The following is a 112,902-nucleotide window of genomic DNA, read 5'->3' as shown; positions in this document are numbered from 1 at the left end:
GCTCGAAGCCGCTGGACTTGAAGACGCTGCCGCGCACGGCACGGCCGGCGGCGCTGTAATACACGGCAATGACCACCACGCCGGCCTCGCCGTTGCGCTTGCTCAGCGACGGGTAGATCACACGCGGCGACCGGATGTATTCGGTCTCGCCCTGGGTCACTTCGACCAGGCGCGGCGGCGCGGGTGGTGTCGGCGGCGCGGGCGCTGGCGGTGCAGGTACAGGAGTCGGCGGGGCCGGCGGCTGCGGCTCGACCACGCCGGAGGGTGCATTTGGCGCCGGAGTCGGCATTGGCTCACGCACAGCCACCGGCATGGGCGGCGGCCTTGGTGCCTTCGGTGCCGGCTTGGGCTTTGGGGGTGGGGGAGGTGGTGGTGCGACCTTGGGTGGCGCGATCTCGATAATGCGGGTCAGGATCGCCGCTGGCACCACGATTTCAGCCGCTCTGCGCAGCAGGCCGTTTTGCATCGCCCACAGCACCGCCACATGGAAGACGACCACGCTGATGGCAATCACGAGGTTGCGGTTCAGGGGTTTGCGCACAGTGGCAAGGGAAAGATTCGAAAGGGCTGGGGCGTTCATCAGGAGTTTAGGGCCTGTACTGACTCAAGTGGATGCAGTCGCAATAGCGCAGCGGATGCCGGCTAGACCGGTCAAGGGCGAAAAATCCACCAGAGCGGGCTGACCGCGAGGATCAGGCTGCCGGCGAGAGTTGCAAATAAGGTGAGGGAGGATTCCATGGGCTGCCTTCTGGAGAGTGAATGGCGCGCTGATGGATGTTTGCGGTCGGGCAGATACCGTTGCATTGCGCGACAACGTCACGCGCGCAACCCTCGCACTGGCCACACTGGATGGCGATGCCCAGTTCGAACTGGATCTCGTCGAAACCCAGACCGGCATGGGCGTGGCGGGCAATTTCGCGGTCGGAGATTCGGCGGCAGACACAAACGATCATGGATTGGCTTGCTGGTTGGTGATTCGTTGATGTGATTATAAATGCGAATCTGTCGCATTTGCAATAAGTATCGATAGCCTTGTGGAAAAAGAGGATATCAACCGGCGGTCGCCCGGCGCAACGGTTCCAGGGCCGCGCCGCCGGGTCATCGCATTCGAAGCAGTGGAATCTGTTCGCCCGGAGGCCGGCTCATAAAACGCTGTCGCCGGGGTCGGGTGCGGGTTTGCGTCCGCTTAACATGGCTGCGATGAGACTTTCCCGGTGGCGCAGGCTGGTAAACGCCACACCGGCCAGGTGGAGCGCCACAAGGACCAGGAGTGCCCATGCGAGGGCGTGGTGCAGCATATCGAGCCAGGCCCTGCCCCAAAAGTAGTCTGTCGTGTACAGCCACCCGGTCAGGCCGAGACTGGCGATGAGGCTGAGCAAGAGCAGGACCATCCAGCCCCCAAGGGGGTTGTGGCCGACATAGCGGCGTTCCTTGCCTTCGCAGAGTTGCCCTGCATAGTGCAAGACTTCATGCCGGCTTCGGACGAACTGCGAGAAGCGTGCGTAGGGGCTGCCGCAAAATCCCCAGATCACACGGATGGCCACGACGCCGAGAGAGATGTACCCAGCGGCTTCATGCGCCCGGGAAAATCCCAGTCCGAGCGTGCTGGTCCAGGCCACCACCACTGCGACCACAAGCAGCCAGTGCAGCAGGCGAACCGCCCTGTCCCAGACCTTGATGGGTGCGGCCAATCCGGGCATTCTGGCGTGAGAGCGGCTCAAGAAGGCTGCTTCATCTCGCCCACTTTTTCAAACGTCTTGGGATTGAAGTAAGTCTCCGTGCGCTGGCCTTTCGCATCAAAGCCGTAGACCTCATAACAACCATTGTCGGTTTTAACCTGGCGAACTTTCCAGCCCTCCGCAGTGAGTTTGCGCTGCAGATCCATTTGCGATTTCCATTCGACTTTGGGCACCTCACAACGGAAGTCACCATGGGCGCGGGCGGTGCCGGAAGCACCCACGCAGAGCAGGACCACGGAAAAGAAGAAGGCTTGTTTCATTAGAGTGTCCTTTTCATAGGGAGGATGAGCAGTTTCAGGCGTAAGTCGGGCGGGCGTCAAACGTCCAGCCAGGTGCGCAGCAAGTTGTGATACGTGCCCGTCAATCCGATCACGGAAGCATCGGTTTCACCAATCGTGCTGCGCAGGCGGATCAGATGCGCATCCATGTCAAACAGCAGTTGCCTATGCTCGCTGCTGCGCACCATGCTCTGGATCCAGAAAAAACTCGCCAGGCGATGGCCGCGCGTGACCGGGTCAACCCGGTGCACGCTTGTGCCGGGATAAATCACCATATGGCCAGCCGGCAACTTGACACGTTGTTGCTGGCCGCCGGTATTTTCAATCACCAGCTCACCGCCGTCATAGTCTTCCAGGGCCGATAAAAAAAGCGTGCAGGAAATGTCGGTGCGCACGCGTCCCGCACCATTACGCAGATAGCGCACGGCGCTGTCCACATGGTTGCCGAAGTGGTTGGTCGTGCCTCCGTAGCGATTGAAGAGGGGCGGCGAGATCTGTTTCGGAAGTGTGGCGGAGAAAAAAACCGCGTGACGCTCCAGCCCTGCCAGGACCAGGGTCTGCAGCTCGCGCGTTTCCGGGCTGGTTTCGGGCAACTGTTCGTTGTGCTTGGCTTGCGCCGACTGCTCTCCGGCCGTGATGCGCCCACTGCCCCAGGGGGCGCGGGCAAGTATCTCGCGCGCCTGCTGGATCTCGGCGGGTTTGAGGATATCTGGAAGGTGGAGAAGCATGCGGGAAGAGCAGAATCAGAAACGCGTGCCGACGGTCATTTTGACGGTGCGGGGTGCGCCGGTTATCACAAAGCCCGGGTACAACTGGTCGCCGTAAATCTTGCTGCCGATGTTTGTCACATTGAACTGCATGTAGGTGTCCTGAGTGAACTTGTATTCCGCCATGGCATCGGCCACCAGGTAACTGGCGGCGCGGGCGGTCAGCTGCGCCGCGCCGCTGGTGCCGGCCAGGGCGAAATTTTCGCTGCTGCCGTTGACACCGCCGGCCACGCGGAACTTCGGCGTGGCCTGATAACTGACCCATGCGCTGCCGCTGTGCTTGGGTGTGAGGCCCACGCGCTGTCCAACCGTGGCCTGGGCTGCTGCGTTGCTGCCGGCCGCGTCAATTTTGGCTATCGGTGTGTAGGCATATGAAAAGTAGACTTCCCATTGCGGTGTCAGGCGGCCCACCACATCAAGCTCAATGCCGGCCGTGTGCCGTTTGCCGGACAACAGAAAAGCCGTCCCGGCAAAGTCGGCATCGGTGGTGCGTTCGTTGGATTTCTCGGTACGGAACAAGGCTGCGCGCGTGGACAGCTTGCCGTCCAGCCAATCGAGTTTGGCGCCGAGTTCGATGTTGCGGCTTTTTTCTGGCGGCGTGTTCGCAGTTTGCTGGGTCGTGTACTGGTAAGTGTCCGCGTTGGTGTTGAACGAGGTGCCATAGGAAAAGTGGAATGAGGCGGAAGGGGTGGGTTGGTACAACACACCGCTGCGGTAACTGAAGGCCCCGATGGACATCTGGGCGTTGTCAGTGCGGGTCAGCGTGTTGCCGGTCGCTGCGGCATAAACGAGGTTGTTGAAGTCGCCCTTGAACTTGTCATAACGCACGCCACCCAGTAGTTTCCAGTGCGGGGCAACCTGGACCAGGTCCTGGACATACGCACCCATCGACGAGGCGGTGTAATTGCTGGAATCGCGATAAACCGGTGCGACGGCCAGCGTACGCCCATCGTTGGGGGTGCCGATGGTTGTGTTGCCCTTGTTGAAGTTGGCACCGATGCCGTTGTTGGCCAGATAGCGGTTAGCCCGCTCGCTGGCGGCGTCGACACCTGTCAGTATCTGGTGCTTCATTCCCAGCCAGGTCACCTCGTTGGAGTAATCGCTCTGGAAATAGGTGCCATTGAACCGGTCCTTGCGCGGCGTCAGGCCTTGCCGCTGCAACACCGTTGAGGGCCCGAGATTGGCCCCGGTGACGGTAGCGGGGTTCAGCGGAGCGGCCGCAAACGCCGCATTGGTACCCCATTGCGCCCGGTCGAATACGCCGCTGCGAACCTGGCTGCGGAGTTCGCCGCCCTCGGCAAAACGATGGGTGTGTTTCGCGGTGCCGTGGGTGGCCTGGCCCAGAAGGTAGTCGCTTTGGGTGCCATAAAAGTTGCCTGCCCGGACGTTGGGAACATTGCCATCGACGTAACGCATGCTGGACTGCGGGACGTTGTCCACATTCAGGTGAAACAGACCGACGCTGAACTCATCGCGGCTGCCGATGCCCCAGCGATAGGTGGGGGCTATGCCATATTTGTCGATATTTGCGCCGCCGTTGTCAGCCTTGTTCGCCATGACGTTCAGGCGCAATGCCGCGTCTTCGCCGGTTCTGAGGTTGAAATCGGCCGTGGTGCGCACGTATCCGCGTGAGCCAATGGTGGTCTCAAAATCGTTTTGGTCCAGCAGCTGGGGCTGCTTGGTCACCTGGTTGATGACGCCGCCGGTGGATCCCCGGCCGAACAACATCGATGCCGAGCCGCGCAGGATCTCGATGCGGTCGTAGTTGAAGGTGTCCCGGTCGTATTGCGACGGGTCCCGCATGCCGTCGATCAGCAGGTCCCCCACGGTGGCGACTGGAAAACCGCGCAACCGGATGTCCTGGTCGGTTCCGTTTTCGGTGGCGGCGAAGGTGATGCCTGCCGTGTGGTGAAGCGCATCCTTCAGGGTGTCGAGCTTGCGGTCATCGATGAGCTTCTCGGTCATGACGCTGATCGATTGCGGGATGTCGCGAATGTCCTGCGTTCCCTTGCCGATGCTGGTTTTTTTGGTCTGCAGGGTGTCCTTGTTTTCCACTGTTTCGGTCACGGTGACCGTTTTCAGCGTTTGCTCGGCACCAGGCGCTGCACTGCTTTGTGCCCAGCCGCTGACAGAAGCCGCGAGCATCAGTGCGCCCAGTGGCAGCATCGCCATTTCCGAGCTTGCTGTTGTGTGGCGGCTGTTGGTGACGAAGCCGGACCTGCGGGATTTCTTGTTTCGGACTGAGCCTGATGCTGGAACGGAAGGGTGTGCCAAGGTGGCCTCCAAGCAGCGGGCCTGCCTTGTGACGGCAACGACCCGGAGGTGATTAGGATGGCTATACCGAGTGGCCGCAGGGGTCCAAGGTGTGGCTGGTGTTGAATTATATTAAATGATAATGATTCGCACTAACTATTTTTGCTGCCTATGTTGCAAAAAGGCGAAGCCGCCCAGTGCCAGGTACTGCGCGTCGCAGTTAGACGAGGGGTAAGCCGGGTATTCCGCCACCAGCGACTCACCCTGGCAGCAAGCGCAGACGGGGGCGACGGTGCAACAGGTCAGGTGTAGTCGGACGGTCATAGCGTGCGCCTCCGGTTGGGGGAAAACAAAGGTGCGGGAGGATTGCTATTGAAAAGATAGCTGCTTGTTCAAGCTGTACAAGGGCTGGCTCCGAACTTCTTGACGCCTCACAGCGCTAGCGCCGGCGGAACAGCTGGATCTTATGTTCCCGTCGCGGCTTTGCGCTGCCGCAGTTGGTGCAGCCGGAGCGGCAGCCGCCGGGATCCTGCGCCAGTTTCTGCAGGCGGCTTGACAGGGCCAGTCGCGGCGAAACGCGCATGAGGCCCTGCACGGCGCGACGTTTCAGGAACGCCGGCAGAAACATCCACAGGCAATACAGCGCGCACAGCAGGACCACGGCGTAAACCAGCAGGGCTTCGAGCGGCGTGGGCATCATGCGGTAAGTGCCAGCACGGCACGGTAGGTGACAAAGGAGGCGGCATAGGCCAGCGCAAACAGATAGGCGGCCATCAGCAGCGGGTAGCGCCAGGAGTTGGTCTCGCGCTTGACCACCGCCAGCGTCGAAATGCACTGCGGCGCAAACACATACCAGGCCAGCAAGGAATAGGCGGTGGCCAGCGACCAACTCTGCGCGATCAGCGGGGTCAGGGCAACAGCCGCGTCGTCACCGGCGGCCGACAGCGAATACACCGTGCCGAGCGCGCCGACCGCGACTTCGCGCGCCGCCATGCCGGGCACCAGCGCGATCGAGATCTGCCAGTTGAAGCCAATCGGTGCGAACACGACTTCGAGGGCCTTGCCTATCATGCCGGCAAAGCTGTACTGGATCGCCGCGCCGGTTGCGCCCTCGGGCGGGCCGGGGAAGGTCGAGAGAAACCACAACAACACCATCAGCGCAAAAATGATGCCGCCGACGCGGTGCAGGAAAATCTCCACGCGTTGCCACAGGCCTAGCAGCAGGTTCCGGACGTTGGGCAGGCGATAGGGCGGCAGTTCCAGCATCAGCGGCTGGTAGCTGCTTTTGGCCCAGGTACGTTTGAAGACCCAGGCCACGGCCATGGCCGACACGATGCCCAGCAGGTACAGCGCAAACAGCGTCAGGCCCTGCAGGTTGAAGAACCCGACACTGCGATCCGGAATGAACGCGCCTATCAGCAGCGCATACAGCGGCAGCCGGGCCGAACAGGTCATCAGTGGGGCGATCATGATGGTCGCCAGCCGGTCGCGCCAGTGCGGAATGGTGCGGGTGGCCATGATGCCGGGAATCGCGCAGGCAAAACTCGACAGCAGCGGGATGAAGGCGCGGCCCGACAAGCCGACCTTGCCCATGACGTTGTCGAGCAGGAAGGCGGCACGCGGCAGGTAGCCCGAGTCTTCCAGTAGCAGGATGAAGAAGAACAGGATCACAATCTGCGGCAGGAAGACCAGCACGCCGCCGACGCCGGCGACGATGCCGTCGACCAGCAGGCTTTGCAGCAGGCCGGGCGCCATGTTGTCCTGGATCATGGTGCCGCTCCAGGCGACACCATCCTTGATAACGTCCATCGGCAGATTGGCCCAGGCAAACACCGCCTGGAAGATCAGGAACAGCACCGTGCCCAGCAGCAGCAGGCCGGCAAAGGGGTGCATCACCAGCGCGTCGATGCGGTGGTTGAAACGCTTGACCTGGCCCGCATTGGGCACGGCTGCGGCCAGGATGGCCCGTACTTGCGCTTGCAGTGCAGCCGTGGCCGACGCTTCACCTGCTACTTCTTTGATAGCTGCTTGCGAAGGTGGGACAGGGGCTGGAGGCACAAAATCCTCAAAACTTTCGATGTAGAGGGCTTTTTGCGCGGCCTGCAGCAGCGCTTCGCGCCCGCTAGCACCGCCTTTGCCACGCCAGGCCGCAAACCAGGGGTTGTGAACCGCCACGGTTTCAATCACCGGCATGCCCAGTTCTGTCGACAGCCGGGGTATGTCAATCTGCAGGCCGCGCGCGCGCGCCACGTCCATCATGTTCAGTGCCAGCACCATGGGCCCGCCCAGCGCGCGCAATTGCAGCACCAGGCGCAGGTTCATGCGCAGGTTGGTGGCGTCGACCACCGCGATGATGCCGTCGGGACGGCTTTCGCCCTCGCGCAGGCCCATCACCACGTCATGCGTGACGGCTTCGTCGGCCGTGGCCGGATTCAGGCTGTAGGCGCCCGGCAGGTCCATCACGGCCAGTTCGCGGCCGTCGGGCAGGCGGGTGCGGCCTTCCTTGCGTTCGACGGTCACGCCGGCGTAGTTGGCGACTTTCTGGCGCGCGCCGGTCAGCAGGTTGAACAGCGCGGTTTTGCCGCAGTTCGGGTTGCCGACCAGGGCGATGCGCGGCAGGGCAGGGCTCATGCCGTCGCCTTCCATGAACTACTGATCAAGCGCCGAAAAGGGGTCGACGCCCTGCTGACATTCGCCTTCGGCTGATCCCCGGCTTGGCCGGGGTCCCTTGGGTGGGGGCTCATGTCAGCGCCTTCACCTGGATGCAGCTCGCCTCATGGCGGCGCAGCGCAAACACGGTGTCGCCGACCTGAACCGCAATCGGTTCGCGTCCGCCCGGACCGCGCCGCAAAACGCTGATGGTTTCGCCGGCCATGAAGCCGAGCTCGGCCAGCCGCTGCAGCAAACCCGAGCTGTTATTTTCGCCCTGTGCTGCTGTCAGGCCGACGATGGTGGTCACCCGGTTCGGCGCCAAAGCGGTAAGCAGCAGGGTATCGGGTGATAGGGCAAGACGGGTTGTTATCGCGGCAGAGGTCATAGTTTGGGCAGATAGCTTGGGGTCTAATTCTTTATGAGAATCATTGCTATTTGCATTGTAGATGAAGGTCGCAGCTACCGGGTCAACATCCGGTAAAGATCGGGCACGCGGTGCTGTAAGGCTGCCAGGGGAGACAGCAGGGCGATCACGGCAGTGAGCACTATGATGACGCTGGCTGCGATTGCCAGCGGCACGTCACGCCGATGAGCACCATCGCACCCGCCGTAAGTACACCAGACCCCAGTGAGCGCTGGCCTGCGCGACCAGAGGTGCAATCGGCGCCAGCGGCGGTGGCCGGCCCGCAGCCTGCCGGTCCCGTGCGTTGGCCGTAAACACCTCGGCAAAAAGATTTGCCGGTCTCCCTCGTAGGCCACCTGTGGCGCCCAGGGCACGTACATGAACATCAGGGTGACGATCCCGGGGTGAGGTGATCATCAGGTGGTAAGGCAGGGCCAGCACGGCGACCGCGTTGTGCGCATCCAGCCAGCTGCTCTGGTTGTTCTTGGGCCGGAAGGTGTAAAAGTCGGCGAGGATGCGTTTGTGCGTGGCGATGCCGCTGACGCTGGCCACCAGCGTGCAACGGTCAGCGGCTGCCCGGTGGCCGGGTTAGTACTCTCATTAAATCTTCGATCTGCCTGCCTGAAACGAAAAACCGACACGCTTGGCGGTTTCACCTGCCGGCCGTGGACATGAAAAAAGCCGGTTTGCGAAAGCGCAGCCGGCTTTTAATGTGGCGTGATTTGTGGTCAGTCAGTCACTCAGTCACTCACTCAGTCACTCAGTCAGCTCAGCTCAGCTCGCCCATCTGGCTTTGCAGGTAGTTTTGCAGGCCGACTTTGCCGACCAGCTCAATCTGTGTTTCCAGGAAGTCGATGTGTTCCTCGGTATCGTCCAGGATGCCCTGCAGCAAGTCACGTGAGACATAGTCACGCACGGATTCGCAATGCGCCATGCCGGCCTTGATGGTCGCCTGAGCGCCGGTTTCGGCCTTCAGGTCGCAGGCTAGCGCTTCCGGCACGTCCTCACCAATCATCAGCTTGCCCAGGTCCTGGAGATTGGGCAGGCCGTCGAGCATGAAGATGCGGTCCATCAACTTGTCGGCGTGTTTCATCTCGCCGATGGACTCCTCGTATTCCTTCTTGGCCAGCTTGTCCAGGCCCCAGTGCTTGTACATGCGGTAGTGCAGGAAGTACTGGTTGATGGCGGTCAGCTCGTTCTTGAGCTGGGCCTGCAGGTGTGTGATGACTTGTGCGTCGCCTTTCATGGCATTTCCCTTGATTGTTGTGTGTCAATGGCGCATTGTCTCCCGGCTGCAGCTTCAACTCAAGCATGCCCACACGCACGCGGTTTGCTCGAGTGTGAGTGTCATAGCTGTTCGCATTACAGCCCCCGCTGCGCCGGGTCTGGCGCAGCGCAGGCGCTGGCGATCAGGCGGGGGCGGTGCTGCGGATCAGGTGGTCGAACGCGCCGAGCGCGGCCTTGGCGCCGTCGCCGGCCGCGATGATGATCTGCTTGAACGGAACGGTGGTGGCGTCGCCCGCTGCGAACACACCGGGCACCGAAGTCTGACCACGCGCATCGACGATGATCTCGCCGTGTTTGGACAGCTCAACCACCCCCTGAAGCCAGTCGGTGTTGGGCACCAGGCCGATCTGGATGAACACGCCTTCGAGCGGCACGGTCTTGAGCTCGCCGCTGGTGCGGTCCTTGTAGACCAGGCCGTTGACCTTCTGGTCGCCGGTGATCTCGGTGGTCTGCGCGTTGGTGAACACCTCGACGTTTTTCAGACTCATCAGTTTGCGCTGCAGCACCGCATCGGCGCGCAACGCGGTGTCGAACTCGATCAGCGTCACATGGCCAACGATGCCAGCCAGGTCAATCGCCGCCTCGACGCCAGAGTTGCCGCCGCCGATCACCGCCACGCGTTTACCCTTGAACAACGGGCCGTCGCAGTGCGGGCAGTAGGCCACGCCCTTGTTCTTGAAGGCCTGTTCGCCGGGCACATTGATGTTGCGCCAGCGCGCGCCGGTCGAAATAATCACCGATTTGCTTTTGAGCGTGGCACCGCTTTCAAGCTGGATCTCGATCATGTCTTTGCCCGCCCCGGTGTTGGGGATTAGCGCCTTCGCGCGTTGCAGGTTCATGATGTCCACGTCGTAATTGCGCACGTGTTCTTCCAGCGCATGGGCGAACTTCGGACCTTCGGTTTCCTTGATCGAGATGAAGTTCTCGATGCCCAGGGTGTCCAGCACCTGGCCGCCGAAACGCTCGGAAGCGACGCCGGTGCGTATGCCCTTGCGCGCGGCATACACCGCCGCGGCAGCGCCAGCTGGGCCACCGCCGACGATAAGCACATCGAAGGGGTCCTTGGCATCAATCTTTTTGGCTTCGCGTGCTACGCCGCTGGTGTCGATCTTGGCGAGGATTTCCTCCAGGCTCATGCGGCCCTGGCCGAATTCGGTGCCATTGAGAAAAACCGTGGGCACCGCCATGATCTGGCGCTCCTTGACCTCATCCTGGAAGGTCCCGCCTTCGATCATGGTGGCGCGTATGCGCGGGTTCTGCACCGCCATCAGGTTCAGCGCCTGGACCACGTCAGGGCAGTTGTGGCAGGTCAGCGAGACATAAATTTCGAACTCAAGGTCGCGGTCCAGCGCGCGGATCTGATCCAGCACGGCTTGTTCGACCTTAGGCGGGTAGCCGCCGATCTGCAGCAGCGCCAGAATCAGCGAAGTGAATTCATGGCCCATGGGCAGGCCGGCAAAACGCGGGCCGTGGTTTTCGCCCGGACGGTTGATGGAAAACGAGGGTTTGCGGTTCGGGTCGTCGCGGCTTTCAGTCAGCGTGACCAGCGGCGACGATTCAGCCACGTCCTTGAGCAGCGACAGCAGCTCGGCAGACGCCTTGCCGTCGTCGAGCGAGGCGACGATCTCTATCGGCTGCGTGGCGCGGTCGAGGTAGGTCTTCAGTTGGGCTTTGGTGTCGGCGTCGAGCATGGTGGACTCACTTCTCAAATTCAATATCGTGTCAACAGGGAACAAAAAAACCCGGGGCACACACAGAGGTGTGCATCGCCCGGGCTTGGACGGCGAAGTTGGGGAAGCGTTGAACAAGTCCCCTGCGGCGCGCGATCATCCTGGCTCGGGCGGTCTGCGGCGTTGGATTTCTTGCCAATAGTCAACTATTGACTGCGAAATCCGCCTTGCATCCCATCCCGATCCGGCTGCCGCACATCCGCAAGGAGCTATTCAGCGCTTCCTTAGATCTTGCCGACGAGGTCGAACGAAGGCTTCAAGGTTGCCTTGCCTTCTTCCCACTTGGCGGGGCAGACTTCACCGGGGTGGGCAGCAACGTACTGCGCGGCCTTGACCTTGCGCAGCAGCCCAAAGGCGTTGCGGCCAATGCCTTCGGCGGTTACTTCGACGGCCTGGATGATGCCCTGCGGATCAACGATGAAGGTGCCACGGTCGGCCAGGCCTTCGGCTTCGCGCATGTTATCGAAGTTGCGGGTGAGGGTGCCGGTCGGATCGCCAATCATCGTGTACTGGATCTTGCCGATGGTTTCCGAGCTGTCGTGCCAAGCCTTGTGCGTGAAATGCGTGTCGGTAGACACGGAATAGATTTCCACGCCCATTTTCTGGAACTCGTCGTAGTGGTCAGCCACGTCGCCCAGTTCGGTCGGGCAGACAAAGGTGAAGTCGGCAGGGTAGAAGAAAAACACCGACCATTTGCCTTTGACGTCGGCGTCGGACACTTCGATGAACTTGCCATTTTTGTAGGCGCTGGCTTTGAAAGGCTTGATTTCGGTATTGATGACGGACATTTGCGGGTTTCCTCTATTGATAAATAAAAAATTGACACTCCGGAGTAGTCTAAGCCCTCGCATTGATTAATTCAATCAATTCAATTTATACGAGTCATGGTCAATGGCTATCGCTTTGCAAAGTAGTTCGCTGAAAGCAGGGGATTTGTTTGCAAATGAGAATAATTCTCATATACTTATTGCACAAAGCCAGCCGACAAAGTGAGCCGTCGGACATTTTCATGTCCTTGCGGTCTCTGCAGCGAGCCGTCAATCCTCACTTTCGGGCTGCTTGTGACTTCCAACTATCACCACACGTCTTCTTGTTTCGCGTTGCGCGAAATTTCTTGGGCCATTTGTCTTGCCTGCGGCGCTGCTTTTGCGGCCAATGCGCAAACCAGCGCACACATCGTTGCGCAAGCCTCTGTACTGAAGGAGGTCGTCGTCAGCGGCTCGCGCAATGAGCAGTCTCCCGACGACCTGCCGATGACCATCGACGTCATCAATGCCGCCGACATCGAGGAGGGCCAGATCCACGACATCCGCGACGCGGCCAAGAACATTCCCAACGTCTCGGTACGGCGCGCGCCGGCGCGTTTAGGCGTCGTCCAGGGCGACACCGGCCGCGAAGGCAATGCCGGCTTCAATATCCGCCGGTTGGACGGTAACCGGGTCTTGATGATGGTCGATGGCATCCGCATTCCACGCAGCTATGCCTTCGGTGTTAATTCCTTTGGCCGCGACAGCCTGTCCATTGACCTCGTCAAGCGCATCGAAATCGTCAAAGGTCCTGCCTCGGCCTTATACGGTTCTGACGGCATTGCCGGTCTGGTCAATTTCATTACCTATGAGCCTGCCGACTTCCTGAAAGAAGGCAAGACGATAGGCGGTCGCACCTCCATCAGCTACAGCGGCGATGACAAGGGCCTGACCGTGTCGGGTACGGTGGCGGCGCGTGCCAACGAGGTGCTGGACCTGCAATTGACCATGGCTCACCACAAGGCCAGCGAGCTTGGGAACAAGGGCAGTAATGAGGGGGTGGGCGCCACCCGCACGGCGCCCAATCCGCAGAAAGACCGCGGCAATGCGCTGATGGCAAAAGCCGTCGTGAACCCGGGTGGAAGACAAAAACACGTCATCACCTTCGAGCATGTCGACAAGCGTTCAGCCTACGAGCTGTTGACGGCGCGCTCGGTGCCCTTGGTGGCCATCACCTCAGTGCGCAGCGCTGAGGCGCTTACCACCATGGACCGCAACCGCATGACCTGGGATGCCCGCTACAAGGTAGACACGGCCGTCGCAGACAAGCTGCAAACGGTGCTGAGTTACCAGGATGCGGAGTCGCGTGAATATGCGTTCGAACGCCGCAATGGCGCCGCCGACCGCGCGCGCGACACCTATTACCGCGAAAAGACGTTGCAAGCCAGCGTGCAGGCCGACAAGACGGTACGCACCGCGTCGTCCGACTGGGTGCAGAAATTCACCTATGGCCTGGACCACACCAACGCCACGATCACCAACATCCAGTACGGCATCACTCCGGCCGCAGGTGAAGCCTTCCCGCTCAAGCGCTTTCCTGATACCAGGGAATCCAGCACCGCGCTCTCGGTACAGGACGAGCTGACCAGCGGCAAATGGAGCATCACGCCTGGTGTGCGCGTCGACCACTTCAGCATCAAGGCCAGCCAGGACGGTTTTCTCGCGCCCGCTATGTCGCTATCGGACTCGGCCGTTTCGCCCAAGGCGGGTGTGCTCTACCGCGCAACACCTGAGTGGAGCGTTTTCGGCAACTATGCAAGCGGCTTCCGTGCGCCCAATGCCGGGCAGATCAACGCCTTCTTCCAGAACAATTCGGGCGGCTTTTACCGCACCATTCCCAACCCCAACCTGAAGCCCGAGAAGAGCAAAAACATCGAGTTCGGCGCGCGCGGTCGCTTCGAAAACCTGAGCCTGGACGCCGCCTTGTTCTACGGCCGGTTCAGCGACCTGATTCAGGACGGCGTGCTGGTCAGCGGGGTCTTCGGCAGCGCCTCCAACCCGGCCGTGATTCAGTCCGTCAACATCGACAACGTGACGATCAGCGGTTTCGAAATCAAGGGTTTCATGAACTGGGGCAAGTTTGCAGGCGGGCTGGTGAGCACGCCATTCTCTTATGGCGAAACGCGCGGCAGGGTCAAAAATACGGGGCGCCCGCTAGACACCATTGACCCGGCCAAGCTCAGCCTGGGCGTGAAGTACGAGACCGCCGGCTGGGATGTGCGGCTGGACGCGAGTCACCATTCGGCCAAAAAATTCAGCGACATTGGCGCCCAGCAGATCGGCACCGCGCCGGCCACGACACCGCAGTTCGCAGTGCCCTCCGCCACCACACTGGATCTGAATGGCCAGTGGCGCCTCAGCAAGGCCGTGCGCATCAATGCGGGCATTGTCAATCTGACCGACAAGAAGTACTGGAACTGGTTCGACGTGCGTGGTGTCGCTGCCAATTTGGCTGCACTCGATTCCTATACCCAGCCTGGACGCCACTTCAATGTGTCACTGGTGGCGGATTTCTGATTCGGTTCTGTGTCTGTTTTCATCAAAAAAGGAAAGCGTATGACCCAGTTTCCCGACCACGGCATCAACGACCCCGATAGGGATGCGGGCGACGCGCAGGGCCTGCGCCCGGCGGAGGGCCTGCTGGCCGGAACACTGGCCCTGATGACCGGGCAGGCCCAGGCCTGTTGCGAGGGGCAGCGTGCGCTGATGGTGAAAAAAATCGTCGCCAATCTGCTCATGCTGTCCCGCCATCCCGGCGCGCCACCGAATTTTCGGGCGATTGCCGCCAATCTGCATCCCATGTGGGTGCGGCTGTTGCAGCAAGGTCCTGATCAGCCGCAACCGGGTCCGGCCCCTACCCATCGTTCCGATTTCGATATTCACCGCGTGCTTTGGCACACAACCTCGGAGACCCTTCAATGAGCGCAGTCCTTCAAACCCAGACGCGGCCTGATGCCGCACACCAGGCAATCGCCAACACTTCCCTGAGTCGCGCCGAGCTGCGTGAACGCTTCGCCGCGGCGCGCAGCAGCGGCAAGCGTGCCAAAGACGCCGCCGAAAGCCTCGGTGTCAGCGAAGGTCAGGCCATTGAGGTCCACGCGGGCACGCACCACCGCCCCCTCAAGGCCACGCCACTCCAAGGCTCCTGGGTCGAGATCCTGCAGGCGCTGGAGCTGTGCGGCCCGGTGATGGCGCTCACACGCAATGAATCCACCGTGCATGAGAAAACCGGCGTTTACCAGAACATCAACGCGACTGGCCACATGGGGCTGGCCCTGGGTGAAGAGATTGATCTGCGCCTGTTCTTCAGCCGCTGGCACGCCGGCTGCGCGGTACTCGAGCACGCCAACGACCCGAAAAACCCACCGTCGCAAAGCCTGCAATTTTTTGATGCGCATGGCGTGGCGGTGCACAAGGTGTTTGTGCGCGCCGAGACCGACCGCGACGTTTTCAACGACATCGTCGCCCAGTTCAGCGACGAAAAAAGGGACTACGTCTTCACGCCAGCCCCGCCCAAGTCCGTACCGAGGCCTGACACCGAGGTTGACGCGGCAGGGCTGTTGCAGGGCTGGAGCGAGATGACGGACACGCACCAGTTTTTTGGCCTCATCAGCAAGTTCGGCGTCGAGCGCCAGCAGGCTTTCCGCCTGGTGGGAGGCCGCTTTACCGAGCGCGCCGACCTGGGCATCGTACGCCGCCTGCTCGACGAATCGGCCATGGACGGCACGTCCATCATGGTGTTTGTCAGCAGCAGCGGCTGCATCCAGATCCACAGCGGTCCCGTCAAGCGCGTCGAGCCCATGGTGACGCCGACAGCGCAGTGGATCAATGTGCTGGACGCCGGTTTCAGTTTGCACCTGCGCGAAGACATGATCAAGACCGCCTGGATCGTGAAAAAGCCGACCGTGGACGGCACCGTCACTTCGGTGGAAGTGTTTGACGGTGCAGGCGAGTTGATGGCCATGTTTTTTGGCAGCCGCAAGCCAGGCATCCCCAAGCAGCAGGCCGGGCGCGATATTGCTGCACGCTTGCCGCGGCTCAAGGAAGCTGCATGAGCAGTGCCGAAAACGGTTTCGGTGCAGTGGAAATCAAGGCCTTTGTACCGGCCAGGGATTTCGCGCTGTCCAAACGTTTTTATGAAGAGCTTGGGTTTGAGATCCCCTGGTCGGACGACACCCTGGCCTATATGCGTCTGGGTGATACCGCCTTTTTTCTGCAAAAGTTCTACGTGGCCGAGCATGCCGACAATTTCATGATGCACCTGATCGTGCAGGACGTGGAAAGCTGGTGGGCCAGGGTGCAGCAGGCGGGAATTCCCGGCCGTTATGGCGTACGCACCGTTGCGCCGCAAGACCAGCCCTGGCGCCAGCGCGATTTTGTGCTGCTAGATCCTTCCGCCGTGCTCTGCCGCATTGCCCAGAACATCACATGAAACCACCTCGCCTCAACGACTCCCATGAAGCCTTCCATCTCACCCACTCCTCTGCTGCTGCTCCGGCGGCGCCAGGCTTTGCGTTTTTCGACACTCCTGGCGGCGTCCGCCGTCTCTAGCGTTGGCGCCCTGTCTGCGCTTGCTGCGCGGGCGCAGACGCCGGGCCGACTGCCCCGGATCGTCTCCGTCAACGGCGCCATGACCGAGATCGTCTACGCGCTGGGCGCTGAAAAGCAACTGGTCGGCACCGATACCACCAGCCTGTTTCCCGCTGCGGCACAGCAGACGCCCAAGGTCGGCTACATGCGCCGGTTGTCCGCCGAAGGCCTGCTGTCGCTCAAGCCCGATGCCGTGATCGGGACCAGCGAAGCTGGCCCCGGCGTGGTGATGGACCAGATCCGCAGTGCCGGCGTCAAGGTCGAGTTGGTCGAGGCCGAGCATAGCTGGGCTGAGGTGCAGCGCAAGGTGGCTGCGGTGGGGCGTGCCACAGCACGCACCGCACAGGCCGCGGCGTTGCAGGCCAGGCTTGATGCCGAGTGGGCCGCGGTGCTGGCCGCCGTGGCCCGGCAACCGGGCCGCAAGCCGAGCGCGATTTTTGTCCTGGCGCACACAGCCACGCCACAAGTGGCAGGCGACAAAACCGCCGCCAATGCCATGCTGCGTTTTGCTGGCATTGACAACGCCTTGACGGGACCGGGTGGCTTCAGCGGCTACCGACCCATGACGCCCGAGGCCCTGGTGTGGTCCGCCCCCGATGTCATCGTGACTACCACCCAGGGTATCGAAGCCGCGGGCGGCATGGACAAGTTCTGGTCACGCCCGGGGCTGGAGCTCACGCCGGCCTACAGGAAGCGTTCACTGGTTGCGCTCGATGCGCTGTACCTGATCGGTTTCGGCCCGCGGCTGCCTCAAGCCGTGGCCGAGCTGCACCAGGCGGCATTGAAGGCCCGGGCATGAACAAGCCTGTTTGCGGGCGCCTGTCCGACATGGCCGGCGCATGAACGCGCTCGCCGGCAAAATCTCGGCGCCTGTCGCCAGGCCGTCATGGAAGGCTAGCCTGTTTCGCTCGGGCCGGCTGTCGCCCGGCGTCGTGCTGCCGCTGGGCCTGCTGCTGCTGGCGCTGAGCTTTGTGATTGGCAGTGCGACCGGCGCCTATGCGATTAGCCCGCTGGAACTGTGGCACATGCTGCTGGGCCTGTTTGATGGCTCCGCGCAGAATTCGCCGGCGCATCTCGTGTTTTTCAACATCCGGCTGCCGCGGCTGTTGCTGGGGGTGGCCGCCGGGGCCGCGCTGGGGCTGTCGGGTGCGCTGATGCAGGGGCTTTTCCGCAATTCGCTGGCCGATCCGGGTCTGATTGGTGTGAGCAGCGGGGCGGCACTGGCTGCCGGCGTCACCATCATCCTGGGCAGCGTCTGGTTTCCTGAGATGCCGCGCACCCTGGGCAGCTGGACCTTGGTGATCACCGCTTTTATCGGCAGCCTGGGCGTGACCATGCTGGTGTATGCGCTGTCGCAGCAGGATGGCGGCACACGAGTCGGACTGATGCTGCTGGCCGGCATCGCCATCAATGCATTGGCCGGCGCGGGTCTGGGCTACCTGACATTTCTGGCCAGCGATGAACAATTGCGCAGCCTGCAGTTTTGGCTGCTGGGCAGCCTGGGCGGGGCGCGCTGGAGCGCCGTGGTCCTGGTTTCCGCCGTGGTCGGCATCGCGGTGGGCGCGGGCCTGACGCTGGCCCGGCCGCTGAATGCCATTGCGCTGGGCGAGGCGCAGGCTGCTTTGCTTGGCGTGCCGGTCGAGCGCGTCAAGCGTTTTGCTGTGGTGGTCACGGCGCTGGCGGTGGGCGCTGTGACCGCGACCACCGGCATCATCGGTTTTGTAGGGCTGGTCGCACCGCATTGTGTGCGCCTGTTGGCCGGGCCGGATCACCGCATCGTGCTGCCGGGCTCGGCCCTGCTGGGCGCGGCGCTGGTGCTGGTCGCCGATGCGTTTGCGCGCACCGCTGTCAAGCCGGCGGAACTGCCCCTGGGTGTGCTGACGGCTTTTGTTGGCGTGCCGTTTTTCCTGTTGTTGCTGCGGCATTTCAGGGGGCGCCTGTGAACGCCCGCAACTTCAGCGATCTTACAGAGGGGGTGCTGGAGGCGGTCGGCGTCGGGGTGGAGATGCCAGGCAAAACCTTGCTGCGCAACACCTCGGCCTGCTTCAATGCCGGGCAGGTAACGGCCATCCTCGGCCCGAACGGCGCTGGAAAGTCAACCCTGCTGTCGCTGTTGACCGGCCAGCGCGAACCAGTCAATGGGCTGGTCCGCCTTGGTGGCCAGCCCCTCGCGGCGCACCCGCGTGAGCGCCTGGCCCGCGTGCGCGCCTGTGTGGCGCAGGAAACGCAGGTCGCCTTCGACTTCACCGTGCAGGAGGTGGTGGAGTTGGGCCGCTATCCGCATCGCAGGCATCCCAGCCGGCAGGAAGCCCACATCGTTGCGCAGGCCATGCAGGCCACGGCGGTGGATCACCTGGCGAAGCGGGCGCTCAACACCCTGTCCGGTGGAGAGAAGGCGCGCGCGCATCTGGCGCGGGCGCTGGCTCAAGTGTGGGAGCCGATGGTGGGGATAGCGGGCCAATCGCAGACCAGATGGCTGCTGCTGGACGAGCCAACCGCCGCACTCGACCTCCAGCACCAGCATCGCATGCTGCAACTAGTGCGTGACTGGGCTGTGGGGCAGGGCGTGGGGGTGGTGGCGGTGCTGCATGATCTGAATCTGGCATTGCGCTACAGCGACCGTTGTGTGGTGCTGCAAGAAGGTGAGGTGGTTGCCGGCGGCGCAAGCGCGCAGGTGCTCACGCCGGAATGTATCGCCCAGGTCTGGGGGGTTCGGGCGCAGGCGGTACCCATCCAGGATGGCGCGGCGCCTTGCCATCAGTATGTGTTTGGCCCATCGACATTATTTGAGGGACAAATCAGTCTCTGACCCTTATTGGTAAAGCGCGAGCAGCTATCAAAAATGTAGCGAAAAGCACCCTTCAGGCGGTCAGGGCGATGACCACAGCCGACTCGTCGATCAGCGCGCTCACTCGTGTTTTGGTCCTGATGCCGTTGCCGGGAGCGGCAAATCCTACCAGTTGCAACCCGGCGTCCAGCAGCAGCGACACCTCGTCGCCGGTGGCGCCGCGGCTGACGCGCTGGGCCTGTCCGCTCAGCTGTTGGCCAACTGCGCGGCTGGCGGTCTGCGACGTGACGACCACGGCGGTGGCCTTGCACAGCGCCAGCACTGCCAGGTCTTTCTTGAGGCCCAGCAGTTCGGCACTGGCTTTGGTGATGCGCGACACCAGCAAGCTGTGGTCCGGCAGGCGCAGGATCACGCGCACGGTCTGGCCTTTCGACTCCAACCGTTCCACCCAGCAGGGAAACTGGTTGCGCATGCTGGTGCGCAGGCCGATGTGAGACAGCGTGGAGGTGTAGGGTCCTGCTGCGGCGCCGGCCAGCACTTGGCGGCGTGATTCGGCCAGTTGACCGGCAACCGCCAGCAAGCGGTGTCCCGCATCGGTGAGCAGGGCTCCGCCGCCGCCGGCACCGCCGACTGCCCGCTTCACCAGCACTCCGCCGGACAGATTGCTCAGGATGTCGATGGCCTGCCAGGCCGCCTTGTAGCTGACCCCGGCATTGCGCGCGGCCTGCGAGATCGAGCCACTTTCGCCGATCAGGCGCAGGATCTCGATGCGTTTGTCCGCAGGCTCATGGCTTAGGGCGCTGCCGAAAAACAGCGCGGCGGGGGCGGACTTTTTCATGGGGAGTTGGTGATGCGGACGGCAACAGGTTTCGCTATTCTAAAATAGAATAGCGAAAACCACTTCCGCTTCGGAGCATTGATGACTGTCAAACCCCTGTCCTTTCTGCCAGCCTGGCTGGCGTTGTGCCTGGGGGTGCCGGCCTTTGCTGCGGATGTGCAGGTCGCAGTGGCGGCCAACTTCACCGCGCCCATGAAAATCATTGCTGCAGATTTTGAGAAAGACAGCGGTCACAAGGCCGTGTTGTCCTTCGGCGCCACAGGCAAGTTCTACGCGCAGATCCGCAATGGCGCACCCTTCGAAGTCTTCCTGGCCGCAGACGACGACACCCCGAAAAAACTGGAGCAGGACGGCGCTGCCGTCAAAGGCAGCCGCTTCACCTATGCCACCGGCCGGCTGGCGCTGTGGTCGGCCCAGCCGGGCCTGGTGGACGCGCAGGGCGATGTCCTGAGAAAAGGTGGCTTCAACAAGCTGGCGATTGCCGCGCCCAAACTCGCGCCTTATGGCGCGGCGGCGGTGGAAACCATGACGCGGCTGGGCGTGATGGCGGCGATCGAACCCAAACTCGTGACCGGCGAAAGCATAGGCCAGGCTTTCAGCTTTGTGTCCACCGGCAATTCCGAACTCGGCTTCGTCGCGCTGTCGCAGGTATATGAAGGCGGCAAGATCAAGTCGGGTTCAGCCTGGACCGTGCCCGACACCCTGCACAGCGCTATCCGGCAGGATGCCGTGTTGCTGAACAAGGGCAAGGACAGTCGGGCAGCCATCGCCTTGGTGGCGTTCCTGAAAACCGACAAGGCCAAGGTGGTGATCCGTTCTTTTGGCTACGCCCCGTGAGTAGCGTTCTCCATGCTCAATGACGCTGATCTTCAGGCCATTCTGTTGACTTTCAAGTTGGCAAGTATGACCACGCTGATATTGCTGCTGATCTGTACCCCTTTGGCCTGGTGGCTGGCCCGCACTCGCTCTTCCTGGAAAGGCCCGGTAGACGCCCTCATCGGCCTCCCATTGGTGTTGCCGCCTGTGGTGCTTGGGTTTTATCTCCTGGTCCTGATGGGGCCGAGCGGACCTGTCGGAAGGTTCATGCAGTCTTTTGGTTGGGAACCGCTACCGTTTACCTTCGCCGGCCTCGTTGTGGGGTCGGTGTTTTATTCACTACCTTTTGTGGTCAAGCCAATTGAAGGCGCGTTTGAAGCGATGGGTGACCGGCCGCTGGAGGTGGCCGCTACTTTGCGGGCATCCCCACTAGATACGTTTTTCAGTGTTGTCTTGCCACAGGCGCGATCCGCCTATCTGACGGCTGCGGTCATGGGTTTTGCGCACACCGTCGGCGAGTTCGGCATTGTGTTGATGATGGGCGGCAACATTCCCGGCAAGACGCGAGTCATATCGGTCCAGATCTACGATCATGTCGAAGCACTCGAATACACACAGGCCCATTGGCTGGCGGGCGGCCTGCTGCTGTTTTCTTTCCTTGTGTTGCTGGCGCTGTACACCCTTCAGCCCACTGGACGGCGGCGTCGCAGGCGGGGCGCATGAGCGGCATCACAGCCGTATTTCGGCAGGCCTACAAAGATTTTTCGCTGGACGTGGCGTTGGATTTGCCAGGGCGCGGTGTGACGGCGTTTTTTGGCGTCTCCGGCTCGGGCAAAAGCACCTTGCTGCGCTGCATCGCCGGGCTGGAGCGCGCGCGCAGCGGCCAATTGGTGGTCAGCGGAGAGGTCTGGCAGGATGATGCCTCCGGCGTCTTCATGCCGGTGCACCGGCGCCCGCTCGGTCTGGTGTTCCAGGACGCCAGCCTGTTCGCGCACCTGGACGTGCGGCGCAACCTCGACTACGGCCGCAGCCGCGTGCCCGCGGCGCAGCGTCGGGTCTCGCTGGAGCAGGCGGTCGAGCTGCTGGGCATAGAGCCGCTGATGGAGCGCCGGCCGGATACCTTGTCGGGCGGTGAGCGCCAGCGCGTGGCGATCGCGCGGGCGCTGGCCACCAGCCCCAGCCTGCTGCTAATGGACGAGCCGCTGGCCTCGCTGGATCTGCAGCGCAAAGCCGACGTGTTGCCTTACCTTGAAAAGCTGCACGCCGAACTGGACATCCCCATTCTGTATGTGAGCCACGCACCCGACGAAGTGGCGCGGTTGGCCGATCACCTGGTGCTGCTCGAAGCCGGCCGCGTCACGGCAGCCGGGCCCACGCGCGAGTTGATGACGCGGCTGGATTTGCCGCTGGCGCATGGCGACGCCGCTGCGGCCGTGATAGAGGCCACGGTGACGCACCTGGAGCCGGCCTGGCAATTGAGCCATCTTGAATTTCCCGGTGGGCAGATCAGCCTGCCCAGCCAGGCGCTGCAGCCTGGCCAAAAGGTGCGGGTGCGCATTCAGGCGCGCGACATCAGCCTGAGCCTGCAGCGGCAGGAGGGCAGCAGCGTGCTCAATGTGTTTGCCGCCATCGTCACCGGCCTGGCTGATGACAGCCCCGGCCAGCTCATGGTCAGCCTGGACGCGGGCGGCAGCACGTTGTTGGCACGCATCACGCGCAAGTCGGCGGCGGCGCTGCAGCTGCAGCCGGGCAGCGCTGTTTTTGCGCAGGTCAAGGGTGTGGCGGTGCTGGGTTGAGGTAATTTGCTATCAAATATATAGCTGCTCACGCCCGTCAGATTTGGGCCAACGGCTATTTTGATGTGCCATCTGGTTAGATTCAGGGCGTGACGCCGAAGTTGCGCCGGCTCTTCTCAAGAAATCATGCTGCGGCTGTTGTCTGGTAGGCGTGAGCAGCTATCAAAAATAGAGCGAACTGGCGCCTCTCAGTATTCCAGCCGCTCCGGCCGGATTTCCTGCAGGATGGTGGTCGCAATCTCTTCGATCGACTTGGTGGTGGTCGACAGCCAGCGTATGCCTTCGCGCCGCATCATGGCTTCGGCCTCGTGGATCTCGTCGCGGCAGTTCTCCAGGCTCGCGTACTTGGAGTTGGGCCGGCGCTCATTGCGGATCTGCGCCAGGCGCTCGGCGGCAATCGTCAGGCCAAAAATTTTCTTTCGGTGCGGCACCAGCGCCGGCGGCAACTGGCGGCGCTCGAAGTCTTCCGGGATCAGCGGGTAATTGGACGCCTTGAGCCCGTACTGCATCGCCAGGTAGAGCGAGGTCGGCGTCTTGCCGCTGCGGCTGACGCCGACCAGGATCACGTCGGATCCGGCCAGATCGCGGTTGCTCTGGCCGTCGTCGTGCGCCAGCGAGAAGTTGATGGCCTCGATGCGGTCGTCGTACTCCTTGCTTTTGGAGGCGTCCGAAAAGCGTCCGACCCGGTGGTTGGACTTGAGGCCCAGTTCGGTCTCCAGCGGGGCCACAAACATGCCGAACATGTCCAGCAGCATGCCGTGGCAGTCGGCCTTGAGCACCTCCAGGATTTCCATGTTGACCAGCGTGGTGAAGACAATCGGCTTGCTGCCTTCGAGCTCGGCCGTGTGATTGATCTGGCGGATCGCCTGGTGCGCCTTGTCCACGCTGTCGATGAAAGGCAGGCGCACATGGCGTGGCTTGAACTCGAACTGGGCCAGGATGGCGTTACCAAAGGTTTCGGCCGTGATGCCGGTGCCGTCGGAGATGAAAAACACGGTGCGGTTGGACATGGGAATGGGCCGGTTAAGGGAAAAGCGCTTACACGCGGGCTGCGGGGCGGCGTTCTACAATCGAGCAATTATCCAGATTTGTCAGCCCATGCCCCGCACCCACCCCCTCGAAAAACAACAAGGTTGCCCGCCGCGCATGTGCCTGTCCCCGGTTTTTAAACCTCCCGGAGTATTTTCATGTCCAACCTTTTTGAGCCGACCGCCTTGGTCGTACCGTTTGAAAACCTGAGGATGACGGATGTCGAGGCCGTCGGCGGTAAAAACGCCAGCCTCGGCGAAATGATCTCGCAATTGCCCACTGGCCCCCAGGGCGTGCGGGTGCCGACCGGCTTTGCCACCACCGCCCACGCTTTCCGGGTGTTCCTGGCCCACGATGGACTGGACCAGAAAATCAATGCGCTGCTTGACGCGCTCAACACCGACGACGTGCGCGCGCTGGCTGTCACCGGCAGCAAGATTCGCGCGCTGGTTGAAGCCCAGCCCTTTCCGGCTGAATTTGCCAAAGCCGTGCGCGAAAGCTTTGCCACCCTGAGCGCCGGCAATCCACAAGCCAGCTTTGCAGTGCGCTCGTCCGCCACCGCTGAGGACTTGCCCGACGCGTCTTTCGCCGGTCAGCAAGAAACTTTTTTGAACGTGGTCGGCATCGAGGACGTGCTGCACAAGATGAAAGAGGTGTTTGCCTCGCTGTACAACGACCGCGCCATCAGCTACCGTGTGCACCAGGGTTTCGCCCATGCCGACGTGGCCCTGTCGGCCGGCGTACAACGCATGGTGCGCAGCGACCTCGGCGCGGCCGGCGTGATGTTCACCATCGACACCGAAAGCGGCTTCGAGGATGTGGTTTTCATCACCTCCAGCTACGGCCTGGGCGAGACGGTGGTGCAGGGCGCCGTCAACCCGGATGAGTTTTACGTGCACAAGCCCATGCTCAAGGCTGGCAAGCGCTGTGTCATCCGCCGCAACCTGGGTTCCAAGCTGCTGCAGATGGAGTTCACCACGCCGGATGAGAAAAAAGCCGGCGGCAAGCTGGTTAAGACCACCGACGTGCCGGCCGAGCTGCGCAACCGTTATTCGCTGAGCGATGCCGACGTCGAACAGCTCGCGCGTTACGCCGTGATCATCGAGGACCACTATGGCCGGCCCATGGACATCGAGTGGGGCAAGGACGGCACCGACGGCCAGCTCTACATCCTGCAGGCGCGTCCCGAGACGGTGAAAAGCCAGTCCAAGGGCAAAGCCGAGCTGCGCTACAAGCTCAAGGGCACCGGCACCGTGCTCGCTGAAGGGCGGGCCATCGGCCAGAAGATTGGCACCGGTGCGGTGCGCATCGTGCACGACATCAAGGACATGGACCAGGTCCAGCCTGGCGATATTCTGGTGACCGACATGACCGACCCGAACTGGGAGCCGGTCATGAAACGCGCCAGCGCCATCGTGACAAATCGCGGCGGGCGCACTTGCCATGCGGCCATCATCGCGCGTGAATTGGGCATTCCGGCGGTGGTCGGCTGCGGCGACGCGACCGAAACCCTCAAGACTGGCATGCTGGTCACCGTGAGTTGCGCCGAGGGCGACACCGGCAACATCTACGACGGCCTGCTGGAAACCGAGGTGACCGAGGTGCAGCGCGGCGAGATGCCGCCTATCGACCTGAAGATCACCATGAACGTCGGCAACCCGCAACTGGCTTTCGACTTTTGCCAGATCCCCAACCACGGCGTCGGCCTGGCACGGCTGGAGTTTGTCATCAACAACAACATCGGCGTGCACCCCAAGGCCATCCTTGACTACCCGAATGTCGATACCGACCTGAAAAAAGCGGTGGAAAGCGTGGCACGCGGCCATGCCTCGCCGCGCGCTTTTTACGTTGACAAGGTGGCCGAAGGCGTGGCGACCATTGCCGCAGCTTTCTGGCCGAAACCGGTGATCGTGCGCCTGTCGGACTTCAAGTCCAACGAATACCGCAAGCTGATTGGGGGTTCGCGCTACGAGCCTGAGGAAGAAAACCCGATGCTGGGCTTTCGCGGTGCATCGCGTTACCTGAGCCCCGACTTCGGTGAAGCGTTTGCGATGGAGTGCGAAGCGCTGCGGCGTGTGCGAGACGACATGGGCCTGGTCAATGTCGAGGTCATGGTGCCGTTCGTGCGCACTTTGGGCCAGGCCAAAAAGGTCACGGACCTGCTGGCCCTGCATGGCTTGAAACGTGGCGAGAAGGACTTGCGCGTGATCATGATGTGCGAAGTGCCGAGCAATGCCATTCTGGCTGACGAATTCCTCGAATTCTTCGACGGCTTCTCGATTGGCTCCAACGATTTGACCCAGCTTACCTTGGGTCTGGACCGCGACTCGGGCCTGGCCATCCTGGCCGAGGACTTCGACGAACGCGACCCGGCCGTCAAGGCCATGCTGAGTCGCGCCATCCAGGCCTGCAAGCGCCAGGGCAAATACGTCGGTATCTGTGGCCAGGGCCCCAGCGACCACCCGGATTTTGCGCAATGGCTTAAAGACGAAGGCATCAGTTCGCTGTCGCTCAATCCGGACACGGTGATTGCCACCTGGAAACAGCTGTCGAACTGAGGACTCACGGCCGGGCACCGAGGGAAAACCCCGGTGTGCCGGCGCCTGCCGGGTAAGCAAGACGCAAGGCCCCCGGCGACAATCGGGGTCCATGCCTGATGCCGCTTATCTCACCCTGGTCACCACCATCAAGCTGCTTGCTGAAATAGCCCTGCTGGCGCTGGCGGGGCAGGGCGTGATCGGCCTGCTGTCGGGCGCAGCGCGGGAGCGCAATCCTTTTTACCGGGTGCTTGAGCTCGTGGGCCGGCCCTGGGTGCGGGTGGCGCGCAAGTTATCACCTCGGGTGGTGATGGACCGCCATCTGCCGCTGGTGGTTTTTCTATTGCTGCTGATGCTGTGGGCGGCCGCCGCCATTGCCAAAATCCGCATCTGCCTGCACATCGGTGTGGCCCTGTGCCAGGCTACAGCGTGATGCTTGCACTGAAATACCGCTGCCTGAAAATCCGCGCGCTTATGCTGCTGGTCTTGTGCCGGCCGCAAGCTGCCTTACCGATGTTCGCCCGCATGTTGCTTGTGCGTCCCGGAGACGCCTACGCGCTGGCCAGTCAGGCGCACGTGCTGGCGCAGCTTGGCCATGTGCCTGAGGCGATCGCCAGCCTGCAGGCCCTGGTGGAGGCTTGTCCTCAGCAGGCGGCCGCATGGTTCAATTTGGCTTATGTGTTGCAGGACGTCGGCCGCCTACTGGAAGCCGAAGCGGCGTTCCGCCAGGCGCTGGCGCTTGACCCGCGCCTGGACCGCGCCTGGTATGGCCTGGCGCTGGCACTGATCGGCCGGAGCCAGCTCGACGAAGCGGTGCAGGCGCTGGAAAAAAACACCGGACTGCAGCCCTTGAGTCCTTACGGCTGGTACCGGTTGGCTCAGGTGCGGCTGGCGCTCGGCCAGACTGCGGCAGCGCGGCAGGTGGTCGCGCATTTGCGCCAGTTCGAACCCCGGCTGGCCCGGCAACTGGCGACGGAGCTGGGATTCCCAGGCCATGCAACTCACTGAACGCCACCGGCAATACTGGCGCAAGACCCGCGCCTTGACGGCCTTGCTGTTGCTGGCCTGGCTGCTGGTGACCTTCGGGGTCAGCTATTTCGCGCGTGCACTGAGTTTCAGCTTTTTCGGCTGGCCGTTCAGTTTCTGGATGGGCGCGCAGGGCGCCTTGCTGGTCTACGGACTCATCATCGGGTTTTATGCCTGGTATATGAACCGCATGGACATCGAATACGGCGTGTCGGACGGTGAGGACTGAGATGGCGGGATTTTTCGGTTTTCGCGATGGTGTTGTTCTTTCCAGGAATCAGTTCAAGGCGCAGCTGGATCGCATCTATCGCTGGTACACCCTCGGGCTCGTGCTTTTCGTGGTGATGCTTGCGGTGCTGGAACGCATGGGCCTGCCGCGGCTCTGGATAGGCACGATTTTCATGTTGGCCACCATCAGCCTGTATGCCGGCATCGGGGTCATGAGCCGGACCACCGACGCGTCCGAATACTATGTCGCCGGACGCCGGGTGCCGGCGGTTTATAACGGCATGGCCACCGGCGCGGACTGGATGTCGGCGGCTTCCTTCATAGGCTTGGCCGGAACGCTGTACCTGACGGGTTACAACGGGCTGGCCTTCATAATGGGCTGGACCGGCGGTTACTGCCTGGTGGCGCTGGTGCTGGCGCCCTACCTGCGCAAGTTCGGCCAGTTCACCATACCGGATTTCCTAGGGGAGCGTTATGGTGGGCACCTGCCACGGCTGATCGGGTTGTCGGCCGCCATCCTCTGCTCCTTCACCTACCTGGTGGCGCAGATCTACGGCGTGGGCCTCATCACCTCCTACCTCACCGGCATCGCCTTCGAACTCGGTATTTTTCTCGGCCTCGGCGGCATTCTGGTGTGCTCCTTTCTTGGCGGCATGCGGGCTGTGACCTGGACCCAAGTGGCGCAGTACATCATCCTGGTGATTGCCTACCTGCTGCCGGTGGTCTGGTTGTCGGTGAAGCAGACCAGTGTGCCCGTACCCCAGCTGGTCTATGGATTCCAGCTGGAAAAGGTAACGGCCAAGGAAAAGGAACTCGCGGCCGATCCGCGTGAACTGGAGGTGAGGGCGCTTTACAGGCAGCAGTCCGATGCCCTGAGCAGAAAGCTGCAGCAGCCGGCGGCGTCGCTGGCAGCCGACCGGGAAGCGGCTGTCAAAAAAATGGAGCAGCTCAAGAGCGCCAATGCGCCTGTCATTGAGGTTTCTTCGGCGGCGAGGGCGCTGGCCGCCATGCCGAAAAACGAGACAGCGGCCACCGTGGCCTGGACCGCCGCCAGGGCTGCGGCCGATGTGAAAACGCAGCCCCTCAACGGCATGCCGGCTCACGCGGCGCAGTTTTCGGGTGACCCGGACGGAACGCCGCAACAGCAGGCACTGTACGAAACTTCCCGGCGCAATTTCCTGGCGCTGATCTTTTGCCTCACGGTGGGAACTGCGGCCCTGCCGCACATCCTGATGCGTTATTACACCGTGCCCAGCGTGCGGGAAGCGCGACAGTCCGTGACCTGGTCGCTGGTGTGCATACTGCTGCTGTATTTCACCGCGCCGGCGCTGGCCGTGCTGGTGAAGTACGAAATTTTCACGGTGCTGGTCGGCACCCCGTTCGACCAGTTGCCCGTCTGGGTCAAGTCCTGGACCAAGGTGGACCCGGCACTGCTGTCCGTGACGGACATCAACCGCGACAACATCCTGCAGCTCAACGAAATGACAATAGGCGGCGACATCATCGTATTGCTCACGCCCGAATTGGCGGGTCTGCCCTATGTGATTTCGGGGCTGGTGGCGGCCGGCGGGCTGGCTGCGGCCTTGTCAACGGCGGACGGCCTGCTGCTGACGATTTCCAACGCGCTCGGGCATGACCTGTACTACAAGATGATCGACCCTAATGCCTCGACCGTCAGCCGCGTGACCGTGTCCAAGATCCTGCTGCTGCTTGTCGCCTTGCTTGCCGCTTATGTGGCAGCGCAGAAGCCGGCGGACATCCTGTTCCTGGTGTCAGCCGCGTTCTCCTTTGCCGCAGCTTCGTTTTTTCCGGCGCTCAGTCTGGGCATTTTCTGGAAACGCGCCACCGGGACTGCGGCCGCCCTGGGCATGATGGCCGGTCTGGCGGTGACCTCCTATTACATGGTGGCCAACCAGCCCTGGTTGCGTGCCATCTTCAACATCCGCTCGCCGATTGAACTCTGGTGGGGGATCGATCCGATTTCTGCAGGCCTGTTCGGTGTGCCGGTGGGCTTTGTGGTGATCGTGCTGGTCAGCCTGGTCAGCAAACCGCCCAGCCAGCAGTCGGATGATCTGGTCGACCACATCCGCTACCCGGACCTGAAGACCCACTGAAACCGCGTGCAGCAGGGCTTTTCCAGCTCAGGCAGGCCCGGCTTCGCCAGCGGGCAGGCACTGCGGCCACCGATGAGCTGTCGCCTGTCCAAACCTGCTCAAGCAGGTTTGGACAGGCGACAGAAGCGAAGTTTCTGGCGAGCGGCGGCCTGCAAGGGCAGGGGGCTTCGGGACGCGCGTAGCTGTGCGGTGGTATATAATCATGGGCTTCGCCTTGCTGCACCCTTAACGACGCTGGGGCAGCTTTTACCAACCACAAGGAGAGTTTATGCGTCACTATGAGATCGTCTTGCTGATCCATCCGGATCAAAGCGAGCAAGTTCCAGCCATGCTGGAGCGCTACAAAACCATGATTACCGCCGGCGGCGGGAAAGTGCATCGGGTTGAAGATTGGGGCCGTCGCCAACTGGTGTACCTGATCCAGAAACTCGCCAAAGCCCATTACCTGTGTATCAACATTGAAGCCAGCCAGGCTGTGATGGAAGAAATTGAACACGCGTTCAAGTTCAACGATGCCGTGCTGCGCCACCTGACCGTGGTCAAGAAAAAAGCCGACACCGGCCCGTCCCTCATGATGCGCAACGTCGAGAGGGAAGAAGCCCGCAAGGCCCAGCAGCAGGAGTATGCAGCGTCGTAAGACGCCATCATGCTGTTAACGATGCACTGCTGAGCGAATGATCCTGCAGTGAACCACGTTGAATTGACCGCCTGTATCGCCGAGGCCAGTCCCCTGCGCTACACGCCCGCTGGAATCCCCGCCACCAACTTCGTTCTCGATCACGAGTCCGAAATAACGGAAGCAGGTTCCGCCCGGCAGGTCAAAGTCACGATGAAAGCGGTTGCCTTTGGTACGCTGGCTGAACAAACAAGCCGGCTGACCTTGAGCAAACCCTTCAGGTTCACCGGCTTTCTGGTCAACGCGCGAGGTAGCAAAAGTGTCGTGTTTCACATCCAAGCTTTTCAACCAGTTTCTGATCAAGTACTGAACCCCCTTTAAGGAGTCCATCATGCCCGGACCAAAACGTTTCAACAAAGACAAGCGCCCCAAGCGCAACACACAATCCCTGCTGTTCAAGCGCAAGCGCTTTTGCCGCTTCACCGCTGCTGGCGTGGAAGAAATCGACTACAAGGACATCGACACCCTGCGCGATTTTGTGGCCGAAAACGGAAAAATCATCCCCGCCCGCCTGACCGGCACGCGCGCGATTTTTCAGCGTCAGATCAACACCGCCGTCAAGCGCGCTCGCTTCCTCGCGATGCTGCCTTACAGCGACCAGCACCGCAGCCTGTAAGGAGCCGACCATGCAAATCATTCTGCTCGACAAAGTCGTGAACCTGGGCAACCTGGGTGAAGTCGTCAAGGTCAAAGACGGTTACGCACGCAATTTCCTGATCCCTTCCGGCCGCGCCCGCCGCGCCACCGCTGCAGCGATCAAGGAATTCGAAGTCAAACGCGCCGAGCTCGAAAAAGCCGCCGCCGCGAAACTGGCTGAATCCCAGGCCCAGGGCGTAAAACTCGGCGGCACCACCGTCAAGCTGACGCAAAAAGCCGGTGTGGACGGTCGCCTGTTCGGCTCCGTCACCAACCATGACATCTCTGCCGAATTGACCAAGCAGGGCTTCCCTGTGGCCAAGTCGCAGATCCGCATGCCGAACGGCCCGCTCAAGACCGTGGGTGATCACCCCGTGACGGTTGCGCTGCACACCGATGTGGTTGTGGACATTACCGTGACGGTGTACGGCGAATCGGCCTAAGCAGCGCTCGCTGTCCTCAAAAAGCCGCTCGCTGAGCGGCTTTTTCAATTGCCGTCCACATTGCCGTTTTGTACATATCTGTGCACCGGCTATCCACAGATTCTTCAACACTTTCCTTGAGCTATCCACAGATTTTCCATAGCCTTTTCCGATGACGAACTGCCCCGTTCGCAGCTAGCATCGAAGATCTTCCAGAGAAACCCATGTCCGCCGTACTTTCCACCGCTCCCGACCCCCGCTACAGCGCCGACCGCCAAATCGCGCAACTGCGCATTCCTCCGCATTCGATCGAAGGCGAGTCCAGCGTGCTGGGCGGCTTGCTGCTCGACAATGGCGCCTGGGACCGCGTCGGCGACCTGTTGGTGGACGAAGACTTTTATCGCTACGAACACAAGCTGATCTACGCCGCCGTGGGCGCGCTGATCAACGCCACCAAGCCGGCTGACGTCATCACGGTGTACGAGCATCTTCAGAACCAGGGCAAGGCCGACGAGGTCGGTGGCTTGGGTTACCTCAATTCGCTGGCGCAGTATGTGCCGAGCGCAAGCAACATCCGCCGCTACGCAGAGATCGTGCGCGAGCGCTCCATCCTGCGCAAGCTGGTGGCTGCCAGCGACGAAATTGCCACCAACGCCTTCAACCCGCAGGGCAAGGCGGTGGCGATGATTCTCGATGAGGCCGAGCAGAAGATATTCAAGATCGGCGAGCAGGGCTCGCGCATGAAGCAGGGCTTCCAGAGCATGGACACGCTGGTGGTCAGCCTGCTGGACCGCGTGACGGAGATGTCGGAAAACCCGAACGACGTCACCGGTGTGCCCTCCGGTTTTTACGACCTGGACAAAATGACCTCGGGCTTTCAGGCCGGTGATTTGGTCATTCTTGCTGCAAGACCCTCGATGGGGAAAACGGCCTTGGCCATCAACATCGCAGAACACGTGGCCCTGAACGAAGGCCTGCCGGTGGCCGTGTTCTCGATGGAGATGGGTGCCTCGCAACTCGCGGTGCGTATCGTTGGCTCCATAGGCCGCATCGACCAAACCCATTTGCGCACCGGTGCGCTGACCGACGAAGAGTGGCCGCGCCTGACTGAAGCCATCGAGAAGCTGCGCAACATATCCCTGCACATCGACGAAACCCCGGGCCTGACCGTCAGTGAGTTGCGCGCCAACGCCAGGCGGTTGGCGCGACAGTGCGGCAAGCTGGGCCTGATCGTCGTCGACTATTTGCAGCTCATGAGTGTGTCCAGCGGCATGGCCGAAGAAAACCGCGCCACGGCAGTGGGCGAAATTTCGCGGGGCCTGAAGATGCTTGCCAAGGAACTTCAATGCCCGGTGATTGCGTTGTCCCAGCTGAGCCGCGGCGTCGAATCACGCACCGACAAGCGCCCGATGATGAGCGATCTGCGCGAGTCAGGAGCCATCGAGCAGGATGCCGACATCATCATGTTCATCTACCGCGACGAGTACTACACCAAAGACGCCTGCAAGGAGCCCGGCGTGGCCGAGGTCATCATCAGCAAGCAGCGTAACGGCCCGACCGGCACGGTAAAGCTTGCGTTTATCAGCCGCATCACCAAGTTCGAGAGCCTGGCACACGGGGGAGGCGGTAGTTATTAAGAAAAAGCGGGCTCCAGCCCATTAGCCGTCTGCGTGAGTAGCTATTAATTTGATAGCGTTCGGCGGCCAAGGTTTGCGCGCTGCGCGGGCTACTGCTCCAGGTCTTCCATCGCCAGCATATGATATTTCTGGCCATAGGTGAATGGAATGTCACTGATTGCAGCCAGCACGCGCTGGGTGTCTTCGTCAGAAGGGGCATGAACCATCACGCCGTGATGGCCCTTTCGCGCGAGAGCAATGTATTTGTTGACGGTATGGCCTTCCGTGCCGACCGATGGCAAACCACCCGAGTCCCCGTCGACCTTGCCGATGTCGTGCAAGATGGTCGCGGGCTCTAGCTGCATGACGGCGTCGCTTGCAAAGCCGGCGGCCTCCATCGCCTGCGCAGCCTTCTCAGCCAGACCAGCGTCCGAAAACAGCAACATAGCGTAACCGGTGGGATAAAACACACCACCCATGGTGACCATCTTGGGAGTAAGTTCAAATGTTTTCATGTCCCTATTAGGGCCTGGACCACGCGAGCTGGCTGTCAGTCTTCATAGCCGGGTTTTGTAGGACTTCAGGATTGATCGCGGGGCCCGTAGCAGCCCGATGGTCAGGGCAACTCTTCGGTTTTCAGCGCAGGCTCGGACATCACGCGCGCGCTCCCGGTCAGGCTCTCAATGAGTTGATTGGCAAAGTAGCTGCTCTGGGTGTCGGGCTCCAGCGCCGCGATCACCAGGTTGGCCAGTGGCTGGTTCAGTGGAACGTAGTAGCTGCCGGTGGGCGCATCGATCACACCGCGCACCAGTGCCACTTCGGCTTTGACGATTTGCCCGGCATCGGCGATAGTTCCGCGCACATCTTGACGAACGCCGGCCGCCCGGGCAGTTTCGCGGTAGATGTCACCCAGCATTGAGCTGGGCTCCGTGACGCGCAGCACCTGCACGCCATGCAGGCGCAAGCGCTCCACCGCAATCTTGGAAGACGCTGACAGCCAATAGCCGCAGGGCCGAACGCGTGCTTTGATTTTGCGCAGCGTCAGCGCCGAGTTCCACTCCACGCGCAGCGCTTTGTCGGCGCCGGTGACCGGGTCCAGCATCAGCAGTTCCTGCTGGGTCAGGGTCTGCCCGGCCTCTACAACGGCTTCGTTCTTGCAGGTCGAGCTGATGATTTCCTTTTCGATGTAGGGCTGCAGTTGGCCCAGCTCTGGGGCACGCTGGGCGGTGCTGGCCAGCACGCTGCTGATCGCGGTGACATGGGTATGCACACGGCGCTGGATATGCAGCCGACCTATGCCGACACCGCGGGTCTCGATCAACAGGCTCACGGTATTTTTCAGACCGTTGACGTTGCGCCCGGTGTCGGGCTGGGTGCCGCCCATGGAGATTTTCTTGTCAAGCGGATCGGTCGAAGTGGTGTAGTACCACTCGCTGCTGAGGCCTTGCGCCTTGAGTGCGGCTACCAGCGGGCGTCGGAACCACTCTTCGGAGGCCTTGGTCAAAAACTCCGGAATGTTGGCGGTGGTAGCGTACTGCAGCAGCGCGTCGTACTTTTGCACAGCGTCGAATTTCTGCAGAAAGCGGCCGACCACGGTGTACTCGTGCGCATCGACAACCACGGTCGGGTGGTAGTCGCGTGTGAGTTTGGCCAGTGCCCGCGCCTCAGGGGTGTTGAGCAGCAAATGGTCGCGGTTCATGTCGAGCCCGCCAATGGTCGCGCGTTTGTTGTCTGCCGAACCATCAGGGTTGGCGCGCGGAACGATGATGACGTTGACACGGTCCAGCAAGGGTCGCAGCAGGCCTTGTGTGAGTTCGCGCGCAATCACCAGCAGGGCTTCGCTGCCAGCCGGCTCGTCGCCGTGCTGCTGGCCAATCAGCAATACGGTGGGGCGGCCCGACGCCAGCAGCGCCGCAGCATCTGTGCCCGCAGCACGGCTCAGCACCATAGCCTCAAGCGCCTCACCGCGTTGCGACTGGCCCATATTCAGAACAGCGGCCTTGAGGCCCGGCACGCCGGCGGCCGATGCCGTCAGGTCGCGCAGCCAGGTCTGGATTTCCGCATTCGAGCTGAAACTGCTGCGGCCTTCCTGCAGGCCCGGCGTGTTGTATATGACCGATGGTGCCGGAAAGCGGGCCGCGACTGCAGCGCTGTAAGGCGCTTCGGCGGCTGGCGCCACAAGCACGGCCGGACGCGGAGGAACGGGCTGGGCCACCGCCACCACAGCAGGTACAGGGGCAGCCACAGCCACGGTGGCCGGTGCTGGCACGGGCCCCGGTGCGCTGCCCTGGGTCGGCCAGGGCGGCAGCGGCACGGAGGTGCAGGCGCCTAGCGTGACCAGCAGCGACAGCAGCAGGAAAGCGCTTGGCTTGTGGCCGTGGACCGCAGCAGCGGGGCGTGGCGCGGTGATCTGTGGGGCGGGGGCTGGCAGGGTCATGATCATGGCGAGGGTGTGGGAGGGGAAAAAGCTGGCGCAGATGCCAAGCTGTCCATTATCCGGCCTGCCACTACAGAACGCTTGTGAGGCGATGCCTGCCGGGGCAGACCCGTTGGCCTGCGCGTGAGAAAATACAGCATTCATGCAAGCCCAACCCGATTTTTCGCCCCCAGGCCCCAGCCATCTCCCGGCGCACCGGCTCAGCGTGGCACCGATGATGGACTGGACTGACCGGCATTGCCGCTACTTTCACCGCCTGCTGTCGCGCCACGTCTTGTTGTATACCGAGATGGTCACGACTGGCGCGCTGGTGCATGGTGACGTTGCCCGGCATTTGCGCTTCAACACGGAAGAACACCCGGTCGCGCTGCAACTGGGCGGCAGTGAGCCGGCCGACCTCGCGCATTGCGCAAAACTCGGCGAGCAGTGGGGCTATGACGAGATCAATCTCAACTGCGGCTGCCCCAGCGAACGCGTGCAGCGCGGCGCTTTTGGTGCCTGCCTGATGGCTGAGCCGCAACTGGTGGCCGACTGCGTGAAAGCCATGGTGGATGTGGTGGACGTGCCGGTCACGGTCAAGCACCGCATCGGCATCGACAAGGGTGAAAGTTATGAGTTCGTGCGCGATTTTGTAGGCACGGTCAGCGCGGCCGGTTGCAAGACCTTCATCGTGCATGCGCGCAACGCCTGGCTTAAGGGTTTGTCGCCAAAGGAAAACCGGGAAGTGCCTCCGCTGCGTTATGCGCTCGTTCATCGGCTCAAGCAAGAGTTTCCCGAACTCACCATCGCCATCAACGGCGGCATCACCACCGGCGAGCAGGTGGCGGCGCAACTGCGCGAACTCGACGGTGTGATGGTAGGGCGCGAGGCCTACCACAACCCCTGGTGGTTGGCCTCCTGGGATGAAGCCTTCTTCGGCGCCGCCCCAAGCGGGCAGACCCGTGAATCGGTCGAGTCGCTGATGGTGGATTACATGGCCACCCAGGCGGTCGAACATGGCACGCCCTGGTCGGCTGTCGCGCGCCACATGCTGGGTTTGCGCCACGGCCTGCCGGGATCCCGACGCTGGCGCCAGGTCTGGAGCGACCACCGGCTCAAAACCCTGCACCCGCGCGAGGTGATGGCGCTGGCGCATGCACCAGCGTCAGTGGGCGAGGGCGTTTGCGTGTCCTCACCTGACGCCGCGGTGGCGCATGCCTGAGGCGATACAGCGCGAAACGCGTCTGGCGCTGTTGCTGCTTTGGCTGGTGCCGGCGCTCTGGGCTGTCAACTACATCGTTGCGCGCAAGGCACCTGGCGTCATCGGGCCTTACATGCTGGCACTGGGCCGCTGGGGCCTGGCTGCCCTCATTCTCCTGGTGATCACGCGGGACGAGCTGTGGCGCGAGCGGGCATCTGTCCTGCGCGCTTGGCGGCAAAACCTGGTGCTGGGTACCTTGGGCATGCTGATTTGTGGTGCCTGGGTGTATGAAGGCGCTCGCTCCACCGGCGCCATGAATATTGCGCTGATTTATTCGGCCTCCCCGGTGTTGATCAGCCTTGGCGCCATATGGTGGCTGGGTGAACCCTTTGGCGCCCGGCAGAAGGCAGGCATGTTGCTGGCGCTGGCCGGGGTGGTGCATGTGGTGGTCAAGGGGCAATGGACTGCGCTGGCTGAGGTGCAGTTTTCCGTGGGTGACGCCTGGATTGTGGCGGCCACGGTGTCCTGGGCCGCTTATGCCCTGTTGCAAAAACGCTGGCCCAGTTCTCTGAGCGCAACCGCTCGTCTGGCGGCGATCTGCATCGGTGGGACTCTGGTATTGTTGCCCCCGGCGCTGTGGGAAGCGGCCCGGCCCGGTGCCGATACCTTCGGTGGGCAGGCGCTGCTGCTGGTGGTACTGGCCGCCCTGATTCCGGGCATAGGTGCTTACTGGATTTACAGCTGGGCGCAAAAAATTCTCGGTGCCAGCCGGGTGGCTGTGGCGCTCTATCTGGCGCCGCTCTACGCGGCCGCCGCCGCCTGGGGGCTGCTGGGCGAGCCGCCGGGTTTGCATCATGCGGTCGGTGCGTTGCTGATTCTGCCGGGCGTGTTTCTGGTTACGCGGCCGCCAAAGGGAATCGTCAGGCCGCCGCTTCCAGCCCGTTCCTGAAGTGCTCGCGCATGCGTTGCGCGCTGGTGTCGGCATTGCGCGCGGTCAGTGCTTCCATGAGGGACCGATGTTCGGCCAAGGACTCTTCCATACGACCGCTCTTGAGCAGCGAGTTGTGGCGGTTCAACTTCATCACCTTGCGCAGGTCGGCCACCATCTGGTCACGCCAGCGGTTATTGGCGATTTCCAGCAGGCGCATGTGAAAGGCCTCGTTGATTTCAAAAAAGCGTTCACGGTTGGCCACGGCTTTTTCCAGCTCGCGATGCAGTGATTGCAGTTCTTTCAGTTGTGCGTCGGTGGCCTGGGTGGCCACCACACCGGCCGCGTCGCTCTCCAGCAGAGCCAGCAGGTGGTACACATCGGCGAGGTCGCGTTCGGACACTTCCGTGACGTAGGCGCCGCGCCTGACCTTCATGGTGACCAGGCCTTCGGTGGCCAGCACCTTGAGCGCCTCACGCAGCGGGGTGCGACTGATGCCGTACTCTTCGGCCAGTTTGAGTTCGTCAATCCAGCTGCCGGGCACCAGTTCGCGGTTGAAAATGCGCTGGCGCAACAGCTCCGCCACCTCTTCATAGAGTGCGCGGGGGGTCAATGAAACAGCAGCCATGGTGGTTATAAGGGGATCAATTGCACAGCGCGATCTTATCTGAAACTAAATTTTGCATCAATAATTATAAATAATGTAAACTTGGCTCGATCCACAAAATCTGTCCGAAAACGCTACCAGCACGCGCCATGAGCATTCCCACACCATCGTTCTCACCCGAATTTGCGTCCGTCAGCCTGGAGGCCTGGGCCCAAGCTGCAGCGAAGTCCGCACCGGGGGGCGATCTCGGTGCGCTCAACTGGCAAACCCCGGACGGCATCACGGTCAAGCCGCTGTACACCGCTGAAGACGTCAAGGACCTGCCTTACACCGATACGCTGCCGGGTTTTGAGCCCTTCATTCGTGGCCCGCAGGCCACCATGTATGCAGTGCGGCCCTGGACCATCCGCCAGTACGCCGGTTTTTCCACGGCTGAAGAATCCAATGCCTTTTACCGCAAGGCTTTGGCCGCTGGCGGGCAGGGCGTGTCGGTGGCGTTTGACCTGGCGACGCACCGCGGCTACGACAGCGATCACCCGCGCGTCACCGGCGACGTTGGCAAGGCCGGCGTGGCGATTGACAGCGTCGAGGACATGAAACTCCTGTTTGACCAGATTCCGCTGGACAAAGTGTCGGTGTCCATGACCATGAACGGCGCGGTGCTGCCAGTGCTCGCCGGTTATGTGGTGGCGGCTGAAGAACAAGGCGTGGCGCAGGACCAGCTCAGCGGCACCATCCAGAACGACATCCTCAAAGAGTTCATGGTGCGCAACACCTATATTTACCCGCCAGCGCCCAGCATCCGCATCATCGGCGACATCATCGAATACACGGCAAAGCACATGCCGAAGTTCAATTCGATCAGCATCTCCGGCTACCACATGCAGGAAGCGGGTGCGAATCAGGCGCTCGAACTGGCCTTCACGCTGGCTGACGGAAAAGAATATGTGAAAACCGCCATTGCCAAGGGCCTGGACGTCGATGGATTTGCCGGGCGCCTGAGCTTTTTCTGGGCCATCGGCATGAACTTCTATCTTGAAGTGGCCAAGATGCGCGCCGCGCGCTTGCTCTGGTGCCGCATCATGAAAGAGTTCAACGCCAAAAGTCCGAAGAGCCTGATGTTGCGCACGCACTGCCAGACCAGCGGCTGGAGCCTGACCGAACAGGACCCCTACAACAACGTAGTGCGTACCACCATCGAGGCCATGGCTGCGGTTTTTGGCGGTACGCAAAGCCTGCACACCAACAGTTTTGACGAAGCAATTGCGCTGCCGACAGAGTTCTCATCACGCATCGCCCGCAACACCCAACTCATCATTCAGGAAGAAACACACATTCCGCATGTGATTGACCCCTGGGCCGGCAGCTACATGATGGAAAAACTGACCCAGGACATGGCCGACGCGGCCTGGGCCATCATCGCTGAGGTGGATGCCATGGGCGGCATGACCAAAGCCGTTGACAGCGGCTGGGCCAAGCTCAAGATCGAGGCGGCAGCCGCCGAAAAGCAGGCGCGTATTGACAGCGGCAAAGACGTGATCGTTGGCGTCAACAAGTACAAGCTGAAGACCGAAGATGCGATTGAAACCCGTGACATTGACAATGTGGCTGTGCGCGACGGACAGATCGCGCGCCTGAAGGCGATCCGTACCAGCCGTGACAGTGCGGCGGTGCAGGCTGCACTGGACGCGTTGACGGCCGCTGCCGAAAAGGGCGACGGCAACCTGCTGGACCTCAGCATCCAGGCGGTGCGCCTGCGAGCGACAGTGGGTGAGGTCAGTGATGCGCTGGAAAAAATCTACGGGCGCCACCGCGCCGATACCCAGAAGGTCACCGGTGTGTATGCAGCCGCTTATGACTCGGCCGAGGGCTGGGAAAACCTCAAGACCGAAATCAATGCTTTTGCCGAAGCCGAGGGCCGACGTCCGCGCGTGATGATTTCCAAACTTGGCCAGGACGGACATGACCGCGGTGCCAAGGTGGTGGCCACTGCTTTTGCCGACCTGGGCTTCGACGTGGATATGGGTCCACTGTTCCAGACGCCCGAGGAATGCGCGCGTCAGGCGATTGAAAACGATGTGCACGCGGTCGGTGTCTCAACCCTGGCCGCTGGCCACAAAACCCTGGTGCCAGCCATCATTGCAGAGCTCAAGAAACAAGGCGCCGATGACATCATCGTGTTTGTCGGTGGTGTGATCCCGCGGCAAGACTACGAGATGCTTTATGAAGCGGGCGTCAAAGGTATTTACGGCCCCGGTACCCCGATTCCGGCCAGTGCCAAGGATGTGCTGGAGCAGATCAAGGTTGCGCTGAAGTGAGCCCGACTTCAGTCGCGCTAACTCGACATCCCGTTCGGGCTGAGCTTGTCGAAGCCGCCTGTCCTGAGCGGAGTCGAAGGAAGCTTGTCGAAGCCTTCATCCACATAAACGCGTGAAACCCTTTTTCGTTTATCTCCTGCGTTGCGCCGATGGTTCGTACTATGGCGGGCAAACAGACGACCTCGACGCCCGCATGCAACAGCATTACGCGGGCGATATCGGCTACACGTCGACGCGCAAACCCGTTGAACTGGTTTGGCAAGGCGAGTTCGAAACGCGCGAGGGGGCGATCGCGTTCGAGCAACAAATCAAGGGCTGGTCGCGTGCGAAGAAGGAGGCGCTGATTCGAGGTGATTGGGACGAGATCAAGGTACTTGCACGATCTGCTTCTACCGTTCGGGCTGAGCCTGTCGAAGCCTTTCCGCACATTCAGGGCACCCAGGTAAGTGAGACAAGCCCTTCGACAGGCTCAGGGCGAACGGATGGGGCGCTGCAAGGCATTCTCGGTGAAGACGCCGCCACGCAGCGCCGCGCCATCGCCAAAGCCATTACCCTGCTCGAATCCACACGCGCCGACCACCGCGCCCAGGGCGACGAATTGCTGACTGCCTTGCTGCCGCTCACCGGCAAAGCCTTTCGCCTCGGCATCAGCGGTGTGCCGGGTGTCGGTAAATCGACTTTCATTGAAGTGCTGGGCTTGTACCTGATCGTGCAGGGACACCGCGTGGCCGTGCTGACTATCGACCCTTCGTCGAGTGTCTCGGGCGGCTCCATCCTCGGCGACAAGACACGGATGGAGCAGCTGTCGGTGCATGAACGCGCCTACATCCGCCCCAGCCCGTCCAGCGGCACCCTGGGCGGCGTCGCCGAAAAAACGCGTGAAGCCATGCTGGTCTGCGAAGCTGCGGGGTATGACATCGTGATCGTCGAAACTGTGGGTGTCGGCCAGAGCGAAACCGCTGTCGCCAACATGACCGACATGTTTGTGCTGATGCAACTACCTAACGCTGGCGACGACCTGCAGGCGATCAAAAAGGGCGTGATGGAGCTGGCTGACCTGGTCATTATCAACAAGGCCGACATCGATGCCGATGCTGCGATGCGGGCGCAGGCGCAAATTTCCTCGGCCATGCGCCTGTTCGGCCTGGTCAACAACGCCATGGGCAGCGCGCAGGCTGCCGAATTTGACAGGCAGTGGCACCCGCAGGTGCTTCAGCTTAGCGCGCTGCACAACACCGGTGTCGATGCTTTCTGGACGGCGGTGACGCAGTTCAGAACGATACAGACCAGCAATGGCCGGCTGGCCGCCCGGCGTCAACAGCAGTCGCTGGCCTGGATGTGGGAGCGCATCGACGCTGCGCTCAAGCTGGCCTTCCGTCAGGACCCGGCGGTCAGTGCCTTGTTGCCGGCGCTGCTAGCCGACGTGGCCGAAGGCCGCATCCCGGCCTCCACTGCAGCACGAAATCTGCTTTCCGCCCATGCGGGACGGGCGCAAGCAGCTATCAAATAAGTAGCATAGAGAGAAAACATACCATGCAGGACATTCTTGAACAACTGGAAGACAAGCGTGCCGCTGCCCGTCTCGGCGGCGGGCAAAAGCGCATTGATGCGCAACACGGAAAAGGCAAACTGACGGCGCGCGAGCGGCTTGAACTGCTGCTCGATGAAGGCACCTTTGAAGAGTGGGACATGTTTGTCGAGCACCGCTGTACCGACTTCGGCATGGAGAACAACCGGCCGCCCGGCGACGGCGTGGTGACCGGCTACGGCATGATCAACGGCCGGCTGGTGTTTGTGTTTAGCCAGGATTTCACCGTGTTCGGTGGCGCGCTCAGCGAGGCGCATGCCGAAAAAATCTGCAAGGTGATGGACCAGGCCATGAAGGTCGGCGCGCCGGTGATTGGGCTCAATGATTCGGGAGGCGCGCGCATCCAGGAAGGTGTGGCGTCGCTGGGCGGATATGCCGATGTGTTTCAGCGCAACGTGATGGCTTCGGGTGTGGTGCCGCAGATCAGCATGGTCATGGGCCCCTGCGCCGGCGGCGCCGTGTATTCACCGGCCATGACCGACTTCATTTTCATGGTCAAGGACAGCAGCTACATGTTTGTCACCGGCCCGGAAGTCGTGAAAACCGTGACGCATGAAGAAGTGACGGCCGAGGAACTCGGCGGCGCCACCACCCACACCACGCGCAGCGGCGTCGCCGACCTGGCGTTTGAAAACGATGTGGAAGCGCTGCTGATGCTGCGCCGGCTCTACAACTATCTGCCGCTGAACAACCGCGAAAAAGCCCCAATACGGCCCAGCGCCGACCCGGCGGCCCGCATGGACCTCAGCCTGGACACGCTGGTGCCAGAGAACCCCAACAAGCCTTACGACATGAAGGAGCTGATTACCAAGACGGCGGACGACGGCGACTTCTTCGAGATTCAGCCCGAGTATGCGAAGAACATCATCATCGGTTTTGCCCGCATGGAAGGCCAGAGTGTCGGCATTGTTGCAAACCAGCCGCTGGTGCTGGCCGGTTGCCTGGACATCAAGAGCAGCATCAAAGCCGCGCGTTTTGTGCGCTTTTGTGATGCCTTCAACATCCCGGTGATCACCTTTGTCGATGTGCCCGGCTTCATGCCGGGCACCAGCCAGGAGTATGGCGGCATCATCAAACACGGCGCCAAGCTGCTCTACGCGTACGCCGAATGCACCGTGCCGAAAATCACAGTCATCACGCGCAAGGCCTACGGCGGCGCTTACGACGTGATGAGCTCCAAACATTTGCGCGGCGATGTCAACTTCGCCTGGCCAAATGCCGAAATCGCGGTGATGGGGGCCAAGGGCGCGGTCGAGATCATCTTCCGCGAAGACAAGGGCGACCCGGTCAAGCTCGCCGCCAAGGAAGCTGAATACAAGGCGCGTTTTGCCAACCCCTTTGTCGCCGGCGCACGCGGTTTTATTGACGACGTGATCCTGCCGCACGAAACCCGCAAGCGGATTTGCCGGTCGCTGGTGATGCTCAAAGACAAGAAGCTGGAGAACCCGTGGCGCAAACACGGGAATATTCCCTTATGAGTTCCCCCCTTCTCGGCTCACAACGCGCGAGTCAGATCCCCCTCCGGGGCGGCGCCTGCGGCTCGGCAAAGCCGTTTCCGCGGCCTCCGCTTGAAAACAAGTCATGGAACTACGCTTATGTTTGAAAAAATCCTGATAGCGAATCGGGGTGAAATCGCCTGCCGCGTCATCCTGACCGCCCGCAAGATGGGCATCAAGACCGTCGCCGTGTATTCGGACGCGGACACGGATGCGCGCCATGTGGAACTGGCCGACGAAGCCGTGCACATCGGCCCTGCGCCCAGCCGTGACAGTTATCTGCAGGCCGACAAGATCATTGCCGCATGCAAACAAACCGGCGCGCAGGCGGTGCATCCGGGTTACGGCTTCCTCAGCGAGAACGCCGGCTTTGCCAAGCGTGTGGAAGAAGAGGGCATTGTTTTCATCGGTCCCAAGCATTATTCGATTGCCGCCATGGGTGACAAGATCGAGTCCAAGAAGCTGGCCGGTGCGGCGGGCGTCAACTGCATTCCCGGCGTCAATGACGCGATTGAAACGGCCGAAAAGGCGGTCGAAATTGCCAAGGGCATCGGTTACCCGGTGATGATCAAGGCCAGCGCCGGTGGTGGCGGCAAGGGTTTAAGAGTTGCTGTCAATGACAAGGAAGCCTTCGAAGGCTTCACCTCCTGCCGCAACGAGGCGCGCAACAGTTTCGGTGACGACCGCGTCTTCATTGAAAAGTTTGTCGAAGAGCCGCGCCACATCGAGATCCAGTTGCTGGGCGACAGCCATGGCAACGTGATTTATCTCAACGAACGTGAATGCTCGATCCAGCGCCGGCACCAGAAGGTCATTGAAGAAGCGCCAAGCCCGTTCATCAGTGATGCCACGCGCAAAGCCATGGGCGAGCAGGCGGTGGCACTGGCCAAGGCTGTCAAATACGAAAGCGCTGGCACAGTGGAGTTTGTGGTCGGCAAGGACCAGAGTTTTTATTTTCTTGAAATGAACACCCGCCTTCAGGTGGAGCACCCGGTGACCGAATGCATCACCGGCCTGGACCTGGTGGAGCTGATGATTCGCGTGGCCGCCGGCGAAAAGCTGCCGCTGGCGCAGAAAGACGTGCAGCGCAATGGCTGGGCCATCGAGTGCCGCATCAATGCCGAAGACCCGTTTCGCAGCTTCCTGCCGTCCACCGGCCGGCTGGTGCGTTTCCAGCCGCCGAAGGAAACGATGTTTGCGGCTGACACCGAGAACCTGATGGGTGTGCGGATCGATACCGGCGTGCAGGACGGTGGCGAGATACCGATGTTTTACGACTCCATGATTGCCAAACTCATCGTGCACGGCAAGGACCGTCTTGATGCGATTGCCAAAATGCGCGAGGCGCTCAATGCCTTTGTGATCCGCGGCATCAGCAGCAACATCCCGTTTCAGGCGGCCTTGCTGGCGCATCCGAAATTTGTGGCGGGGGACTTCAACACCGGTTTTATTGCCGAGAATTACAGCCACGGTTTCCATGCCGAAGACGTGCCGCATGGCGACCCGGACTTCCTGATTGCCCTGGCCGCCTATGTGAACCGCCGCCTGCTGGGCCGTGCTGCCGGTATCAGCGGCCAGATGCCGGGACACGGTGTGACCGTGGGTGAAGCCTTTGTGGTGATCAATCTGGGCGCTGGCGGAAAGAACACCTCGCAGCCGGCTACTGTGCGAGAGTATCAAGCCCAATCTGGCTCCAGCCGGGTAGAGACGGGCACGGGCAGCTATGAAATTTGTAGCGGGTGGCACTTGGGGGGTGCGCGCATCCGGGGCACGGTTAATGGGCAACCGTTTGCCGCGCAAGTTGAACGTGGTGTGGGCAAGAACCCGCTGGCCATCCGTATCGCCCACAACGGCACGCGTCTGGACGCGCTGGTGCTGTCGCCGCGTGCGGCTGAGCTGCATGCACTGATGCCCTACAAGGCGCCGCCGGACATGAGCCGGTTTGTACTGTCTCCCATGCCCGGTCTGCTGGTCGAGGTGGCGGTTCAGCCGGGGCAGAAAGTACAGGCCGGAGAACGTGTGGCGGTGATAGAGGCCATGAAGATGGAAAATGTGCTTTTTGCGATTGCCGACGGGGTAGTCGGTAAAGTGCTTGCCGGCAAGGGTGATTCACTGACGGTTGATCAGCCTATTGTGGAATTTGTTTAGGACAGGGACACGACCATGAATACGCAGGAATTTCACGACGAACTCAAAGCAGGGGGTTTTGAGCCTGCCGTCGCTATTGACCGCCCCGTCGGTTACGCGATGGGCGAGCATCAGCATCCATTTGACGCTTGCCCATTTGTCACGGCGGGCGACATCACGCTGGTGGTCGATGGCGTGTCTTCACGCTACGGTGTGGGTGAGGTGTTCCGCTTGCCAGCGGGTACGCCCCACCTGGAAGCTGCGGGCCCGCAGGGTGTGAGCTACCTGTCGGGCCGCCGGCCAGTGACTCAGGCATGACCCGGTTGCCTCAACCGGACAGGCCTTTCAAGGTGCTGGGTATCCAGCAGATCGCCATCGGCGGCACTGACAAACAGCGCCTGCAAAAACTCTGGGTCGAGATGCTGGGGCTGGAAGTCACGGGCACTTTCCGCAGCGAGCGTGAAAACGTCGATGAAGACATTTGCGCCATTGGCAGCGGGCCCTTCAAGGTCGAGGTCGATCTTATGCAGCCCATCGATCCGGAGAAAAAACCGGCGGTGCACCAGACCCCGCTGAACCACGTTGGTTTGTGGATCGACGACCTGCCCCGCGCGGTGGAGTGGTTGACGCAGCAAGGCGTGCGCTTCGCCCCCGGTGGAGTGCGCCAGGGCGCTGCCGGCTTTGACATCTGTTTTCTGCACCCCAAGGCCAATGAGGCGTTTCCGATTGCAGGGGAAGGTGTGCTGATCGAGCTGGTGCAGGCGCCGCCCGAGGTGGTGGCTGCCTTTGCCCGGCTGCCAGCGGCTGCGTCCTGAGGCCAGGTGGCGGGCAGACTGAGGGATTCACCCGAGAGCGTTTGCCCGCATGCCGGGCGTAAACTGGCCTGACCGCTTGGCCGCATTCGCACGGTCCGAGGGGCAAAGGAGAGAGCGCTTGCAGCCAACCAACGTAGACAATCCGTCCTATTTCCACAAGGTCGTTGATTGCCAATGGGCCTGTCCGGCCCACACCCCCGTTCCCGAATACATACGCCTGATTGGCCAGGGTCGTTATACCGACGCCTACATGGTCAACTGGGTGTCGAATGTGTTTCCCGGCATTCTGGGGCGAACCTGCGACCGGCCCTGTGAGCCGGCCTGCCGCCGCAGCCGGGTGGAAGAAAACAACGGTGAGCTGCCGGAACCGGTTGCGATCTGCCGCCTGAAGCGCGTGGCAGCCGACATGAAAAACGATGTCAGCCTGCGCATGCCCAAGGTGGCGCCCAAAAACGGCAAGCGGATCGCCTGCGTCGGTGCCGGCCCGGCCTCCTTGACCGTGGCGCGTGACCTGGCGCCGCTCGGTTATGAGGTCACGGTGTTTGATGGCGAAGCCAAGGCGGGTGGTTTTATCCGCACGCAGATTCCGCGGTTCCGCTTGCCCGAGTCGGTGATCGATGAGGAAACCGGCTACATCCTGGACCTGGGTGTGCAGTTCAAAAGCGGCCAGCGCATTGAGTCCATGCAGGGCCTGCTGTCCGAGGCTTATGACGCGGTGTTTGTCGGTTGCGGCGCGCCGCGCGGCCGCGACCTGCAACTGCCGGGCCGCCAGGAGATCAGCGACAACATTCACATCGGCATTGACTGGCTGGCCTCGGTGTCGTTTGGGCACACCACCAGCATAGGCAAGCGTGTGATTGTGCTGGGCGGTGGCAACACCGCGATGGACTGCTGCCGCTCAGCGCGGCGCCTCGGTGGTACCGATGTGAAAGTGATTGTGCGCAGCGGCTTTGACGAGATGAAGGCCTCGCCGTGGGAGAAGGAAGACGCCCAGCATGAAGGCATTCCCTTCCTGAACTTCCATGTGCCCAAGTCGTTTGAACACAGCGGCGGCAAGCTCACTGGCATGACTTTCGAAGTGGTCAAGGCGATGTATGACGCCAAAGGCAAACGCAGCCTGGTCGCCACTGGCGAGGCCGACGTGCTGGTGGCCTGTGATGCGGTCTTGATCGCTGTCGGGCAGGAGAACGCTTTTCCGTGGATTGAGCCGGGCAGCGGCATTCAATTTGACGAGTGGGGCCTGCCGGTGCTCGACAAGCAGACATTCCAGTCCAGCTTGCCCCAGGTGTTTTTTGGTGGCGACTCGGCCTTCGGGCCAAAAAACATCATCACGGCGGTGGCGCACGGGCATGAGGCCGCGGTATCGATCGACCGCTTTTTGCATGGTGAAGACATGGCCCGCCGGCCCGACCCGATGACCAACCTGATGTCCACCAAGATGGGCATTCATGAGTGGAGCTACGACAACGACACCTCGAACGACCTTCGTTTCAAGGTGCCCTGGGCCAAGGCCGAGGTGGCGCTGGCCAATATCCGGGTGGAGGTGGAACTCGGTTTTGACGCGGCAACGGCTTTCAAGGAAGCCGGGCGCTGCCTGAACTGCGATGTGCAAACTGTGTTTGCAGAGCCGGCCTGCATCGAGTGTGATGCCTGTGTGGACATCTGCCCGATGGACTGCATCAGCTTCACCGCCAATGACGAGGAGCCGGTGCTCCGCACCCACCTGAAAGCGCCTGCTCTCAATCTGGCCCAGGACCTGTATGTGTCCGGTGCGCTCAAAACTGGACGGGTGATGGTCAAGGACGAAGACGTCTGTCTGCACTGCGGCCTGTGTGCAGAGCGTTGCCCGACCGGTGCCTGGGACATGCAGAAGTTTTTACTGGAGACGACGCAGGCCGGGCCGGCTTGCCGTGATGCTGTTAAGCCTGCGGTTCGCGCCGGAGGAGTTTCAGCATGAAACGCATTGAAGCCGTCAACAACTTCGTTATCAAGTTCGCCAACGTCAATGGTTCGGGCTCGGCCTCCGCCAACGAGCTGTTTGCCAAGGCCATTTTGCGCATGGGGGTGCCGGTCAGCCCGCGCAACATTTTTCCCAGCAACATCCAGGGCTTGCCGACCTGGTACGAGGCCCGTGTCTGCGACAGGGGGTACCAGGGCCGGCGCGGCGGCATTGACATGATGGTGGCGATGAACCCACAGACCTGGGACGCCGATGTGGCCGAGCTGGAGCCCGGGGGCTACCTGTTTTATGACAGCACCCGACCCCTGCCACCTTCGAAGTTCCGCGATGACATCCACGTCATCGGCATGCCGTTGACCGAAATTTGCAACGCGGTTTACACCGATCCGCGCCAGCGACAGCTGTTCAAGAACATTGTGTATGTGGGCGCTCTGTCGGTGCTGCTGGAAATAGAGCCCGAGGTCCTCGAGAAGCTGTTCAGCGAGCAGTACAAGGGCAAGGAAAAGCTGCTGGCGTCGAATGTGCAGGCTTTGCATCTCGGGCGCGATTTTGCAAAGGAACACCTGCAGTCGCCACTGGGCATACGCGTACAGCGCAGCAACCAGGTGGGCGACAAAATTTTTGTGGACGGCAACAGTGCGGCGGCGCTTGGCTGTGTTTACGGCGGCGCCACCGTGGCCGCCTGGTACCCGATCACGCCATCTTCTTCCGTGGCTGAGGCTTTCCAGTCTTACTGCGCCAAGTACCGGGTTGATACTGAAACCGGCAGGCACAATTACGCCATCGTGCAAGCAGAAGACGAACTTGCTTCCATCGGCATGGTGGTTGGCGCCGGCTGGAATGGGGCGCGCGCTTTCACCGCCACCTCGGGTCCAGGCGTGTCGCTGATGACCGAGTTCCTTGGCCTGGCCTACTTTGCCGAGATTCCGGTCACCATCATCAACGTGCAGCGAGGCGGACCATCGACCGGCATGCCAACGCGCACCCAGCAGGCCGACCTGATCTCCTGCGCTTACGCTTCGCATGGCGATACCAAGCATGTGCTGCTGTTGCCGGAAGATCCCCACGAATGTTTTGAACATGCCGCAGCGGCGCTGGACCTGGCTGACCGGCTGCAAACGCCGGTGTTTGTCATGTCCGACCTCGATATCGGCATGAATCAGCGGCTGTGCCAGCCCTTCAACTGGGACGACAGCCGCAGCTATGACCGCGGCAAGGTGATGAGCGCAGAAGAGCTGGAAGCCGGCAAGGATTTTGGCCGCTACAAGGATGTGGATGGGGACGGCATCCCCTGGCGCACTTTGCCCGGCACGCACCCGACCAAAGGCAGTTATTTCACGCGTGGCACCACACGCAATGCTTACGCGCAATATTCGGAACGCGGTCCGGACTACATTTACAACGTGGAACGGCTGCTGAAGAAATTTGCCACGGCCGCCACCCTGGTGCCGCAGCCGGTACTGCGACCCGCAGCGCAAAAGACCCGGCTCGGTGTGATTTACTTTGGTTCTACCAGCCCCGCCATGAATGAGGCGCTGGATGTGCTGACGGAGGCCGGCATTCATCTTGACGCGCTGCGGCTACGCGCGTTTCCGTTCCCCTCCAGCGTCGTGCAATTCCTGGCTGAACACGACGAGGTGTTTGTGGTCGAGCAAAATCGCGATGGACAGATGCGCAGCCTGCTGGTCAATGAACTGGATGTGAACCCGGCGCGGCTTGTGCGGGTGTTGCATTTTGACGGGACGCCAATCACGGCTCGTTTCATCACCCAGGTCATCACCGCGCATGTTCAGCATGGGGTAATGAGCCCACAACGCGAAAGCAAGGAGCGTGTGTTTTGACTTACCTAACCAAACCAAAATTGCACCACCCCTCGCTGACCGCCAACAAGGTGGGCTACACCCGGCGCGACTACGAGGGAAAAATCTCAACCTTGTGCGCTGGCTGCGGGCACGACTCGATCTCGGCGGCCATCATCCAGGCTTGTTGGGAGCTTGACATTGCGCCGCACCGCGTCGCCAAACTTTCGGGCATTGGCTGCAGCTCCAAAACGCCGGATTATTTTCTGGGCGCATCACACGGTTTCAACACGGTCCACGGCCGCATGCCCTCGGTGCTGACGGGCGCCAATCTGGCCAACCATGAGTTGCTTTACCTCGGTGTGTCGGGCGACGGTGATTCCGCGTCAATTGGCTTGGGTCAGTTTGCCCATGCGATGCGGCGCGGCGTCAACATGGTGTACATCGTCGAGAACAACGGCGTGTACGGCCTGACCAAAGGGCAGTTTTCAGCGACTGCCGACCAGGGGTCCAAAAGCAAAAAAGGCGTGGTTAACAGCGACAGCCCAGTCGATCTGGTGGCGCTCGCGCTGCAACTTGGTGCCAGTTATGTGGCGCGCAGTTTTTCGGGCGACAAGGCGCAGCTGGTGCCGTTGATCAAAGGCGCCATTGGCCATGGTGGCGCGGCCTTCATCGACATCATCAGCCCCTGCGTGGCCTTCAACAACCATGCGGGCAGCACCAAGAGTTATGACTATGTGCGCGAGCACAACGAATCGGTGAGCCGCATTGACTTCATTACCGAGCGAGACGAAATCACCACCAGTTACGCCCCCGGTGAGATGATTGAGGTGGTGCAGCACGACGGCTCCAGCCTGCGCTTTCGCAAGTTGCAGTCGGATTACGACCCAACCGACCGTTATGCCGCCCTGAGCTACATGAATGCGCACCAGGCGCGGGGCGAGGTGGTAACCGGGCTGCTCTACGTCGATCCGCTGGTCACCGATTTGCATGTGGCACTGAATACCAGCGACACGCCGTTGAACCAGCTGGGCGCGGCGCAGCTGTGTCCTGGGGCGCGGGTGCTGGACAAGCTCAACACATCGCTGCGTTAGTTTTTATCTGGACCGGAGGGCAATCATGTCTGAACGTACCGTTTTTCAATCCATCCCGCACCGGCATGTGGTCAGCCTGCCGCCGCAGGCCAGTGTCTGGGATGCGGCCTGTGTCATGACCAAGGGCAACTGCGGTAGCGTGCTGATCATCGACGGCGCTGGTGTGATGCTGGGCATCCTGACCGAGCGCGACCTGATGACCCGGGTACTGGCCAAAGCCCTGAAAGCCGAGGCCACGCCGGTGTCGGAGGTGATGACGCCCCATCCCCAATGTGTGCTGCCCGAGATGACCGTGTCGGACGCTGTGCTGATTTTGCTGGAGCGCGGCTTTCGGCATTTGCCGATTGTCTCGGCAGCCGGAAAAATCCTGGGCGTCTTTTCGATCCGCGATGCCTTGCCCCGCGAGATTGACAGCGCCGTGAGCCTGGCCGAGTTTCGTGACTCGGTCAATGATGCGCTCGGTTAGATATTTTTTTGCAAACATATCGGCGATCAGCCCATACGGGCTTGCGTAAGCAGCTATAAAATCAATATCAGTTCCGAACTGGCACCACAACAGTCTGCGCCGCCACTCAGACGGTTTCTGCCGGTAAATCCTTCTGCCAGGCCTGCAGCTGCTGGCGCGTGCCGTCCCAGCAGTGCTGCAACTGAGGTCAAAGCGGCCCGATTCAATCTTGGAGAAATCCAGGATGTCGTTGATCACGCCCAGCAACTGGTCACTCGACAGGCGTATGGTTTGCAGGAAGTCGAGCTGCTCTGCGTCCAGCGAGGTTTCTGCCAGCAGCGCGCTCATGCCGACCACACCGTTGAGCGGCGTGCGTATCTCATGGCTCATGGTGGCCAGAAACGCCGCCTTGGCGCGCACCGCTTCTTCGGCGACTTCACGCGCTCGCACCAGCTCGGACTCGCGCGCCAGCAACTCTTCCTCGGCGGCGCGGGCCCGCTGGCTTTCGTTGTCGGCCTGCAGTTTTTCGGTGCGCAGGCGCTGGGCCACGCGGTTGAAGGCCAGCACCACTTCGCTCATCTCGCCGTGGGTATCGAGCAGCACCGGTGAACTGGCCCCGTCCCCCAGCATGCCCTCTGACGCCTCGCGCAGGCGCGTGACGGTGCGCATCACACCGGCATAAAACGCCAGCAACAGGTAAAGCACCGCCAGCACCAGGGCGGTGACAGACAGCACCACGATCAATACACGTTGCTGCAGGCCCTGTATGCGTGACCCCAGCAAGGTGTCCAGCTCGGCCGCTTAGCGTTGCCAGAGCATGTAGTTGGCCGACTGGGCGCGTGCCAGCAATTGGCCGGCCGTGTCCACTGCAGCGGGAGAACCGCCGGATGCGGTGAGCCCGCGCAGCGCGGCAATCGCCTCCCGGGTTGCCAGCTAGTAGGTCTGCATGGCGTCGGACAGGCGCAGCCTGAGCTGGCCGGTTTTCTCGCTTTTGAAAGCGGTTTCTGCGCCATAACGGGTGCGGGGGAGGTTGGACTCGATCAGGCCGCTCAGGCGGATCAGGTCAGTGTTCCGGGCGGCACGTGATGCAGCCGGGCCCTGGGCCTGCGTCAACAGGCGGGCCTTGAGCATCAGGTCGGCCGCGTCCGGCAGCTTGAGCAAGACACCTTCCATCATGTAGTAAGCGTCCAGATCAGGGTCAAGGATCAGGTTGGAACTGTCGCCCACCAGCGCCACCAGCGCGCTAATGTCGTCCTGGAGCTTGCTGTGGAACTCGTCCTTCGGCACCGGCGAACAGCAGGAAGATAAGCAGGAATTTGCGCGGGTAGGACAGCCGGTCCATCAACCGCCGCGCCGGCTGGAGCACAGCTGCCCGTATCAGGAGCCAGGGGCTAGGCTGACGGGCTGGCAGGGGTCAATGAGTGCTCCGGATTCGGGGTGTCAACGATCGTCCCGCAGTGTACGGGCGCGGGCAAGGGCGGCTGCTATCAGGCTGCGTTTGCGTGTGGCTTGCGGGTCAGGGCTTTCACCTTCTATGTCTGGCAAATCTTCCGATTTATCAAGTGATTTTGGCACCTGTCCCTTGTGCGGCGTGCGCCGCAAGCTATGAATTTCATAGCGATTTCGGGCCTGGGCAGCATCGGCCGGCGACCAGGCCGCCCATCCCGTGCGCTCTATGGTGACGTTTTCGAGGCTGATGCAATCGACAGGGCAGACCGGAATACACAACTCGCAGCCGGTGCAATACGGTTCAATCACGGTGTGCATGACTTTGTTGCTGCCGACGATGGCGTCGGTCGGGCAGGCGTCCAGGCATAGCGTGCAGCCTATGCACCAGTTTTCGTCGATAACGGCCAGGTGGCGCGGGCCTTCGCTGCCGTTGTCGGGGTTCAGCGGCAGCGAAGGCCGGCCGGTGATGACCGCCAGTCGGCTTATGCCTTCAGCACCGCCCGGCGGACATTGGTTGATGTCAGCCCCAGCGCCGCTGATGGCCTGTGCGTAGGCCGCGCAGTCCGGGTAGCCGCAGCGTGTGCACTGGGTTTGCGGCAGCGCTGCGTTGATGCGTTCGGCAAGCACGTCCACGGCATGGCCGCTTACTTTTTGGTGACGGATTTTTTCGCAGCAGCGCGTGGCGTAGTCACCGGGCTGCTGCGGGTTGCCGGTTTTGCTATTTTTTTAGGAGCTGCTTTTGCACGTCCGGCAAGGGCTACAGGCTCATTGTGCTCAAGAATGAAGGCCTTGACCTGCGGATAAACGATGTCGCGCCAGCGGCGGCCGCTGAAGATGCCGTAGTGACCCGCCCCTTTGACTTCCAGGTGTTTCTGGCGTGCCTTGGGAACGTTGTGGCACAGGCCGTGGGCAGCTTCCGTCTGGCCGGAGCCGGAGATGTCGTCGAGCTCGCCTTCAACCGTGAAGTGGGCCGTGGTAGTGATGTCCTCGGGCCGTACGCGTTCAAGCTGACCGGTGATGGACTTCACGTTCCAGGTGCCGTTGACCAGCTTGAACTCCTGGAACACGGTCTTGATGGTATCCAGGTAGTAGTCGGCGTCCATGTCCAGCACGGCGTTGTACTCGTCGTAGAACTTGGTGTGCGCTTCGGTGCTCGCGTCGTCGCCCTTGAGCAGGTCCTTGAAGTAGTCGTAGTGGCTGGTGGCATGGCGGTCCGGGTTCATCGCGACGAAGCCGGTGTGCTGCAGAAAGCCGGGGTAAACGCGGCGGCCGGCGCCGGGGAAGTTGCCGGGCACCTTGTAAATCACATTGTTCTCAAACCACTCATAACCCTTGGTGGTGGCCAGGTTGTTGACCGCCGTCGGGGACTTGCGCGCGTCGATCGGTCCACCCATCATGGTCATGGACAGCGGTGTGGTTTCGCCCCGGCTGGCCATCAGCGAGACGGCGGCCAGCACCGGCACGGTCGGCTGGCAAACGCTGATGACATGACAGTTGCCGTAGATGCCTTGCAGGTGGCCGATGAACTCCTGCACATAGTTGACGTAGTCGTCGAGCGAGAAGGAGCCGTCAGACAGCGGCACGATGCGGGCGTTTTTCCAGTCGGTGATGTAGACCTTGTGGTCTTTCAGCATGGTGCGCACGGTGTCGCGCAGCAAGGTGGCGTAGTGGCCGGACAGCGGCGCCACGATCAGCACGGCGGGCTGACCCTTGAGTTTGGTCAGCGTGGCCGGATCGTCGGTGAAACGCTTGAAACGGCGCAACTCGCAAAAAGGCTTGTCGAGCTCAATCCGTTCATGGATCGCGATGTTGGTGCCGTCCACATCCACCGTAGTGATGCCGAACTGTGGTTTTTCGTAATCCTTGCCCAGCCGGTAAATCAGGCTGTAGCCGGCGGAAATGCGCTGGGCCAGCGGGTTCTGGCCGAAGGGCGAACCTGGGCTGCTGTAGATTTTGGCGGCGGCCTGCGCGAAGTCGACAAAGGGCTCCATCAGGGAGCGCTGGGTTTCATAGACTTGGTAAAGCATGCGGGAGACCTTTGGCAACGAGGTATGTTGCAGTGCAGCAAATAATAACAGGTACGCTTATCAATGAATGGAGGGCAAACACCAATAAAGCTGGGTGTTCTGGCGTGCCCCAGCCCTTGTTTTTTCGCCTTCTGCGGATACTTACTGGAAACTTGCCGTGCAACTGGATTGTTTATGACCGAGATAAGCGGCGCTGCGCCGCAGGACCCCTGGGGTTCACTGAAAAAATCTGACCGCATGCCGGTGTTGTTTGTCGGACACGGCAGCCCGATGAACGCCATCGGCGACAACGAATACAGTCGCAGCTGGCAGGCGCTGGGCGCGCAGTTCGGCGCCAAATACCCGCCACCTCAGCTGATTCTGTGCATTTCTGCACATTGGCTGACCGAAGGCTGGTGGCTGACGGCAATGGACCAGCCAAAAACCATTCACGACTTTGGCGGCTTTCCGCAGGAACTGTTCGACCAGCAGTACCCCGCGCCCGGTGATGCGGTCGCCGCGCGCGCCCTCAGCCATCAGCTGCGGCAGCGCGGTTCCGCGCCTCTGGGCCTGGACGAAACCGAGTGGGGGCTGGACCATGGCACCTGGTCAGTGCTCAAGCCGATGTTCCCTGGCGCCACCATCCCGGTGATGCAGCTCAGCATGGACTACAGCCGCGCGCCCGAAGAACACTATGCGCTGGCCAGGCAGCTCAAGGGCCTGCGCGAGCGCGGCGTCTTGATTGTCGGCAGCGGCAACATCGTGCACAACCTGCGCCAGGCCCAGCGCGGCGCCGCTGGCAACCAGGCCTACGACTGGGCGCTGGAGTTCGACCAGACCACGGGGGGCCATCTGCAGCAGGGAAACCTGAACGCACTGCAGAACTTTCTGAAGCTGGGCCAACTTGCCAAAATGGCCCACCCCACGCATGAGCATTACCTGCCGCTGCTGTATGCGGCCGGTGCGGTTGATGGGGGCGAGCAGTCGCAATTTTTCAACACCAATTTCCAGCTCGGTTCGATCTCCATGCGGTCCGTGGTCTGGGGCTAATGCAGTGTTGCACGCTATCTGGATCATAAAAACGCGTCTTTTGCGCCAGGGCCGCGTTGTAAATCCGCGCGATACCGGGGGTATCGCTGTGGTTTGCGCCTTGCCCTGACCCAAAACCCATCATTTTTATTTGTTCCATCAAGCATCCAACACCGCACTAGGACCTTTACACCATGCCAAGCCGCCAAACCGTACAAGCCTTCATCGCCATGGTGGAGCAGGGCCACTACGTTGAAGCCATTGAACAGTTTTATGCGCCCGACGCCAGCATGCAGGAAAACAGTCAGCCGCCACGCCGTGGCCGGGACACGCTGGTCACTTACGAGCGCGCCGTGATCGCGGCCTGCCGCGCCATGCGCACCTTGCCGGTCGAATCGTTTCTGGTCGATGGCGACTTCGTCGTGATTCACTGGGTGTTTGAGTTCACCCGGCATTCGGGCAAAACCATGCGTATCGATGAACTGGCGCACCAGCGTTGGGAAGGCGAACAAATCGTTGAAGAACGCTTTTTCTACGACCCTGTGGCTGCTGTTGCGGAGTAGATGCTTCTGATTTGCTATCAATTCATGAGCTGATTGCGCCCGTCTGGGTTGGGCTGGATGCCAATTCTTCCCATCAATCGCGCCAAACTCAGCCCGTGTTTTGGCTATATGCGCTGTAGAGCATAAATTTAGAACGATATATTCTTTTGAGTTTTAACGATGACTCCCCAAAATGCATTTTTCGAATATGCATGCACAGGAGTCACCATGAAAAGCCTCTCATCCAGCAATAACTCGCCCCGGCCTTGAAGATCGGTCGGCAAAGTGCGTTTCATCATCGTTCCCGGCTGGCGCGACTCTGGCCCCGGCCACTGGCAAAGCCTGTGGGCCGGGCGGCTGGACAATCCCGTGCGCGTCAAGCAAGAAGACTGGATCACGCCCAGCCGCAAGGCCTGGGTCGCCACACTGGCGCAGACCATCCTGTTGCAGCGTGAGCCGGTGGTCATCGTGGCGCACAGCCTGGGCTGCATCGCCACCGCGCATCTGCCGGTCGAGGCCAGCGCCGCGGTTCATGGCGCCTTGCTGGTCGCGCCGGCCGACCCCGAACGGCGCTCCATCCTGTGCGACTTTGCGCCCGTGCCCTATCAGAAGCTGCCTTACCGCAGCGTGCTGGTGGCCAGCAGCAACGACCCCTGTTGCCCGGTGCGTCTGGCGGGGGCGTATGCGCGGGCCTGGGGCAGCGAGTTCGTGCGCATCCAGGACGGTGGCCACATCAATATCGAATCGGGCCACGGCGAATGGCCGCTGGGCGTGGCCCTGTTGCAGTCGCTGGCCGGTGACCTGGATGTCGCCTCCCGCCTGCATTCCCCTTTTTTTTCTCCCCCTGTTCCCCTGGAAACTGTATGACCACCAAAATCAAACTCGCCCTCGCTTTCATCGCTCTGGCCAGCGGCGGCCTGGCCTCCGCCCAAACCTTGCTCAATGGCTCGTATGACGTGGCGCGCGAGTTCTACAAGGACTACAACGCGGCCTTCATCGCCAACTACAAGAAGACCACCGGCAAGGACATCAAGATCGACCAGTCGCATGCAGGCTCCAGCGCGGTGGCGCGATCGGTAGCCGACGGTTTGGATGCCGACGTGGTGACCATGAACACCACCACCGACATCGAGTTCCTGGCCGAGAAGGGCCTGGTGGCCAACGACTGGACCAAACGCTTCCCCAACGACGCATCGCCCACCACCTCGACCATGGTGTTCCTGGTGCGCAACGGCAACCCCAAGGGCATCAAGGACTGGGCCGACCTCGTCAAGCCCGGTGTGCAGGTGATTGTGGTCAACCCCAAGACTGGCGGCAACGGACGCATGGCCTACCTGGCGGCCTGGGGTTCGGTGCGCAAAAGCGGTGGCAGCGATGCGCAGGCCGCAGAATTTGTAGGCAAGCTCTACAAAAATGTTCCCATCCTGGCCAAGGGTGGCCGCGACGCGACCTCCATCTTTTTGCAGCGCAACACCGGTGATGTGCTGATCACCTTTGAATCGGAAGTCCTGTCAGTAAACCGCGAATTCGGTGAAGGCAAGGTCGATGCGGTGTATCCGTCGGCCAGTATCGTGGCTGAAAATCCGGTCGCCGTGGTCGAACGCACTGCCGCCAAGAAGGGCTCAGGCGAGCTCGCCAAGGCCTACCTGAACTACCTGTATTCGGACGAAGGCCAGGAAATTGCGGCCAAACATGCGATCCGTCCGCGTTCGCCGGCTGTGCTCAAAAAGTACTCGAACGTCTTCAAGCCGGTACAGCTCTTTACGGTCAAGGACTATTTCGGCTCGCTCGGTGAAGCGCAGAAGATTCACTTCAACGACGGCGGCCAGTTCGACAAGCTCTACACCGTTCGTTAAAACATGGCCGCAATTGTTTCAGCGGCGCCGCTTGCTGCGGTGCCGGTCCGGCGTACCTCGAAAAAGGTGCTGCCGGGCTTTGGCCTCACGCTGGGCTACACGCTGTTCTACCTCAGCATCATCGTGCTGATCCCGCTGTCGGCGCTGCTGTTCAAGACCTTCTCGCTGACATGGGATCAATTCGTGACGGCGGTGACCTCGCCGCGTGTCATGGCGTCCTACCGCCTGACCTTTGGCGCTTCGCTGTTCGCCGCGGTGGTCAACCTGGTGTTTGGTTTGCTGCTGGCCTGGGTGCTGGTGCGCTACAAATTTCCGGGCAAAAAAATCGTTGATGCACTGGTTGATTTGCCGTTTGCGTTGCCGACTGCGGTGGCTGGCATCTCGCTGACCGCCATCCTGGCCGGCAACGGCTGGATCGGCCAGTACCTCGAACCCCTGGGCATCAAGCTGGCCTTCACGCCGGCCGGCGTGGTGATCGCCCTGATCTTCATCGGCCTGCCGTTTGTGGTGCGCACGGTGCAGCCGGTGCTGGAAGACGCGGAGAAAGAGCTCGAAGAAGCCGCGACTTCTCTCGGCGCGACCCGTCTGCAAATTTTCACCAAGGTAATCCTGCCGCACATCACGCCGGCGCTGCTGACCGGCTTTGCCATGGCCTTTGCGCGTGCCATCGGTGAATACGGTTCGGTTATTTTTATCGCTGGCAACATGCCCATGATCTCCGAAATCACGCCTCTGATCATCATCGGCAAGCTGGAGCAATACGACTACGCCGGCGCCACCGCGGTGGCCGTGGTGATGCTGGTGATTTCCTTTGTGCTGCTGTTGGTCATCAATGGCCTGCAGGCCTGGCAGCGGCGTAATGCGGGAGCACCCGCATGACCCCACCGACCCCCACGCTCGGCACTGGCGTGTCCTCCCTGCCCCCCGAGGGGGCTGTGCTTGCTCGGGGCGGCCCTTCGCGGCGCACGGCAGCTGCTCGCGCGAGCACCACCGAGTCGCCGTGGGTGCGCTACACCCTGATCACCGTTGCGCTGGTCTTTGTGTTGCTGTTTCTGGTGCTGCCGCTGGCCGCCGTGTTCACCGAAGCGCTGCGCAAGGGCTTTGGCGCCTACCTTGCCGCCTTGAAGGAACCCGACGCCTGGTCCGCCATCCAGCTCACGCTGATTGCCGCCGCGATTGCCGTTCCGCTAAACCTGGTGTTCGGCGTCTCGGCCGCCTGGGCGATCGCAAAGTACGAGTTCCGCGGAAAATCGTTTTTGACGACCCTGGTGGACCTGCCGTTTTCGGTCTCGCCGGTGGTGGCGGGACTGATGTATGTGCTGGTTTTCGGCGCCCAGGGCTGGTTCGGCCCCTGGCTGGCAGCCAACGACATCAAGGTGATTTTTGCGGTGCCAGGCATTGTGCTGGCCACCGTGTTCGTGACCTTTCCCTTCATCGCGCGCGAGCTGATCCCGTTGATGCAGGCCCAGGGCAGCGAGGAAGAGCAGGCCGCGATTGTGCTGGGCGCCACCGGCTGGCAGACCTTCTGGCATGTGACCCTGCCCAACATTAAGTGGGGCCTGCTGTATGGCGTGATTCTGACCAATGCGCGGGCCATGGGCGAGTTCGGCGCGGTGTCGGTGGTGTCCGGCCACATCCGCGGGCAGACCAACACCTTGCCGCTGCATGTGGAAATTTTGTACAACGAATACCAGTCGGTGGCTGCTTTTGCGGTGGCCTCGCTGCTGGCCTTGCTGGCCCTGGTGACGCTGCTGATCAAGTCGGTGGCTGAATGGCGCGCCGAGCAGGAGCTCAAAGCCGCCGCCGAGCTGCCACCCGAACGGCCGCCAGCCGCCGCCACCGCCGGCGCGACCTGAACACAAGAAACGAGAACCCTCATGAGTATTGAAATCCGCAACATCAGCAAACACTTCGGCAACTTCCAGGCGCTCGGCGACGTGAGCCTGGACATCGAGTCCGGCGAACTGGTCGCCTTGCTCGGCCCTTCGGGCTGCGGCAAAACCACCTTGCTGCGCATCATCGCCGGACTGGAAACGGCCGATCAGGGCAGCATTTTGTTCAGCGGGGAAGATACCACCGATGTGCATGTGCGCGAGCGCCAGGTCGGCTTTGTGTTTCAGCATTACGCCTTGTTCCGCCACATGACGGTGTTTGAAAACGTCGCCTTCGGCCTGCGCGTCAAACCGCGCGGTCTGCGCCCGAGCGAGGCCGAGATCAAACGAAAGGTACACGAGTTGCTGGGCCTGGTGCAGCTTGACTGGCTGGCCGACCGCTTTCCCTCACAGCTCTCGGGCGGTCAGCGCCAGCGGATTGCGCTGGCACGCGCGCTGGCGGTCGAGCCCAAGGTGCTGCTGCTGGACGAGCCTTTCGGCGCGCTGGACGCCAAGGTGCGCAAGGAGTTGCGCCGCTGGCTGCGCCGCCTGCACGACGACCTTCATGTCACCAGCATTTTTGTCACGCACGACCAGGAAGAGGCGCTCGAAGTCGCCGACCGTGTGGTGCTGATGAACCAGGGAAAGGTCGAGCAGATCGGCTCGCCGCAACAGGTCTGGGACCACCCGGCCAGCCCCTTTGTGTATGGCTTTCTCGGCGATGTCAATCTGTTCCAGGGTCGCGCGCATGAAGGCAAGATCCAGCTCGAAGGCATGCGGCTGGATTCACCCGAACACAGCGCTGCGCAAAATGCGAAAGCCTTTGCCTATGTGCGCCCGCACGACTTCGACGTCCAGCGTTATTCTCCCGGCGCCGAAGGCATTGCCGCGCAACTGAGCCGCGCGATCGTGATCGGACCGATTGCCAGGCTGGAACTGATCCCTTCAGAAGACAGCGGCCAGGCCGATCCCCTGATCGAAGCACAAATTCCGTCGCAGCAGTACCGCGACATGGGCCTGCGCGAAGGCGACCTGCTGGTCTTGAGCCCGCGCCACGCGCGGGTGTTTGTGGATGCGGGGCAGGGGATTTGAGGGGGGGAGAAAAGACTCTGCTCACATGGACTTAGGAAGAGGCCTACAAACCGGGCGTTGATCCGCAGGGAAAATTTCTTCAAAGTTGCTGCTTCAACAGGCTTTTCACTGGTGAATCAGGCTCTTAATTTCTCAAATCAACATTTTTTACGGGAGTTCCCATATGCTGAAAAACACCTTCGCTGTCGCACTTGTTTCTGTCAGTGCATTGGGCCTGAGCGCTTGCGATGTCAAAAAAACCCAGGAAGGCAACATCACTGTGCCTAAAGTTGAAGTCACCAAGACCCAGGAGGGTGACATCACGCTGCCCAAGTACGACGTCAAGACACCGGACGTCAAAGTCGGCACGACCGAAAAAACCGTGGCTGTTCCTACCGTCAAGGTGGAAGAGAAAAAAATCGAAGTGCCCACTGTGACGGTGACGCCGGCCAAGTAAATCCCATCCTGTGTTCGTTCAAGGTGCCGCACGGATTTTTCCGTGGCGGCACTTTTTGTTTCAGCAGACAGCGAACGCTTGCCCGAGCCGGGGCTCTTTTGCCGGCAGGGAACTTATCAGCGCCTAAACTCACGAACATCGGACATTTGCCACATTGAGATTTAAAGGACCGTGATGTTGTTGACGTATTTCGAAGCCGCGCCGCGCCGTGTGCTGGCGCTGGTATCGGTGGCCTGTGTGGCCATGCTGGCTTTTGGTTTGTACCTGCAGCATGTCGTCGGGCTGGAGCCGTGCCCCATGTGCATCGTGCAGCGTTATGCGCTGGCGCTAGTGGCGATTGTTTCCGGCATCACGGCCTTGGCGAATAAAAAAGGTTTGCGCATGACGGGCTCGGCAGTGACGCTGCTGCTGGCCGGCTTCGGCGCCTTTGTGGCGGCGCGCCAGAGTTTCCTGCAGTGGTACCCGCCCGAAGAGGCTTCCTGCGGCCGCGATTTTTACGGAATGATCGAGATGTTTCCGCTACAGCGCGTGATTCCGATGATCTTCAAGGGCAGCGGCGACTGCACCAAGATCGACTGGACCTTCCTGAGCCTGTCGATTGCCAACTGGTCGTTTCTGTGTTTTGCCGGCATCGCGCTGGTGATGCTGGCCCTGCTGCTGATCCCCACGCGAGAGACAGGGCGCAAGCCAGGTTGATGGAGCTCAGGGTGGCAGCGGTGCCACCCGCGCCGGCACCAGCACAATTTCAAGGCTGCCGCCAGGGTTGTGGCTGCGCAGCCGCAACTCATCATGGCTCAGATTGAGAATGTCGGTTTTGTACTCCTGCGAGCCCTCAATCATCGTCAGCATGCCGTTTCTGTAAGTCCAGGCGCCGAAGGCAGCCTTGCTGTTGGGTGAAGTGATCACCAGTGTGCCGTCGGACAAAAACGCGTACAGCATGCCAGGTGCCACGCCCGTCGAGAGGTTGACCTCCCACACCTTGTTGATGAAGCCTGGCTTGACATTGGATGGCGGGCCTGCCGGCGGGTAGGCTGCGGCCGTGTCAGGATTTTTGGAGCAAGCCGCAGCCAGCAACAAGGCAGCGATGCCGCCAACCCGCCGAGGCGCAATTTTCATTGTGTGTGACTCCAAAAAAATTGATTTTCTGCCTTTGCTGGAAAAGGTGTAATACTGTACATATAAACAGTATGTTGCCGCCTTTTTCCATGCCCGAATTTTTACCTGCCGTCACCAGCCTGGCCTGTTCCCCGGGCGGAGTGCGCGCCATGCCTGCGGAGCTTTCGTGGGGACCCGGCGTCTGGCGCGCCGGCGAGTTGGGCGGCAGTTGCCTGCAGGCGCTGGACACCGGTTACACCGCCCTGAATGTGGTGCTGCCCGGCGGCGGCTGGCCGCAGGGCGCGCTGGTCGAGGTGCTGCAGGCGCAGGTCGGCCAGCACGAGTGGGGGCTGGTCGCACCGGCCCTGGCTGGCCTGCAGGCGACGGCGCCAGGCAAGCTGCTGGTGCTGGCGGGCGCGCCGTGCCAGCCCTTTGGTCCGGCGCTGGGGGCACGCCAGCTCGACATGTCGCGCCTGCTGAGTGTGCAGTCGGCGCAGGGCGACGCTCCGGCGCTGCTGTGGGCCACCCGCGAGGCGCTGCAATGCGCCGACGTGGCGGCCGTGCTGGCCTGGCTGCCCGATGTACGCAGCGCGCATTTGCGCCGCCTGCAGATCGCCGCGCATGCGCACAACAAGCTGCTGTTTGTCTTCAGGCCGCCGCGCGCGCAGCAGGAGTCCTCGCCCGCGCCACTGCGCCTGCTGCTTGAAGGCGTGAACCAGGAGGGCGGCAACCTGCGGGTGCATGTGCTCAAGCGGCGCGGCCCGCCACTGAGCGCGCCACTGTTGCTGGAAACTCGGCCGGCCCGGCTCACGGCGCTGCTGGCGGCCAGCCGCGAGCGCGCCCGCCTCAAGCGGGAAGAAACCTCGCCACTTTTTCTACAGGCAAATGTCCATGCGTTGCTGGATCGCATTGCACACCTCGATCCCCACTGAGCCCGGCATCGGGATGCTGGACGAGGCAGACGCGCAGCGTGCGGTGGCCAGCATGGCTCTGGGCTTCACGCCGCGCGTGGCGCTGCTCGACGAAGCGGTGTTGATGGACGTGACCGCAAGCCTGCGCCTGTTCGGTGGTCTGGCGCGGCTGATGCAGCAGCTAGAACAGCGCCTGCTTGCTTTTTTTGAATCGAATCATTGCTCAGCCCTTGTCCGGCGGTCGCAAGGCGCTACTTCTTTGATAGCAATGGCACGCCTGCGCATGAAGGCCGGGCAGGGCGCCGGGCCGCAGCAGCGCGTGGCCGACTTGCCCATGCATAGCCTCAGCGCGGCGCGCCCGCACCTGGGCGTGCTCGAACGCATCGGCTGCCGCACCTGGGACGACCTGCTGCGCCTGCCGCGGGGTGGTGTGGCCCGGCGTTTCGGCGCGGAGTTGCTCGAAGCGCTGGACCGCGCGCGTGGTACGGTCGCCGACGAGTACAAATGGCTGGTGTTGCCCGAACACTTCGAAGAAAAAATCGAACTCGACGCGCTGGTCATCCATGCCCCGGCGCTGATGGCCGGCGCCCTGCGCCTGCTGGCCCGGTTGCAGGCCTGGCTGTTGGGCCGGCAGAGCGGCCTGAGCGCGCTCAGACTGACCTGGCACCTGGACAAGCGCAGGGATGTACCGCCTATCGGCGAGCTGGAAGTGCGCACGGCCCAGCCCGCGCAGGATCTGCGCCACGTGGCGCGGCTGGTCGCCGAACAGCTGGCGCAGCACAAATTGCCGGCGCCAGTGCATTCCCTGAGCCTGCAGTCGCTGGTGACCGAGCCGCTGGCCGATGCGGCTGCCGCCACCGCCAGCCTTTTGATGGCGGAGCGCAAGCAGGGCGACAGTGCGCTTGAACTGATCGAGCGCCTGAGCGCGCGCCTGGGCGAGGCGCAGGTGCAGGCCTGGCAGCCTGTGGCTGACCACCGGCCCGAACACATGCAGCGCTGGGTGCCGGCCCAGGGCGCTCTCAAATCGATAGCTGCCAGCGCAAACCTGGAAAGGGCCAGAGGCAAAAAAGACTTGAAAATTTCGGCAATACCCGTCACCAGGACCGAGGCGCTGTACCCGAGCTGGCTGTTGCCCCAAGCGTTGATGCTGGCCGTCGCGGGCAACAGCCCGGTGTACCAGGGCAAGCTGGTGCGGCTGGCCGGTCCGCAGCGGCTGGAAGCCAGCGGCTGGTTGATGCCTGATTTGCCTTCCAAGCCGCCGGCCATCCGCGACTACTTCATCTACCGCAGCCAGCAGGCCGGCTTGCTGTGGATTTACAGCGAACGCCTGGCGCTGAACAGCTCCGGAGCCGGGCCGCGGCGGGCCTGGTTTCTTCACGGCTTTTTTGCCTGACGCGATGCTACGCACTCTACCTTCCGAGCTTCCCGATTACGCGGAATTACACGCGCTGAGCAACTTCAGCTTCCAGCGTGGCGCCTCGCATGCGCAGGAGCTGGTCGAGCGCGCCGCCGAGTTGGGTTACCGGGCGCTGGCCATCACCGACGAGTGTTCGGTCGCCGGCGTGGTGCGTGCGCATGAAGCGGCTAAAGAACTGGGGCTCAAGCTGCTGCCGGGTGCTGAATTCCTGGTGCAGGCGCCGCAGCCTTTTCGGTTGGTGGTGTTGCCGCACAACGCCGGTGGCTGGGGCAATCTGTGTGAGTTCATCACCGCGGCCAGGCAAGCCGGCGATGTGATCGACAAGGGCAGCTACCGCGTCGCGATGGGAGAGACCGATTTTGCGCTGCTGGCTGATTGCGAGGTGCTGCTGTGCCCTTTGCCGGATGCTATCAATACAGAAGCGCTTTACGCCCACGCCGTATGGGCTATCGGCCTTTTTGGCACACATGTTTGGCTGGCCGTGGAGCTGCTGCAGGGACTGGACGATGCGCTGCGGCTGCAGCAACTGCAGCAGGTGGCGCAGCGCACTGGCATCAGCCTGGTAGCCGCCGGCAACGTGCTGATGCATGTGCGCTCGCGCAAACCGCTGCACGACGTGATGACCGCCATCAAGCTGGGCCGGACCGTGCATGAATGCGGGTTTGAACTGCAAGCCAATGCCGAGGCGCATTTGCGCCCGCGCATGCGCCTGAGCGACATCTACCCGGCCGGGTTGCTGCGCGCCACGCTGGTGGTGGCGGCACGCTGCAGCTTCAGTCTGGACGAGATCCGCGCCATGTACCGCTACCCGCAGGAAGACATGGTGCCCGCTGCTGAGACACCGGCGCAATGCTTGCGACGCCTGACCGCCGAGGGTGCCGAGGGCCGGTTTTCGGCTGGCGTGCCGCCGGAGATTCAGACCCAGCTTGACTACGAACTGGCCCTGATTGAAGAGCTGCAGTACGAGATGTTTTTCATCACAGTGCATGACATCGTGCGGTTTGCCAATGCGCAAAAAATCCTTTGCCAGGGGCGTGGCTCGGCGGCCAATTCGGCGGTATGTTATTGCCTGGGCGTGACGGCCGTCAATCCGGCAGAAAGCAAGCTGCTGTTTGAGCGCTTCATCAGCCGCGAGCGGCGTGAACCACCCGACATTGACGTCGACTTCGAGCACCAGCGGCGCGAGGAAGTCATCCAGTACATCTACGGAAAATACGGCCATGACCGGGCCGCCATTGCCGCCACTGTCATCAGCTACCGGCCGCGCAGCGCGCTGCGCGACGTGGGCAAGGCGCTGGGCATGGCGCCCGAAGTCATCGAGCAGTTTGCCAAAGAGCATTTCTGGTTTGACGGCAGCGAAGCATTGGCGCAAAAACTGGAAGAGGCCGGTGTGCAGGCGCAGACGGGCCCGGTTTTGCAGTGGCTGGAGCTGGCCTTGCAACTGATCGGTTTTCCGCGCCACCTGAGCCAGCATGTCGGTGGTTTTGTGCTGACCCAGGGCAAGCTGACACGGCTTGTTCCGGTGCAGCCGGCTTCCATGGAAAACCGCCGCATCATCCAGTGGGAGAAGCACGATCTGGAGGTCATGGGTCTGCTCAAGGTGGACGTGCTGGCGCTGGGCATGCTGTCAGCCATTCGCCGTTGCCTGGACATGGTGAATCAGGAACGCGGCAGCGATCTTGAAATGCACACCCTTCCGATCCAGGACGGACAAACCTACGACATGATTTGCGAAGCCGACACCGTGGGCGTGTTCCAGATCGAGAGCCGCGCGCAGATGTCCATGCTGCCGCGTTTGCAGCCGCGCAACTATTACGACCTGGTGGTGCAGGTCGCCATCGTGCGGCCGGGGCCGATCCAGGGCGGCATGGTGCACCCTTACCTGAAAAACCGCGAGATTGTGCGCAGCGGCGGCGAGATCGCTTTCAGATACCCGGAGCTCAAAGAAGCGCTGGGCCGCACCCTGGGTGTGCCGATTTTTCAGGAGCAGGTCATGCAGATCGCCATGATTGCCGCCGACTTCACGGCCGATGAGGCCGACCAGTTGCGCCGTGCCATGGCCGCCTGGAAACGCAAGGGCGGAGTCGAGCACTTTCACGGCCGCCTGGTGGGCCACATGATCGACAAAGGTTATGACCCCGAATTTTCAGAACGCATTTTCAGCCAGATCCGGGGCTTCGGCGCATACGGTTTCCCCGAAAGCCACGCCGCCAGTTTTGCCAAGCTGGTGTATGTGAGCTGCTGGCTCAAGTGCCACGAGCCGGCGTGTTTTCTCGCCGCCATGCTCAACTCACAACCGATGGGTTTTTATGCACCCTCGCAATTGGTGCAGGACGCGCGCAAGCATGGCGTCGAGGTGCGCGCGGTGGACGTGACCACCAGCCAGTGGGATTGCACGCTGGAACCCGCTGAAAACAAACCCCCACCGCCCTATCCGGGTATCCGGGAAAACCAGCCGGCCGTCCGCCTCGGCCTGTGCCTGGTGGCAGGCTTGCCGCAAGCTGCTGCCCTGCGCATTGAAGAAGCTCGCGCGCAAGCGCCGTTCACATCCACCGAAGACATTGTTTCGCGCGCGCGGCTGGGCACGCTGGAGATCAACGCGCTGGCTGCTGCCGATGCCTTGCTGACGCTGGCCGGCCACCGGCGTCAGCAGGTCTGGGAAGCTGCCGCCATCCAGTCCGCGCCCGAACTGCTCAAGGCTGTGCCGACCCACGAGACCGCGCTGCAATTGCCCGCCACCCCCGAAGGCGAAAACATCCTGTTTGACTACCAGTCCACTGGCCTGACCTTGCGGCGTCATCCTCTGGCCTTGCTGCGCCCACGCCTGGCCAGGCGCGGGCTGCTGAGCGCCGGTCAATTGAACGCGCTGCCCAATGGGCTGGAGGTGGCCGCCTGCGGCATCGTCACCGTGCGCCAGCAGCCGCAAACCGCCAAAGGGACGATTTTTGTGACACTCGAAGACGAGACCGGCCCGGTCAATGTGATCGTCTGGAAATCCTTGCGTGAAAGCCAGCGCGCCGAGGTGCTGCATGCGCGGCTGCTGGCGGTGTACGGCGTGTGGCAGCGCAGCGAGGAAAGCGGTACCGCGCCGGGTTATGGTGCGGTGCGCAACCTGGTGGCGCAGCGGCTCGAAGACCTGACGCCGCTGCTGGGACGGCTGGGCACCTCAAGCCGGGACTTTCATTGATCCGTGCCATGGGTGCGATTTGAGCGTCAAATCAGCCTCCAGCCCATAGCGGGTAGGCGCAGGCAGCTATCAAAAGTGTAGCGATAAGAGCCTAGGGGAGCTTCTGGGTGGCAGCCCAAAATTTGTCGCGGTCGGTGGCATGGTCAATTTCATTGGCCAGCGCCTCACGCAACGCCTTCAGCGCGGTATGCCGGGCCACCTGTTTTTTGACCAGCACCTTCGCGAGCGGGCCAATGACCTGGCTCAGCGCGCGCTCCAGGTGCGAGAGCTGCGCCGCGGTGAACCATGGTGAGGACACCGGGACCGACCGCCCGCTGTTGCTGCCGCTGGTGTGATCGCTGAGGCTTCGGCTGACCGGCTGGCTGAAGTCCGCGCGCGGTCGGCTGGCAGTGTCTTGCCGGCTGCTGGAAGAAAAAACGGGCTGGGTTTTGTGGCTTGGCGGATGGATAAACAACTCGCGCGCTTTTGGGTCTGGAATCGAGACCGCCAGCAGCTCGCGCAAACTCTGGGCGCCGACGACGCGTGGCAGTGCCTTTTTAAGCAGCACCTTGGCCAGCGGCCCGATGCTGCGCGCCAGCTCGGATTCGATTTCAACCAGCACCTCCGGCGTCAGCGAAGACAGCGTGGCAAAAGACGCAGTGTTTTCAAACTCGCTGCTGCGCAGCGTGGCTGGCGCAGGTCGCGATTGCGGGTCCAGCACCGCATAGATGTCGTGCGAGCGCAGATGCTTGTCCAGGTGCGGGCCGAGCGGGCTGAAGATGCCGGCGGCGTTGTCGGTGATGCGCGAGATCACCTCGTGGTAGGCGCGCGACACCACGATCTGGTTGGGCTGGGCAAAGTCCACGATGCGTTGAGCCACGTTGATGCCATCGCCCACCACATTGACGCGCTGGTTGACATCGGACAAGATGCGGATCGGCCCCAGGTGCACGCCGATGCGCACCGAGTGCATTTTTCCGTACTTCTGCAGCAACAAGCCACGCAGCAACAGCGCCGACTGGAGCGCGTCTTCGGGATCGCCGAGAAAACAGGTGGCCACGCCCTCACCAGAGTCGATAACGATATGGGACGTCTGCGGCACGCCCTTGAGGGCCTTGCTGAGCAAGTCGTTGAAGCGTTCCTTCAGTGCCGCCTGCTGCTCAACCGAGTGCCGCGAATAAGCCACCATCTCCAGGAACATCACGGTGACGAGCACGTTTTTGCGCTGCGTGTCAGCGCTGCTGCCGGGAACCGACTGCGCGTTGGCGGCAAAGGCCAGCACGTTGCTGTCGGGGCCGGGCAGGCTGTCAGCCGGCGCGCGGCTGGCCGGCGTCAGCAGGCCGGTGGCCGAATGTTCGGCCGCCACCAGTGCGACGCGCAGCTCGGCCACGGTTTGTGGCCGGTATTTTTCGTCGGGGCGCAAGGCCCAGTCAATGGCGCGCAGCACGCCGGTACTGAAAACGGCTGCGTCCCCGATGGCCAGCGCCGCCGGCAGGCTGTCGTCCTTCACACGTGCGGCGGAATCCAGCGGTTTTTGCCCGGTGGTCATCCAGTACATCACCGCGCCCAGCGAATAGATGTCGCTCCACGGCCCCTGCTTGCCCTTGCTGTGGTACTGCTCGAAAGGCGCAAAACCGGGGCTCACGATGTTGGTCAGATCGCGTCCGCTGGTGGTGCGGCGGGCTGCGCCGAAGTCAAGCAGCACCGGTGTGCCGTCACCGCGGATGTAGATGTTGTCGGGTTTGATGTCGCGGTGCAGAAAGTCGAGCTTGTGCACGGCCTCCAGCCCATCGAGCAGCGGATAAATCACCTTCAGCAGCGTGACCAGGTCCAGCGCTGGCTGGCGCGCCAGCCAGCGTTTGAGCGGGTCACCCGATTCGTACTCCATGACGATGTAGGCGGTGCCGTTTTCCTGGAAGTAACGCAGCACGCGTGCGATGTTGGGGTGGCGAAACGAGGCCAGCGCGCGCGCCTCGTCAAGAAAACGCTCCAGACCCCACCGAAACTGCTGCTCGCCCTCGGGCGCGCGCACGCGCACCGTCTGGTCGGCAGCGCGCACGGTCAGGTCGCCAGGGAAATACTCCTTGATCGCGACCGGCAGTTCAAGGTTGATGTCGCGTGCCAGGTAGGTGATGCCGAAGCCGCCGCCGCCCAGCGTTTTTTCGATGCGGTATTCGAACACCTTGTGCCCTGCGGGCAGGGCGGCCTCGTCCACGCCTGGCACTGGAGGGCGGGCGCCAGGGGCGGGTCCAGGGCTCATGCTGCCCCCATCTAGTGTCCTGTCCCAAAAATAAAGGCGATATGAAATCGCCCATTCAACCGCCATGCGGCGTTGCTCGTCGTTGCCATAGCTACGGCTATGTCTCCTCCTCCCGCCTTGCCTGACAGCCGAATGGACAATTTCATTTCATCACCTTATTTGCAGGACAGGACACTAGTTTCCGTCCCGCTCAATCATCTGCATGGCTTTTTCAAGGCTGCGGCGCATGCGGTTGAAGGAGTTGCCGAGCACCGACACCTCATCGCGGCCGGCATCGGAAAATTCAGGCACATCGAAGTCGCCGGTGCTGACCTTGTCGGCCGCCTGCGACATGCGCCGGATTGGCCGCACGATCAGCCAGCTCAGCATCAGGTTGAGTGCGATGAAAACCAGGCCGAAGACGCCGGCCAGCGAGGCCATGAAGGTCTTGAAGGCACGGTCAGCGTTCTGGATCGGGATTTCCATCGGCACAGTCACCACTTGCGCGCCGACGATTTCATTGTGTTTCCAGCCAAAGCCGTTGGCGTCGCCGTAGATCTTGATCATGCTGGCCGGCGCAGCGGCGGGCACGCTGTGGCACTGCAGGCAGGCGGCATTGGTGATCTGAATCGGTTTGGCGATGTAGAGGATCCGGCCCGTGCCGCCGTTTCGCTCGGACACGAGTTCTGTGGATTCGGTGTTGTGCCGGAACTGCTGCACGATGTCGGCTTCCCAGTCGGTGGCGCGGTCGCGCGGGTTGGTGGGGTTGAGCGTGGCTTCCTTGTAGCCGTAATCGCGGTATTTTTTCTGGATGTGGTTCAGCGTTTCGGTGGCGGCGTAGGCTGGAACGGTTTGCGGCAGAAACACTTCTACGAGCTGTTTGTCGAGGTGCGGCTTCACCTGGTCCACGGTGTAGCTGCGCACCGCCAGCGCGGTATCCATCATCAGGCGGGCATTGCGCAAGACTTCTTCACGGGCATTGTCCTGGAGCAATTGCCGCGAAACAAGGCCTACCGCTGCAAAGCCCGCCAGAAAAACGACGATCAGCACCAGATTGAATTTAAGCCGCAGTCCCATGGTGTTCCCATCAAAACGTCTCGTTACTATTTTAGTCTTTCACCCTGTGCCGCCTGTCATCTGGGTGCCTCCTGCTGTCAGGCCAAAAGACCGTATCAGTGAGCAGTGATAATCCTCAGATGTCTTCTTCTCCCAAAGTCCTGTTCGGCTTTCATGCCGTCGGTGTGCGTATTAAAACTGCGCCTCAATCTGTGTTCGAGGTGTTTTTCGATGTATCGCGCCGTGACGCGCGCATGCGCCAATTTGTGGACCGGACCAAAGAGGCCGGTATCCGGCTGATTGAGTCAGACGGCTTGCGACTGGCCAAAATGTGCGGCAGCCACGGCCACCAGGGGGTGGTGGCGCGGGTGGACGCGCTGGCGCAGGTCAAGTCGCTGGACGAGTTGCTTGAGCAGCTGGAAGCAGGGTCCGATGAGCCGCCCTTGCTGCTGGTGCTGGACGGCGTGACCGACCCACACAACCTGGGCGCCTGCCTGCGGGTCGCTGACGGTGCCGGCGCCCATGCAGTGATTGCGCCCAAGGACCATGCGGCCGGCATCAACGCGACGGTGGCCAAGGTGGCCAGCGGCGCTGCAGAAACCATGCCTTATTTCATGGTCACCAACCTGGCGCGCACTCTGGGTGAGCTCAAGGAGCGCAACATCTGGTGCATAGGCACCAGCGATGACGCGCCCAAAACCATTTACGACGTCAAGCTGACCGGCCCGGTGGCGCTGGTGCTGGGCGCGGAAGGCGAGGGCATGCGCCAGCTCACGCGCAAGACCTGCGACGAGCTGGTCAGCATCCCGATGCGCGGCGCGGTCGAAAGCCTGAACGTCTCTGTGGCCAGCGGCGTCTGCCTGTACGAGGCCTTGCGGCAGCGCACCGGCTGAGGTGCCCGCTGCCGACGTTCAGTCGGCCTTGAAGCCGGTGGCCGCGACGGCCTTGCCCCAGGCCACGGTGTCGGCGCGGATGATGCGCGCAAACTCGTCCCCGGTGGTGCCGGTCACGCGAAAGCCGGCGTCTTCCATTTTCTGTTTGCCTTCGGGCGAGCGCACCGCCTTCTGCACGTCGGCGCTCAGGCGGGCCACGATGTCGGCCGGCGTTTTGGCTGGTGCCACGATGCCAAACCAGGACGTGAACTCAAGGCTGCTGAAGCCCTGCTCCTTGATCGTGGGTACGTCCGGCAACAGGCCGGCGCGCACCGGCCCGGTCGTTCCCAGCGCGGCCAGCTTGCCGGCTTTCACCTGGGGCGCGGCCAGCCCGACGCTGGCGAACACGCCCTGCACATCACCGCCGAAGAGACCGCCCAGGGCGTCGCCGGTGCTTTTGTAATGTACCGGTTCGGGCTTGATGCCGATCACCTCGCCGAACATGAAGGCGCCGAAATGCCCCGGCGTGCCGGCGCCGAAAGTGGCCATGAACAGGCCTTTTTGCTGCTTGGTCCAGTCGACAAATTCCTTAACGTTTTTGGCCGGCACTTTCTGCGGGTTCACCAGCAATACAAAGTCCGCGCTGACCACCTGGCTGACGGGGATGAAGTCCTTGACCGGGTCATAGGGCAGCTTGTTGTAGCTGCTGGGAGCGATGCTGAGCTGGCCGGTTTCGCCCAGCATCAGTGTGTAGCCGTCCGGGTTCGCGCGCGCGGCCTCGGACGCGGCAATCAGTCCACCGGCGCCCGGTTTGTTGTCGACGATCACGCCCATGCCGCCCCAGTTTTCCGACAGCTTTTGCGCCAGCAGGCGCGCCACGATGTCCGGTCCGGTGCCTGCCGGAAACCCGACGATGATGCGCACCGGCCGGGACGGGTAGCCGGATTGCGCCTGGGCCGCGGCCCAGGGCAGCAGCCCTGCGGCGAGCATGGCGACGGCGAGGGCGCGGCGGGCTTTTGAAAGCGTTGGGGTTTTCATGGCGTATCTCCTTGGAAAGATAAAAAGGTAAAAAAAGCAGAAAGGCGGCCAGGCTCAGGCAAGTTCGTAGAACTGCATCACCACGCGGTCCGGGTGCCGGGCGCCGCTGCCGACGAACATGCGCTCGGTGATCCAGGCCAGCGCCGGTGAAGCTGTTTCAAAGCGGGGCGAGCAGCGAAAGTAGATCTGCGCCGGATCGACCGGTTCGCCACGCACCAGGCGGGCCATCAGGTCCGCGGGGCCGCAGCGGATGGCGCGGTTTTGCACGTAGATCATGTCGCCACCGTCGGTCTCCATCACGTAACGCGCATCAAGTTCGGCGAGCCGGTCGGTGACCAGTAACTGGAAGTCGGCGCCGCCCGGAAAAACACGGGCGGTCCAGCCATGCCCGGTGGCTTCGCCGCCCAGGATGGGAATCAGCCGCCGCCGGCCGCGCACGGTCTGTCCGACCTCCTGAGCTTGACCGACCTGCACGGAGATATCGGCAAAGTGGGCAAGCTGGGGCGCGGCGGGTAGGTTCATGCGTTTAGCGTAATCCCCGAGAACCGGGCGCGCTGTCATCCGCGAAGATGACAGGCTGCGCGCGCCACCGCGTGCCATCAGGAAAAACAATGAGAAAGTGGAACCTTCAGCAGGCGCCGACGCCAGATGCCGGCCAGGCGCTGGCCGGCATGATCACGCGGCTGGGTCTGGCGCATTTCGACAAGGACCTGCTCGACGGCCTCTATCCGCTGTTCCCCGCGGGTTCCTGGTCGGTCTACCGCACCGGCCCGCATTGCCAGCCGGCGATTTTCATGTCCGCCAGCCACGGCATTCCCGACACCACGCGCGACTGTTGGCGCGCATACCTGTCCGGCCCTTACCTCAGCGACCGCTCGCTGGTGCGGGAGCAGGCCGGCCCGGCGCGGGAGTCAACGCTGCTGTGCCACATCAGTGCGCAGGAAGTGGCGGCGGAACACCGGGCCCGCGTCTATGAGGCGCACGGTGTGGCTGAGCGGGTCTCCATCGTCCGCCAGCAGGCCGACGACACGGTGTTCGCAATCAATTTCTACCGGCATGTGCACCAGCGCGCCTTCAGTGACGGTCAGATGGCGGCTCTGGAAGGCCTGGCGCCGGCGTTGCTGGCGCTGACCCAGAAACACCTGGCGCTGGCGCAGTTTCCGGCGTCCGGGTCGCCTGGCGCCTCAGGCTCGGTGCAGGCCATGGCGCAGCGGCTGAAACGACTCAATGGCCGGCTTACGGCGCGCGAGCTCGACGTTTGCGCGCGCCTGCTGCAGGGCATGACGCAGGAGGGGGTGGCCGCAGACCTCGGCCTGGGACTGCCGACTGTCCGGACTTACCGCAACCGCGCGTTTGCGCGTCTGGGCATCCACTTCCGCAATGAGCTGTTTGCCCTCGTCCTGCAGGCGCCAGACCTGCACTAGGGCCTGTTCCCACTATTTATGCAAGATGCGTTGCGAGTTTCGCCGCAACCCGAAGGGAACGGAGTGAAAACAACGCCACTCGGCGTTGCACTCCTGGCCTAGACACCCGGTCTGGGCGTCGTCGCACGCCTTGATTGGCGTTGTTTTCACACCGTTCGCACTTGTATAAATAGTGTGAACAGACTCTATAACAGGTAGCCGCCCACCCGCTGCAGCAGCGATTCGGCTTCGGCATAACGCCCCAGGCCCTGCAGCACCTTGGCCATGGCCAGATCGCTGCGCACGATCAAGTCGGTGTTGATCGCGGTGCTGTCCGCAGGGCTCAAAGCGGCAGTGGACTGCGCCATACGGCGTGACTGATCGGCTTTGGAAGGCAAGCCCCCGGCGGCGTAAAGCAGGGCCAGCTGGGTCAACGCGCGCGCCTTGTCGGCGCCGGATTGGGGTTCGAGCTGCGCTTGCAGGCTGATGGCGAGGGCCTGTAGCTGCTCATCCGCAGCGTTGTCCGAAAGCTGGGCAACGCTGCGCAACCAGGCGGCGCGTTGTAATAGATTGCCGTTTTTCCCCACCTCCGCCAGCGCCGCATCCAGGCTTTTTCTGGCCTTGTCGCTCTGCCCCATCTGCTGCTTGATCTGGTGGTCGATGGCATACAGGCGCAACTGCGACCAGGCATCAGGTGCCTGTTTGATCAAACCTTCGATTTGAGCCGCACTGGCCTGGGCTTTCGACCACATGCCGGCCTTGATACGCGCACTTGCTTCATTGGCAAAAACTTCAGCCATGGAAACTGCCAGATCACCCAGGGCTGCGTTGGGTTGGCCCGGGCCTGTCACGGATTTCAGCGCATCAGCTGCCAGCGAAAGAAAGTCTCTGGGTATTGCGGGCGCTATCTGCCCGCCCTGGCTCAAAATGGCGGCAACGCTGCCTAACAGTTGCGAGCGCTCGGCGGCATTGTCCAGTGCCATGATTTTGGCTTTCAGCTCATCACTAACCACACGTGCCGGGCCAATTTCACGCCGCTGTATAGCCCATGCACGGGCTTTGATGTCTGCGTTTCTGAGGGCAGCAGCACCTTCTGGCTCCGACGCCGCATTGCTGGCGGCCAGCGCCGCCTTCAAAACCTCCCTGGCGCGCGCCGACTGGCCGATTTCGGCCAGCACCTTGGCAAACTCGGCCGTCAAGACCTGCTTGGTCTGTTTGGGCACCGCGACGCTGCTTCCTCCTGCACCTGCAGCAGTGGCACTGCCAGCGGAACCAGAGGCCGCACCGCCACCGGCAAATGAGATGCCGTTTGACGCCGTGTTGCCCCCCGCAGTCGTCCTGCCGCCAGAGTCAACCGAGCTGGCCGGGTTGTCGATGGCGCTGTCAATGGCATCGTTGGCCGCCTGACTGGCAGCGTTGCCAGCCTTGCCGCCCACAGCGCCGCCAGCCATTGCCCGGTCGGCCGTGGTGTTGCCCACTGATTTTGCCAGCGTCTTCGAGGCTGCCAGGGCTTGTTCAAGGGTCAGCTGCTTGCCCCCTGTCTGTTTGCCGGCAGCGGCCTGAATCAAGGGGTCGTCGAGGTCCGGATCCACCGTTCCGCCAGCAGCCGCACCGGATGAGGCGCCTGTTGCGCTGTCCGCATCAGCGCCGGTCGCCTGCGCGGTCTTTTCAAGGCTGTCGGCGCTCATGACCTTGGGTTGACCGTTGTCCTTGCTGCTTGCCGATTTGCCCCAGGGAAGGCCATCTGGCGACAAACCTTTACCGCCGACAAAAGCAACCATCAGCAAAGCCAGCACACCGACCGCTTTCACCATGCCCGACAAGCCTTTTTTCCCCTTGATTCCGTATTCTTTTTCCACTTCTTCGCGAACTTGGGCGCGCATCGCTGCTTCCATCATCTCGCGCGATCGCTTGTCGCTGTCTTTGACCGACTTGGCCTGCTGGTATTCGATCCTTCCGCGCTCTTGCTCCATCATCTTGCGTCGGAGGAGAAACTCGTCGGTGACTTTGTCCACGAAAATGCCGCAAGCCGGGCACTGCCGATTTTCTGGAAGGACTACCCGTTTCTGGCAGGCCGGGCAAGAGTAGGTGCCGTCGTAGCTGCCCACCATCACGGTCTGTATCGTCAGCAGCGGGGTGATGGTCACCAGCAGACCGGCTTTGCTGAATTGCTCTCGCGCCACATCCGCTTTTTCGCGGGTCACGCCCGCGCCTATTTTGGCCTGCGGTGAGCTGCGCAAGACATGAATGAGGCGATCAACCTTGTCTGCAGCAATACCCGCTACATCCCGCGCCAGGCGTTCAATTTCCTCAAGCTGCGCTCCAGGAGGCACATTGATGACCACATCAAAAAGAGGTGTGTCCGATTCGATGGCGCCAGCTGTGGGTTCAGACATTCAAGCTCCCTTTTTAATTTAAGGCCAAAGCGATTGTATCTATATGTATCTAATTCTTTGTGACAGGAAATGTAAGAGCCTTACTCATTTCCTACAGGGCAGAAGCGCGTCCCCGCCCATGTTCGGCCTGAATCTCACACCCAGCCGAACCATCCCAGCAAGGCGCCCGCACCGAGCAGCCACAACATATGCAGCCGGGTGCGCCACACCAAGACTGCCGCCAAACCGGCGAGCAGGCCTACCGGCCAGTCTTTCAGGCCGGTGACGTTGGCGCTGGCCAGGACCCAGCCGGTGGCGATCAGCAGGGCAATCACGACGGGGGTCATGCCCTGTTTGAAAGCGCGCACCCAGCGCAAGTTGCGGTTACGGTGTCCCCAGCTGGCAGCCAGGTAGGTCAGGGTGGTGCTTGGCAGCATGATGCCCAACATGGTGACCAAGACGCCGAACAGCCCCATCAGTGGCCCGCCGGCGTTCAGGCCCACATGCCAGCCCATCAGCGCGACAAACAGCACGTTGGGACCAGGGGCCGCCTGCGCAATGGCAACCGAGGCGTTGAACTGCGGGTCGGTCAACCATTGCTGGCGGTCCACCAGGTAGCGGTGCATGTCGGGCGCGGTGGTGATGGCGCCGCCCACCGACAGCAGTGACAGGATCATGAAGTGGCCGAACAGCGCCAGCCAGTCGCTCCATTGCAAGTCGAGAATCATCGGTCCAGTTTCCTGTAAGTCAGGGTGCAGGCGGTCACGCCCAGCCCGAGCAGAACATACACCAGCGGAAGCCTAAGCAGCGCGATGCCGCTGAAACACAGCACGGCCAGCGCGATGCACATCGGCAGGCCCAGCGGGTGTTTCTTCAGGGCGCCCATCAGTTTCAGTCCGGTGGCGGCAATCAGGCCAGCGGCGACTGCGCCCATGCCGCGCAGCGCACCTGCGACGCCGGGATGGCCGGCAAATTGCGCATAGACCACGGCCAGCATCAGCACCACCAGCAGCGGTACGGTCAGCATGCCTGCCAGTGCCACCATGGCGCCGCGCAGACCGAAATAGCGGTGACCAATCATCAGTGACAGGTTGACCACATTGGGGCCAGGCATGATCTGGGCCACGGCCCATTCCTCGACAAATTCCTCGCGCGTCATCCAGCGTTTTTTCTCGACCAGTTCACGCTGCACCACGGCCAGCACGCCGCCGAAACCCTGCAGCGCCAGCAGGGTAAAGGAAACAAACAGATCGGTGAGCGACTTCGGTTGCGGATGTGTGTCTTCGTCGTCAGCAGGCTGGGCAGTCATGGGCTGATTATCGCTGCTATGGATTTGATAGCTACTGGCGCATGACCGCCAAGAGCTGATGCCTGCTATGTCTTGAAGGTGAAGGGCTCCAAAAAATCAAACCAGCGCGATGGCGTCACACTGCAGCGGCCAGCAGCGCGAGATCGAGCCTCCGGAGCGGCTGCTTCACAGCCTGAGCGCCCAGGTTTCGCTGATCAGATCCTTGCCGAAGCCGATGTAGGGTTCGCTTTTGATGAGCTGGAAACCGCGTCTTGCATAGATGTCTCGCGCGATGCCCAGGCAGCTATTGGTCCATAACACCATCTTTTTATAGTTTTTGCTGCGCGCAAAGGCGATACATTCATCGATCAGCAGGGCGCCCAGACCCCGGCCGCGCGCCGGCGCCGTCAGGATCAGCATGCGCAACTGGGCCACGGTGGGGGATTTGCGCAGCACGAACACCGATCCCACGCGCTGCCCGTCCAGCTCGGCGATCCAGCAGCGCTCCCAGTCGGGCTGGTGCTTGCGCAGGTAGCCGGCAACGATGTCTGCCACCAGCGCCTCGAATTCGTGGTTCCAGCCCTACTCGTGCGCATAAATTTCACCGTGTTGCTGCACCACCCAGCCCATGTCACCAGGCTGCGGGCAACGCAGCAACACACCGGTCGAGGCTGCGTTGGCGGCCGACGGATCAAGCAGATGCTGCACCGTGGCCAGCGCATCCGTCAGGGCTTGCTGCGCCGGCGCGGCCAGTGGAGCCAGCAGGGCGGCTGGTTCGTCGCGCGAGCGTTGTTGCAAGGGTGCAAAGGCCTGATGACCGGCTTCGGTCAGGCACAGCTTTGCCGAGCATCGGCGGGGGAGGCCGCGCGAACCATCCAGCCCTGGCTTTCAAAACGGCGCAGGATGCGGCTCAGGTAACCCGCGTCGAGAGCAAGATCACGCCCCAGTTCGGTCGCCGTCGGCTGGTCGCGGTGCGCCGGTTCGTACAGCACCCGCACCTCGGTCAGCGAAAACTCGCTGACCAGATAGGGTACCAGCACACCAATGCGCTGGGTGTAAAAGCGGTTGAAGCCACGCATCGCCCTGATGTGGGCGCTGGAGACGCGAGGGGATGCGGAAGCCTTCATGGCCGCATCATCCTGAAATTGATTGACTAAGTTAAATAATTGGTCCTCAGGGTGCGTCCGCGTCACCGCGGCTGATCAGGGTGCGCAGGATTTTTTTCAATGCTGTGACATCACGCTCGCTAAAGCCTTCAAGCATTGCGTCTTCGTGCACCTTGGCCTGCGCCAGCAGCGCGGCGACCGTGGCGCGACCCTGCTTCGTCTCGAACACTAGCGTGCGCCTGGCGTCGGCGGGATCGGCGCCGCGTTGCACCCACCCGGCTTTTTCCATGCGCTGCACCAGCTTGGTCAGGGTCGGTTGCTGCGCCAGGATCTCGCGCGCGAGTTCGCCGATGGTCAGGCCGTCGCCGTCCGACAGCGTGGCCAGCAGGCGCCATTCAAGCGAGCCCAGGCCGGCGGCCTGCACCTGCGCGTGAAACTCGCGGTAAACCGTGTGGCTGGCGCGCGCGAGCAGGTAAGACAGGTAGCCATCGATGAACCTGTCAGGTTGGGCAGGAAAGTCTGGTGCGGGGTTGCGGCTCACGGTATGTTTTGGATGGGGGTTGATGGGCTTGCGAGTTACATGAATATTCATATATTATCGATAGATGAATGCCGCCCTGCAAGCCATCCCGCAAATCGACTCTCCCCAGGACAGCAGGGCGTTGCGTACAGCGCTGGGCCAGTTTGCCACTGGCATCACCGTCGTCACCACGCGCGCGGCCGACGGCGCTTTTGTCGGGCTGACCGTCAATTCGTTTTCGGCGCTGTCGCTGGAGCCGGCGCTGACTCTCTGGTCGCTGCGCTGCAGCTCGCCCAGCCTGCCGGTGTTTGAAAAGGCAGAGCGTTTTGTCGTCAACGTACTGGCGGAAGCCCAGGTCGAGGTCTCGCGCCGGTTTGCCTTGCCGCTGGCCGACAAGTTCGACGGAGTGGCGCATGCTGAAAATGCCTGGGGCCTGCCGCTGATTCACGGCGCCGCCGCCTGGTTCGAATGCCGCACCGTGTCGCGGCAGTTCGCCGGCGACCATTGCCTCTTCATCGCCGAGGTCGAGCGCTTCACCTTGTCGGAAGCGGCACCGCTGTTGTTTCATGCGGGAGGCTATTTCGCCCTCGGTTCACGTCTTTAAGGAAACTTTTCATGCTGCAGGAACGAATTGAAGCCCGCTGGATAGACTGTTTTGCCGAGACCTTTGTACTGTGCGGCGTGATGGCCGGCGACGCTGTGGCCATCCTGTCCGAGACGCAATCACGGCCGGTCAATGTGCAACTGGCCGAACTGGCGCTGGCGCGGCTGGGCGCGCGGGCTTTTCATCTTGTGCTGAACACGCCGCGGCTGACTGCGCCAGTGCCCGTGCGCTCCACCGGTGCATCGGATGCCATCGGCCAACTCGCTCCCGTAGTGCAGGCACTGGCAGCCTGCTCCTTCGTGGCCGATCTGACAGTGGAGGGCCTGCTGCATGCCGCTGAACTGCCGGACATCCTGAAGGGAGGGGCTCGCGTCTTGATGGTGTCCAACGAACACCCGGAAACCCTCGAGCGCTGCGTGCCCGATGTTGCGCTTGAGCCCAAGGTCAAGGCAGGCATCAAACGGCTGCGCGGCGCCAGGACCATGCGCGTGACTTCGCAGGCGGGTACTGACCTGGCCATTTCGCTGGCCGGGGCGCAAGCCGGCGGCGGCTGGGGCTACACCGCCCGGCCCGGCACCATCTCGCACTGGCCCGGCGGCCTGTGTCTGGTTTTTCCTGCCAAAGGCAGTGTCAACGGCACGCTGGTGCTGGCGCCCGGCGATGTTAATCTGACCTTCAAGCGTTATCTTGAACAGCCTGTGGTGTTGACGATCCGGGACGACTTCGTGACCGATATCGCCGGACATCACGTTGATGCCGAGCTGATGCGCAGCTACTGGGCGGCCTGGGGCGACCGCGAGGCATACGCGGTTTCGCACGTCGGCTGGGGCATGAACTCCAAGGCGCGCTGGGACGCCATGGCGATGTACGACAAGAAGGATTTCAACGGCACCGAGCTACGCGCCTTTGCCGGCAACTTCCTGTATTCGACGGGCGCCAATGAAGTGGCCGGTCGCCACACGCCGGGGCATTTCGACTTGCCGATGCGAGGGTGTACGGTCGCGCTGGATGGCCAGATGGTGGTGGATGCCGGGCGCCTGGTGGGCGAGTTGGGCTGAACATGACGTTGCCCGCCTATCTTGAGCAGGGGGAGGGCGATACCGCCGTGTTCATGCTGCATGGCGTCGGGGGCAGCAAAGAAGCGTGGCTGCGCAACCAGCCGGTGCTGGCTGAGGCCGGTTACCGCACGATTGCGTGGGACATGCCGGGTTACGGCGCCTCATCGCCGCTGTCGCCCTGCACTAACGCGCTGCTGGCCGATGCGCTGAAAACACTGATGACTTACATCGGCGCCAGGCGCAACGTGCTGCTGGGCCATAGCATGGGCGGGATGATCGGGCAGGAACTCGCGGCCCTTCACCCGTCGCTGGTGCAGGGACTGATTCTCTACAGCACATCCCCGGCTTTCGGCAAGGCCGATGGCGCCTGGCAGCAGCAGTTCCTGGAGAGCCGTTTTGCACCACTGGACCAGGGTCTGGGCATGGACGGACTGGCCAAAAAAATCGTGCCCACCATGTTTGCGCCCGGCGCCGATCCGGCGCGTCTGGCTGAAGTCGTCGCGCTCATGGGCCGCGTGCCCGCCGGCAGCTACCGCGCTGCGCTGGCAGCCATCGTGTCCTTCAATCGGCTTGCCGAACTGGGCGACATTGCCGTCCCAGCCCTGTGCCTGGCTGGCGAACTCGACCTCAACGCACCGCCCGTCGTCGTCGAAAAAATGACCAGCCGCATACCCGGCGCGCAGTACACCTGCCTTCCCGGCGTTGGCCACATCGCCAACATCGAACAGCCCGCACTGTTCAATAGCACGGTGCTGGCCTTCCTGACGCACCACTTTCCGACCTGAACTCGAGGATCTGCCATGTCCGCCTTACCTGTTTCTTCACCTCCGGCCGGCCGCTACACGCCACCCTCGATTGCCGGCGACTACAGCGCGCTCACGCCCAAGCAGACCGAGCTGCTGACGATTGCCTCCCGGTTGGGGCGCGAGAAATTCGCGCCGCGCGCGCAGCAGATTGACCGAGACGCGGTCTTCCCGTTCGAAAACTATGCCGACCTGCGTGAGGCCGGCCTGCTCGGCATCTGCGTGCCCGAAGCACACGGCGGCTGGGGCGCCGACTTTGCTACCTATGTGATGACCGCCGCCGAAATTGGCCGCCATTGCGGCGCCACTGCACTGACGCTGAACATGCATGTGAGCTCGACCATGTGGACCGGCTTCATCGCCGACGACCTGGACATGACAGCGGAACAGCGCGCCAACCATGAGGCGCACCGCAAAGTGCACTACCGGCGCGTGGTCGGCGAGGGCAAGATCTACTCGCAGCCTTTCTCCGAAGGCGGTGCCGCAGCGGCCGGCAAGGCGCCTTTCGGCACGCTGGCGAAGAAGGTGGAGGGCGGCTATCTCGTCAACGGCAAGAAGATTTTTGCTTCGCTGGCCGGCGCGGCCGACTACTACGGGATTTTGTGCACACTCGACAAACCAGGCGCCACGCAGCGCGACTCGCTCTACCTGGCCGTTGACAAAAACGGGGAAGGCGTCAGCGTCACCGGCGACTGGGACCCGCTAGGTATGCGTGGCACAGTTTCGCGCACGCTGATTTTCAAGGACGTGTTTGTGCCCGAGATCGAGCGCCTGATTCCCGAAGGCCTGTATGCCCAGGCCGCGTTGCGCTGGCCGCACATGTTTGCCACGCTGTCGCCGACCTACATGGGTATTGCGCAGGCGGCCTATGACTTCACGGTGCAGTACCTGCGCGGCGAAGTGCCCGGCACGCCGCCGGTCAAGCGCCGCATGTACCCGACCAAACAGATTGCGGTGGCGGAAATGAAAGTCCGGCTGGAGCAGACGCGCGCGATTTTTCTGCAGAATGCCCGTGCCGCGCGCGTCGATCCGTCCAAGGAAATCCGCCTCGGGCTTTACGCGGCGCACTACACCATCATGGAAAACGCCAACGAGATCTGCCGCATCGCGGTGCGCACCTGCGGCGGCCAGTCCATGCTCAAGACCCTGCCGCTGGAGCGCATGTACCGCGACTCGCGCTGCGGCTCGCTAATGTTGCCCTGGACCGCGGAACTCTGCATCGACCGGCTGGGCCGCGAATGCCTTTACGAGCCAGGCGAACAGGACGAACAGGCCGTGCTCTAGCGATGGATCTGGCTTCGGCTATCCAGCGGCACGCGCAGCTTTCGCCGGAGAAGCAGGCGCTGCAGCATGAAGGCCGCGATGTCACCTATGCGGAGCTTTGGCAGCGCATCGAAGGCGCAACCGCCGTGCTGCAGGCTGCCGGTATACGGGTTGGCGACCGGGTCGCCTGGCTGGGCCTGAACCATCCCGATGTGCTGGTACTGTTGCTTGCGCTGGCGCGCCTGGGCGCCATCGTGTTGCCGCTGAACTACCGGCTAGCGGCGCCGGAACACGTCGCCATCCTCGCTCATGCCGGTGTGAGCCTGCTGGTGGCCGACACGACGCACATGGAAGCCGCTGCGGACCTTGCGGCGCAGGCAGGCTGCACTTTTCTGCAGGCCTCGCAGCTTGCCTCCCCACTACCGGTCAACCAGGCTCTCGCCCTTGAAGGCGGCGCGGACTCGCCAGTGCTGCTGGTCTATACCTCGGGAACCAGCGGCCAGCCCAAGGGCGTGCTGCACACGCAATCTGGTCTGGTCTGGAACTGCGTGATTTCCGCCCATGCGCATGAGCTGATGCCGGATGACCATGTGCTCAGCGCGCTGCCGATGTTTCATGTGGGCGGGCTTTGCATCCAGACTCTGCCAGCCCTGTATGCCGGCGCTTCGGTGACGCTGCACAGCCGGTTCGACGCGGGTGCCTGGCTGGCCGATGTCGCGACGCGGCGGCCCAGCTTGTCGCTGCTGGTGCCGGCCACGTTGCGTGCCGTGATCGCGCATCCTGCGTTTGCCGGCACCGACCTGTCCTCATTGAGGATGCTCGTCGCCGGCTCATCGACGATTCCTTCTTTCATGATTGCTGTGTTCCACGCGCGCGGCGTGCCCGTCGGTCAGGTGTATGGCGCCACCGAGACCGGACCGGTGTCCATTTACCTGCGCCGTGAAGACGCGTCGTCGCATGTCGGGTCGGCCGGTCAGGCGGGCCGGCATGTGGAGGTGCGGCTGGTGAAGGAAACAGGCAAGGAAGTCGCGACGGGCGAGGTCGGCGAGATCTGGATACGCGGGCCCAACCTGCTTGCGAGCTACTGGAAAGACCCTGGCAACCCGGCATTTGTGGATGGCTGGTTTCACACCGGCGACCTGGCGCGTTGCGATGAGGCAGGGTTTTACGAAATTGTCGGGCGCTCCAAAGACATGATCATCTCGGGCGGCGAAAACGTCTACCCGGCAGAGATTGAAAACCTGCTCGCCGACTGTCCGAAAATTCTTGAAGCCGCCGTGGTCGGCCAGCCTGATGCGCGCTGGGGTGAGATGGTGGTGGCGGTGGTGGTGCGCAAGCCGGGCGTTGAACTCGACGCCGCAGACGTGATGCAACTGTTCGACGGCCGGATCGCGCGGTTCAAACACCCCAGGCGCGTTCTTTTCTGCGACGCCTTGCCCAAAACAGCCTTGGGCAAGGTACAGAAAGCCGGGCTGCTGTCGGCGATCACCGCTCAGTAAATGGGTTGGTGCTTGCGGATGACGGCTTTGATCTCGTCGTTGAGCGCGAAGCCCGGACCGAATCTCGCGGCCAATTCGTCCGCACGTTGTGCAAACGCCTCCAGTCCCATGCCGTAAATGAATTGCATTGCACCACCGGTCCACGCTGGAAAGCCGATGCCGAAGATCGATCCGATGTTCGCGTCGTGCACGCTGGTCAACACGTTTTCACTGAGACAGCGCGCAGTTTCCACGGCCTGGCGATAGAGTAGCCGGTCCTTGATGTCGGTAATGTCCCAGCCGATATCCGGCTTTTCGAACAGCACTTTCAGCTCCGGCCACATAGTCTTTTTCGCGCCTTTCTCAAGCGGGTAATCGTAAAAACCGGCACCAGCCGCCCGACCGTTGCGATCAAACTCCTTGACCATGCGTTCAACCATCAATTCACCGGGCGTCGCGATGTAGGTCTTGCCCTCTGCCGCGTAGTCAGCACGCGTCTGGTCAAGCACATGCACGCTGAGCGACAGGGCGGTTTCGTCCAGCACCGCCAGTGGGCCGACCGGCATGCCGCACTGAATACCCGCGTTTTCAATCACGGCAGCCGGGATGCCTTCGCCCAGCATGGCCGCGCCTTCCATCACAAAGGTACCGAAGGTGCGGCTGGTGTAGAAGCCGCGTGAGTCGTTGACCACAATCGGGATCTTGCCCAACGCCTGCACATAGTCGAAGGCCCGCGCCACGGTTTCATCGTCGGTCTGCTTGCCGCGAATGATCTCGACCAGCTTCATCTTGTCGACTGGGCTGAAAAAGTGGATACCTATGAATTTTTCGGGGCGCGCACTGGCTGTTGCCAGGCCGCTGATCGGCAGCGTGGAGGTGTTGGATGCAAAAAACCCACCAGGCGTCAGCAGAGGCTCGGCCTCTTGCGTGACCTTGGCTTTCAGGTCGCGGCGCTCGAACACGGCTTCGATAATCAGATCGCAGCCGGCCAGGTCGGCCAGCTGGTCGGTGGCCTGGATGCGCGAGAGCAGGGTAGCCTGCTCTGGCGGGCCCATGCGGCCATTGTCCACACGCGCCTGGGTCAGCTTCATGCTGTAAGCCTTGCCGGCATCGGCCTTGTCCTGACTGACATCCCTGAGCACGGTGGGAATGCCCCGACTAGCCTGCACATAGGCGATACCCGCCCCCATCATGCCCGCGCCCAGCAAGCCGACTTTTTCCGGTTTGTAGCGCGGTGGTCCTTTGGGGCGCGACTGCCCGGACTTGATCGCATTCATGTTGAAGAAAAAGGTATTGACCATCGCCTTGGCCACTGGCGTGACAGCCAGTCGGGCCAAGTAGCGGCTTTCAATGCGCAGGGCGGTGTCGAAGTCCACCTGGGCGCCTTCGACCATGGCCGCTAGAGCGGCTTCGGGCGCGGGATACAGGCCGCGTGTCTTTTGCTTTAGCACCGCAGGCGCCATGGCCAGCATGCCGGCAATTTTAGGGTTGCTTGGCGTGCCGCCGGGCATCTCGTAGTTCTTGTCGTCCCAGGGGTGATGTGCGGGCGCTGCGGCGCCGTCGTGGGTAGCTATCCAGGCCAGCGCCGCCGGTCGCAGCGCGGCAGCATTCGGTACCAGCTCATGCACCAGGCTCAGCTTCAAGGCCTCCTGCGGGTTGAACAGCTTGCTTTCCAGAATGAAAGGCTGCGCCCCCATCAGGCCTAACAGGCGTGTCATTTTGGTGATGCCGCTGGCACCGGGAATCAGCCCCAGCGTGATTTCGGGCAGGCCAAACTGAATTTTTTTGTCATCGACCGCCACGCGGTAGTGGCCGACCAGCGCCACCTCCCAGCCGCCGCCCAGTGCCGCGCCATTGAGGCAACTGACCACAGGCTTGCCCAGGATTTCCAGTGTGCGGAAATTCTTCTTCATGCGCTCGATTTCGGCAAACACAGCGGCAGCATCCGACGCCTGGTTGCGCATCAGGCCTTTGAGGTCCGCACCGGCAAAAAAAGTGCTTTTATTCGATGCCAGCACGATGCCGCGTATCGCTTCCTTGTCTTTGACAACTTGTGCGGTGGCGGTCGTCAGGTCGTTTTGCCACTGTGCACACATGGTGTTGACCGGCGAGCCTTCCTCGTCAAAGGTGAGGGTGGCGATGCCGTCGCTCAATTCGTACTTGATCGTCTTCATCAAACTCTTTCCACAATCGTTGCAATGCCCATGCCGCCACCGACACACAGCGTGGCCAGGCCGTAACGCAGCTTGCGCCGGTGCAGCTCGTCGATCAATGTGCCGAGAATCATGGCGCCGGTTGCGCCCAGCGGGTGACCCATGGCGATGGCGCCGCCATTGACGTTGACCTTTTCGTGCGGCACTTTCATTTCCTTCATGAAACGCATGACGACAGCGGCAAAGGCCTCGTTGACCTCGAACAGGTCGATCTGGTCAATCGTCAACCCGGCCTTGGCCAGCGCTTTGCGGGCCGCTGGCATCGGGCCAGTCAGCATGATGGTCGGGTCGGCGCCGCTGAGCGCAGCTGCCACGATACGCGCGCGCGGGCTCAAGCCGTGTAACTTTCCGGCGGACTCGGAGCCGATCAACACAGCCGCCGCGCCATCCACAATGCCTGATGAGTTGCCGGCGTGGTGCACATGGTGGATGCGTTCGACCTGCGGGTAACGCGTCAGCGCCACCTGATCAAAACCCATGCTGCCCATCTGCTCAAACGCCGGGCGCAGCGATGCCAGACCTTCCAGCGTGGTGTGCGGTTTGATGAACTCGTCTTGCGCTAGGATGGTCTGGTCGAGAAAGTCCTTCACCGGCACCACCGAGCCGTCGAAGTAACCGGCTTCGCGCGCTTTGGCGGCGCGTTTTTGGCTTTCCATCGCGAAGGCGTCCACGTCGTTGCGGCTGAAGCCTTCAATGGTGGCGATCAGGTCAGCACCTATGCCCTGCGGCACAAAAGCGGTGGCGCTGTTGGTCTCCGGGTCCTGCGCCCAGGCGCCGCCGTCCGAACCGATGGGCACCCGGCTCATGCTCTCCACCCCCCCCGCCACTACCAGGTCTTCCCAGCCGGAGCGCACTTTTTGTGCGGCCATGTTGACGGCTTCCAGGCCGGAGGCGCAAAAGCGGTTGATCTGCACGCCTGAAGCGCGGAAGTCCCAGCCGGCCTTGAGTGCGGCGACCTTCGCAATGACAGAGCCCTGCTCGCCGATGGGCGAGACCACACCCATCACCACGTCATCGACCTGCGCCGTGTCAAAGCCATTGCGGCGCTGCAGCTCAGTCAGAACGCCGGCCAGCAGGTTCACGGGTTTGACCTCGTGCAGGCTGCCGTCTTTTTTGCCTTTGCCGCGTGGTGTGCGGATGGCGTCGTAGATGAATGCTTCGGTCATGGGAGGCTCCTGCGGAAAAGAGGGGGCAGGAAAGAGTATATTCATTTCACCAAGCAAGTGCTTTCTATAAATATAACCCACCCTCCAACCCGACAGGTGACCCATGATTGACCGCACCCTTTTCACCAGCGACCACGAGGCCTTTCGCGACGCCTTCCGCAAGTTTTGCGACAAGGAGATCGCGCCTTTCCACGAAGCATGGGAAGAACAGGGCTATGTGGACCGTACGGTGTGGGAAAAGGCCGGTGCCCACGGCTTTTTGTGCATGACCATGCCCGAAGCCTATGGCGGATCGAGTGCCGACAAGCTGTACTCGGTGGTGCAGATGGAAGAATTGGCGCGCGGCGGCTACAGCGGCATCGGCTACAGCTTGCACAGTGAAATTGTTGCGCCTTACATCCTCCACTACGGCACCGAGGCGCAGAAGCTCACGTACCTGCCCAAACTCGCCAGCGGCGAGATGATAGGCGCGATTGCCATGAGCGAGCCCGCGGCCGGCTCGGATTTGCAAGGCGTGAAGACCACCGCCATCAAACAGGGCGATGGCAGCTATCTGCTTAACGGCAGCAAGACCTTCATCACCAATGGCTGGCATGCAGATTTGGTGGTGGTGGTCGCCAAGACCAACCCGGCGGCGGGTGCCAAGGGCACCAGCTTGCTGCTGGTCGAACGCGATATGCCCGGCTTTACTGTCGGCAAGCGTCTCAAAAAACTGGGGCTAAAAGCGCAGGACACGTCGGAACTGTTTTTCTCCGATGTGGCCGTTCCTGCCGCCAACCTGCTGGGCGGCGAAGCGCATGAAAACCGCGGCTTTATCTGCCTGATGGAACAATTACCCTGGGAACGGCTGCAGATCGCCATCACGGCCGTCGCCTCGGCGCAGGCAGCCATCGACTGGACGGTGGCCTACGTGAAGGAGCGCAAGGTCTTTGGCCAGCCAGTGGCCAGCTACCAGAACACCCGCTACACGCTGGCGGAGTTGCAGACGCAGGTGCAGGTGGCGCGCGTGTTTGTCGACAAATGCACCGAGCTGCTGGCTGGCGACACGCTGGACACCGCCACCGCCAGCATGGCCAAGTACTGGACCACCGACCTGCAATGCAAGGTCATGGATGAATGTGTACAACTTTTTGGTGGTTACGGCTACATGTGGGAGTACCCGATCACACGCGCCTACGCCGACGCGCGAGTGCAGCGGATTTATGGCGGCACCAACGAAATCATGAAGGAAGTGATCTCACGCGCGATGGGGTTGGGCGGCAAATAAGTACCGCGCAAAAAAGAGGTCCCGGCGCATGCCGGAGCCCCTTTGCCGAGCTCAATGCTGCTTAGTTGGTGCGGCGCTCGATAACGATCTCTTCCACCTCAACCCGGATGGACCCGTGCTCTGCTGCGAAAACGCCTACGGTCGATTGCGTGTGGCCACAAAAAAAGCCCTGTGCCAGATGGGCAACAGGGCTTGATCCGAACGGCAGCCTGCTTTGAAGTTTGCCAACTCAGGCGTCAGGACGGGTCTTTGCTGCGGGTACGGCTGACCGCACTGAAAATACCTATTCCCAGAAAGATCAACGAGCCGATACCGATGTACAGATGCGGCACACCAGCTACTACAGCCCCCCAGATCAGTCCACCCAGAAAAATCGCGAATCCGATCATATAAAGCGCAAAAGACATTTTTTTTCTCCAGAAGTTGATGTCGCAAGTGTGGCCAATAGGTAGTCTCCCGCCTATCGGCTCCGCGCGCTTTGCATTGTGGGAGCACGCCTACCAGACAAGTGTTTTGAAGCCATGTCTTGAAGTTCCAAGACCAGTGCGTGCTTGTGGTCTAAAGGCTTACTCAGCTGGACCTGCCAAAAATCGCCATGATTTGTCACAAGCATTTCGCTTCAAAGTCCATGTATCTGGGCGTGACATCCTGTAATGAAAAGAATACGATTCCAGCGTGACAGGCGGGTAAATCTTGCAGACACCTGATCACTCAAACGACGGTGTTTAAACAGGCAGGCACTCCCTCGCATTTTTCCGCCATGTCATTCCTTCAAAGCTTATTTTCGTCTTCCCATCGTGGGGCAAAGGAAGCCGGCGTCGGTCCGGAGACCGGGCCTGTCAAGATGAATCTGGACGAACGCATGGCCTTCCGCCGGGAAATGCTTTTTGATTCGGTCAAGAGCACGATGGAAAGCCGGGGGATCTTGAGCGCAAGTTATCGCTTCAAGATCGTGCGCGCTGACAAGCGTGGTCATAGCTTTGTCGTGATGGTGGATTTGTCTACCGACTTCATGGATGCTGAACAAGGCCATCAACGGCCCTTGATGGCACTCGGCGAAGCCATCAGGAGAAACGCCCTGGCCCGTTATGGCCTGGGTGTGACGGCGGTGTACTGGCGCGTCAATGAAGAGATCCGGGGCTTTGATTCCCAGAGCGGGGGAACTGCGGGCCCGCTTGGCGATGCATCCCCGGAAGCCGTGCGTTCTGCCGATGTGCACAAGTATGAACGCGCCACCGCACAAGAGTTGGCCGTGTTTGAGGCCGCTTGGCAAAAGAGCGGCGAATTGTCTCTCGGTGACCGGACCTACTCATCCGATCTGGCGCCGCTCGGTGGCCCCGACAGCAAGAACAGTGGCAAAGACAGCGCATAACACCTGGCCTGCCGGTCGCTCCGCCCGATAATGGCGGTCTGTTCACCGATCGGGTCCCCGTCATGTCGTTCCTTCTTTTCTGCCTGAACCTGCAAGGCCTCTCTGGTCCAGCCCTGAAAGTTTCCGAGTGAGCGGGCCGCACCTCAACTGGACCGAAGCCGGTGAAGCGCGTTCTGCGCGCTGGCGATCGGAAAGTGGGGCCCCGCCGCCCAGACGTGTGGTGCTGGCCGATGACACCCTGACCGCCGACGCTGCTTTCCGGCTGGCCAGCGAAGGCACGGGCATGTTGTGGCGCGGTGATTTCCAGAATGCGCGCCTGCTGTTGCAGGCACTGGCGCGGCGCATTGACAAACCGCGAAAGGCAAAAAGGGCCAAAGTAGATATCCCAACGCCATCCCCCGTCGATCGCTTCAACCTTTACCGCCAGGCGCAATCGCAGCGCGCACGCACCCTGGCGATGCTGCTGATCGAGTTCGACGGGGCGCATCGCATCACGCTGCGGCGCGCGCCCGATGTGGTGCAAGCCTGCAGTGAGGTCTATGGCGCCGGCGACGTCGCGCAGGGCAACTACGTGACGCCGCTGCGCGAGCTGCAAGGCCTGATTGGTGCACATGAGTGGCGAAAAAAGGGCGTTGCCATCGCGGCTCTGGGTGGGCAACGCATTCATCCGCACTACGGGGTGTTTGCGCCGGTACGTGGCGACTATATGGAGCTGCTGGCCCAGGCGCCGTTGCCGCCCGCGCTGTCTGCTGGCGGTGTCGCCTTCGACATCGGCACCGGCACCGGTGTGCTGGCTGCGCTGCTAGTGAGCCGAGGCGTGGCGCGGGTGGTGGCGACCGACACCGACCCGCGCGCGCTCGCCTGTGCGCGCGAGAACCTGGCACGGCTGGTGCCGGGCGGACAGGTCGAGCTGGTGCAGGCCGACTTGTTTCCTGAAGGCGCTGCGCCGCTGGTCATCTGCAACCCGCCGTGGGTGCCGGCGCGGCCGAGTTCGCCGATCGAACACGCGGTGTACGACCCGGACAGCCGCATGTTGCGCGGTTTCCTGGATGGTCTGGCCGCGCATCTGGCGCCCGGCGGTGAAGGCTGGCTGATCCTGTCGGACCTGGCCGAACACCTGGGCCTGAGGTCGCGGGCCGAGCTTCTGGGCTGGATGGACACGGCCGGGCTGCAGGCTCTGCACCGGCTGGATGTGCAGCCCATCCATCCCAAGGCCGACGACTTCACCGATCCGCTGCATGCGGCGCGTTCTGCCGAAGTTACCTCGCTGTGGCGCCTGGTGGTGAAGCCGCCGACTTGAGTATTTGCTATTAAATTAATAGCTGTTGGCGCTCAATTGGTATGGGCTAAAGCCCTTTTTTACTCATACTGTGAATACGGCCCGTCGCCCCGCAGCGGTGGTCCGTTCGCCCGCTCTTGTTATCGAAAGGACGCTGTTATGGCTTATGAACTGCATTACTGGCCGACCATTCCGGGGCGTGGCGAGTTTGTACGGCTTGCGCTGGAGGCCGCAGGCGCTGACTACGTTGACGTGGCGCGTGGCAGCGGCAAGGGGCAGGGCATCGCGGCCACACTGCGCCGCATGAATGCGCCGGCACTGGTACAGCCGCCGTTTGCCCCGCCCTTTCTGGTTCACGGAAAACGCACCATAGGCCAGACGGCCGCGATCCTGCTTTACCTCGGTCCGCGCCTGGGATTGGTGGGTAAAAGCGAAACCAGCCAGGTGTGGACGCACCAGTTGCAACTGACGATTGCCGATGCGGTGGCGGAAGCCCATGAAACCCACCACCCCATCGCCACCAGCCTGTATTACGAAGACCAGCGCCATGCGGCGGTGCAGCGCGCCAAGGCATTTCGCGAGCTGCGCATTCCCAAATTTCTCGATTGGTTTGAAACGGTGCTGGCTCGCAACCCCAAGGGAAGCCAGCACCTGGTTGGCGCGCGCCTGAGCTACGCCGACCTGTCGCTGTTCCAGCTGGTCGATGGTTTGCTGTATGCCTTTCCGAAGGCCACGGCAAGAGCCATGAAGAAAACGCCGCATGTGGCGCAGTTGCACCTCAGCGTGCCCCGGAACGCGCGCCTGGCGGCCTACCTGGCCAGCCAGCGGCGCATCGCTTTCAACGAAGAAGGCATCTTCCGGCGCTACCCCGAGCTTGACGGCTGATTGACAGCGGCTTGAAGCGGACGGCAGGCTGACGGGTCTGTTCGCAGCGTGTTTGCGCAGCGTGTTTGACGCAGCTGCCCATATGGCGTCTTCTCCTACATCTGCGCATGCATGTGCCTGACCGCAAGTCTGGGGGGGCGCGTTGAGGATGATTTTCTGACGGGGTAACCCACGCAAACAGACTCCGGTAAATGCCTTGTTTGCAGCGAGTTTGCCCCCGCTTAGTGGCCCTAACCATTTATCCTTAAGGAGCATCCTCATGGCACTTGACCATAAAGAAAAAGATCTCAATCTCGACCCGATCACTGACGCGCCCGGCGCGCATCCCGTGGGCACCGGCCTGGGCGCGGCGGCCGGTGGCGCGGCTGCCGGTGCGGCGGCAGGTGCGTTTGGTGGGCCCGTCGGCGCCGTGGCCGGTGCTGTGGTGGGCGCTGTTGTCGGCGGACTCGGTGGCAAGGCTGTGGCCGAGGCCGTCAACCCCACCGCAGAAGAGGCGTACTGGCGAGACCAGTACACCAGGGAACCGTATTACCAGTCTGGGCGCAGTTACGACGACTATGCCCCAGCTTACCGTCTGGGTCTGTATGGCCGCAGCAACCATACCGGCACTTTTGACAATGCACAAAGCGATATGTCGATTTATTGGGACAGCAAAAAAGAGCGGTCCACGCTGTCCTGGCCAGAGGCTGAAGCCGCCAGCCGCGCTGCCTGGACGCGGGTGGACCAACAACTTTCCGGTAGCAAAACCGTTTCTGGCCAGGTCCCTGACAACGATGACGTGGTGGACACGCTCAATGACCTGCTCGAGTCCAGCCATGACGGTCAATACGGGTTTACCGAGTGTGCCGAGCATGTGAAGGCGCAGGATATCCAGGTGATCCTGATGCGCCATGCCGATGAATGTCGCGCAGCGGCTGCCGAGCTCAGCGCGAAGATTCGCGACCTGGGCGGCGAGCCCGATGAAGGCGGTACCACCAGCGGAGCGCTGCATCGCGGCTGGGTATCGGTACGCGGCAAACTCAGTGGTTATACCGATCTGGCCATGCTCGAAGAATGCGAGCGCGGTGAAGACGCCGCCTTGGCGCGTTATCGCAAGGCGCTGAAGGAGGAGTTGCCGCAGGACATCCGTACCTTGGTTGAGCGCCAGGCGCAGGGCGCGCAGCGCAACCATGATCAGGTCAAAGCCATGCGCGATGCGCTGAAGGCCAGCGCTTGAACGTCGCGCTGCTAGTCTAAAAAAAGCCGGCGTGTTGCCGGCTTTTTTTTGTGTCTTTGCGGTGCCGGGAGTTAGTCCTTGTGGTGACCCTTGCCGTGGCGCTTGCCATGCTTTTTGTCATCGTCATGATCGTCGTCATCGTGGTCATGTTTATGTTTTTTGGCCTTCTTCTCTTTGACCACCACATAGCTGGAATCGCGAACCCAATAGCCGGGCTGGCGGTGGTAACCATTGCCGCGGGGTTCCCAATGGTCAGGCGCCCAGCGGTAGCCATCGCGTTTTGCGATTGCGCGGCCACTCACCCAGACATGACGGTCGCCGTTCCAGGCCCAGTAACCAGGCGCCCAGGTCTGCGTCGGCGCCAGCACCGGCACCGCTTCGTACTGGACCGGTGGCGGCGCCACCCCGATATTGATGGTGATCTGCGCCAGCGCCGGGGTGGCGGCGGCGCCCGCAAGCACGGCGGCCAACAGGATTGTCTTCAGTGGGTGTTGGATAATCATGGTGAAGCTCCTTGGTGTTGTCAATGTCAGTATTGGCGTGTTGGGCATGCGGTGTACGCGTTTGGCCGGTAAAGTTATGCATAGCTTGGCCCCGGGTGTGCAAGGTTTTGTTTGCTATGGTTTCAATATCTGAGTATGCAATCTGGACATGGGTTGAGGCCATATTTGACTAGTTTTTCAGCCTGCTGCCGCAGTCCACCTGCGCATTCAGCGCCGTGCCGTGCAGGCCGGGGCTGCTGTCAGTTACCTTGCAACCCGATGCCTTCTCGATGGCTTTGACCAAGGCGACACTTTGTTGGGCAGAACTCGGTCGACCGGCGGGCGGCGAGGCGGTCCAGGTGCTGGCGGTGATCTGCTCGACCTGGTAGTTCAGTCCGTTGAGTTCGACCTTTTGCGCGGCGCTGCCTTGCACTTCACGCATGCCACCGCAAGCCGATAACAAAGCGGCGATGAGCGCAGCTGTCAGGCCTGCGGCCAATAGCATATCGCCTTCCGGCCTCGGGTGCGCGTTCAGACGACCCCCGGCAGGCTCAGGGAAGCTTTGGGTTGCGGCACCATCGGCGGCGTGTCAGGTGTTCTCGATTGCGGGCAGCCGGTGAGAAAGACCACGGCAAGCAGCAAAGGCAGTGCGGGAAAAACGTATTTCATGGCGGGCTCCCGGGGGATAACAAAAATCTTGATCGAAATCCGGTTGCAATAAATGCACCGGAGATGGATGGACGATACGCACAGGCTGGCGCGGCAGCAGGCGGCAACCGGGCCGCGCTGGTGTCGGCGTGCAGCGCGTGTGCGTGTGATGGCGCGCCTACAAGCCACGGGATCAGGATGTGCGGGAACGCGGCGCCCTGACGGGTTGGACACCGGGTTTGAAGTCCATGGCCTGCATGGCCGAAGACAGCGTGGCCCGCAAGTTCTCGTAGGCTGACCACGGCGAGTTACCCGTGGACAGCCGCTCGCCGATGTTGCGCACATCCCAATGCGCCGCGTTTTTCAATTTGCCAAGCTCCTCCCAGGCCATCGGCATTGACACGCCCATGCCGGGCCGGGCACGCACCGACCATGCGCAGACGGTGGTGGCGCCGAAACCGTTGCGGAGGTAGTCCGGGAAGATCTTGCCGACCCGGTTGCGCGGCCCGCTTTTGGCGACAAACCGCTCCGGGATCACGCGGGCCAGGTGTTGCACGATGGCCTGCGAAAAGCCCTTGACCGTGTCCCAGCCATGTAAAGGCTTGAGCGGCACCACCACATGCAGGCCCTTGCCGCCGCTGGTTTTCAGGAAGCAGGGCAGACCCAGCTCTTTCAGGAAGGCCTGCACCAGTTGCGCCGCCTCCTGCACCTGGCACCAGGCGACGCCTTCACCGGGGTCAAGGTCGAAGATCATGCGGTCAGGCTTGTCGATTGCCTTCGTCGTGGCGTTCCATGTGTGGAACTCCATCACGTTGAGTTGGGTGGCGGCCAGCAGGGTTTCCGCGGAAGCGATCTCAAGCAACGGATCATGGCCGGGGTCGAACTTCGGATCAAGCAGCTTGATGCCGGGAATACTCGTGGCCTCAGCGTGTTTTTGGAAAAATTGTTCGCCGGCGATGCCATCGGGCGCCCGCACCAGGGACACCGGTCTGGCCTTCAGATGCGGCAGGATCAGCGGCGCCACGCGCGCGTAGTGTTCAATCAAATCCAGCTTGGTGAAGCCGGTTCCAGGATCAATCACGCGTTCCGGATGGGTGATACGCAGCTTGCCGGTGCCGACCGGCGGCAAGGCAGGCACGACCTTTTTAGGCACGGCTTTTTTCGCCGCTACTTTTTTTGCAATGGCGGGCCTTTTCGATGCCATGACTTTCTCCACGGGTAGGGCTGATTCACGCACGACCTTGCGTGCCGGCTTGTCGCTGCGCAGGCCCTGGAACACCGCATGCCGGATGTAGCCGGCGTGGGTCCACTGCGCAAAAACCACCTCGGCCACCAGCTTGGGCCGGACCCAGTGGCCCTTCACCGAGGAAGGCAAGCCGATAAATGCCGGTCGGGGTGTAGCCAGCGGCTTCAGGACTGCCATCAGGCTGTGCAGAGTTTTTTCATCAAAACCTGTGCCCACATTGCCGACATGTTTGAGTTCGCCCTTGTCGTTGTAGACGCCGAGCATCAGCGCGCCCAGGCCGGTGCGCGAACCCTGGGGTTCGGTGTAGCCGCCAATCACCAATTCCTGGCGCAACTGGGTCTTGACCTTGATCCAGTCGGTGGAACGGCGCGAGACGTAAGTGGACGATGCGCGTTTGCCGATCACGCCTTCCAGCCCAAGAAGGCGTGTCGAATCGAGCAGATCTTGTGCGCCGCTGTCGAAAGTTTCGCTGAACCGCACATGATCCAGCCCGGCGCCACTGACCAGGCCGCGCAGCAGCTTGCGGCGCTCGACAAGCGGCACCTGGCGCAGGTCGTGACCCGCATAAAACGGCATGTCGAACAGGTAATAAACAATGGGTGCCGTGCTGGCGCTGTCGAAGGCATTTTGTAACGCGCTGAAGTCGGGGATACCTTCCTTGCCGTTCACGACGATCTCGCCGTCCAGCCAGCCCGAGCGCAGGCCCAGTTGCGCCAGCGTTTTCACCAGGGCCGGAAGTTTGGCCGACCAGTTGTGACCGTTGCGCGTAAAACACTGAATGGACTTGCCGTCGATACGCGTCATCAGGCGGTAGCCGTCGAACTTGATTTCATACACCCAGTCGTCGTCATCTTCTGGCAGCGCCGTGACCAGGGTCGCGAGCTCGGGCCCCAGCGTCTGCGGAAGCGCGGCCTTGACCGCGTCCGGCGGCAATCGGCGTCGGGTGGTTTTGGCGGCAGGTAAGGCCGTCGTTTTTCTGGTTGCGGCGCTTTTGTCGGCCATTGTTTTTCTGGGCGAAAGTGGCTTGCCGGTGAGCACGCTGTCGGGCAGGGCTTCCAGCACGTCGTAGTCGGCAGCGGCCTGCGCTTCGTCGTCGTTCTCCTTGATCAGCAGCCACGGCGGCTGGCGCTCGTCGGCCTTGCCGTGCATGCGCACCAGCGTCCAGTGTCCCTTGAGCTTGGCACCTTGCAGTTCGAACTTGAGCTTGCCGCTTTTTATGGCTTTGGAGGGATCGCCGAGCGGCAGCCAATGGCCGTGGTCCCAGACGATGACGTTGCCCGCGCCGTATTGCTTTTCCGGGATGTGGCCCTCAAAATGCGCATAAGAGATCGGATGGTCTTCGACCTGCACGGCCATGCGTTTGAGCTTCGGGTCCAGGCTGGGGCCTTTGGGCACGGCCCAGCTTTTCAAAGTGCCGTCGAGTTCGAGCCGGAGGTCATAGTGCATATGGCTGGCATCGTGTTTCTGGACCACAAAACGCAGGGTCTTCGAGCGTCGACCGCCAGCAACAGGCTCCGGTGTGCGGCGGAAGTCCCGCTTGCTGCGGTAACCTTCCAGCAGGTCGGCAATCGCCATGGTGTCTCGGGCGGTGCCGGCTTCAGGCCGCCTTGCGACGCGCCGGGACGGCTTTTGCAGCAGGTTTGCGCGTGGCTTTGGCCACCACCTTTTTGGCGGGCGTTTTGGCCGCCGGGTCGTCCGCCTTGGCTGCACCGCCCTTGTTGCGCAGGCTGCGCTGCAGCAACTCGGTCAGGTCGATGATCTTGGCGCCGGACTGATCGGTGCTTTCCTCATCTGCTTCAGGCTGCTCAACGGTTTCGACCTTGCCTTCTTTCACCTTTTGCTGGACCAGCGCCATGATGTCGTCCTTGAAGGAGTCGCTGAACTGGTCTGGTTTCCACTTCCCGGTCATGTCGTCAACTAGTTGTTTGGCCATGGATAGCTCCTTGTCACTGAGGCCAGCGGCTTTAGAGCCTTCGGGCGGCAGGTCCAGGTCTTCCCAGGTGCGAATGTCAGCACCCCAGCGCAGCAGGTTCAGGATCAGCCCCGGACCGGATGGCACCAGAACAGCCAGATGTTGCTTGGTCTGGATCACCACGCGTGCAATGCCGACGCGCTGGGTCTTGAGCAGGGTGTCGCGCAGCAATGCGTAGACTTTCTTGCCTTTGTTGATGGGGACGACGTAATAGGGCCGCTCCAGGTAGACAAAGGGAATGTCGGTGTTGGGCACAAAACTTTCGATCTCGATGGTCTGCGTGGTTTTGGGATAGGCCGCGGCGATCTCCTCGGGGGAGAGCACCACATACTGGCCATCTTCATACTCAATGCCCTTGACAATGTTTTCCCTGGTGATTTCCTTGCCGGTTTTCTTGTTGATGCGCTTGTAACCCACTGGGTCCATGCTGCGTTTGTCCAGCCAGTCGAAGTCAACCCCGCTCTCCGTGGTGGCGGAGTGAAGTGAGACGGGAATATGCACCAGCCCGAAGCTGATGGCCCCTTTCCATAATGCGCGTGATGCCATACGCTGACTTTAAGCAAATGGCGCACTTCAAATTGTCGGTTGGCAGCCGGGGATGCCGTAGGACGAGGGCCGAGGCGCTGGCGTTTTTTCGGACTGCAGGTGCTGCTCCTTGAACAAGAGCAAGCTAATCCCGACCTTGAAGGGCAGCATGCCGCCTGTGTTCTCAAGCGCGGGTGCGCACCACAAGTGGATGTCCTACATCCGAACCGGCCGTGCGGGGCTAAGATGTCTCTTTCCTCACTTACCGGACAAGACCATGATGACCTTTCGTCAAGCCCCGCGCTCATTCCTGGCGGCTACCGCCCTTGTTGTCTTCGTTGCGGGTTGCGGCATGATGCCGGGCAAATCCAATCTGGTTACCGTTACCACGCAAATGCGCGGTGCCAATGAAGTTCCGCCCGCTGCCACCAGCGCCACCGGCCAGGTCGATGCGGTGCTGAACAAGGATACCAATATGCTCAAGTGGCAGTTGTCGTACAACGGCCTGAGTGGTCCGGCAACTGCAGGCCACTTTCATGGTCCGGCCATGGTTGGGGCCAATGCAGGCGTTTCTCTGCCTTTCACCGGTGCGGTGACCAGCCCCATGTCGGGGGAAGCCACGCTGACGGCCGCCCAGGCCGCTGACCTGCTGGCGGGCAGGTGGTATGCCAACATCCACACTGCAAAATTTCCGGGCGGCGAGATTCGCGGTCAGATGACTGTGCGTCCCTGACGCAGCGCGCCGCGTGCGCAACAAGGCCAGGCCGGGTGCCTGGCCTTTTTTATTGGCGTACAGGCCTACAACCGCCTTGCCGACCTGCTGACGCCAGCGCCGCGGCGGCAGCTTTAAGGTTAAAGCACAGGTTGCCGTCGCAGCCAGTTGCAAAGGAAGACAAATCATGAAATCAGGCAAACCGGACCCATCTGGCCTCACCACCGGCGGCTCCAAACATCCCAAACCCCTGGGGAACCAGCAAGCCCTTGCCGAGAAAGCGGCCAACAGCCAGGCCAGTGTCAAGGCCCGCGTGGAATCGCAGAACATGCCCGACAAGCCGCCGCTGCATCTTCAAAACCAGCCCAATAGCTCAGGCAGGAAGTAAGGCGTTCTCAGCTTTCACGTTGTGGCCTGAAATCGGGCCATCAAAAACGGACTTCCCATGTCAAACAATTTGATATCGCTGGTGGCGTCCCTGGTGCTGGCTGTGACTGCCTCGGCAGCGCTGGCCCAGCCGGTGGCGATCGAAGAGCAACTGCTGGCTCGCGGTGCCGTGCCTGACATGACGCCGCAGCAGCGCTACCGCACTGCCATCAATGAGGCGGGCGGTGGCTACAAGGTCTACCAGGAAGAATGCGCGGCCATGGCTTTGGCCGAGCGAACGGTCTGCCGGCGCGATGCCAAGGCCCTCTACGACCGCGACATGGCGGCTGCGCGCGCGATTTTGCGGGCCCGCTAAAGCGCTTCCGGCCGGTTGGCCGACATCTGCCGCACCTTCTCGCGCGCGTCGTCGCCTTCAGGGACGGGCTCTCCGCTGTCGCGCCACTCTACGGCGGCCTTGAAACCTTCAGTTTGCGCATAGCGGCGAAACCACAGGCCCTCCGGGTTGTGCCGGGTGATGCCGTCAAACACGGTGGCCATCATCTGTGTCTGCTCCAGCCCCATGGTCAGCATGACCTGATTCACCACCATCTTGTGCATGGCCAGGTGTGAGCGCGGCACGCCGGCAATACGTAACGCAAGGTTCAAGGTGGCGGCTTCCAGTTGGTCGATCGGCACACTTTCATTGGCCAGGCCCCAGTCGGCGGCCTTTTTCCCGTCGATGGTATCGCCGGTGAACATGAGTTGTTTGGCACGCGTGGCACCCAGGCGGTAGGTCCACATCGCCGTTGTTGGACAACCCCAGACGCGGGTTGGCATGTAGCCGATGCGCGCGTCGTCGGCCATCACCAGCAGGTCGCAGCACAGCGCAATGTCGCTGCCGCCGGCCGCCGCGTAGCCGTGCACCTTGGCAATCGTCGGCTTGGGGCTGCGCCACAGGCTCATGAAGTCTTCGGTGTTGCGTTTCATATAGGCGTAGTCCACCATCGGGTCCCAGGGAAACTTCTCCTGCTGGCAGGGGTGGTCGATGTTGCCTTCCCCGAAGTGGTTGAGGTCGTAGCCGCCGCAAAAGCCTTTGCCCGCGCCTTCGACGATGATCACATGCACCTCGTCTTCGGCGGCCGCCCAGTCGATGGCGGCACGAATCTCGCGCGGCATCGCATCGTTGATGGCGTTGAGCCGCTCGGGGCGGTTGAGCAGCAGGCGGGCGATGCGGGGGTGAGCGGCGTCCTTGTCGATGCGCAGGGTGCTGAATTCGGGCATGTCTTGTCTCCTTGTTGTGTTGATAAACCATCATAGTCACCCGGAAAAAGATGTGGCTTCCGCTTCAATTGGTTGCGCCTGCAACCAGATGGATTTATAGTTGTGAGCGCAACCAACCGAATCCTCTTGATGGCCAACTCTGTTTCCGCTCTTCCGCCCCATGTGCCGGTGTTGATCGCTGGTGGCGGCCCGGTTGGCCTCACGCTGGCCGCGCTGCTGTCACGCCAAGGCATCGGCTGTCTGGTGGTCGAGGCCGATGAGGGTTACTGCAGCGGCAGCCGCGCCATCTGTATGTCCCGCCGGTCTCAGGAAATCCTCGGCTGGGTCGGCGCCGACAAACCGCTGGTCGGAAAGGGCTTGTCCTGGCTCGGCGGGCGCAGCTACTGGCGCGACGCCGAGGTGCTGCATTTCCGGATGCCCAGCGAGCCCAGCCAGCGTTTTGCGCCCATGGTCAACATTCAGCAGTTTTACGTCGAGGAGTTGGCCCATCGCGCCGGCGGCGCGTGTATGGATGTGCGCTGGTCCAGCCGTGTCACTGCAGTCCGGCCGATGGTGGACGGTGCCGAGGTGGACATCCAGGCGCCGGATGGATCCCACACGGTGCGTGCCGACTGGGTGGTCGCCTGCGACGGCGGGCGCAGCACGGTTCGCGAGCAACTGGGGCTGCAGTTGCGGGGGACGCAGTATGAAGGCAGATACGTGATTGTCGACATCGTGCAGAAGACCAAACGGCCGGTGGAGCGCCTGGCCTGGTTCGATCCGCCGTCGAATCCCGGCTCCACCATACTGATGCACCGCCAGCCCGACGACATCTGGCGCATCGATTACCAGATTCGAGACGACGAAGACCCGCTGGAAGCCGTCAAGCCCGAAAACGTCTTGCCGCGCGTGTCAAGCCATTTGCGCATGATTGGCGAGGACCAGCCCTGGGAGCCGCTGTGGATCTCGATCTACAACGCCAAGTGCCTGACCCTGGACTGCTACCGCCACGGCCGCGTCCTGTTTGCCGGTGATGCCGCCCACTTGGTGCCCATTTTCGGCGTGCGCGGCCTCAACTCCGGGCTCGATGACGCCGGTAACCTGGCCTGGAAGCTGGCTGCGGTGATTGAGGGCAGGGCGGATGAGGACCTGCTCGATTCGTATTCCATCGAACGTGTGCACGCGGCGCGTGAAAACATTGCTTACGGCGCCAAAAGCACCGAATTCATGGCGCCGCCCAACTTCGCCTTCAAGCTGATGCGTGAAGCGACCCTGCGTTTGGCACTCAGTGATGACAAGGTGCGCCCGCTGATTAATCCGCGCCAGTCTTCGCCCGTCCGTTATGTGGGCTCGCCCCTCAATGGGCCCCAGGCCGGCGACTGGACCAGCGAACTGGCCGCCCCAGGCGCACCGGCGCCGGAGGCCTTGCTGGCGGGGCCGGACGGGCCGCTGCATCTGACGCAATGTTTCGGCCGCGACATGTTGTGTCTGGTGTTTGCCGATGGCGCCTTGCCGGATGCGCTGCGCGCCTTGCCGCAAAAGGGCGTGGCGGTGCTGGCGATAGAGCCAGACGCCGACACCCTGGGCCAGGCGCGACAGCGTTATGGTTTGCCCGATGCCGCTGCACAAGCCCTGGTTCTGGTGCGGCCCGATGGGTATGTGATGGGCCGCTGGCGCGGCCTGGATCCTGCGCCGCTGGTGGCCGTGCTTGAACAGAAAGGATTTGCCGCATGACCGATGACGATCTGGATTGCAGTTACACGGCCCTGTGCGAGGCGCTGGCGGCCGTGGGCGAGGCGCAAGCGCCCTTGCTGCTGTCGATGCTGAGCCTGTCGCTGATGAGCCGCTTTGATCAGGCCGACCAGGTGTTGCCCCTGATCGCCAATGCGCAGAAGCAGTGCGGCGCAGGAGCTGCAGATGCCGCGTAAACCAGCTGCGCTGCCGCCGCTGGACCGTTTTTTGAGCTACCGGCTGCATCTGGTCAACAAGCTGACCGACAAGTTCAGCAGTGACGCCTATGCCGACGAGTTTGGGCTCCCCGTGGGCGAGGCGCGCTGCCTGGCGGCCATCGGCAACTTCGCGCCACTGTCCGTGGTCGAACTTGCTGCCAAGGCCAACCTCAACAAGGGCCAGGCCAGCCGCGCCGCGCAGGCGCTGACCGAGCGCGGCCTGATCAGCAAGGATGCCTGTGCATCCGATCGCCGCGGCGTGGTGCTGACGCCGACGGTTGCCGGGCGGGCGCTCTGGAACCGGGTGATGGCGCTGATCGCGCGGCGCAATGGCGAAATTTTCGGCTGTCTGTCGGCCGCGGAACGGAAGCAGTTGAGCGCAATGCTCGACCGCCTTATCCTGCACGCCAGGCGCTGATTCCCGGTTTATGCACAGATTGCAGCGCTTTCCGTTGCCATTCGGGCCCGGAACAGGCCGAAAGTACCCATTCAGGGCGTACGCGATGGCTTAAAACCTTAAAATACCGCGTTCCCCCCCCAAGCCCCTAATGAACGCCCCCATCGACGTCTCTTTTTTCGCGCGCGCCGCAAAACCGCTGACCAGTTATCGCAAGTACTGGGCAAGCCGCTTCGGCACGTCGAAATTCCTGCCCATGAGCCGGGCTGAGATGGACGCCCTGGGCTGGGGCAGTTGCGACATCATCATCGTCACCGGCGACGCCTATGTGGACCACCCAAGCTTCGGCATGGCCGTCATCGGCCGCATGCTGGAGGCCCAGGGCTTTCGCGTCGGCATCATTGCGCAGCCCGACTGGCAAAGTGCCGAGCCCTTCAAGGCCTTGGGTAAACCGAATTTGTTTTTCGGCGTGACTGCCGGCAACATGGACTCGATGATCAACCGCTACACGGCGGACCGCAAGATCCGCAGCGACGACGCCTACACGCCCGGCGACATAGGCGGCAAACGGCCGGACCGCGCCGCGCTGGTGTATTCACAGCGCTGCCGCGAGGCCTACAAAGAGGTGCCGATTGTGCTGGGCGGTATTGAAGGTTCGCTGCGCCGCATTGCGCATTACGACTACTGGTCCGACAAGGTGCGCCGCTCGGTCGTGATCGACGCCAAGTGCGACCTGCTGCTCTATGGCAACGCAGAACGCGCGATTGTCGAGATCGCGCATCGCCTGGCCGCCAAAGAACCGGTGACCAGCATGACCGACATCCGCGGCACCGCCTTCATACGTCGCAGCGGCGATGAAACCGCGCAGGGCTGGTTCGAAATCGACTCCACCAGCGTCGATGCGCCGGGCCGGGTCGAGGCGCATGTCAATCCGTATCTCATGATTTCGGAGCAGGCGAAAGAGCAGGGCGCGAGCTGTGCGCGTGAAGACGAAGCCGCCGAGGTTGCAGCGCAGGCCGAGTCGACCGGCTCGCCGGTGCTGACTCAAAAGCCGCAGGCCAACCCCGCCATCAAACCGCTGACCTTTGTCCCCAACCCCAGCTTGTCGCACATGCAGGGCAAGATCAAGGTTCCTCCACGCGACCGCTCCGTGATTCGCCTGCCGTCCTACGAGCAGGTCAAAAGTGACGCAGTGCTGTATGCCCACGCGAACCGCGTGCTGCACCTGGAAACCAACCCCGGCAACGCGCGCGCGCTGGTGCAGGCCCACGGGGAGGGAGCGACCGCGCGCGACGTCTGGATCACACCGCCGCCGATTCCGCTGACCACGGCCGAGATGGACTATGTGTTCGACCTGCCGTATGCACGTTCGCCGCATCCGTCGTATGCCGACGAGAACGGCAGCCATGATGGTGCGACCAAAATCCCGGCCTGGGAAATGATCCGCTTCAGCGTCAACATCATGCGTGGCTGTTTCGGCGGCTGCACCTTTTGCTCGATCACCGAACACGAGGGCCGCATCATCCAGAGCCGCTCGGAAGACTCGGTGATCCGCGAGATCGAAGCCATCCGCGACACCGTCAAGGGTTTCACCGGCGCGATTTCTGACCTGGGCGGACCGACCGCCAATATGTACCGCATAGGTTGCAAGTCGCCGGAGATCGAATCGGCCTGCCGCAAGCCGAGCTGTGTCTACCCCGGCATCTGCTCCAACCTGAACACCGACCACAACCCGCTGATCAAGATGTACCGCCGCGCGCGGGCGCTCAAGGGCGTGAAGAAAATTTTGATCAGCTCCGGCCTGCGTTACGACCTGGCAGTGCAAAGCCCCGAGTATGTGAAAGAACTTGTCACGCACCACGTGGGCGGCTATTTGAAGATCGCGCCTGAACATACCGAGCAGGGGCCGCTGACCAAGATGATGAAGCCCGGCATCGGCAGCTACGACAAGTTCAAGCAGATGTTCGAGAAGTATTCGCTCGAAGCCGGGAAGAAGCAGTTTTTGATTCCCTACTTCATCGCCGCCCACCCCGGCACCAGCGACGAAGACATGATGAATCTGGCGATCTGGCTCAAGAAGAACGGCTTTCGCGCCGACCAGGTGCAGACTTTTTACCCGTCACCGATGGCCACCGCCACGACGATGTACCACACCAACAAAAACCCGCTGCGCAAAATCACGCGCGACAGCGAGACGGTAGACATCGTACGCGGCGACAAACGGCGCCGCCTGCACAAGGCCTTTTTGCGATACCACGACGCCAACAACTGGCCGCTGCTGCGCGAGGCGCTGAAAGCCATGGGTCGCGCTGACCTGATCGGCAATGGCAAGCACCACCTGATCCCGACTTTCCAGCCGCTGACCGATGGCGGCTACGTGAGCGCACGCAAGAAGAACTCGACGACTGTGGCGCTCAAGCCCGTGACGCCTATCAAGGGTCGTATCCTGACCCAGCATACTGGCCTGCCGCCGCGTGACAACGGCTCTGGCAAGCCTGGCGGCAAAGCCGGGCTTCGCAAGCAACGCTGAAGCCGGCGACTGGAAGCGGCTGCAGGTCGCGCTAGCGACATCACGCGGGTTTTCACCGGCTAACGGGTTTCGCGTGATGGTGCCAAATCGGGCTATCACCGGAGAAACCCATGCTGAAGCCATTGAATCGTCGCGAATTGCTGAGCCGTGCCGGCGCCGCCGGCCTACCCTTGTGCCTGGGCGCTGCGGCGCTGCCTTTGCAAGCCCAGCAGGGCTATCCGAACAAACCGATTCGCATCGTTGTGCCCTTCAATGCAGGCGGCGCCACCGATGTGTTGACCCGCCTAATTGGTGAAAAGCTCAGCGCACGACTGTGGCAGCCTGTGATCGTCGAGAACAGGGGTGGCGCAGGTGGCATTGTGGGGACGGACACCATTGCCAAAGCCGCGCCCGACGGCTACAACTTTGTAGTCTCGCTCAACTCGTCCTTGCTGACCAACCAGTTCCTCTACGACAAACTGCCCTACCACCCGCAGCGCGACCTGACGCTGGTCTCGCAATTTGTCAATGCGCCGGTCACCCTGGTGGTGCATCCCGGCGTGAGCGCCAAAAACGGCCCCGAGTTGCTGAAATTCATGGCCGCCAACAAGGGCAAGTTGTCCTATGGTTCCTGGGGCGTGGGCTCATACGCACACCTGGCCGGCTATTCCATGAGTGAGAGCCAGAAGGCCGACATGGTTCATGTCCCCTACAAAGGGGAGGCACCCATGTTGCAGGAGCTGATAGGTGGCCAGATTCAGATGTCTTACGCCAGCGCGCTGGCCGCCAAGCCGCACATTGAGGCGGGCAAGCTCAGGCTCATCGGGGTGACGGGCCTCAAACGCATGGCCGTGCTGCCGAATGCGCCCACGCTGGCCGAGCAGGGGTTGACCGACGAGTTCTACCGCATTGCGGGCTGGATAGGCATGGCCGCGCCCGCCAAAACGCCCAAAGACATCATTGCCCGCGTGTCCAGCGAGATCCAGCGCATCTGCGTGATGCCCGATATCGTCGAAAAAATCTCCAGCATGGGTTTCACGGTAGCTGCCAGCACGCCGGAAGCGTTTGCCGCCGCCTACAAAAAGGACTACCCGGTCTGGGAGCGGCTGGTCAAAACCTCTGGTGCCCGGCTGGACTCCTGAACGGAATGCCTTCACGGCTGTCCGGGGGCGACCTTTGATCGTATTTTCAAGGAAAATCGGACTCCAGCCCTTATGCAGCAGGCGCAAACAGCTATCAAATCGATAGTAAACGCTGTCAACCCAGGCGGTCGGGTCAAGTATTACAGTGGAAGCCATGCCCCTGGACCGCACGCTGCCGCTACAGACGCCCACTTTCAAGGTAGAGCGTGTGGCGCTGCACGCTTCTTGGACGCACTGGAGCCCGAGCTGTGAGGTCGCCTCTGCACGGCTGGTGTTGCCCGTCAGCGGCGCCACCGGGTTCCGCATGGCTGGGCAGAGCGTGCTGCTCGACAGCCTGACCGCAATGAGCCTGCCGACCGGCCGTTCGAAGAAGTTCATCCATTCCTAGGGCACACAAATGCTCTCATCCCTCATCGCCATCGCGTTGCTCCACTGGGCCGTTCTTCTGGTGCCCGGGTTCAACGTGGTGCTGCTCGCACAACTTGCCGGCGGTCAAAGCCGCGCGACCGCTTTCGCCGCGGTGGGTGGCATGACCAGCGCCACACTGGCATGGGCGACGCTGGCGGTGATGGGTGTGGGTGTTGTGTTCTCGAGCCAGCCCCAGCTGCGCCAGGGGGCGCAGATCGCGGGCGGGCTGTACCTGCTTTATCTGGCCTACAAGCTATGGCGTTCGGGCACATCGGCGGCTTCCGTACCGCCGGGAACCTTGAGTTATGGGGCGGCGTTCCGGGTCGGTTTCATGACCAGTGCGCTCAATCCAAAAATCGCGCTGTTTTATGGAAGCGTGTTCGCCACAGCATTGCCGCCTTCGCCCTCGTGGCTGCATGTAGCTTGCGCCGTCGTTGTGGTGTATCTCAACTCGATCATCTGGCACACCAGCCTCGCTATCGCCTTTTCGCAAAAAGCCGTCCAGCAGGTCTATCTGCGCAACTTCGCCCGCCTGAGCAAGGTGTCGGGTGCGGTCGTCGGTGCCTTTGGCCTGCGGCTGATCGTCGGGACCCTGCAGGAGCTGCGCGCCCGCATGCCCTGAACGGCGGGCAGGCGACCTATCGTGGCGGCCTCTGCCAGCCGAGAGTTTTTGATTAAACAGGCCGCCAGGCGGCATTCCATATGCGTAAACAGCTATCAAATTAATAGCGTATGAATTGGCGCTCAGGCCGCGGGCAGGGCAGAAGCCTCGGCAAGCACGCGCTGCAGGGTCTGCAGGAGTTCGGTGTTCGAGGTCTGGGCTTTGAGCAGCACGGCAGCGAAGCGCTTGCTCTCCGCCGGCTTCAACGCCGTGGCGGAAAACACCACCACGGGAGGTGCATTGCCCAGTGCATCGAGGTCTGCCAGCACATCCCACCCCGACCCGTCACGCAAAGCCAGGTCCAGCAGCACCAGATCGAAATGCTGCTCTCGGAGCCGTGCGCGCGCCTCGCCAGGCGAAGTAGCAAACTCGAAAACGGCGAAGTCCTGCGCAATCGCGGCGGCGATGCGCTGCGTGTCGAAATCGTCCTCGATATGCAGGATGCGCGGTTTGCCCTGGACCATGAGGCCCATGGCGCGGCGCAGTGTCAGAACCATCTGGTTCTCGTCGATCGGTTTGTCCACCCAGTCTGAAATGTTCAGCGGCAGGTTGTTGCACTGGATCTGGCCTTCGCTAGCCGAGGACGAAACCACCACAATGGGCAGGTCGCGCGTGTGTGCCTGTCGGCGCAGGGTGTGGATCAGCGTGATGCCGTCCTGGTCGCGCAGCGCCAGGTCCACCGTCATTGCGGCATAAGGGCTTGTCTCCAGAAAAGCCAGTGCCGTGGCGGCGGTGTAGGCCCTGTCCACGTCAAAGCCGCCTTTGTTCAGCATCAGGCCGATCAGATGCGCAATGTCCCGGTCGTCTTCGCATACAAGAATGCGCGGACGGCCGCTGGCAGGTGCCGCCGCCTTCTTTTCCTGGCGCTCCGTCGATAGCGGCAGTTCAAAGAAAAAGATGGAGCCTGCGCCGGCTTCGCTCTCAAAACCGAGGTGGCCGCCCAGCCGTTCGACAATGGCCCGCGAAATGTTCAGACCCAGCCCGGTGCCGGCCGCCTGGCGCGTATCGGACGAGTCGGCCTGCGAGAACTTCTGGAAGATGCGCTTGCGGAACTCGTCGGGAATGCCGGGGCCGCGGTCACGTACCTCAACCCGCACGCCAAGGCCCGCCCGGGACACATGTACCTCCACCGTTTCGTTGGGCGGCGAAAACTTCATCGCATTGGACAGCAGGTTGGTCATCACCTGCGTCAGGCGGTCGCTGTCCGCAAGCACCTGCAGGGTCTCGTCAGGACAATACAGGCGCAGGCCCACGTTTTTCGTCGTGCCAAACCCTTCGTTGGCCGCCAAGGCCTGCGTCAGCAGCGGCTTCAGGGCCGTCTCCTGCAGGTCGAGCGGGATATTGCCGGACTCGATTTTTTCGATGTCCAGGATGTCGTTGATCAGGCGGATCAGGCGTTCGCAGTTGTTCTTGGCAATCTCGACCAGCGTCTTGACGGCGTCGGGCAGCTTGCCGCCAACGCCGCCCGCTATCAAACCCAGCGAGCCGCGAATTGACGTCAGCGGCGTGCGCAGCTCGTGGCTCACGGTGGAGACAAACTCGCTCTTGATGCGGTCGACGTGTTTGAGCGCGGTGACGTCGGTGGCCTGTACGTAAAAACCGACCACCTTGCCCTCGTCGGCATCCTCCCCGTACCGTGGAAAGTAATTGACAACATAGTCCCGCAGCTCACCGCGAAGGTTTTTCCGGACGCGGTCGTACGCCACCGGATATCCCGCCAGCACCTGTTCAACAGAGGGGATGTTGCTTTGGTAGACCTCCTCGCCCAGAACCTCACGCATGTGTTTGCCGTCAATCTGCGCTGCGGACAAGCCCAAGCCCTCTTCATACGCCAGGTTATGAAAGCGATAACGCTGGTCGGCATCGATGTACGATACCAGGGCAGGCATGTTGTCGGTGATGTCTCGCAGCTGTGATTCGCTGCTGCGCAGCAAGTCACTGGCACCGCGCGCGTCCTTCTCTGATCGAACCAGTTTGCGCACCAGCGGTGTGACCAGAAGATGGAGCAGCAACACGCCGGCAATCATCAAGCCCGCCAGCAGCGGCACGATATCCTTGAGCTGCGCGAAGGTGGGCAAGTACAACTCCTTTTGGTCGAGCTTGAGCACCATCCCCATGCCGGCAGGCGCCACTGGGACGTAGGCAGCCACCACCTGTTCGCCGCGGTAATCCCTGGCAGCGATAATGCCGGTGTTTCCACGCAGGGCGTGGCTCATGGGCAGGGGCCCGCCCTCGATCACACGCTCAATGCGCTTGAACGCGATGCCGGACAAGCGGCCCAGGAAGCAGTCCATGGCCTTGCCGCCATCATCAAGCGGCGCGCAGACTGCAAACTCGGCACTTTGGCCCATGGCACCCACCTCGCCAAAGACGCGGGTCAGCAAGGGCAGAGTGGCTTCGGTCATGACGGCGCCCACGCGCAGGCCTTTCGGGTCGAGGATGTCCAGGTGTGTCTGGACCGTGAAATTTTCATTCCACAGCAGGGTGGCGCGGTCCTTCTTATTCAGCAAAAGGTGTTTCTCATCGCTGGGGGAAAAACTGCCGGCGCGTGCCACTTCGCGGCCTCCTGCATCAAGAAAAGCCAAGCCCCTGAAGCCGGTGGGCAGAAACGAAGTGGCAGCCCGCTGCATGGCAAGCATGGCTGCCGGATCCTCCGGCGTGGTCGTTAACGTCTGCAGGGTTTGCACCAGGAAAGGGCGGGTGGCCACAGTGCGCGCGTCAGTCAGGGCCTGGTTGATCTGGCTTTCAAACAGGCGGGCATTGCTTTGCAGCGCCGTCTGCAGGCTACGGCTGAGAACAGACTCTGCCTGTCGCCCCATGACGACATATACCGCGATGCCCGCTGCGATACTGGTCGCTAGAAGAATAAGGCCACCCATCAGGGCGATCCGCCGGTCTTGACGCATTGAAAACAAAATTTCCTTTTAAGTTGGCGCTTCGAGTGGTGGCATTTCGGTTATCCGGCAACGCGGTCTCTGCGCGCTTCGAGTCATCTCAAGAATAGCGCCGTTTTGCTGTTTTGGGTGTGTTCCGCCGTCCGCGTTGCATGTGATATCTGGACTGGAACCGTGATCGCACGGTTTGTGGCGCCTGTGCCACCATGAGCGGATCGAAAATCAAGGCATTAAGGTTGAATTGCACGAACCGTCCTTTTCGCCTTTTCGCCTTTTCGCCTTTGGCCTTCTCTTTGTGGGTGATGCGGACCTTTTTACCGGCAGCCATGGAGAGAAATATGTTCTATCGAAAAAATGTAGGCAGCAAAGAGCGCGTGGCGCGGCTGGTGACCGGTGTATTGATGGGCGCCTGCGGACTGGCCTTCTTCGGCGCCACGCAGCTGGGCTGGTTGACGCTGGGTGCCGGGGTGATGACCTGCCCCCCATAAACCGTACCAGTCATTTTTCCAAGAAGTCCATCAACCCGGAGAATGATGGAC

Annotated in this window: 107 protein-coding genes and 3 pseudogenes (1 of these 110 only partly in view); 68 read left to right on the top strand and 42 right to left on the bottom strand. The window is 61.9% G+C overall.

Going from position 1 to position 112,902, the window contains the following annotated elements:
- From IEX16_RS16040 to ahpC, 13 genes are all read right to left on the bottom strand, one after another.
- A protein-coding gene (locus IEX16_RS16040) for an energy transducer TonB (RefSeq protein ID WP_229676393.1) crosses the window boundary here: on the bottom strand, positions 1-541 show its 5' portion. 122 nt of this gene lie to the left of the window's left edge; 541 of the gene's 663 nt are visible here — the first part of the coding sequence; its start codon is at positions 539-541; its stop codon lies beyond the left edge, outside the window.
- Between the two features lie 151 nt (positions 542-692).
- The gene (locus IEX16_RS16035; protein WP_188709488.1) at positions 693-953 is read right to left on the bottom strand and encodes a (2Fe-2S)-binding protein; all 261 of its coding nucleotides are present in this window, start codon (positions 951-953) and stop codon (positions 693-695) included.
- 189 nt (positions 954-1,142) lie between these two features.
- Entirely contained in the window at positions 1,143-1,721 is a 579-nt protein-coding gene (locus tag IEX16_RS16030) for a cytochrome b/b6 domain-containing protein (protein ID WP_229676392.1), read from the bottom strand.
- Positions 1,718-1,999, bottom strand: coding sequence for a PepSY domain-containing protein (locus tag IEX16_RS16025; RefSeq protein ID WP_188709487.1), 282 nt, complete (start codon positions 1,997-1,999; stop codon positions 1,718-1,720). The genes IEX16_RS16030 and IEX16_RS16025 overlap by 4 nt, the downstream gene beginning before the upstream one ends.
- A gap of 56 nt (positions 2,000-2,055) precedes the next feature.
- Positions 2,056-2,745: a Fe2+-dependent dioxygenase gene (locus IEX16_RS16020; protein ID WP_188709486.1), complete on the bottom strand. Its 690-nt coding sequence runs from the start codon at positions 2,743-2,745 to the stop codon at positions 2,056-2,058.
- Positions 2,746-2,760: 15 nt separating this feature from the next.
- Positions 2,761-4,956: a TonB-dependent receptor gene (locus IEX16_RS16015; RefSeq protein ID WP_229676391.1), complete on the bottom strand. Its 2,196-nt coding sequence runs from the start codon at positions 4,954-4,956 to the stop codon at positions 2,761-2,763.
- Positions 4,957-5,476: 520 nt separating this feature from the next.
- Entirely contained in the window at positions 5,477-5,734 is a 258-nt protein-coding gene (locus IEX16_RS16010; protein WP_188709485.1) for a hypothetical protein, read from the bottom strand.
- Entirely contained in the window at positions 5,734-7,668 is a 1,935-nt protein-coding gene (gene feoB, locus IEX16_RS16005; RefSeq protein ID WP_188709484.1) for a ferrous iron transport protein B, read from the bottom strand. The genes IEX16_RS16010 and feoB overlap by 1 nt, the downstream gene beginning before the upstream one ends.
- Positions 7,669-7,777: 109 nt before the next feature.
- Positions 7,778-8,074, bottom strand: a complete 297-nt coding sequence (locus tag IEX16_RS16000; RefSeq protein ID WP_188709483.1) for a FeoA family protein — start codon at positions 8,072-8,074, stop codon at positions 7,778-7,780.
- A 195-nt stretch (positions 8,075-8,269) separates the two neighbouring features.
- Entirely contained in the window at positions 8,270-8,644 is a 375-nt protein-coding gene (locus IEX16_RS15995; protein WP_229676390.1) for a PepSY-associated TM helix domain-containing protein, read from the bottom strand.
- Positions 8,645-8,861: 217 nt separating this feature from the next.
- A complete protein-coding gene (gene bfr, locus IEX16_RS15990) occupies positions 8,862-9,338 on the bottom strand; it encodes a bacterioferritin (protein ID WP_188709482.1) in 477 nt (158 codons plus the stop codon).
- Positions 9,339-9,501: 163 nt separating this feature from the next.
- Positions 9,502-11,070, bottom strand: a complete 1,569-nt coding sequence (ahpF, locus tag IEX16_RS15985; protein WP_188709481.1) for an alkyl hydroperoxide reductase subunit F — start codon at positions 11,068-11,070, stop codon at positions 9,502-9,504.
- A 263-nt stretch (positions 11,071-11,333) separates the two neighbouring features.
- A complete protein-coding gene (gene ahpC, locus IEX16_RS15980) occupies positions 11,334-11,897 on the bottom strand; it encodes an alkyl hydroperoxide reductase subunit C (RefSeq protein WP_188709480.1) in 564 nt (187 codons plus the stop codon).
- Between the two features lie 312 nt (positions 11,898-12,209).
- On the opposite strand from ahpC, the gene IEX16_RS15975 reads away from it, so the two are divergent.
- From IEX16_RS15975 to IEX16_RS15945, 7 genes are read left to right on the top strand one after another with little or no spacing between them, the layout of a single operon-like run.
- Positions 12,210-14,432 (top strand): TonB-dependent hemoglobin/transferrin/lactoferrin family receptor, encoded by a 2,223-nt coding sequence (locus IEX16_RS15975; protein WP_229676389.1) that lies wholly within the window; start codon positions 12,210-12,212, stop codon positions 14,430-14,432.
- Between the two features lie 39 nt (positions 14,433-14,471).
- Positions 14,472-14,837, top strand: a complete 366-nt coding sequence (locus tag IEX16_RS15970; RefSeq protein WP_188709478.1) for a hypothetical protein — start codon at positions 14,472-14,474, stop codon at positions 14,835-14,837.
- Positions 14,834-15,970: a hemin-degrading factor gene (locus tag IEX16_RS15965; RefSeq protein ID WP_188709477.1), complete on the top strand. Its 1,137-nt coding sequence runs from the start codon at positions 14,834-14,836 to the stop codon at positions 15,968-15,970. The genes IEX16_RS15970 and IEX16_RS15965 overlap by 4 nt, the downstream gene beginning before the upstream one ends.
- Positions 15,967-16,347, top strand: coding sequence for a VOC family protein (locus IEX16_RS15960; RefSeq protein ID WP_188709476.1), 381 nt, complete (start codon positions 15,967-15,969; stop codon positions 16,345-16,347). Before IEX16_RS15965 ends, IEX16_RS15960 begins: the two co-directional genes overlap by 4 nt.
- Positions 16,348-16,371: 24 nt before the next feature.
- On the top strand, positions 16,372-17,304 hold the full coding sequence (locus IEX16_RS15955) for a heme/hemin ABC transporter substrate-binding protein (RefSeq protein ID WP_188709475.1): 933 nt from the start codon (positions 16,372-16,374) through the stop codon (positions 17,302-17,304).
- A gap of 40 nt (positions 17,305-17,344) precedes the next feature.
- Positions 17,345-18,448: a FecCD family ABC transporter permease gene (locus tag IEX16_RS15950; protein WP_188709474.1), complete on the top strand. Its 1,104-nt coding sequence runs from the start codon at positions 17,345-17,347 to the stop codon at positions 18,446-18,448.
- Positions 18,445-19,314: a heme ABC transporter ATP-binding protein gene (locus IEX16_RS15945; RefSeq protein ID WP_188709473.1), complete on the top strand. Its 870-nt coding sequence runs from the start codon at positions 18,445-18,447 to the stop codon at positions 19,312-19,314. The genes IEX16_RS15950 and IEX16_RS15945 overlap by 4 nt, the downstream gene beginning before the upstream one ends.
- A gap of 52 nt (positions 19,315-19,366) precedes the next feature.
- Here the strand turns inward: IEX16_RS15945 and IEX16_RS15940 are convergent, their stop codons facing one another.
- A complete protein-coding gene (locus tag IEX16_RS15940; RefSeq protein ID WP_188709472.1) occupies positions 19,367-20,131 on the bottom strand; it encodes a TOBE domain-containing protein in 765 nt (254 codons plus the stop codon).
- An 81-nt stretch (positions 20,132-20,212) separates the two neighbouring features.
- On the opposite strand from IEX16_RS15940, the gene modA reads away from it, so the two are divergent.
- The 3 genes from modA to modC are packed head-to-tail and all read left to right on the top strand — an operon-like array spanning position 20,213 to position 22,743.
- Positions 20,213-20,968 carry a molybdate ABC transporter substrate-binding protein gene (gene modA, locus IEX16_RS15935; protein ID WP_188709471.1) on the top strand — a complete coding sequence of 252 codons (756 nt, stop codon included), beginning with the start codon at positions 20,213-20,215 and terminating at the stop codon, positions 20,966-20,968.
- 12 nt (positions 20,969-20,980) lie between these two features.
- A complete protein-coding gene (modB, locus tag IEX16_RS15930) occupies positions 20,981-21,670 on the top strand; it encodes a molybdate ABC transporter permease subunit (protein ID WP_188709470.1) in 690 nt (229 codons plus the stop codon).
- A complete protein-coding gene (gene modC / locus IEX16_RS15925) occupies positions 21,667-22,743 on the top strand; it encodes a molybdenum ABC transporter ATP-binding protein (protein WP_188709469.1) in 1,077 nt (358 codons plus the stop codon). Before modB ends, modC begins: the two co-directional genes overlap by 4 nt.
- 188 nt (positions 22,744-22,931) lie before the next feature.
- On the opposite strand, the gene ppsR is transcribed toward modC, so the two are convergent.
- The gene (gene ppsR, locus IEX16_RS15920; RefSeq protein ID WP_188709468.1) at positions 22,932-23,753 is read right to left on the bottom strand and encodes a posphoenolpyruvate synthetase regulatory kinase/phosphorylase PpsR; all 822 of its coding nucleotides are present in this window, start codon (positions 23,751-23,753) and stop codon (positions 22,932-22,934) included.
- Between the two features lie 177 nt (positions 23,754-23,930).
- Between ppsR and ppsA the strand changes: the two genes are divergently transcribed.
- The 10 genes from ppsA to dnaB all read left to right on the top strand — a co-directional run bounded on the left by ppsA (position 23,931) and on the right by dnaB (position 33,048).
- Positions 23,931-26,330, top strand: coding sequence for a phosphoenolpyruvate synthase (ppsA, locus tag IEX16_RS15915; RefSeq protein ID WP_188709467.1), 2,400 nt, complete (start codon positions 23,931-23,933; stop codon positions 26,328-26,330).
- A 91-nt stretch (positions 26,331-26,421) separates the two neighbouring features.
- Positions 26,422-26,742, top strand: a complete 321-nt coding sequence (locus IEX16_RS15910; protein WP_188709466.1) for a hypothetical protein — start codon at positions 26,422-26,424, stop codon at positions 26,740-26,742.
- Positions 26,742-27,317, top strand: coding sequence for a tetratricopeptide repeat protein (locus IEX16_RS15905; protein WP_188709465.1), 576 nt, complete (start codon positions 26,742-26,744; stop codon positions 27,315-27,317). Before IEX16_RS15910 ends, IEX16_RS15905 begins: the two co-directional genes overlap by 1 nt.
- Positions 27,304-27,564: a DUF4212 domain-containing protein gene (locus IEX16_RS15900; protein WP_188709464.1), complete on the top strand. Its 261-nt coding sequence runs from the start codon at positions 27,304-27,306 to the stop codon at positions 27,562-27,564. Before IEX16_RS15905 ends, IEX16_RS15900 begins: the two co-directional genes overlap by 14 nt.
- 1 nt (position 27,565) lies before the next feature.
- Positions 27,566-29,677: a sodium:solute symporter family protein gene (locus tag IEX16_RS15895; protein ID WP_188709463.1), complete on the top strand. Its 2,112-nt coding sequence runs from the start codon at positions 27,566-27,568 to the stop codon at positions 29,675-29,677.
- Positions 29,678-29,945: 268 nt separating this feature from the next.
- Positions 29,946-30,314 carry a 30S ribosomal protein S6 gene (rpsF, locus tag IEX16_RS15890; RefSeq protein ID WP_188709462.1) on the top strand — a complete coding sequence of 123 codons (369 nt, stop codon included), beginning with the start codon at positions 29,946-29,948 and terminating at the stop codon, positions 30,312-30,314.
- A gap of 48 nt (positions 30,315-30,362) precedes the next feature.
- Positions 30,363-30,674: a primosomal replication protein N gene (gene priB, locus IEX16_RS15885; RefSeq protein ID WP_188709461.1), complete on the top strand. Its 312-nt coding sequence runs from the start codon at positions 30,363-30,365 to the stop codon at positions 30,672-30,674.
- Between the two features lie 10 nt (positions 30,675-30,684).
- Entirely contained in the window at positions 30,685-30,969 is a 285-nt protein-coding gene (rpsR, locus tag IEX16_RS15880; protein WP_077592883.1) for a 30S ribosomal protein S18, read from the top strand.
- Between the two features lie 10 nt (positions 30,970-30,979).
- Complete coding sequence (gene rplI / locus IEX16_RS15875) at positions 30,980-31,432, top strand: 50S ribosomal protein L9 (RefSeq protein ID WP_188709460.1); 453 nt, start codon at positions 30,980-30,982, stop codon at positions 31,430-31,432.
- A gap of 203 nt (positions 31,433-31,635) precedes the next feature.
- Complete coding sequence (gene dnaB / locus IEX16_RS15870) at positions 31,636-33,048, top strand: replicative DNA helicase (protein WP_188709459.1); 1,413 nt, start codon at positions 31,636-31,638, stop codon at positions 33,046-33,048.
- A gap of 89 nt (positions 33,049-33,137) precedes the next feature.
- On the opposite strand, the gene IEX16_RS15865 is transcribed toward dnaB, so the two are convergent.
- Together IEX16_RS15865 and IEX16_RS15860 are read right to left on the bottom strand one after the other, a co-directional pair.
- The gene (locus IEX16_RS15865) at positions 33,138-33,542 is read right to left on the bottom strand and encodes an RNA-binding protein (RefSeq protein ID WP_188709458.1); all 405 of its coding nucleotides are present in this window, start codon (positions 33,540-33,542) and stop codon (positions 33,138-33,140) included.
- 101 nt (positions 33,543-33,643) lie between these two features.
- The gene (locus IEX16_RS15860) at positions 33,644-35,464 is read right to left on the bottom strand and encodes a M14 family metallopeptidase (protein ID WP_188709457.1); all 1,821 of its coding nucleotides are present in this window, start codon (positions 35,462-35,464) and stop codon (positions 33,644-33,646) included.
- Positions 35,465-35,606: 142 nt separating this feature from the next.
- On the opposite strand from IEX16_RS15860, the gene dusA reads away from it, so the two are divergent.
- Together dusA and IEX16_RS15850 are read left to right on the top strand one after the other, a co-directional pair.
- The gene (gene dusA / locus IEX16_RS15855; RefSeq protein ID WP_188709456.1) at positions 35,607-36,665 is read left to right on the top strand and encodes a tRNA dihydrouridine(20/20a) synthase DusA; all 1,059 of its coding nucleotides are present in this window, start codon (positions 35,607-35,609) and stop codon (positions 36,663-36,665) included.
- Positions 36,658-37,593, top strand: coding sequence for a DMT family transporter (locus IEX16_RS15850; protein WP_188709455.1), 936 nt, complete (start codon positions 36,658-36,660; stop codon positions 37,591-37,593). Before dusA ends, IEX16_RS15850 begins: the two co-directional genes overlap by 8 nt.
- Here IEX16_RS15850 and IEX16_RS15845 read toward each other — a convergent pair.
- A complete protein-coding gene (locus tag IEX16_RS15845; RefSeq protein ID WP_188709454.1) occupies positions 37,565-38,200 on the bottom strand; it encodes a GntR family transcriptional regulator in 636 nt (211 codons plus the stop codon). The genes IEX16_RS15850 and IEX16_RS15845 overlap by 29 nt on opposite strands.
- Positions 38,201-38,328: 128 nt before the next feature.
- On the opposite strand from IEX16_RS15845, the gene scpA reads away from it, so the two are divergent.
- The 11 genes and pseudogenes from scpA (at position 38,329) to IEX16_RS15795 (ending at position 51,842) form a co-directional block, all read left to right on the top strand.
- The gene (gene scpA, locus IEX16_RS15840; RefSeq protein ID WP_188709453.1) at positions 38,329-40,497 is read left to right on the top strand and encodes a methylmalonyl-CoA mutase; all 2,169 of its coding nucleotides are present in this window, start codon (positions 38,329-38,331) and stop codon (positions 40,495-40,497) included.
- 112 nt (positions 40,498-40,609) lie between these two features.
- Positions 40,610-40,819 (top strand): annotated as a pseudogene (locus IEX16_RS20100) (GIY-YIG nuclease family protein); the annotation flags it as partial.
- Positions 40,820-40,987: 168 nt separating this feature from the next.
- Complete coding sequence (gene meaB / locus IEX16_RS15835) at positions 40,988-42,007, top strand: methylmalonyl Co-A mutase-associated GTPase MeaB (RefSeq protein WP_229676395.1); 1,020 nt, start codon at positions 40,988-40,990, stop codon at positions 42,005-42,007.
- Between the two features lie 23 nt (positions 42,008-42,030).
- Positions 42,031-43,563 carry an acyl-CoA carboxylase subunit beta gene (locus tag IEX16_RS15830; RefSeq protein ID WP_188709451.1) on the top strand — a complete coding sequence of 511 codons (1,533 nt, stop codon included), beginning with the start codon at positions 42,031-42,033 and terminating at the stop codon, positions 43,561-43,563.
- 117 nt (positions 43,564-43,680) lie between these two features.
- A complete protein-coding gene (locus tag IEX16_RS15825; RefSeq protein ID WP_188709450.1) occupies positions 43,681-45,729 on the top strand; it encodes an acetyl-CoA carboxylase biotin carboxylase subunit in 2,049 nt (682 codons plus the stop codon).
- Between the two features lie 15 nt (positions 45,730-45,744).
- Positions 45,745-46,026, top strand: coding sequence for a cupin domain-containing protein (locus tag IEX16_RS15820; protein WP_188709449.1), 282 nt, complete (start codon positions 45,745-45,747; stop codon positions 46,024-46,026).
- A complete protein-coding gene (locus IEX16_RS15815; protein ID WP_188709448.1) occupies positions 46,023-46,523 on the top strand; it encodes a VOC family protein in 501 nt (166 codons plus the stop codon). The genes IEX16_RS15820 and IEX16_RS15815 overlap by 4 nt, the downstream gene beginning before the upstream one ends.
- 118 nt (positions 46,524-46,641) lie before the next feature.
- Positions 46,642-48,480 (top strand): FAD-dependent oxidoreductase, encoded by a 1,839-nt coding sequence (locus IEX16_RS15810; RefSeq protein WP_188709447.1) that lies wholly within the window; start codon positions 46,642-46,644, stop codon positions 48,478-48,480.
- Complete coding sequence (locus tag IEX16_RS15805) at positions 48,477-50,324, top strand: 2-oxoacid:acceptor oxidoreductase subunit alpha (RefSeq protein ID WP_188709446.1); 1,848 nt, start codon at positions 48,477-48,479, stop codon at positions 50,322-50,324. The genes IEX16_RS15810 and IEX16_RS15805 overlap by 4 nt, the downstream gene beginning before the upstream one ends.
- On the top strand, positions 50,321-51,376 hold the full coding sequence (locus IEX16_RS15800) for a 2-oxoacid:ferredoxin oxidoreductase subunit beta (RefSeq protein ID WP_188709445.1): 1,056 nt from the start codon (positions 50,321-50,323) through the stop codon (positions 51,374-51,376). Before IEX16_RS15805 ends, IEX16_RS15800 begins: the two co-directional genes overlap by 4 nt.
- A gap of 25 nt (positions 51,377-51,401) precedes the next feature.
- On the top strand, positions 51,402-51,842 hold the full coding sequence (locus IEX16_RS15795) for a CBS domain-containing protein (protein WP_188709505.1): 441 nt from the start codon (positions 51,402-51,404) through the stop codon (positions 51,840-51,842).
- Between the two features lie 207 nt (positions 51,843-52,049).
- Here IEX16_RS15795 and IEX16_RS20260 read toward each other — a convergent pair.
- From IEX16_RS20260 to IEX16_RS15775, 4 genes and pseudogenes are all read right to left on the bottom strand, one after another.
- Positions 52,050-52,400 (bottom strand): annotated as a pseudogene (locus IEX16_RS20260) (histidine kinase dimerization/phospho-acceptor domain-containing protein); the annotation flags it as partial.
- Between the two features lie 354 nt (positions 52,401-52,754).
- Positions 52,755-53,108, bottom strand: coding sequence for a hypothetical protein (locus IEX16_RS15785; protein ID WP_188709444.1), 354 nt, complete (start codon positions 53,106-53,108; stop codon positions 52,755-52,757).
- Between the two features lie 153 nt (positions 53,109-53,261).
- Positions 53,262-53,903, bottom strand: a complete 642-nt coding sequence (locus tag IEX16_RS15780) for an RnfABCDGE type electron transport complex subunit B (RefSeq protein ID WP_188709443.1) — start codon at positions 53,901-53,903, stop codon at positions 53,262-53,264.
- An 11-nt stretch (positions 53,904-53,914) separates the two neighbouring features.
- On the bottom strand, positions 53,915-55,297 hold the full coding sequence (locus tag IEX16_RS15775; protein ID WP_188709442.1) for a polyhydroxyalkanoate depolymerase: 1,383 nt from the start codon (positions 55,295-55,297) through the stop codon (positions 53,915-53,917).
- A 174-nt stretch (positions 55,298-55,471) separates the two neighbouring features.
- Between IEX16_RS15775 and ygiD the strand changes: the two genes are divergently transcribed.
- The 9 genes from ygiD to IEX16_RS15730 all read left to right on the top strand — a co-directional run bounded on the left by ygiD (position 55,472) and on the right by IEX16_RS15730 (position 62,798).
- A complete protein-coding gene (gene ygiD / locus IEX16_RS15770; RefSeq protein WP_188709441.1) occupies positions 55,472-56,326 on the top strand; it encodes a 4,5-DOPA-extradiol-dioxygenase in 855 nt (284 codons plus the stop codon).
- Positions 56,327-56,499: 173 nt separating this feature from the next.
- Positions 56,500-56,868, top strand: coding sequence for a nuclear transport factor 2 family protein (locus tag IEX16_RS15765; protein ID WP_188709440.1), 369 nt, complete (start codon positions 56,500-56,502; stop codon positions 56,866-56,868).
- Between the two features lie 264 nt (positions 56,869-57,132).
- On the top strand, positions 57,133-57,714 hold the full coding sequence (locus IEX16_RS15760) for an RBBP9/YdeN family alpha/beta hydrolase (RefSeq protein WP_188709439.1): 582 nt from the start codon (positions 57,133-57,135) through the stop codon (positions 57,712-57,714).
- On the top strand, positions 57,711-58,703 hold the full coding sequence (locus IEX16_RS15755) for a sulfate ABC transporter substrate-binding protein (protein WP_188709438.1): 993 nt from the start codon (positions 57,711-57,713) through the stop codon (positions 58,701-58,703). The genes IEX16_RS15760 and IEX16_RS15755 overlap by 4 nt, the downstream gene beginning before the upstream one ends.
- Positions 58,704-58,706: 3 nt before the next feature.
- Complete coding sequence (gene cysT, locus IEX16_RS15750) at positions 58,707-59,582, top strand: sulfate ABC transporter permease subunit CysT (protein WP_188709437.1); 876 nt, start codon at positions 58,707-58,709, stop codon at positions 59,580-59,582.
- Positions 59,579-60,559 (top strand): sulfate ABC transporter permease subunit CysW, encoded by a 981-nt coding sequence (gene cysW, locus IEX16_RS15745; RefSeq protein ID WP_229676388.1) that lies wholly within the window; start codon positions 59,579-59,581, stop codon positions 60,557-60,559. Before cysT ends, cysW begins: the two co-directional genes overlap by 4 nt.
- Before the next feature lie 21 nt (positions 60,560-60,580).
- A complete protein-coding gene (locus IEX16_RS15740) occupies positions 60,581-61,666 on the top strand; it encodes a sulfate/molybdate ABC transporter ATP-binding protein (protein ID WP_188709436.1) in 1,086 nt (361 codons plus the stop codon).
- A gap of 163 nt (positions 61,667-61,829) precedes the next feature.
- Positions 61,830-62,102 carry a hypothetical protein gene (locus IEX16_RS15735; protein WP_188709435.1) on the top strand — a complete coding sequence of 91 codons (273 nt, stop codon included), beginning with the start codon at positions 61,830-61,832 and terminating at the stop codon, positions 62,100-62,102.
- 174 nt (positions 62,103-62,276) lie between these two features.
- On the top strand, positions 62,277-62,798 hold the full coding sequence (locus IEX16_RS15730; protein WP_188709434.1) for a disulfide bond formation protein B: 522 nt from the start codon (positions 62,277-62,279) through the stop codon (positions 62,796-62,798).
- 6 nt (positions 62,799-62,804) lie between these two features.
- On the opposite strand, the gene IEX16_RS15725 is transcribed toward IEX16_RS15730, so the two are convergent.
- Positions 62,805-63,218 carry a hypothetical protein gene (locus IEX16_RS15725; RefSeq protein WP_188709433.1) on the bottom strand — a complete coding sequence of 138 codons (414 nt, stop codon included), beginning with the start codon at positions 63,216-63,218 and terminating at the stop codon, positions 62,805-62,807.
- A gap of 149 nt (positions 63,219-63,367) precedes the next feature.
- Between IEX16_RS15725 and imuA the strand changes: the two genes are divergently transcribed.
- The 3 genes from imuA to IEX16_RS15710 are packed head-to-tail and all read left to right on the top strand — an operon-like array spanning position 63,368 to position 68,712.
- Positions 63,368-64,129, top strand: coding sequence for a translesion DNA synthesis-associated protein ImuA (imuA, locus tag IEX16_RS15720; RefSeq protein WP_229676387.1), 762 nt, complete (start codon positions 63,368-63,370; stop codon positions 64,127-64,129).
- Positions 64,089-65,501, top strand: a complete 1,413-nt coding sequence (locus IEX16_RS15715; RefSeq protein ID WP_188709432.1) for a Y-family DNA polymerase — start codon at positions 64,089-64,091, stop codon at positions 65,499-65,501. The genes imuA and IEX16_RS15715 overlap by 41 nt, the downstream gene beginning before the upstream one ends.
- Before the next feature lie 4 nt (positions 65,502-65,505).
- On the top strand, positions 65,506-68,712 hold the full coding sequence (locus IEX16_RS15710; RefSeq protein ID WP_188709431.1) for an error-prone DNA polymerase: 3,207 nt from the start codon (positions 65,506-65,508) through the stop codon (positions 68,710-68,712).
- 91 nt (positions 68,713-68,803) lie between these two features.
- Here IEX16_RS15710 and IEX16_RS15705 read toward each other — a convergent pair whose 3' ends face one another.
- On the bottom strand, positions 68,804-70,951 hold the full coding sequence (locus IEX16_RS15705; RefSeq protein WP_188709430.1) for a protein kinase domain-containing protein: 2,148 nt from the start codon (positions 70,949-70,951) through the stop codon (positions 68,804-68,806).
- Between the two features lie 174 nt (positions 70,952-71,125).
- A complete protein-coding gene (locus IEX16_RS15700) occupies positions 71,126-72,007 on the bottom strand; it encodes a Tll0287-like domain-containing protein (RefSeq protein ID WP_188709429.1) in 882 nt (293 codons plus the stop codon).
- A 119-nt stretch (positions 72,008-72,126) separates the two neighbouring features.
- On the opposite strand from IEX16_RS15700, the gene rlmB reads away from it, so the two are divergent.
- Positions 72,127-72,879, top strand: a complete 753-nt coding sequence (gene rlmB, locus IEX16_RS15695; protein WP_188709428.1) for a 23S rRNA (guanosine(2251)-2'-O)-methyltransferase RlmB — start codon at positions 72,127-72,129, stop codon at positions 72,877-72,879.
- A gap of 18 nt (positions 72,880-72,897) precedes the next feature.
- Here the strand turns inward: rlmB and IEX16_RS15690 are convergent, their stop codons facing one another.
- Together IEX16_RS15690 and IEX16_RS15685 are read right to left on the bottom strand one after the other, a co-directional pair.
- Positions 72,898-73,896, bottom strand: coding sequence for a Bug family tripartite tricarboxylate transporter substrate binding protein (locus IEX16_RS15690; protein ID WP_188709427.1), 999 nt, complete (start codon positions 73,894-73,896; stop codon positions 72,898-72,900).
- 54 nt (positions 73,897-73,950) lie between these two features.
- Positions 73,951-74,418 carry a DUF3237 domain-containing protein gene (locus IEX16_RS15685; RefSeq protein ID WP_188709426.1) on the bottom strand — a complete coding sequence of 156 codons (468 nt, stop codon included), beginning with the start codon at positions 74,416-74,418 and terminating at the stop codon, positions 73,951-73,953.
- A gap of 89 nt (positions 74,419-74,507) precedes the next feature.
- Here IEX16_RS15685 and IEX16_RS15680 point away from each other — a divergent pair, with 89 nt between their 5' ends.
- A complete protein-coding gene (locus IEX16_RS15680; protein WP_229676386.1) occupies positions 74,508-75,320 on the top strand; it encodes a helix-turn-helix transcriptional regulator in 813 nt (270 codons plus the stop codon).
- A 185-nt stretch (positions 75,321-75,505) separates the two neighbouring features.
- Here IEX16_RS15680 and IEX16_RS15675 read toward each other — a convergent pair whose 3' ends face one another.
- From IEX16_RS15675 to IEX16_RS15655, 5 genes and pseudogenes are all read right to left on the bottom strand, one after another.
- A complete protein-coding gene (locus IEX16_RS15675; protein WP_188709425.1) occupies positions 75,506-77,695 on the bottom strand; it encodes a tetratricopeptide repeat protein in 2,190 nt (729 codons plus the stop codon).
- A gap of 134 nt (positions 77,696-77,829) precedes the next feature.
- On the bottom strand, positions 77,830-78,402 hold the full coding sequence (locus IEX16_RS15670) for a chromate transporter (RefSeq protein WP_188709424.1): 573 nt from the start codon (positions 78,400-78,402) through the stop codon (positions 77,830-77,832).
- Positions 78,399-78,983, bottom strand: a complete 585-nt coding sequence (locus IEX16_RS15665) for a chromate transporter (RefSeq protein ID WP_188709423.1) — start codon at positions 78,981-78,983, stop codon at positions 78,399-78,401. The genes IEX16_RS15670 and IEX16_RS15665 overlap by 4 nt, the downstream gene beginning before the upstream one ends.
- Before the next feature lie 165 nt (positions 78,984-79,148).
- Positions 79,149-80,089: pseudogene (locus tag IEX16_RS15660) on the bottom strand (bifunctional helix-turn-helix transcriptional regulator/GNAT family N-acetyltransferase).
- Positions 80,090-80,135: 46 nt separating this feature from the next.
- Positions 80,136-80,609, bottom strand: coding sequence for a MarR family winged helix-turn-helix transcriptional regulator (locus tag IEX16_RS15655; protein ID WP_229676385.1), 474 nt, complete (start codon positions 80,607-80,609; stop codon positions 80,136-80,138).
- Positions 80,610-80,673: 64 nt separating this feature from the next.
- Here IEX16_RS15655 and IEX16_RS15650 point away from each other — a divergent pair, with 64 nt between their 5' ends.
- The 5 genes from IEX16_RS15650 to IEX16_RS15630 are packed head-to-tail and all read left to right on the top strand — an operon-like array spanning position 80,674 to position 85,815.
- A complete protein-coding gene (locus tag IEX16_RS15650; RefSeq protein WP_188709421.1) occupies positions 80,674-81,192 on the top strand; it encodes a flavin reductase family protein in 519 nt (172 codons plus the stop codon).
- 11 nt (positions 81,193-81,203) lie between these two features.
- On the top strand, positions 81,204-82,250 hold the full coding sequence (locus IEX16_RS15645) for a 2,5-dihydroxypyridine 5,6-dioxygenase NicX family protein (RefSeq protein ID WP_188709420.1): 1,047 nt from the start codon (positions 81,204-81,206) through the stop codon (positions 82,248-82,250).
- A 2-nt stretch (positions 82,251-82,252) separates the two neighbouring features.
- Positions 82,253-83,035, top strand: coding sequence for an alpha/beta fold hydrolase (locus tag IEX16_RS15640; protein ID WP_188709419.1), 783 nt, complete (start codon positions 82,253-82,255; stop codon positions 83,033-83,035).
- A 15-nt stretch (positions 83,036-83,050) separates the two neighbouring features.
- Positions 83,051-84,337: an acyl-CoA dehydrogenase family protein gene (locus IEX16_RS15635; protein ID WP_188709418.1), complete on the top strand. Its 1,287-nt coding sequence runs from the start codon at positions 83,051-83,053 to the stop codon at positions 84,335-84,337.
- A 2-nt stretch (positions 84,338-84,339) separates the two neighbouring features.
- Positions 84,340-85,815 carry a class I adenylate-forming enzyme family protein gene (locus IEX16_RS15630; RefSeq protein ID WP_188709417.1) on the top strand — a complete coding sequence of 492 codons (1,476 nt, stop codon included), beginning with the start codon at positions 84,340-84,342 and terminating at the stop codon, positions 85,813-85,815.
- Here the strand turns inward: IEX16_RS15630 and IEX16_RS15625 are convergent.
- A complete protein-coding gene (locus tag IEX16_RS15625) occupies positions 85,809-87,968 on the bottom strand; it encodes a 3-hydroxyacyl-CoA dehydrogenase NAD-binding domain-containing protein (RefSeq protein ID WP_188709416.1) in 2,160 nt (719 codons plus the stop codon). The two genes, IEX16_RS15630 and IEX16_RS15625, sit on opposite strands and share 7 nt — an antisense overlap.
- Positions 87,968-89,173: an acetyl-CoA C-acetyltransferase gene (locus IEX16_RS15620; RefSeq protein WP_188709415.1), complete on the bottom strand. Its 1,206-nt coding sequence runs from the start codon at positions 89,171-89,173 to the stop codon at positions 87,968-87,970. The genes IEX16_RS15625 and IEX16_RS15620 overlap by 1 nt, the downstream gene beginning before the upstream one ends.
- A gap of 103 nt (positions 89,174-89,276) precedes the next feature.
- On the opposite strand from IEX16_RS15620, the gene IEX16_RS15615 reads away from it, so the two are divergent.
- Positions 89,277-90,440, top strand: coding sequence for an acyl-CoA dehydrogenase family protein (locus tag IEX16_RS15615; RefSeq protein ID WP_188709414.1), 1,164 nt, complete (start codon positions 89,277-89,279; stop codon positions 90,438-90,440).
- A 236-nt stretch (positions 90,441-90,676) separates the two neighbouring features.
- Here the strand turns inward: IEX16_RS15615 and IEX16_RS15610 are convergent, their stop codons facing one another.
- Positions 90,677-90,847, bottom strand: coding sequence for a hypothetical protein (locus IEX16_RS15610; RefSeq protein WP_188709413.1), 171 nt, complete (start codon positions 90,845-90,847; stop codon positions 90,677-90,679).
- Positions 90,848-91,284: 437 nt separating this feature from the next.
- On the opposite strand from IEX16_RS15610, the gene IEX16_RS15605 reads away from it, so the two are divergent.
- The 4 genes from IEX16_RS15605 (at position 91,285) to IEX16_RS15590 (ending at position 95,192) form a co-directional block, all read left to right on the top strand.
- A complete protein-coding gene (locus IEX16_RS15605) occupies positions 91,285-91,812 on the top strand; it encodes a hypothetical protein (RefSeq protein ID WP_229676384.1) in 528 nt (175 codons plus the stop codon).
- A gap of 127 nt (positions 91,813-91,939) precedes the next feature.
- Complete coding sequence (locus IEX16_RS15600) at positions 91,940-93,112, top strand: methyltransferase (RefSeq protein ID WP_188709412.1); 1,173 nt, start codon at positions 91,940-91,942, stop codon at positions 93,110-93,112.
- 138 nt (positions 93,113-93,250) lie between these two features.
- Positions 93,251-93,976 carry a glutathione S-transferase gene (locus tag IEX16_RS15595; protein ID WP_188709411.1) on the top strand — a complete coding sequence of 242 codons (726 nt, stop codon included), beginning with the start codon at positions 93,251-93,253 and terminating at the stop codon, positions 93,974-93,976.
- A gap of 259 nt (positions 93,977-94,235) precedes the next feature.
- Positions 94,236-95,192, top strand: a complete 957-nt coding sequence (locus IEX16_RS15590) for a ferritin-like domain-containing protein (RefSeq protein WP_188709410.1) — start codon at positions 94,236-94,238, stop codon at positions 95,190-95,192.
- Between the two features lie 71 nt (positions 95,193-95,263).
- Here the strand turns inward: IEX16_RS15590 and IEX16_RS15585 are convergent, their stop codons facing one another.
- From IEX16_RS15585 to ku, 5 genes are all read right to left on the bottom strand, one after another.
- Positions 95,264-95,695 carry a YXWGXW repeat-containing protein gene (locus IEX16_RS15585; RefSeq protein WP_188709409.1) on the bottom strand — a complete coding sequence of 144 codons (432 nt, stop codon included), beginning with the start codon at positions 95,693-95,695 and terminating at the stop codon, positions 95,264-95,266.
- Positions 95,696-95,864: 169 nt separating this feature from the next.
- Entirely contained in the window at positions 95,865-96,179 is a 315-nt protein-coding gene (locus tag IEX16_RS15580) for a hypothetical protein (protein ID WP_188709408.1), read from the bottom strand.
- Between the two features lie 26 nt (positions 96,180-96,205).
- Positions 96,206-96,343 carry a hypothetical protein gene (locus tag IEX16_RS15575; RefSeq protein WP_188709407.1) on the bottom strand — a complete coding sequence of 46 codons (138 nt, stop codon included), beginning with the start codon at positions 96,341-96,343 and terminating at the stop codon, positions 96,206-96,208.
- Positions 96,344-96,515: 172 nt separating this feature from the next.
- Complete coding sequence (gene ligD / locus IEX16_RS15570) at positions 96,516-99,143, bottom strand: DNA ligase D (protein WP_188709406.1); 2,628 nt, start codon at positions 99,141-99,143, stop codon at positions 96,516-96,518.
- A 22-nt stretch (positions 99,144-99,165) separates the two neighbouring features.
- Positions 99,166-100,086, bottom strand: a complete 921-nt coding sequence (gene ku / locus IEX16_RS15565; RefSeq protein WP_188709405.1) for a non-homologous end joining protein Ku — start codon at positions 100,084-100,086, stop codon at positions 99,166-99,168.
- A gap of 256 nt (positions 100,087-100,342) precedes the next feature.
- On the opposite strand from ku, the gene IEX16_RS15560 reads away from it, so the two are divergent.
- The 3 genes from IEX16_RS15560 (at position 100,343) to IEX16_RS15550 (ending at position 101,519) form a co-directional block, all read left to right on the top strand.
- On the top strand, positions 100,343-100,798 hold the full coding sequence (locus IEX16_RS15560) for a CHRD domain-containing protein (RefSeq protein WP_188709404.1): 456 nt from the start codon (positions 100,343-100,345) through the stop codon (positions 100,796-100,798).
- A 166-nt stretch (positions 100,799-100,964) separates the two neighbouring features.
- The gene (locus IEX16_RS15555) at positions 100,965-101,165 is read left to right on the top strand and encodes a hypothetical protein (RefSeq protein WP_188709403.1); all 201 of its coding nucleotides are present in this window, start codon (positions 100,965-100,967) and stop codon (positions 101,163-101,165) included.
- A 57-nt stretch (positions 101,166-101,222) separates the two neighbouring features.
- Complete coding sequence (locus IEX16_RS15550; protein WP_188709402.1) at positions 101,223-101,519, top strand: hypothetical protein; 297 nt, start codon at positions 101,223-101,225, stop codon at positions 101,517-101,519.
- On the opposite strand, the gene IEX16_RS15545 is transcribed toward IEX16_RS15550, so the two are convergent.
- Complete coding sequence (locus IEX16_RS15545) at positions 101,516-102,448, bottom strand: crotonase/enoyl-CoA hydratase family protein (protein WP_268236618.1); 933 nt, start codon at positions 102,446-102,448, stop codon at positions 101,516-101,518. The genes IEX16_RS15550 and IEX16_RS15545 overlap by 4 nt on opposite strands.
- Before the next feature lie 105 nt (positions 102,449-102,553).
- Between IEX16_RS15545 and IEX16_RS15540 the strand changes: the two genes are divergently transcribed.
- The 7 genes from IEX16_RS15540 to IEX16_RS15510 all read left to right on the top strand — a co-directional run bounded on the left by IEX16_RS15540 (position 102,554) and on the right by IEX16_RS15510 (position 109,430).
- The gene (locus IEX16_RS15540) at positions 102,554-104,137 is read left to right on the top strand and encodes an FAD-dependent monooxygenase (protein WP_188709400.1); all 1,584 of its coding nucleotides are present in this window, start codon (positions 102,554-102,556) and stop codon (positions 104,135-104,137) included.
- Entirely contained in the window at positions 104,134-104,331 is a 198-nt protein-coding gene (locus IEX16_RS15535) for a hypothetical protein (protein ID WP_188709399.1), read from the top strand. The genes IEX16_RS15540 and IEX16_RS15535 overlap by 4 nt, the downstream gene beginning before the upstream one ends.
- A complete protein-coding gene (locus tag IEX16_RS15530) occupies positions 104,321-104,770 on the top strand; it encodes a MarR family winged helix-turn-helix transcriptional regulator (RefSeq protein WP_188709398.1) in 450 nt (149 codons plus the stop codon). Before IEX16_RS15535 ends, IEX16_RS15530 begins: the two co-directional genes overlap by 11 nt.
- Before the next feature lie 130 nt (positions 104,771-104,900).
- Positions 104,901-107,279 carry a YgiQ family radical SAM protein gene (locus tag IEX16_RS15525; RefSeq protein WP_188709397.1) on the top strand — a complete coding sequence of 793 codons (2,379 nt, stop codon included), beginning with the start codon at positions 104,901-104,903 and terminating at the stop codon, positions 107,277-107,279.
- Between the two features lie 110 nt (positions 107,280-107,389).
- Positions 107,390-108,400 (top strand): Bug family tripartite tricarboxylate transporter substrate binding protein, encoded by a 1,011-nt coding sequence (locus IEX16_RS15520; protein WP_188709396.1) that lies wholly within the window; start codon positions 107,390-107,392, stop codon positions 108,398-108,400.
- Positions 108,401-108,554: 154 nt separating this feature from the next.
- Complete coding sequence (locus IEX16_RS15515; RefSeq protein ID WP_188709395.1) at positions 108,555-108,788, top strand: hypothetical protein; 234 nt, start codon at positions 108,555-108,557, stop codon at positions 108,786-108,788.
- A 9-nt stretch (positions 108,789-108,797) separates the two neighbouring features.
- The gene (locus IEX16_RS15510; protein ID WP_188709394.1) at positions 108,798-109,430 is read left to right on the top strand and encodes a LysE family translocator; all 633 of its coding nucleotides are present in this window, start codon (positions 108,798-108,800) and stop codon (positions 109,428-109,430) included.
- A 122-nt stretch (positions 109,431-109,552) separates the two neighbouring features.
- Here IEX16_RS15510 and IEX16_RS15505 read toward each other — a convergent pair whose 3' ends face one another.
- Entirely contained in the window at positions 109,553-112,348 is a 2,796-nt protein-coding gene (locus IEX16_RS15505) for an ATP-binding response regulator (protein ID WP_229676383.1), read from the bottom strand.
- A gap of 353 nt (positions 112,349-112,701) precedes the next feature.
- Between IEX16_RS15505 and IEX16_RS15500 the strand changes: the two genes are divergently transcribed.
- Positions 112,702-112,851 (top strand): YgaP-like transmembrane domain, encoded by a 150-nt coding sequence (locus tag IEX16_RS15500; RefSeq protein ID WP_188709392.1) that lies wholly within the window; start codon positions 112,702-112,704, stop codon positions 112,849-112,851.
- Positions 112,852-112,902 lie beyond the last annotated feature (51 nt).

Origin of the sequence: Polaromonas eurypsychrophila (assembly GCF_014641715.1) — a bacterium.
Lineage (GTDB): Bacteria > Pseudomonadota > Gammaproteobacteria > Burkholderiales > Burkholderiaceae_C > Polaromonas > Polaromonas eurypsychrophila.
This window is presented reverse-complemented; position numbering and strand designations above follow the sequence as displayed.

Bases quoted from the DNA above. Each gene is read 5' to 3' on its own strand.
- IEX16_RS16035 (WP_188709488.1), bottom strand. From the start codon at position 953: ATGATCGTTTGTGTCTGCCGCCGAATCTCCGACCGCGAAATTGCCCGC.
- IEX16_RS16025 (WP_188709487.1), bottom strand. From the start codon at position 1,999: ATGAAACAAGCCTTCTTCTTTTCCGTGGTCCTGCTCTGCGTGGGTGCT.
- IEX16_RS16020 (WP_188709486.1), bottom strand. From the start codon at position 2,745: ATGCTTCTCCACCTTCCAGATATCCTCAAACCCGCCGAGATCCAGCAG.
- IEX16_RS16015 (WP_229676391.1), bottom strand. From the start codon at position 4,956: ATGGCGATGCTGCCACTGGGCGCACTGATGCTCGCGGCTTCTGTCAGC.
- IEX16_RS16010 (WP_188709485.1), bottom strand. From the start codon at position 5,734: ATGCCCACGCCGCTCGAAGCCCTGCTGGTTTACGCCGTGGTCCTGCTG.
- feoB (WP_188709484.1), bottom strand. From the start codon at position 7,668: ATGAGCCCTGCCCTGCCGCGCATCGCCCTGGTCGGCAACCCGAACTGC.
- IEX16_RS16000 (WP_188709483.1), bottom strand. From the start codon at position 8,074: ATGACCTCTGCCGCGATAACAACCCGTCTTGCCCTATCACCCGATACC.
- bfr (WP_188709482.1), bottom strand. From the start codon at position 9,338: ATGAAAGGCGACGCACAAGTCATCACACACCTGCAGGCCCAGCTCAAG.
- ahpF (WP_188709481.1), bottom strand. From the start codon at position 11,070: ATGCTCGACGCCGACACCAAAGCCCAACTGAAGACCTACCTCGACCGC.
- ahpC (WP_188709480.1), bottom strand. From the start codon at position 11,897: ATGTCCGTCATCAATACCGAAATCAAGCCTTTCAAAGCCAGCGCCTAC.
- IEX16_RS15970 (WP_188709478.1), top strand. From the start codon at position 14,472: ATGACCCAGTTTCCCGACCACGGCATCAACGACCCCGATAGGGATGCG.
- IEX16_RS15965 (WP_188709477.1), top strand. From the start codon at position 14,834: ATGAGCGCAGTCCTTCAAACCCAGACGCGGCCTGATGCCGCACACCAG.
- IEX16_RS15960 (WP_188709476.1), top strand. From the start codon at position 15,967: ATGAGCAGTGCCGAAAACGGTTTCGGTGCAGTGGAAATCAAGGCCTTT.
- IEX16_RS15955 (WP_188709475.1), top strand. From the start codon at position 16,372: ATGAAGCCTTCCATCTCACCCACTCCTCTGCTGCTGCTCCGGCGGCGC.
- IEX16_RS15950 (WP_188709474.1), top strand. From the start codon at position 17,345: ATGAACGCGCTCGCCGGCAAAATCTCGGCGCCTGTCGCCAGGCCGTCA.
- IEX16_RS15940 (WP_188709472.1), bottom strand. From the start codon at position 20,131: ATGAAAAAGTCCGCCCCCGCCGCGCTGTTTTTCGGCAGCGCCCTAAGC.
- modA (WP_188709471.1), top strand. From the start codon at position 20,213: ATGACTGTCAAACCCCTGTCCTTTCTGCCAGCCTGGCTGGCGTTGTGC.
- modB (WP_188709470.1), top strand. From the start codon at position 20,981: ATGCTCAATGACGCTGATCTTCAGGCCATTCTGTTGACTTTCAAGTTG.
- modC (WP_188709469.1), top strand. From the start codon at position 21,667: ATGAGCGGCATCACAGCCGTATTTCGGCAGGCCTACAAAGATTTTTCG.
- ppsR (WP_188709468.1), bottom strand. From the start codon at position 23,753: ATGTCCAACCGCACCGTGTTTTTCATCTCCGACGGCACCGGCATCACG.
- ppsA (WP_188709467.1), top strand. From the start codon at position 23,931: ATGTCCAACCTTTTTGAGCCGACCGCCTTGGTCGTACCGTTTGAAAAC.
- IEX16_RS15910 (WP_188709466.1), top strand. From the start codon at position 26,422: ATGCCTGATGCCGCTTATCTCACCCTGGTCACCACCATCAAGCTGCTT.
- IEX16_RS15905 (WP_188709465.1), top strand. From the start codon at position 26,742: ATGCTTGCACTGAAATACCGCTGCCTGAAAATCCGCGCGCTTATGCTG.
- IEX16_RS15900 (WP_188709464.1), top strand. From the start codon at position 27,304: ATGCAACTCACTGAACGCCACCGGCAATACTGGCGCAAGACCCGCGCC.
- IEX16_RS15895 (WP_188709463.1), top strand. From the start codon at position 27,566: ATGGCGGGATTTTTCGGTTTTCGCGATGGTGTTGTTCTTTCCAGGAAT.
- rpsF (WP_188709462.1), top strand. From the start codon at position 29,946: ATGCGTCACTATGAGATCGTCTTGCTGATCCATCCGGATCAAAGCGAG.
- rpsR (WP_077592883.1), top strand. From the start codon at position 30,685: ATGCCCGGACCAAAACGTTTCAACAAAGACAAGCGCCCCAAGCGCAAC.
- rplI (WP_188709460.1), top strand. From the start codon at position 30,980: ATGCAAATCATTCTGCTCGACAAAGTCGTGAACCTGGGCAACCTGGGT.
- dnaB (WP_188709459.1), top strand. From the start codon at position 31,636: ATGTCCGCCGTACTTTCCACCGCTCCCGACCCCCGCTACAGCGCCGAC.
- IEX16_RS15865 (WP_188709458.1), bottom strand. From the start codon at position 33,542: ATGAAAACATTTGAACTTACTCCCAAGATGGTCACCATGGGTGGTGTG.
- IEX16_RS15860 (WP_188709457.1), bottom strand. From the start codon at position 35,464: ATGACCCTGCCAGCCCCCGCCCCACAGATCACCGCGCCACGCCCCGCT.
- dusA (WP_188709456.1), top strand. From the start codon at position 35,607: ATGCAAGCCCAACCCGATTTTTCGCCCCCAGGCCCCAGCCATCTCCCG.
- IEX16_RS15850 (WP_188709455.1), top strand. From the start codon at position 36,658: ATGCCTGAGGCGATACAGCGCGAAACGCGTCTGGCGCTGTTGCTGCTT.
- IEX16_RS15845 (WP_188709454.1), bottom strand. From the start codon at position 38,200: ATGGCTGCTGTTTCATTGACCCCCCGCGCACTCTATGAAGAGGTGGCG.
- scpA (WP_188709453.1), top strand. From the start codon at position 38,329: ATGAGCATTCCCACACCATCGTTCTCACCCGAATTTGCGTCCGTCAGC.
- IEX16_RS15830 (WP_188709451.1), top strand. From the start codon at position 42,031: ATGCAGGACATTCTTGAACAACTGGAAGACAAGCGTGCCGCTGCCCGT.
- IEX16_RS15825 (WP_188709450.1), top strand. From the start codon at position 43,681: ATGTTTGAAAAAATCCTGATAGCGAATCGGGGTGAAATCGCCTGCCGC.
- IEX16_RS15820 (WP_188709449.1), top strand. From the start codon at position 45,745: ATGAATACGCAGGAATTTCACGACGAACTCAAAGCAGGGGGTTTTGAG.
- IEX16_RS15815 (WP_188709448.1), top strand. From the start codon at position 46,023: ATGACCCGGTTGCCTCAACCGGACAGGCCTTTCAAGGTGCTGGGTATC.
- IEX16_RS15805 (WP_188709446.1), top strand. From the start codon at position 48,477: ATGAAACGCATTGAAGCCGTCAACAACTTCGTTATCAAGTTCGCCAAC.
- IEX16_RS15795 (WP_188709505.1), top strand. From the start codon at position 51,402: ATGTCTGAACGTACCGTTTTTCAATCCATCCCGCACCGGCATGTGGTC.
- IEX16_RS15775 (WP_188709442.1), bottom strand. From the start codon at position 55,297: ATGCTTTACCAAGTCTATGAAACCCAGCGCTCCCTGATGGAGCCCTTT.
- ygiD (WP_188709441.1), top strand. From the start codon at position 55,472: ATGACCGAGATAAGCGGCGCTGCGCCGCAGGACCCCTGGGGTTCACTG.
- IEX16_RS15765 (WP_188709440.1), top strand. From the start codon at position 56,500: ATGCCAAGCCGCCAAACCGTACAAGCCTTCATCGCCATGGTGGAGCAG.
- IEX16_RS15755 (WP_188709438.1), top strand. From the start codon at position 57,711: ATGACCACCAAAATCAAACTCGCCCTCGCTTTCATCGCTCTGGCCAGC.
- cysT (WP_188709437.1), top strand. From the start codon at position 58,707: ATGGCCGCAATTGTTTCAGCGGCGCCGCTTGCTGCGGTGCCGGTCCGG.
- cysW (WP_229676388.1), top strand. From the start codon at position 59,579: ATGACCCCACCGACCCCCACGCTCGGCACTGGCGTGTCCTCCCTGCCC.
- IEX16_RS15740 (WP_188709436.1), top strand. From the start codon at position 60,581: ATGAGTATTGAAATCCGCAACATCAGCAAACACTTCGGCAACTTCCAG.
- IEX16_RS15735 (WP_188709435.1), top strand. From the start codon at position 61,830: ATGCTGAAAAACACCTTCGCTGTCGCACTTGTTTCTGTCAGTGCATTG.
- IEX16_RS15730 (WP_188709434.1), top strand. From the start codon at position 62,277: ATGTTGTTGACGTATTTCGAAGCCGCGCCGCGCCGTGTGCTGGCGCTG.
- IEX16_RS15725 (WP_188709433.1), bottom strand. From the start codon at position 63,218: ATGAAAATTGCGCCTCGGCGGGTTGGCGGCATCGCTGCCTTGTTGCTG.
- imuA (WP_229676387.1), top strand. From the start codon at position 63,368: ATGCCTGCGGAGCTTTCGTGGGGACCCGGCGTCTGGCGCGCCGGCGAG.
- IEX16_RS15715 (WP_188709432.1), top strand. From the start codon at position 64,089: ATGCGTTGCTGGATCGCATTGCACACCTCGATCCCCACTGAGCCCGGC.
- IEX16_RS15710 (WP_188709431.1), top strand. From the start codon at position 65,506: ATGCTACGCACTCTACCTTCCGAGCTTCCCGATTACGCGGAATTACAC.
- IEX16_RS15705 (WP_188709430.1), bottom strand. From the start codon at position 70,951: ATGAGCCCTGGACCCGCCCCTGGCGCCCGCCCTCCAGTGCCAGGCGTG.
- IEX16_RS15700 (WP_188709429.1), bottom strand. From the start codon at position 72,007: ATGGGACTGCGGCTTAAATTCAATCTGGTGCTGATCGTCGTTTTTCTG.
- rlmB (WP_188709428.1), top strand. From the start codon at position 72,127: ATGTCTTCTTCTCCCAAAGTCCTGTTCGGCTTTCATGCCGTCGGTGTG.
- IEX16_RS15690 (WP_188709427.1), bottom strand. From the start codon at position 73,896: ATGAAAACCCCAACGCTTTCAAAAGCCCGCCGCGCCCTCGCCGTCGCC.
- IEX16_RS15685 (WP_188709426.1), bottom strand. From the start codon at position 74,418: ATGAACCTACCCGCCGCGCCCCAGCTTGCCCACTTTGCCGATATCTCC.
- IEX16_RS15680 (WP_229676386.1), top strand. From the start codon at position 74,508: ATGAGAAAGTGGAACCTTCAGCAGGCGCCGACGCCAGATGCCGGCCAG.
- IEX16_RS15675 (WP_188709425.1), bottom strand. From the start codon at position 77,695: ATGTCTGAACCCACAGCTGGCGCCATCGAATCGGACACACCTCTTTTT.
- IEX16_RS15670 (WP_188709424.1), bottom strand. From the start codon at position 78,402: ATGATTCTCGACTTGCAATGGAGCGACTGGCTGGCGCTGTTCGGCCAC.
- IEX16_RS15665 (WP_188709423.1), bottom strand. From the start codon at position 78,983: ATGACTGCCCAGCCTGCTGACGACGAAGACACACATCCGCAACCGAAG.
- IEX16_RS15650 (WP_188709421.1), top strand. From the start codon at position 80,674: ATGAATGCCGCCCTGCAAGCCATCCCGCAAATCGACTCTCCCCAGGAC.
- IEX16_RS15645 (WP_188709420.1), top strand. From the start codon at position 81,204: ATGCTGCAGGAACGAATTGAAGCCCGCTGGATAGACTGTTTTGCCGAG.
- IEX16_RS15640 (WP_188709419.1), top strand. From the start codon at position 82,253: ATGACGTTGCCCGCCTATCTTGAGCAGGGGGAGGGCGATACCGCCGTG.
- IEX16_RS15635 (WP_188709418.1), top strand. From the start codon at position 83,051: ATGTCCGCCTTACCTGTTTCTTCACCTCCGGCCGGCCGCTACACGCCA.
- IEX16_RS15630 (WP_188709417.1), top strand. From the start codon at position 84,340: ATGGATCTGGCTTCGGCTATCCAGCGGCACGCGCAGCTTTCGCCGGAG.
- IEX16_RS15625 (WP_188709416.1), bottom strand. From the start codon at position 87,968: ATGAAGACGATCAAGTACGAATTGAGCGACGGCATCGCCACCCTCACC.
- IEX16_RS15620 (WP_188709415.1), bottom strand. From the start codon at position 89,173: ATGACCGAAGCATTCATCTACGACGCCATCCGCACACCACGCGGCAAA.
- IEX16_RS15615 (WP_188709414.1), top strand. From the start codon at position 89,277: ATGATTGACCGCACCCTTTTCACCAGCGACCACGAGGCCTTTCGCGAC.
- IEX16_RS15610 (WP_188709413.1), bottom strand. From the start codon at position 90,847: ATGTCTTTTGCGCTTTATATGATCGGATTCGCGATTTTTCTGGGTGGA.
- IEX16_RS15605 (WP_229676384.1), top strand. From the start codon at position 91,285: ATGAATCTGGACGAACGCATGGCCTTCCGCCGGGAAATGCTTTTTGAT.
- IEX16_RS15595 (WP_188709411.1), top strand. From the start codon at position 93,251: ATGGCTTATGAACTGCATTACTGGCCGACCATTCCGGGGCGTGGCGAG.
- IEX16_RS15590 (WP_188709410.1), top strand. From the start codon at position 94,236: ATGGCACTTGACCATAAAGAAAAAGATCTCAATCTCGACCCGATCACT.
- IEX16_RS15585 (WP_188709409.1), bottom strand. From the start codon at position 95,695: ATGATTATCCAACACCCACTGAAGACAATCCTGTTGGCCGCCGTGCTT.
- IEX16_RS15580 (WP_188709408.1), bottom strand. From the start codon at position 96,179: ATGCTATTGGCCGCAGGCCTGACAGCTGCGCTCATCGCCGCTTTGTTA.
- IEX16_RS15575 (WP_188709407.1), bottom strand. From the start codon at position 96,343: ATGAAATACGTTTTTCCCGCACTGCCTTTGCTGCTTGCCGTGGTCTTT.
- ligD (WP_188709406.1), bottom strand. From the start codon at position 99,143: ATGGCGATTGCCGACCTGCTGGAAGGTTACCGCAGCAAGCGGGACTTC.
- ku (WP_188709405.1), bottom strand. From the start codon at position 100,086: ATGGCATCACGCGCATTATGGAAAGGGGCCATCAGCTTCGGGCTGGTG.
- IEX16_RS15560 (WP_188709404.1), top strand. From the start codon at position 100,343: ATGATGACCTTTCGTCAAGCCCCGCGCTCATTCCTGGCGGCTACCGCC.
- IEX16_RS15555 (WP_188709403.1), top strand. From the start codon at position 100,965: ATGAAATCAGGCAAACCGGACCCATCTGGCCTCACCACCGGCGGCTCC.
- IEX16_RS15550 (WP_188709402.1), top strand. From the start codon at position 101,223: ATGTCAAACAATTTGATATCGCTGGTGGCGTCCCTGGTGCTGGCTGTG.
- IEX16_RS15540 (WP_188709400.1), top strand. From the start codon at position 102,554: ATGGCCAACTCTGTTTCCGCTCTTCCGCCCCATGTGCCGGTGTTGATC.
- IEX16_RS15535 (WP_188709399.1), top strand. From the start codon at position 104,134: ATGACCGATGACGATCTGGATTGCAGTTACACGGCCCTGTGCGAGGCG.
- IEX16_RS15530 (WP_188709398.1), top strand. From the start codon at position 104,321: ATGCCGCGTAAACCAGCTGCGCTGCCGCCGCTGGACCGTTTTTTGAGC.
- IEX16_RS15525 (WP_188709397.1), top strand. From the start codon at position 104,901: ATGAACGCCCCCATCGACGTCTCTTTTTTCGCGCGCGCCGCAAAACCG.
- IEX16_RS15520 (WP_188709396.1), top strand. From the start codon at position 107,390: ATGCTGAAGCCATTGAATCGTCGCGAATTGCTGAGCCGTGCCGGCGCC.
- IEX16_RS15515 (WP_188709395.1), top strand. From the start codon at position 108,555: ATGCCCCTGGACCGCACGCTGCCGCTACAGACGCCCACTTTCAAGGTA.
- IEX16_RS15510 (WP_188709394.1), top strand. From the start codon at position 108,798: ATGCTCTCATCCCTCATCGCCATCGCGTTGCTCCACTGGGCCGTTCTT.
- IEX16_RS15505 (WP_229676383.1), bottom strand. From the start codon at position 112,348: ATGGGTGGCCTTATTCTTCTAGCGACCAGTATCGCAGCGGGCATCGCG.
- IEX16_RS15500 (WP_188709392.1), top strand. From the start codon at position 112,702: ATGTTCTATCGAAAAAATGTAGGCAGCAAAGAGCGCGTGGCGCGGCTG.